95 protein-coding genes and 1 riboswitch (2 of these 96 cut by a window edge) are annotated in these 115343 nt (G+C 49.5%); of the genes, 75 read left to right on the plus strand and 20 right to left on the minus strand.

Annotation, left to right across the window (positions count from 1 at the left end; translation table 11 throughout):
• From DXA36_RS10175 to DXA36_RS10190, 4 genes are all read left to right on the plus strand, one after another.
• On the plus strand, positions 1 to 557 hold the 3' portion of the coding sequence (locus tag DXA36_RS10175; protein WP_118678748.1) for an AraC family transcriptional regulator. 373 nt of this gene lie to the left of the window's left edge; 557 of the gene's 930 nt are visible here — the last part of the coding sequence; its start codon lies beyond the left edge, outside the window; the stop codon is at positions 555 to 557.
• 153 nt (positions 558 to 710) lie between these two features.
• Positions 711 to 956, plus strand: a complete 246-nt coding sequence (locus DXA36_RS10180; RefSeq protein WP_118678750.1) for a ribonuclease HII — start codon at positions 711 to 713, stop codon at positions 954 to 956.
• A 214-nt stretch (positions 957 to 1170) separates the two neighbouring features.
• Positions 1171 to 1686 (plus strand): sigma-70 family RNA polymerase sigma factor, encoded by a 516-nt coding sequence (locus tag DXA36_RS10185; protein ID WP_118678752.1) that lies wholly within the window; start codon positions 1171 to 1173, stop codon positions 1684 to 1686.
• Between the two features lie 34 nt (positions 1687 to 1720).
• On the plus strand, positions 1721 to 2935 hold the full coding sequence (locus tag DXA36_RS10190; protein WP_118678754.1) for a hypothetical protein: 1215 nt from the start codon (positions 1721 to 1723) through the stop codon (positions 2933 to 2935).
• Positions 2936 to 3055: 120 nt separating this feature from the next.
• Here the strand turns inward: DXA36_RS10190 and DXA36_RS10195 are convergent, their stop codons facing one another.
• Complete coding sequence (locus DXA36_RS10195; protein WP_118678756.1) at positions 3056 to 3961, minus strand: metallophosphoesterase; 906 nt, start codon at positions 3959 to 3961, stop codon at positions 3056 to 3058.
• A 21-nt stretch (positions 3962 to 3982) separates the two neighbouring features.
• Positions 3983 to 5293: a DUF4474 domain-containing protein gene (locus DXA36_RS10200; RefSeq protein WP_118678758.1), complete on the minus strand. Its 1311-nt coding sequence runs from the start codon at positions 5291 to 5293 to the stop codon at positions 3983 to 3985.
• 207 nt (positions 5294 to 5500) lie between these two features.
• Between DXA36_RS10200 and DXA36_RS10205 the strand changes: the two genes are divergently transcribed.
• Together DXA36_RS10205 and DXA36_RS10210 are read left to right on the plus strand one after the other, a co-directional pair.
• Positions 5501 to 6616: a hypothetical protein gene (locus tag DXA36_RS10205; RefSeq protein ID WP_118678760.1), complete on the plus strand. Its 1116-nt coding sequence runs from the start codon at positions 5501 to 5503 to the stop codon at positions 6614 to 6616.
• Positions 6617 to 6667: 51 nt separating this feature from the next.
• A complete protein-coding gene (locus DXA36_RS10210; protein WP_118678762.1) occupies positions 6668 to 7201 on the plus strand; it encodes a carboxymuconolactone decarboxylase family protein in 534 nt (177 codons plus the stop codon).
• Positions 7202 to 7431: 230 nt separating this feature from the next.
• Here the strand turns inward: DXA36_RS10210 and DXA36_RS10220 are convergent, their stop codons facing one another.
• From DXA36_RS10220 to DXA36_RS10230, 3 genes are read right to left on the minus strand one after another with little or no spacing between them, the layout of a single operon-like run.
• Positions 7432 to 8211, minus strand: coding sequence for an alkaline phosphatase family protein (locus DXA36_RS10220; RefSeq protein WP_118678764.1), 780 nt, complete (start codon positions 8209 to 8211; stop codon positions 7432 to 7434).
• Positions 8204 to 9382: an MFS transporter gene (locus tag DXA36_RS10225; RefSeq protein ID WP_118678766.1), complete on the minus strand. Its 1179-nt coding sequence runs from the start codon at positions 9380 to 9382 to the stop codon at positions 8204 to 8206. Before DXA36_RS10225 ends, DXA36_RS10220 begins: the two co-directional genes overlap by 8 nt.
• Positions 9379 to 10239: a MurR/RpiR family transcriptional regulator gene (locus tag DXA36_RS10230; RefSeq protein ID WP_118678768.1), complete on the minus strand. Its 861-nt coding sequence runs from the start codon at positions 10237 to 10239 to the stop codon at positions 9379 to 9381. Before DXA36_RS10230 ends, DXA36_RS10225 begins: the two co-directional genes overlap by 4 nt.
• A gap of 184 nt (positions 10240 to 10423) precedes the next feature.
• Between DXA36_RS10230 and DXA36_RS10235 the strand changes: the two genes are divergently transcribed.
• Together DXA36_RS10235 and DXA36_RS10240 are read left to right on the plus strand one after the other, a co-directional pair.
• On the plus strand, positions 10424 to 11386 hold the full coding sequence (locus DXA36_RS10235; protein ID WP_182479003.1) for a helix-turn-helix domain-containing protein: 963 nt from the start codon (positions 10424 to 10426) through the stop codon (positions 11384 to 11386).
• A 25-nt stretch (positions 11387 to 11411) separates the two neighbouring features.
• The gene (locus DXA36_RS10240; protein ID WP_118678772.1) at positions 11412 to 12473 is read left to right on the plus strand and encodes a uroporphyrinogen decarboxylase family protein; all 1062 of its coding nucleotides are present in this window, start codon (positions 11412 to 11414) and stop codon (positions 12471 to 12473) included.
• 40 nt (positions 12474 to 12513) lie between these two features.
• On the opposite strand, the gene DXA36_RS10245 is transcribed toward DXA36_RS10240, so the two are convergent.
• Entirely contained in the window at positions 12514 to 13434 is a 921-nt protein-coding gene (locus DXA36_RS10245) for a helix-turn-helix transcriptional regulator (protein ID WP_118678774.1), read from the minus strand.
• Positions 13435 to 13653: 219 nt separating this feature from the next.
• Here DXA36_RS10245 and DXA36_RS10250 point away from each other — a divergent pair, with 219 nt between their 5' ends.
• From DXA36_RS10250 to DXA36_RS10305, 11 genes are all read left to right on the plus strand, one after another.
• Positions 13654 to 15660: a beta-galactosidase gene (locus tag DXA36_RS10250; protein WP_118678776.1), complete on the plus strand. Its 2007-nt coding sequence runs from the start codon at positions 13654 to 13656 to the stop codon at positions 15658 to 15660.
• Between the two features lie 45 nt (positions 15661 to 15705).
• Positions 15706 to 18966 carry a glycoside hydrolase family 2 protein gene (locus DXA36_RS10255; protein WP_118678778.1) on the plus strand — a complete coding sequence of 1087 codons (3261 nt, stop codon included), beginning with the start codon at positions 15706 to 15708 and terminating at the stop codon, positions 18964 to 18966.
• Between the two features lie 251 nt (positions 18967 to 19217).
• On the plus strand, positions 19218 to 20603 hold the full coding sequence (locus DXA36_RS10265; RefSeq protein WP_118678782.1) for a uroporphyrinogen decarboxylase family protein: 1386 nt from the start codon (positions 19218 to 19220) through the stop codon (positions 20601 to 20603).
• Positions 20600 to 21532, plus strand: coding sequence for a CobW family GTP-binding protein (locus tag DXA36_RS10270; RefSeq protein WP_118678784.1), 933 nt, complete (start codon positions 20600 to 20602; stop codon positions 21530 to 21532). The genes DXA36_RS10265 and DXA36_RS10270 overlap by 4 nt, the downstream gene beginning before the upstream one ends.
• Before the next feature lie 70 nt (positions 21533 to 21602).
• Positions 21603 to 22577, plus strand: a complete 975-nt coding sequence (locus DXA36_RS10275; RefSeq protein WP_118678786.1) for a radical SAM protein — start codon at positions 21603 to 21605, stop codon at positions 22575 to 22577.
• Positions 22578 to 22674: 97 nt separating this feature from the next.
• Positions 22675 to 24888 carry a sensor domain-containing diguanylate cyclase gene (locus DXA36_RS10280; protein WP_118678788.1) on the plus strand — a complete coding sequence of 738 codons (2214 nt, stop codon included), beginning with the start codon at positions 22675 to 22677 and terminating at the stop codon, positions 24886 to 24888.
• 26 nt (positions 24889 to 24914) lie between these two features.
• Positions 24915 to 26141, plus strand: coding sequence for a hypothetical protein (locus DXA36_RS10285; RefSeq protein ID WP_118678790.1), 1227 nt, complete (start codon positions 24915 to 24917; stop codon positions 26139 to 26141).
• Between the two features lie 276 nt (positions 26142 to 26417).
• Positions 26418 to 27332: a glycosyltransferase family A protein gene (locus DXA36_RS10290; protein WP_118678792.1), complete on the plus strand. Its 915-nt coding sequence runs from the start codon at positions 26418 to 26420 to the stop codon at positions 27330 to 27332.
• Between the two features lie 99 nt (positions 27333 to 27431).
• The gene (locus DXA36_RS10295; protein WP_118678794.1) at positions 27432 to 29120 is read left to right on the plus strand and encodes a glycoside hydrolase family 2 protein; all 1689 of its coding nucleotides are present in this window, start codon (positions 27432 to 27434) and stop codon (positions 29118 to 29120) included.
• 4 nt (positions 29121 to 29124) lie between these two features.
• Positions 29125 to 29925, plus strand: a complete 801-nt coding sequence (locus tag DXA36_RS10300) for a nucleotidyltransferase domain-containing protein (RefSeq protein ID WP_118678796.1) — start codon at positions 29125 to 29127, stop codon at positions 29923 to 29925.
• 388 nt (positions 29926 to 30313) lie between these two features.
• Entirely contained in the window at positions 30314 to 30736 is a 423-nt protein-coding gene (locus tag DXA36_RS10305) for a GNAT family N-acetyltransferase (protein WP_182479004.1), read from the plus strand.
• A 26-nt stretch (positions 30737 to 30762) separates the two neighbouring features.
• Here the strand turns inward: DXA36_RS10305 and DXA36_RS10310 are convergent, their stop codons facing one another.
• The gene (locus DXA36_RS10310) at positions 30763 to 31581 is read right to left on the minus strand and encodes an AraC family transcriptional regulator (RefSeq protein WP_118678800.1); all 819 of its coding nucleotides are present in this window, start codon (positions 31579 to 31581) and stop codon (positions 30763 to 30765) included.
• Between the two features lie 113 nt (positions 31582 to 31694).
• On the opposite strand from DXA36_RS10310, the gene DXA36_RS10315 reads away from it, so the two are divergent.
• The gene (locus DXA36_RS10315; protein WP_118678802.1) at positions 31695 to 32753 is read left to right on the plus strand and encodes a uroporphyrinogen decarboxylase family protein; all 1059 of its coding nucleotides are present in this window, start codon (positions 31695 to 31697) and stop codon (positions 32751 to 32753) included.
• 484 nt (positions 32754 to 33237) lie between these two features.
• Positions 33238 to 33945 (plus strand): SDR family oxidoreductase, encoded by a 708-nt coding sequence (locus DXA36_RS10325; protein WP_118678806.1) that lies wholly within the window; start codon positions 33238 to 33240, stop codon positions 33943 to 33945.
• Between the two features lie 81 nt (positions 33946 to 34026).
• Here the strand turns inward: DXA36_RS10325 and DXA36_RS10330 are convergent, their stop codons facing one another.
• A complete protein-coding gene (locus DXA36_RS10330; RefSeq protein WP_118678808.1) occupies positions 34027 to 34281 on the minus strand; it encodes a TfoX/Sxy family DNA transformation protein in 255 nt (84 codons plus the stop codon).
• A 263-nt stretch (positions 34282 to 34544) separates the two neighbouring features.
• Here DXA36_RS10330 and DXA36_RS10335 point away from each other — a divergent pair, with 263 nt between their 5' ends.
• Positions 34545 to 35078 (plus strand): methylated-DNA--[protein]-cysteine S-methyltransferase, encoded by a 534-nt coding sequence (locus tag DXA36_RS10335; protein WP_118678810.1) that lies wholly within the window; start codon positions 34545 to 34547, stop codon positions 35076 to 35078.
• Here DXA36_RS10335 and DXA36_RS10340 read toward each other — a convergent pair.
• Positions 35073 to 36005, minus strand: a complete 933-nt coding sequence (locus tag DXA36_RS10340) for an AraC family transcriptional regulator (protein WP_118678812.1) — start codon at positions 36003 to 36005, stop codon at positions 35073 to 35075. The two genes, DXA36_RS10335 and DXA36_RS10340, sit on opposite strands and share 6 nt — an antisense overlap.
• A 261-nt stretch (positions 36006 to 36266) precedes the next feature.
• Here DXA36_RS10340 and DXA36_RS10345 point away from each other — a divergent pair, with 261 nt between their 5' ends.
• Positions 36267 to 37622 (plus strand): MATE family efflux transporter, encoded by a 1356-nt coding sequence (locus DXA36_RS10345; RefSeq protein ID WP_118678814.1) that lies wholly within the window; start codon positions 36267 to 36269, stop codon positions 37620 to 37622.
• Positions 37623 to 37663: 41 nt separating this feature from the next.
• Complete coding sequence (locus DXA36_RS10350) at positions 37664 to 38284, plus strand: sugar O-acetyltransferase (protein ID WP_118678816.1); 621 nt, start codon at positions 37664 to 37666, stop codon at positions 38282 to 38284.
• Here the strand turns inward: DXA36_RS10350 and DXA36_RS10355 are convergent.
• Together DXA36_RS10355 and DXA36_RS10360 are read right to left on the minus strand one after the other, a co-directional pair.
• On the minus strand, positions 38281 to 39267 hold the full coding sequence (locus tag DXA36_RS10355; protein WP_118678818.1) for an aminoglycoside phosphotransferase family protein: 987 nt from the start codon (positions 39265 to 39267) through the stop codon (positions 38281 to 38283). The genes DXA36_RS10350 and DXA36_RS10355 overlap by 4 nt on opposite strands.
• The gene (locus DXA36_RS10360; RefSeq protein ID WP_118678820.1) at positions 39255 to 40598 is read right to left on the minus strand and encodes an MATE family efflux transporter; all 1344 of its coding nucleotides are present in this window, start codon (positions 40596 to 40598) and stop codon (positions 39255 to 39257) included. Before DXA36_RS10360 ends, DXA36_RS10355 begins: the two co-directional genes overlap by 13 nt.
• Positions 40599 to 40857: 259 nt before the next feature.
• Between DXA36_RS10360 and DXA36_RS10365 the strand changes: the two genes are divergently transcribed.
• The 7 genes from DXA36_RS10365 to DXA36_RS10395 all read left to right on the plus strand — a co-directional run bounded on the left by DXA36_RS10365 (position 40858) and on the right by DXA36_RS10395 (position 50982).
• Positions 40858 to 42036 (plus strand): glycoside hydrolase family 88 protein, encoded by a 1179-nt coding sequence (locus DXA36_RS10365; protein WP_118678822.1) that lies wholly within the window; start codon positions 40858 to 40860, stop codon positions 42034 to 42036.
• Between the two features lie 138 nt (positions 42037 to 42174).
• A complete protein-coding gene (locus DXA36_RS10370) occupies positions 42175 to 42492 on the plus strand; it encodes a hypothetical protein (protein ID WP_147366569.1) in 318 nt (105 codons plus the stop codon).
• A gap of 372 nt (positions 42493 to 42864) precedes the next feature.
• Positions 42865 to 45147, plus strand: a complete 2283-nt coding sequence (locus DXA36_RS10375) for a helix-turn-helix domain-containing protein (protein ID WP_118678826.1) — start codon at positions 42865 to 42867, stop codon at positions 45145 to 45147.
• 219 nt (positions 45148 to 45366) lie between these two features.
• Positions 45367 to 47055: an extracellular solute-binding protein gene (locus DXA36_RS10380; protein WP_118678828.1), complete on the plus strand. Its 1689-nt coding sequence runs from the start codon at positions 45367 to 45369 to the stop codon at positions 47053 to 47055.
• An 88-nt stretch (positions 47056 to 47143) separates the two neighbouring features.
• Positions 47144 to 48064: an ABC transporter permease gene (locus DXA36_RS10385; protein WP_118678830.1), complete on the plus strand. Its 921-nt coding sequence runs from the start codon at positions 47144 to 47146 to the stop codon at positions 48062 to 48064.
• Positions 48065 to 48076: 12 nt separating this feature from the next.
• Complete coding sequence (locus DXA36_RS10390; RefSeq protein ID WP_118678832.1) at positions 48077 to 48955, plus strand: carbohydrate ABC transporter permease; 879 nt, start codon at positions 48077 to 48079, stop codon at positions 48953 to 48955.
• A gap of 92 nt (positions 48956 to 49047) precedes the next feature.
• Complete coding sequence (locus DXA36_RS10395) at positions 49048 to 50982, plus strand: DUF5696 domain-containing protein (protein WP_118678834.1); 1935 nt, start codon at positions 49048 to 49050, stop codon at positions 50980 to 50982.
• Between the two features lie 64 nt (positions 50983 to 51046).
• On the opposite strand, the gene DXA36_RS10400 is transcribed toward DXA36_RS10395, so the two are convergent.
• The 4 genes from DXA36_RS10400 to DXA36_RS10415 all read right to left on the minus strand — a co-directional run bounded on the left by DXA36_RS10400 (position 51047) and on the right by DXA36_RS10415 (position 57170).
• A complete protein-coding gene (locus tag DXA36_RS10400; RefSeq protein ID WP_118678836.1) occupies positions 51047 to 51862 on the minus strand; it encodes a helix-turn-helix domain-containing protein in 816 nt (271 codons plus the stop codon).
• A 236-nt stretch (positions 51863 to 52098) separates the two neighbouring features.
• Positions 52099 to 53913, minus strand: a complete 1815-nt coding sequence (locus DXA36_RS10405) for an alanine--tRNA ligase (protein WP_118678838.1) — start codon at positions 53911 to 53913, stop codon at positions 52099 to 52101.
• 134 nt (positions 53914 to 54047) lie between these two features.
• Positions 54048 to 56111, minus strand: a complete 2064-nt coding sequence (locus DXA36_RS10410; RefSeq protein WP_118678840.1) for a family 78 glycoside hydrolase catalytic domain — start codon at positions 56109 to 56111, stop codon at positions 54048 to 54050.
• A gap of 33 nt (positions 56112 to 56144) precedes the next feature.
• Positions 56145 to 57170: a LacI family DNA-binding transcriptional regulator gene (locus DXA36_RS10415; protein ID WP_118678842.1), complete on the minus strand. Its 1026-nt coding sequence runs from the start codon at positions 57168 to 57170 to the stop codon at positions 56145 to 56147.
• 361 nt (positions 57171 to 57531) lie between these two features.
• On the opposite strand from DXA36_RS10415, the gene DXA36_RS10420 reads away from it, so the two are divergent.
• The 25 genes from DXA36_RS10420 to DXA36_RS10540 all read left to right on the plus strand — a co-directional run bounded on the left by DXA36_RS10420 (position 57532) and on the right by DXA36_RS10540 (position 88713).
• The gene (locus DXA36_RS10420) at positions 57532 to 58446 is read left to right on the plus strand and encodes an ABC transporter permease (protein ID WP_182479005.1); all 915 of its coding nucleotides are present in this window, start codon (positions 57532 to 57534) and stop codon (positions 58444 to 58446) included.
• 10 nt (positions 58447 to 58456) lie between these two features.
• Positions 58457 to 59341, plus strand: a complete 885-nt coding sequence (locus tag DXA36_RS10425; RefSeq protein ID WP_118678844.1) for a carbohydrate ABC transporter permease — start codon at positions 58457 to 58459, stop codon at positions 59339 to 59341.
• Positions 59342 to 59400: 59 nt separating this feature from the next.
• Positions 59401 to 61071, plus strand: coding sequence for an extracellular solute-binding protein (locus DXA36_RS10430; protein ID WP_118678846.1), 1671 nt, complete (start codon positions 59401 to 59403; stop codon positions 61069 to 61071).
• 136 nt (positions 61072 to 61207) lie between these two features.
• On the plus strand, positions 61208 to 63178 hold the full coding sequence (locus DXA36_RS10435) for a hypothetical protein (RefSeq protein WP_118678848.1): 1971 nt from the start codon (positions 61208 to 61210) through the stop codon (positions 63176 to 63178).
• Positions 63175 to 65346 carry a glycoside hydrolase family 88/105 protein gene (locus DXA36_RS10440; protein WP_118678850.1) on the plus strand — a complete coding sequence of 724 codons (2172 nt, stop codon included), beginning with the start codon at positions 63175 to 63177 and terminating at the stop codon, positions 65344 to 65346. The genes DXA36_RS10435 and DXA36_RS10440 overlap by 4 nt, the downstream gene beginning before the upstream one ends.
• An 18-nt stretch (positions 65347 to 65364) precedes the next feature.
• Complete coding sequence (locus tag DXA36_RS10445) at positions 65365 to 66276, plus strand: family 43 glycosylhydrolase (protein WP_207666354.1); 912 nt, start codon at positions 65365 to 65367, stop codon at positions 66274 to 66276.
• Positions 66277 to 66361: 85 nt separating this feature from the next.
• On the plus strand, positions 66362 to 67270 hold the full coding sequence (locus DXA36_RS10450; RefSeq protein ID WP_118678852.1) for a metallophosphoesterase family protein: 909 nt from the start codon (positions 66362 to 66364) through the stop codon (positions 67268 to 67270).
• Complete coding sequence (locus DXA36_RS10455) at positions 67239 to 67787, plus strand: GNAT family N-acetyltransferase (RefSeq protein ID WP_182479006.1); 549 nt, start codon at positions 67239 to 67241, stop codon at positions 67785 to 67787. The genes DXA36_RS10450 and DXA36_RS10455 overlap by 32 nt, the downstream gene beginning before the upstream one ends.
• Positions 67788 to 67789: 2 nt before the next feature.
• A complete protein-coding gene (locus DXA36_RS10460; RefSeq protein WP_118678856.1) occupies positions 67790 to 68365 on the plus strand; it encodes a nitroreductase family protein in 576 nt (191 codons plus the stop codon).
• 330 nt (positions 68366 to 68695) lie between these two features.
• Complete coding sequence (locus DXA36_RS10465; RefSeq protein ID WP_118678859.1) at positions 68696 to 69520, plus strand: DUF1700 domain-containing protein; 825 nt, start codon at positions 68696 to 68698, stop codon at positions 69518 to 69520.
• A 98-nt stretch (positions 69521 to 69618) separates the two neighbouring features.
• Entirely contained in the window at positions 69619 to 70164 is a 546-nt protein-coding gene (locus DXA36_RS10470) for a putative immunity protein (protein ID WP_118678861.1), read from the plus strand.
• 43 nt (positions 70165 to 70207) lie between these two features.
• Positions 70208 to 71065 (plus strand): alpha/beta hydrolase, encoded by an 858-nt coding sequence (locus tag DXA36_RS10475; RefSeq protein ID WP_118678863.1) that lies wholly within the window; start codon positions 70208 to 70210, stop codon positions 71063 to 71065.
• Positions 71066 to 71323: 258 nt separating this feature from the next.
• Positions 71324 to 74695, plus strand: a complete 3372-nt coding sequence (locus DXA36_RS10480; RefSeq protein WP_118678865.1) for an ATP-binding domain-containing protein — start codon at positions 71324 to 71326, stop codon at positions 74693 to 74695.
• Positions 74696 to 74779: 84 nt separating this feature from the next.
• Positions 74780 to 75211, plus strand: a complete 432-nt coding sequence (locus DXA36_RS10485; protein ID WP_118678867.1) for a DUF3788 domain-containing protein — start codon at positions 74780 to 74782, stop codon at positions 75209 to 75211.
• Between the two features lie 299 nt (positions 75212 to 75510).
• Positions 75511 to 77007: a response regulator transcription factor gene (locus DXA36_RS10490; protein WP_118678869.1), complete on the plus strand. Its 1497-nt coding sequence runs from the start codon at positions 75511 to 75513 to the stop codon at positions 77005 to 77007.
• 1 nt (position 77008) lies between these two features.
• Positions 77009 to 78835: a cache domain-containing sensor histidine kinase gene (locus DXA36_RS10495; protein WP_118678871.1), complete on the plus strand. Its 1827-nt coding sequence runs from the start codon at positions 77009 to 77011 to the stop codon at positions 78833 to 78835.
• A gap of 93 nt (positions 78836 to 78928) precedes the next feature.
• On the plus strand, positions 78929 to 79843 hold the full coding sequence (locus DXA36_RS10500; protein WP_118678873.1) for a carbohydrate ABC transporter permease: 915 nt from the start codon (positions 78929 to 78931) through the stop codon (positions 79841 to 79843).
• Positions 79844 to 79856: 13 nt separating this feature from the next.
• Positions 79857 to 80669, plus strand: coding sequence for a carbohydrate ABC transporter permease (locus DXA36_RS10505; RefSeq protein ID WP_118678875.1), 813 nt, complete (start codon positions 79857 to 79859; stop codon positions 80667 to 80669).
• A 27-nt stretch (positions 80670 to 80696) separates the two neighbouring features.
• Positions 80697 to 82223 (plus strand): ABC transporter substrate-binding protein, encoded by a 1527-nt coding sequence (locus DXA36_RS10510; RefSeq protein WP_118678877.1) that lies wholly within the window; start codon positions 80697 to 80699, stop codon positions 82221 to 82223.
• Between the two features lie 2 nt (positions 82224 to 82225).
• The gene (locus DXA36_RS10515; RefSeq protein ID WP_118678879.1) at positions 82226 to 83725 is read left to right on the plus strand and encodes a sulfatase family protein; all 1500 of its coding nucleotides are present in this window, start codon (positions 82226 to 82228) and stop codon (positions 83723 to 83725) included.
• Positions 83726 to 84166: 441 nt separating this feature from the next.
• Entirely contained in the window at positions 84167 to 84724 is a 558-nt protein-coding gene (locus DXA36_RS10520; RefSeq protein ID WP_118678992.1) for a phosphoribosyltransferase family protein, read from the plus strand.
• A gap of 45 nt (positions 84725 to 84769) precedes the next feature.
• Positions 84770 to 86422 carry an ABC transporter ATP-binding protein gene (locus DXA36_RS10525; RefSeq protein ID WP_118678881.1) on the plus strand — a complete coding sequence of 551 codons (1653 nt, stop codon included), beginning with the start codon at positions 84770 to 84772 and terminating at the stop codon, positions 86420 to 86422.
• The gene (locus tag DXA36_RS10530) at positions 86423 to 87247 is read left to right on the plus strand and encodes an energy-coupling factor transporter transmembrane component T family protein (protein ID WP_118678883.1); all 825 of its coding nucleotides are present in this window, start codon (positions 86423 to 86425) and stop codon (positions 87245 to 87247) included.
• A gap of 92 nt (positions 87248 to 87339) precedes the next feature.
• Positions 87340 to 88119, plus strand: coding sequence for a creatininase family protein (locus tag DXA36_RS10535; protein ID WP_118678885.1), 780 nt, complete (start codon positions 87340 to 87342; stop codon positions 88117 to 88119).
• 27 nt (positions 88120 to 88146) lie between these two features.
• A complete protein-coding gene (locus DXA36_RS10540; RefSeq protein ID WP_118678887.1) occupies positions 88147 to 88713 on the plus strand; it encodes an aminotriazole resistance protein in 567 nt (188 codons plus the stop codon).
• Positions 88714 to 88807: 94 nt separating this feature from the next.
• Here the strand turns inward: DXA36_RS10540 and DXA36_RS10545 are convergent, their stop codons facing one another.
• The 3 genes from DXA36_RS10545 to vanR form a co-directional block, all read right to left on the minus strand.
• A complete protein-coding gene (locus tag DXA36_RS10545; RefSeq protein WP_243114608.1) occupies positions 88808 to 89827 on the minus strand; it encodes a D-alanyl-D-alanine carboxypeptidase family protein in 1020 nt (339 codons plus the stop codon).
• An 80-nt stretch (positions 89828 to 89907) separates the two neighbouring features.
• Complete coding sequence (locus tag DXA36_RS10550) at positions 89908 to 91044, minus strand: sensor histidine kinase (RefSeq protein ID WP_330425010.1); 1137 nt, start codon at positions 91042 to 91044, stop codon at positions 89908 to 89910.
• Complete coding sequence (gene vanR / locus DXA36_RS10555) at positions 91034 to 91729, minus strand: VanR-ABDEGLN family response regulator transcription factor (RefSeq protein ID WP_118678889.1); 696 nt, start codon at positions 91727 to 91729, stop codon at positions 91034 to 91036. The genes DXA36_RS10550 and vanR overlap by 11 nt, the downstream gene beginning before the upstream one ends.
• Positions 91730 to 92082: 353 nt before the next feature.
• Here vanR and DXA36_RS10565 point away from each other — a divergent pair, with 353 nt between their 5' ends.
• The 4 genes from DXA36_RS10565 to DXA36_RS10580 all read left to right on the plus strand — a co-directional run bounded on the left by DXA36_RS10565 (position 92083) and on the right by DXA36_RS10580 (position 95510).
• The gene (locus DXA36_RS10565) at positions 92083 to 92754 is read left to right on the plus strand and encodes a response regulator transcription factor (protein ID WP_118678891.1); all 672 of its coding nucleotides are present in this window, start codon (positions 92083 to 92085) and stop codon (positions 92752 to 92754) included.
• Positions 92755 to 92842: 88 nt separating this feature from the next.
• Positions 92843 to 93793, plus strand: a complete 951-nt coding sequence (locus DXA36_RS10570; RefSeq protein WP_118678893.1) for an ATP-binding cassette domain-containing protein — start codon at positions 92843 to 92845, stop codon at positions 93791 to 93793.
• On the plus strand, positions 93786 to 94592 hold the full coding sequence (locus DXA36_RS10575) for an ABC transporter permease subunit (protein ID WP_118678895.1): 807 nt from the start codon (positions 93786 to 93788) through the stop codon (positions 94590 to 94592). Before DXA36_RS10570 ends, DXA36_RS10575 begins: the two co-directional genes overlap by 8 nt.
• A gap of 36 nt (positions 94593 to 94628) precedes the next feature.
• Positions 94629 to 95510 (plus strand): sensor histidine kinase, encoded by an 882-nt coding sequence (locus DXA36_RS10580; protein WP_147366570.1) that lies wholly within the window; start codon positions 94629 to 94631, stop codon positions 95508 to 95510.
• Here the strand turns inward: DXA36_RS10580 and DXA36_RS10585 are convergent.
• Positions 95485 to 96351 (minus strand): helix-turn-helix domain-containing protein, encoded by an 867-nt coding sequence (locus DXA36_RS10585; RefSeq protein ID WP_147366571.1) that lies wholly within the window; start codon positions 96349 to 96351, stop codon positions 95485 to 95487. The two genes, DXA36_RS10580 and DXA36_RS10585, sit on opposite strands and share 26 nt — an antisense overlap.
• A 221-nt stretch (positions 96352 to 96572) precedes the next feature.
• On the opposite strand from DXA36_RS10585, the gene DXA36_RS10590 reads away from it, so the two are divergent.
• From DXA36_RS10590 to DXA36_RS10610, 5 genes are all read left to right on the plus strand, one after another.
• Positions 96573 to 97712, plus strand: a complete 1140-nt coding sequence (locus tag DXA36_RS10590) for a Gfo/Idh/MocA family protein (RefSeq protein WP_118678901.1) — start codon at positions 96573 to 96575, stop codon at positions 97710 to 97712.
• A 192-nt stretch (positions 97713 to 97904) separates the two neighbouring features.
• Positions 97905 to 100670 carry a glycoside hydrolase family 3 protein gene (locus DXA36_RS10595; protein ID WP_118678903.1) on the plus strand — a complete coding sequence of 922 codons (2766 nt, stop codon included), beginning with the start codon at positions 97905 to 97907 and terminating at the stop codon, positions 100668 to 100670.
• Between the two features lie 75 nt (positions 100671 to 100745).
• Positions 100746 to 101405, plus strand: a complete 660-nt coding sequence (locus tag DXA36_RS10600) for an HAD family hydrolase (protein WP_118678905.1) — start codon at positions 100746 to 100748, stop codon at positions 101403 to 101405.
• Positions 101406 to 101486: 81 nt separating this feature from the next.
• Positions 101487 to 101798, plus strand: a complete 312-nt coding sequence (locus tag DXA36_RS10605) for a DUF4258 domain-containing protein (protein WP_118678907.1) — start codon at positions 101487 to 101489, stop codon at positions 101796 to 101798.
• Positions 101799 to 101800: 2 nt separating this feature from the next.
• Positions 101801 to 102031 (plus strand): type II toxin-antitoxin system MqsA family antitoxin, encoded by a 231-nt coding sequence (locus DXA36_RS10610; protein WP_118678909.1) that lies wholly within the window; start codon positions 101801 to 101803, stop codon positions 102029 to 102031.
• A gap of 43 nt (positions 102032 to 102074) precedes the next feature.
• Here DXA36_RS10610 and DXA36_RS10615 read toward each other — a convergent pair whose 3' ends face one another.
• Entirely contained in the window at positions 102075 to 102959 is an 885-nt protein-coding gene (locus DXA36_RS10615; protein ID WP_118678911.1) for a LysR family transcriptional regulator, read from the minus strand.
• Positions 102960 to 103095: 136 nt separating this feature from the next.
• On the opposite strand from DXA36_RS10615, the gene DXA36_RS10620 reads away from it, so the two are divergent.
• The 10 genes from DXA36_RS10620 to DXA36_RS10670 form a co-directional block, all read left to right on the plus strand.
• On the plus strand, positions 103096 to 104532 hold the full coding sequence (locus tag DXA36_RS10620; protein ID WP_243114609.1) for a subtype B tannase: 1437 nt from the start codon (positions 103096 to 103098) through the stop codon (positions 104530 to 104532).
• A gap of 11 nt (positions 104533 to 104543) precedes the next feature.
• Positions 104544 to 106022, plus strand: coding sequence for a UbiD family decarboxylase (locus DXA36_RS10625; RefSeq protein WP_118678913.1), 1479 nt, complete (start codon positions 104544 to 104546; stop codon positions 106020 to 106022).
• Positions 106004 to 106588: a UbiX family flavin prenyltransferase gene (locus DXA36_RS10630; protein ID WP_118678915.1), complete on the plus strand. Its 585-nt coding sequence runs from the start codon at positions 106004 to 106006 to the stop codon at positions 106586 to 106588. The genes DXA36_RS10625 and DXA36_RS10630 overlap by 19 nt, the downstream gene beginning before the upstream one ends.
• Positions 106575 to 106919 (plus strand): prenylated flavin chaperone LpdD, encoded by a 345-nt coding sequence (locus tag DXA36_RS10635; protein WP_118678917.1) that lies wholly within the window; start codon positions 106575 to 106577, stop codon positions 106917 to 106919. Before DXA36_RS10630 ends, DXA36_RS10635 begins: the two co-directional genes overlap by 14 nt.
• A gap of 189 nt (positions 106920 to 107108) precedes the next feature.
• The gene (locus DXA36_RS10640) at positions 107109 to 108932 is read left to right on the plus strand and encodes an ABC transporter ATP-binding protein (protein WP_118678919.1); all 1824 of its coding nucleotides are present in this window, start codon (positions 107109 to 107111) and stop codon (positions 108930 to 108932) included.
• Positions 108929 to 110770 (plus strand): ABC transporter ATP-binding protein, encoded by a 1842-nt coding sequence (locus tag DXA36_RS10645; protein ID WP_118678921.1) that lies wholly within the window; start codon positions 108929 to 108931, stop codon positions 110768 to 110770. Before DXA36_RS10640 ends, DXA36_RS10645 begins: the two co-directional genes overlap by 4 nt.
• Positions 110771 to 110875: 105 nt before the next feature.
• Positions 110876 to 111063: riboswitch (cobalamin riboswitch) on the plus strand.
• A 192-nt stretch (positions 111064 to 111255) separates the two neighbouring features.
• Complete coding sequence (cobI, locus tag DXA36_RS10655) at positions 111256 to 112722, plus strand: precorrin-2 C(20)-methyltransferase (protein ID WP_118678925.1); 1467 nt, start codon at positions 111256 to 111258, stop codon at positions 112720 to 112722.
• Between the two features lie 150 nt (positions 112723 to 112872).
• Positions 112873 to 114000, plus strand: coding sequence for a cobalt-precorrin-5B (C(1))-methyltransferase CbiD (cbiD, locus tag DXA36_RS10660; RefSeq protein WP_118678927.1), 1128 nt, complete (start codon positions 112873 to 112875; stop codon positions 113998 to 114000).
• Positions 114001 to 114002: 2 nt separating this feature from the next.
• Positions 114003 to 114773, plus strand: a complete 771-nt coding sequence (cobM, locus tag DXA36_RS10665) for a precorrin-4 C(11)-methyltransferase (RefSeq protein ID WP_118678929.1) — start codon at positions 114003 to 114005, stop codon at positions 114771 to 114773.
• Positions 114770 to 115343: the 5' portion of a cobalt-precorrin 5A hydrolase gene (locus DXA36_RS10670; RefSeq protein WP_118678931.1), read on the plus strand. It continues 518 nt past the right edge of the window; the window shows 574 of its 1092 coding nt (coding positions 1-574); the start codon lies at positions 114770 to 114772; its stop codon lies off the right edge, out of view. The genes cobM and DXA36_RS10670 overlap by 4 nt, the downstream gene beginning before the upstream one ends.

The following is a 115343-nucleotide window of genomic DNA, read 5'->3' on the forward strand; positions in this document are numbered from 1 at the left end:
CAACGGCGTCCCGGATCGAAATCATGGGGCTTTATCCGGACAATCCCCGGCATGTCCCCGTTCTGGAGGCGCTTCGGAAATCCTTTGAAATCCAGGAAAACGGCTTCGCTTATGAGCTTCGTATGCGTTCCGCCCTTTCGGATATGTGGATCCGCCTTCTGGAAATCGCGCAGCAGCAGGAACCGGGAGACAGAAGAAGCACCCGCGTCAGCGATAAAATTAAAATGATGCTGTATTTCATCCATGAGCACTATATGGAAAAAATAACGGTACAACAGGTGGCAGCGTCCGCATTTATCAGCGAAAGGGAATGCTTCCGGGTTTTCAGGGACTGCCTGCAGACGACACCGGTGGAATATCTGGCCGCTTACCGCATCCAGAAAGCCTGTTACCTCCTGGTGGAAGGAACGGAAACGGTTACTGCCGTGGGGCAGGCCTGCGGCCTGGGAAGCAGCAGCTATTTCGGCAAGGTTTTCCGGGAGAGTATGGGCATGAGCCCTACGGAATACCGGAAAAAAGGGAGGTCTGACCAGCCTGAGCGTCAGCATTTGGGCTGAAAAGAAATCACAGCATAAATGGCGGAATATTGATAGAAAACGGCAGTATAACAATAGTATCATATAGAAAACTGCAGTATACTGTTCTTACAAGAAGAGCAGTGCAGTACCGTCCGGGGCGCGCCGAAGGGAGGATGCACGGAAGGGAGTCTTATGATAAAACTAAAACTTACCATATTGAATATGAAGGAATTTTTACATGCTGTGAATGAGTGTACCGGGGAAATTGCTGTACTTACCCCTGACGGGAAAACAGAAAATATCAATAAGCAGTACGCACGGCAGGAAAAGCTGTGGGAAGCCTACCGGGAAAACAGGAACAGCCTGCCCTTACTGCTTACGGTTTCCGACGGAAAGGATTATTTACGCTTGGTAAATTACTATGCAGGAGATTGCTGAATGTTTTGCCGCAGGGCGGCGGCAGCGGATGGCACCGCCGGAGCGGCGCTTCAGGGCAAAGGGGAAAATGGCCGGAGTACGGCTGTTTTCCCCTTTTTTAACGGGTTTTGAAAAAACTGCAGTAAATGTGTAACCTTCTGCTGTTCCCGGGCATCTAAATGGTGCAATTGCAAAACGAAAGCACATTTCGTTGCCTGGCAGGAAAGGAAAAAAGATGGAACTGGAAATTTTGGTGAAAAAGGCAAAGCGCGGTGATAAAGATGCGTTTCTGGAACTGATGCTGCGCCATAAGGAGTATTTGTACCGCACCGCTTATTTATATACAAGGAACCGGGACATGGCCTGTGATGCCGTCCAGGACTGTATCATAAAGAGCATGGAGTCCATAGACGGCCTGAAAAAACCGGAATTTTTCAAAAGCTGGATCACCAGAATACTGATTAACTGTGCGTTGGGTGAGCTTCGGAAAAATAAAAGGTTTGTACAGGAGCCTGAATGGGATACGGAAGGATGGACGCAGGAGGAATCCCTTTCCCGGGAGGAAAAAATGGATTTGTACCAGGCCATTGACCGGCTGGATTATCCGTATAAGGTGATTATCATCCAGAAGTATTTCTTCGATTACAAGCTGCAGGAAATAGCGGCCCTGCTGCAGATGCCCCTGGGAACGGTGAAGGTATACCATGCCAGGGCCAAGGAAAAGCTGAAACGGTATCTGATAGCGGAATGAAGCGGTAAATGCGTTGAGGAAGTGAGGAACCCATATGAAAACAGAGCGGCCTTTTAATCCAAAGGAAATCTTAGACAGCATAGAATTGCCCGATGACCTGGACCGGTTGATCGGGGAAAGCGTGGAGAAGGGATACAAACGTATGCAGGGAAAAAAGAAAAATAAAAAAGCGTATATGGTAAAAAGAGCGGCCGTTATCGCGGCTGTTATCACGGCAGGATGTCTGGCTGCCATACCGGTGAAGGCATGGGTAAGCTCCCTTGTGCAGGAACGGATGGAGCAGGTGCCGGAGGAAGAGCTGAAAGAAGTGGAAAGCGTGATGGACGGGCAGATGACAGACGCCGATTCTTATTCCCGGGAATACTCGCAGGAGGAGAAGGCGAAATATGTGGAACTGCGAAAGGCCTATATACAGGGGACATTTCCCGAAAATGAACTGCGGCAGGAAAAAACGGCGGATGCCGCATTGACGGATGTGCTTTATTATGCACAGGATACCTCGGTCTTTTACCTGCCTGACAGGGAGCTGACGGACGAGGAACTTCTGCAGATCATAGATTTCCAGACCAAGCGGGATTATGTCCTGGAACAGCGTACCTCCCGGGAAAAGGAGGAGCAGCACAGGGAAGCCAGGGAGCAGATCGCTGAGGCAGGCGGGATTACGGAAGAAAAAGCCATAGAGCTTGGCAGAGACTGGCTTTCCCGGTTATACGGGATTACCGGCGAGGGGATGGAACTGAACCATTATCCGGATACGGATAGTGACAAGCCGAAATATAATGTGAATTTCAGCATCCAGAGCCATGAATATTATTACTTTTGGCTGGACAGCAGGAACGGGGAACTGATATGTGCCATGAACAGTATGGCGGATGACTTGGACAGGGAACCTCTTACTACGGCTGTGCTGGAGGAAAAGAAAGAAGCCCTATGCCGGACAGCGAAGGATTATCTGACCAATCAATTGGGGAAAGAGGCGGATTATAAACGGGTGGTTTATTCCTACCGGGAGAAAGACAGCCGGCTCGATAATTTTAATCAGGTTCTCTTTTACTTTATCAAAGAGGACGGAAGTGCCTATGAGGTCACAATGAATGTATCCAGAGAAGCGTTTTCCAGCTTCCAGCTGATAGACAACTATGAGGAATATAGGGAAAACTATGGGAAAATAAGAGAGGTTGCCGGCGGAGACGGTAAAACGGCCGCGGAACCGGTAAGCCAGCCGGTTTATAAGGATATGACACAATAGACGGCCCGCCTGATTTTGTGCTCATAAAACAGGCTCCCCCTGCCAGACGTATCCCATTCCGGGATGAAGCAGGGGGAGCCTGTGATCGATTTATCTTCCGTACGTATCCTATTTGCATGTTTACTGCAGGTACTTTTCTTCATAATCCGCTATCCGCTCGGGGCCATCCAAAACCTGCCGCTCAATATACAAAAGGCGGTCCGGTGTGGTGGAAATTGCCCATTTTACCAGCGTGATGGCGTTGTTTTCTATTTCCAGGCCGGTGATACACTGGGGATGGACACAGCTTCCGTCGTTAAAATAAGGGCATTCCCCCGGATGGGGGAAAACCGGACGGTGGGTATGGCCGGCTATCAGGATTTTATGGTACGTATTGGCATAGGAGCAGAGATCCTTTTCTATTTTTTCCACCAGCTTCATGGAGCGTCCGGCTCCGGTTGGGGCTTTAAAGCCCACCAGTTCCAGGGGACGCCATACATACCGGACAAGGAACCTTCCCAGAGGCCACAGTTCGTCGTTCAGCAGGCTTCCCTGATGGCCATGGACGAGGAATAAATGGCTGTTGTCTTCTTCATTCTGCAGAATCAGCCCTTCGGGGAAAGGGATTTTATTCAGGAAGGTATCTTCTTTTTTTATGGTATCGCAGTAATAATTCCGGCATTCCTGCTTCAGCAGGCTGCGGCGGCGTTTTACGATATCATGGTTCCCATACATCATATAGAGGCGTTTCTGGCGGTAAAAATCATTCATCAGACGGAAAACCCGGCTGTGTGTCCGCAGGATGACGTTGATGGAACGGTTTTCCCAAAGCTCATCCCCATCCCCCAGTTCAATATAGGTAAATCCATGATCGTAGTAATATTCCAGCGCTCCGTAAAAAATATTCTGGTTGGGTAAAAAATTATCGGCCACATTTCCCTGCCCCCGGTGACAGTCGCTCATGATGATGAATTTGGAATCCTTCTGGTAGGGGATTACCGGCGAGCGTTCATAGAGCTTTTCTAGCTTTGTGTATACACGGGGCATGGTAGTCACCTCCCATAGCAGTTACCTCCCGTCGCAGGAATTATCCTGGTTTTCGCCGCAGTCGCCGCCGCGTTTTATGCTGCAGTAGGTCTTTTGATATCCGCTGCAGGGGGTATTTTGGCAGCCGCATGAGTAAGGACGGCATTCACCGCAGTTATTATTGCAGCGGCACGGATCCGACGGACAGCAGTTATCACAGCAGTCATATGGAGTACAGATCCGGTTAGGCAGCCTTTTTCCGCCGCAGGGCCTGGAGGGGCAGGGCGGGCAAGGGGGACAAGGAGGACAGGGCGGGCAGGGAGGACAAGGCGGGCAGGGAGGGCATGGCTTCGGCGGGCATGGCCCGGGAGGGCACGGTTTCGGCGGAAAAGGCTTCGGCGGCGGTACCGGATGGGGCTTGTGGCCTCCATGGATAAGGTCGAGCAGCCAGGAAAACGCTTCATAAAATCCGCGTGCATATAAGGAATGCATACAGAATTCATACAGCTCCGGAACCATATTTTTCAGATACTCCAGTTTATCCAGGGTATCTTTATATTTGTGGGTTACCTGGTTATAGAGGATACAGTTGTTGTGGTTGGTAGTCTGCACCACAGCCTTCGGAATGTTTTCCTGGGTAGCGGGCTGTTCGCTGTGGGGAACGGTATAATGAATCGTTACCGTATTCTTACGGACTGCGTATTCATGAGGCTGGTACCCCAGGCCGGTCAGGGCATTCACAAAAGCGTTCCGCATTTCGGGATCCGGGAATTTAATCCGGGCGTCCATGGAAAGGGAGTCCGGGGAAGAAAATTCGCCGAGCCGGAAGCCGGTCAGCCACCAGTGGGTAGCGTTGCATTTGAACAGGTTTTTTCCGTTTTTACGCAGGACAAAGCTCATGGGAAGCATTTCCTGATCCTGTGCGCTTTCATAAAAGGGGCCGGAGAAACCTTCCACGGAAACATCTTCTTTATCCGTGTTGTAAATGCCGATTTCACCGCCGGTGGTGATGCCGTACTGGCCCTTCCAAAGTTCAATGAGCCAACGTTTGTTATTATAGGAAAATGTCACCGGTTCACAATGCATCACCATATTGAAGCCGGGCGAGCCTTCGTCATAAAGACGGCAATAGCCCATTTCCCGCTGCCAGCAGTTTTGCAGGGAATAAAAAATATCCCGGCGCCTGTCATAGGCAAAGCCGGCATTTTCCAAATCCTGGTTCAGCTGTGTCTGCTGACTGTTTTTATCCTTTGTAGGAGAGAAGCGGCGCGAACGGATTTTCCAGATGATCAAAAACAGAAGAAGACCCAGAACGAGCGCGCCGGCAATACATAAAACAATAATCTTTATCATAATGTAATGCTCCTTTATATAGGCGTTCTGTTTCCTGATATACCATATGCGTAATTCGACAAAAGGTGACAGTGGGAAATTTGTGGTTGCCGGTCCGTCGATTGTATTGTAAGCTGATAGTAAGATCGGGAAACTGTTGTGGGACGTTTTATTTCTGCGGGCAGCGAAATGCGGTGTATTTGACTTTGTGACAGGAGGGTATGGGGTATGGCAGAGATTGCTTTCCGGGTTCCGTTTTCCGGGTTTGCGTCAACTACTTTTATTAATTGTTTTACGTCGGTTTATATGTATCTGGAGGGGATGGGGTGCCCGGACGGGAAGGTGACATATTGCAGCCAGTGGGAGAACGGGCAGTGTAACAGCTGCGGAAACTGTGCGACCAAACCTCATGCGGCGCAGGAGAGGATGTTTTTCCTGTTTGATACTATGTGCGGGCATAGTGCGCTGCGCTGCCGGTTTGACGGTACGGTCACAGAAATGGAAAAAAGGATTAATGAGGCTGATTTCTATGACGGAGGTTCTGCGGATACTATAGAATTCCTGTTCGGCTTTGCGGGTTATGGGTATCGGACGGTGACAGAAGCTGCTGCGTTCCGGGATGAGATTGCAGCTTCTGTGGGCAAGGACAGGCCTGTAATTGCGAAGCTGAAAGATAACAGTGTCCCGTATGCGGTCCTTTCAGGGCTAAACGGGGATGATATTATCTGTCCGGATTTCAGGTGTGCCCAGAAATCACCGGATCCGGCGGTTACTTTTGGGGGCATAGAAGCATTGTATCTTGTGGGGGATAAGACGGTGCCGAAGTATTCGCTTGCCGACGGGTTAAAACGGATAGAGCGGGTAATGCTTTTTAGCCTGGAGGAAAAACTTTGGGAGGAATATAAGAAAAAAATGGGGACATATGGTCCCGACAGCCTTGGCGGGGATACCCCCGACGGAAGAAAAGTGCGGATGAAGAGGCTTGCGGAAACAATGTGGCACACGTTTAACAGCCATAATTTTGCCGAGGTTTTCCGGTCATATCTCCCGGATTCCGGGAGCAGGAGCGTTTATGACGGGATAAATGACGTGGCCGTGCTTGGGAGACCGGCGTTTGGGGAGTTTATCCATACGGTGAACTGGCGTTACGGCTATACCCATGATCTGGCATGGTCGCTCATCGGACTGGAGGAATGCATTGACTGGAACGACTGGAAATCCCATTACTATGGAGATATGATAGGAGTGGTGATAGAGAAGTTAAAAGAAAATGATGAGGCGGTACTGGAATGTGTGCGTCAGATGATCAGGGTATTGGAAAACCAGGTTCCCGTAACGGTGTAAAAGCGGTTCCTCCGCTGCCCCGCACAGAAGTAAGGAAAGGAAGGGCTACATATGGCAAGAGTAAAGCTGATGACAAGAGAAGAAATGGATGAGGAGCAAAAGGCGCAGTATGACCTGTTTCCTTCCAACCTGATTAAAGGGCTTCTGCTTACCAAGACGCTGACAAAGGGATATGCGGCATTGGGAACAGCGCTCCGTTTTACGAAGCTGTCCCCCGATATACGCGAGTTTGTGATTGTCAGGGTGGCATATCTGAGCCGCTGTGAATATGAACTCATGCAGCACAGAGGATTGGCAAAGCAGCAGGGATGGAAGGAAGAGGATATCAAAGCGATTGCGGAGAATGACGGGGAATATTTCGATGAGCGGATGCGGGCCGTCCTGGCATTTGTCAACGAATGTGTAACGCAGGTCAAGGCATCGGAAAATACCTGGAAAACTCTGAAAAATTATCTGGATGAGGAAGAAACGGCGGAGCTGATTATACTGATTGGACACTATATGATGACGGCAAGATTTTTGGAAAATCTCGAAATCGATCTGGACGACGAGCCGACTTCATGGGATAATATCACCCGGCAATGACGGAAGGAAAATAAGTGAAGTACATAAGCCCGTAAGGTGCTTCGACAAGCATCCCTGCTGAGAGCAACACGATTACAGTCTTGTTTTCAGCAGGGAGCTTTTGTTTACTTCTAAATCTCACAGCCATGCAGGATACGGACGCCGTACAGCGTTTCCGGTATCACTTCAAGGTTGAGGAAACAGATGGGATCCATGGTGCCCGGAATGCCGGGGCATGTTCGCTGATCCCCTTACAGGTGGGGAATAATGTTACCCTCCCATTCGCGGCTGGCAGGAACACCTGCCAGCCAGGCAATGGTGGGAGCAAGATCCAGCAGGCAGGCGTTTTCCAGCTTTCGTCCCTGTTCAAAGGACTTGCCGTAAAAGAACATGGGAATGGTCATATCCTCCGGACAGTCCTCCCCATGGGTCCGTTGATGTCCCCCATGATCAGCAGTGATGATAAGGTGATAATCCTGCCCTGCCGCCCGGTAAATCTGTTCCGCACAGGAGAGGGCATTGCGCAGCTGCTCCAGGTATTCCGGGGACATCCATCCATGATCATGACCGCCTTTTTCATCGGTTTCCACAAGATGCAGGAAAAGAAAATCCGGGGCCTTGCGCGAAAGAAGCTTAAGAAGCTGCTCGGTGAGCAGACGGTCGGAATTTTCTTCCTCATAGGCATTGAAATAGGCAGTATATTTCATGGTTTCCGACTGCCAGATATGACGGATGGGTTCCCAGTTGTAAAAGGCGGCGCATTTTTTTCCTGCCCTGTTCAGCTGCTCGGCAATTCCCCTGACCGGCCGTACAGGTGGAGTATACATGTTGGAAAGGATTCCGTGGCGCTGCGGTGGGATACCGTAAAACATGGAGGTATGGCAGGGAAGGGTTACCGGAGGGAGGACGGAGCGGCCGTTCAGGGTATAGCTGCTTATTTCTGTCAGCTCCCGGGAAAAGGGATGACCGCAGGCGGTGAAGCCGTCGGGGCGCATACCGTCAATGGATATGAGTATCATTTTTTCATTCATTAGGATTCTCCTTTTTTTTCTGTACGATTCCTACAAATAAAACAGCGAGTGAGGACAGCAGGGCCCAGGAAAGGAACATGCCGGAATAGGTATGGTTTTCCAGCCAGATTCCATAAAGGGAGGAACTGATTCCCGCACCCAGATAGGTGGCAAAATCCATAAGGCCCACAATCCTGGAAACACAGCCGCGGGATGCGTAGCGCATGGGGTAAATGGTGAGGAAGGATGTGTTTGCCAGGGATATGGAGGCGGATGTAATACTGAGACAAACAGCAGCCGGCACCAGAGGGAGCCTGCCGGAACAAAGGGGGAGGAGGCAGCAGGAAGCAAGGGCAAGGGAAAAAATGGATACCCGGTGTTCGTTTCCTCCCAGCAGCCGGTACAACGGGGGATAAAGCAGCCTGCCGGCAAGGCTCAGGAAAGGAATGGCGAATACATAAAAGGACATGGTTACCAGATCGACATGAAAGGTTTCCATGAAATAGGATGCGGCCCATAGATTGATATTGTCCTTAAGGACACCATGGCACATAGCCGCGGCCAGCAGCAGTAAGAGGTTCGGTGTGAAAAGAGGAACGCAGGTATTTTCCTTCCCGCGGGAAGAAACGGGGCGGGCGGAGGAAAATAGGAACAGCACGACAAAAAATACCAGCAGGGCCAGAAATCCGGGCCATAAAAAGGCATCCCGGATGGTTCCGAAATGTATCGCGGCTGTAGCAAGAAATACGCCCAGGATACTTCCGGTGCCCACCGAGGAAACCAGGATAGAAGCAAGAAAGGACTTGCGGCGGGGCGGGAAACAGGCTGCAATACTCCTCAGCAGAGGCCCCCAAAGCATGGATTGGGCAAAGCCGTTGATTCCCCATAAAAGGATGATAATCCTGCTGTCGGGAAGAAAACCGATCCCCAGATTGGATGCCGCAGTAAGGAACAGCCCCGACATTACCATGAGTTTCGGCGGGAAAATATCCCCCAGGAAGCCGTTGAGAAGCTGCCCCGCGGAATAAAAAAGGAAAAAGCCTCCTCCCATAATCCCGATCTGAGAGGCGGACATGAGCTGTTCCTCCTGCATAACAGGAGAAGCCACCGTCAGATTCAGCCGGGCTATGTACAATGAAGCATAGGCAAGATACGAAACAAGGAACAGAAGCCGGCCGGATGCTTTTTTCATGATTCGTCCTTCTTTCTTATCCCTTCCAGGATATCATTCCGGTTTCTGATGCGTCCTGCTGCAGTCTCGCCGCCCTTGAGGGCGAGGATGACGGCAATCGCATCCAGGATACAGATGTGGGAAAGCCTGGCGGAAACGGCTTCCACCGGGTAATTCATATCGTCTGGATAGGCGGTGAGGGAGTAATCCGCCGCCTTTGCCAGAGGGCTTGTACTGTAACTGGTAATGGCTGCCGTAACCGCCCCCCGCTGTCCGGCCAGCCGAAGGGCTTCCAGGGTGGCCTCTGTGCGCCCGCTGTGGCTGATTGCTATAGCCAGATCGCCTTTTCCCATATTTCCGGCAGCTACAGGCATAAAAAGGATATCCCTGTAGCTGGAGGCGGGATATCCCAGCTGAAGAAAACGGTATTCGGCATCCTCCGCAATGGGAGAGGAGGTACCCACACCGAAAATACAGATACGGCCCGCGCTGGTCAGTTCATGGATTAACGCGTCCACAACGGAAAAATCCAGCATAGATAAGGTGTTTTGCAGCGTACGAACACTGGAGTCAAATACTTTCCGCGCTGCTTCCCTGGAGGTGTCACCGGCCGAAAGCAGAGGGATAACAGGTTCCTGGCGGCGTGCCAGTTCCATGGCAAGAGAGAGCCGGAATTGGGAAAAACCGGAATAACCCGTGGATTTACAGAAGCGGATCACGGCGGAACCGGCGGTTCCTGTGGCCTCAGCCAGGCCTGCGACATTCATATCCACCACCGCTTCGCTGTTGGCAAGGATATAATCGGCAATCTGCCGTTCAATTTTGGTGAAATGGTTATAATGATTACGGATGGCGGCAAGGCAGACTTCATTGTCCATAGTAGGAGTTCTCCTTTTTTGAATAGAATTAAATTCTATTATATGGTATTAAATTTATAATTTTATTATAAAAGAAAATAAGTAAATGTCAAGAAAAAAATGCAGCCTTATTTTCAAAGATGTTATAATTCCGAATTGTACAATGAAATTAAATTTCCGTTCCGTTTCTTTAATGAAGCGGGAAATGCTGCATGTTATAGTAAAAACAGCAATTGCCGGATTGTCCAAAAGAAGGTATGATGAAGAAAACCCGGTGCATGAACCATCCCTTTGCTCCGGCGGAAAAAGAAAGGAACGGCAGACAGTGAACCCGGTAGAGAAGGATTTAACAGGACTTTTGACGGACAGAAGCTATGATGTTGGAATTGAGACGATTCGTAAGATACGCTTTCCCGCAAATTACAGATTTGACAGCCACGCCCATCCCCAGGTGGAGATCAATTATATTAATTCAGGCTGCTGCATGATGGAGGTGGAGGATGTGATCGTGCCTTTGAAAAGGGGGAGCTGTATGGTTGTCAATCCCTGTAAAAAGCACCTGTTTATGGTGGATGTGAGCAAATCCTGTTCCATTACACAGTTGATCTATCAGGTTTCCCTTCCGGGAAAGATACCGGAAACGCTGGCCTGTTTCCGGTATGACCGGCCTTTTTATGTGTTTCAGGACTGTGAGGAATTATGCGGCCTGCTGGAGACAATCGGCCGGTATTACAAAAAACGGCAGGAGGATGATTTCCGCAAGGCCCAGCTGGATTTTTCCATGCTGCAGCTGTATGCCATGCTGAGCCGTTATATGGAAAAGGAGCGGCTGCAGGCGGATATCCGTCAGGGCAAGCTGGGAGAAGCCCTGGAGCGGATCCGCAGCAGGCTGGAGGAAGATATTAATATAGAAGAGCTGGCAAAAGAGCTGGGGGTGAGTTCCCGCTACCTGCGCAAGGCCTTCGAAGAGCGCATCGGCATCAGCTGTTCCCATTATATTGCCATGCTCCGCATTGCCAGGGCGAAGGAGCTGTTAGGGGACTGGGAAAAAGGAATCACCCAGGTGGCGGCCCTCACCGGCTTTAACAGTCCCCAGTATTTCTGCCGTATGTTTAAAAAGTATACGGGGATGACACCGGTTGAGTTCCGGAATACGGGGAAAGAGTGAACGGTTACGGGAAGGAGAAGGAAAAATGACAAACAGAGAGAATTTTTTATCGTTAATAAGGCGTACCGGTTATGAATGGGTTCCGGTGGAATTCAGCTTATGTCCTTATCTGGAAGAAAGGCTGAAAAAGGAGATGGGTGTGGAAGATTACCAGGAGTATTTCCGTTTTCCCTGGCGCATGGTGGAGGATATCAGGCTTCCCGGCCATGATGTACAGCAGTACCGCAGATTCTATCAAAGGCCTCTCGCGGAAGGCGCGGATATCGATATCTGGGGAATCGGGCATGAAAAATCCCCCAACAGTATGCACATGACCTATATGCGCCATCCGCTGGAGGATGCAGAGGATACGCAGGATTTGCAGAAATATCCCTTTCCGGATTTTGCCCATGGGGAAAATGCCCACCAGAAGGAGCAGGTGGAAGCGATCAGGAAACGGGATCAAATCGCGGTGGGGAACATGCAGACGACCATATGGGAAACGGCATGGTATCTGAGAGGGATGGAAAACCTGTTCTGTGATATGATGGCGGAAGAGGATACGGCGGAATTCCTCCTGGATAAGGTGCTGGAAATCTCCATGCTGCGGGCGCGATCCTATGCCGAGGCCGGCGTGGATGTGATCTATTTCGGGGACGATATCGGCATGCAGCATACGATCATGATGAGCGAAGAGCTGTACTGCCGGTGGCTGAAGCCAAGGCTTGCCAGGCTGGTGGCAATGGTGAAGGGCATCAATCCGGATATCCTTGTTTTTTACCATTCCTGCGGCTTCATCGAGCCTTTTATCCCGCATCTGATCGAGGCGGGGATCGATGTGCTCAATCCCATCCAGAGTGAATGCATGGACTTTAAGGCGATCTGCAGGCAGTATGGCGGCCGGATATCCTTCCACGGAACTATCGGAACCCAGACGGTAATGCCGCATGGGACGCCGGAAGAGGTGAAAAAAGCGGTCCGGGAGAATCTGGACGCGGCCGGGGAACGAGGAGGGCTTTTCGTGGCCCCCACCCATATGCTGGAGCCGGAGGTTCCCCTGGAGAATATTTTTGCCTATGTGGAGGCCTGCAGAGACTACCGGAAATAAAGCGGCGGCCCGCAGGGGCGGGTACAGGTAAGGGCGGTTTTCAGCAGCATTTTCTGGAAAAGGCACCGGGCGTAGTCCCGGTGTATTTTTTGAATACCCTGGAAAAATAATAAATATCATGGAAACCGCATTGTTCCGCCACCCTGGAAATCTGGCTGGTCCCGTCGGAGAGCAGCTGCCTGGCTTTGGAAATACGCAGTTCGTTGAGATAGGCCAGCATTGTTTTCCCGGTGGCCTTTTTAAAGAGCCGGTTGATATAGTCATAATTACAGCCATATTTCTGCTCAATGAGACTGCCGGTAATTTCATCCGCATAGCCGCTCTGGAAAAAAGTCAGGATATCATAAATAATCCGCGTGGAGCGGGCGGTGAGTGTGGCATCCCCTTCCAGCAGAAAGGATTCGGTAAGTTCACGGGACATGCCGAGCAGGAACTCCAGGAAAAGGCAGCCGGTATTCAGCTGGAAATGCTCCAGCTTGTTATAATGGGAACCCTTTACCTGTTCCAGCAGCTCCGTCAGATGCAGGATGGTGCCGGGCCGGCTGACATGCATATGCTTCGGCAGAAGGATCGGGGCGGCAGGCAGTTTCCGTATGGCGCATTCATCCGCCTGCAGGGAGGCAAACCGGCAGGCGAGCGCCTGGTTCTTTATGTCATCCGCGGACGCACGGCATTCTTCCAGCCGGTCATGATAGAAATGGATGTAAAAATAGGTACAGGCTGCCGCCCGGATCCCCCGGTGTTCCCGGCGTGGATCCAGCAGAAGCATATCCCCGGAACCCAGTTGGTAATCTCGCTCCCCTTCTCTCAGATACATATCTCCGGAAAGAACGAAATACAGGACGAATTCTTCCAGCTGCCGCCGGATATGTACGTGCGGCGGCTCTACATGTACCTTATTTGTAAATTTTACGACAGGCATACAGGTGCTGTCCATTTTATAATAAAGAAGCTCTTCCATCCCTTACTTTTCTCCTTATAAATGTATTACGGGCATATTGAGTATAACGCGGCCATGCGTCGGAGACAACGGTTTTGTATAAAAAAACAAGGTTTCCGCCATTGCTTTTCCCGTTCGTTTTTATATCATATAAATAGAAGGACATAAATTCCAAACAGCCGCCGGAGCAATGCAGGCGGGAGAAAACAGCCCGGGATACGGGCAGATGGGAGAAGGGGAATGAATATTGATTTCAGACGGTCACAGGCGAGGGATGCAGGGATCCTGGAAGCGGACGAAAAAGGCTGTACGGTGCTGCTGGGAGCCGGAGGAGGCGGGATATCCCTGCCGCAGGTAAACGAAGGGGAAGAACGTTACCTCACAGGGGATGTGGAGGTGCTGGAGGATCATTCCACGGCGATGATGTTCCGGTGTTTCCTGTCGGGGGAAGAAAAGGAAAGGCTGTTTATGCGTTTCGGCATCCTGCCCCGGTTTAAGACGAGAATCTGCCTGGATTTGGATTTGCTGGATAACCGGACCATATTTACCAACCGGACGCCGGGGACCCTGAAGCTTGTGGTACACGGCCAGCGTACCCGGCGAGAGGACGTGGAGCGGTTCGAACTGGGTATGGAGGAAATGTACCATGAGGTAACGGTACGTTTTGAGAACTTTTCCCTCACGGATACCCTTCCGGAGGAATTCCCGGTGCCGAAGAAGAAAATGGTGGATGAATTCGGCCAGTGGAAGGGCGGGGAGTGGCCGGGAAAGATCCATTCTATAGAGGAATTGAAGGAAACGTACCATAGGATGGAAGGCGCAGCGGCCTATCCTTTCCCGGAATGGAATATCTGGGGCGGGGACAGTCGCCGGAAGCTGAAGGAAGGGACGGGCTATTTTTCCACGTTTAAATCGGCTGACGGCAGATGGCATCTGACGGATCCGGAAGGATGCGATTATTTCTCCCTTGGCCCCTGCGGAACAAGGGCCGGGGAGTGGGGACGTATCGACAGCTTTGAGGACTGCTGCGACTGGCTTCCCCGGGAGGATCCCGCCTATGCGGAATTTTTGGAAGAGGGCAGCCGGAGAAGGACCGCCTATATGCCTGTGGATCACTATAAGATGGCTAACTTTTCAGGGATGAATCTGAAGAAGGTCTACGGCAGCGCATGGAAAGAAAAGTGGGAGGAGATTTCCTGCCATATCCTGATGGGCAGCGGGATCAATTCCCAGGGGAATTTCCCGGGGCTGGGGGTTGGCTGCGGGAACGGCAGGCTGGCCTATGTCCGTGAGCTTCCCGGTTTCCCTGTCACACAGACGCTGATTTTCAGGGATTTTCCCGATGTGCTGTCGCCGGAATACAGGGAACGATCGGAAGCCTATGCCAGGCAGCTGGAAGCGTGGAAAGAGGACCCGTGGCTGATCGGCTATTTCTTAAGGAACGAACCTGAATTTAATTTTGTGGAAAACCTGGCTATTGCGGATGAAGTGCTGAGAAATCCGGCACAGACCTGCTGCCGGAAGGGGCTGCTTACTTTTCTGCAGGAAAAGTATACGTCTGTTGAAGCGTTGAACCGGGTATGGGGGACCGGCTTCGTCAGCTTCGGGGATCTGGAAAAACCGATACCGGACTGTTCCCGGCGTTATCCGGGTTCGGAAAAGGACATCCGTGAATTTTCAGGAAAGCTGATCACGGAATATATCCGCATCCCCTCCCTGGCCTGCCGGGCGGTGGATCCGAACCATCTGAACCTGGGCCTGCGCTGGTCAAAGGCATACAATGGGGATATGATGAAGGGCTGGGAATATTTTGACGTCTTTTCCATCAACTGCTATGATTTTGATCCCACCAGGGACATGGATTTTGTGAAAAATGCGGGCGTGGATCTGCCCATCCTTCTGGGAGAGTTCCATTGCGGCGCCCTGGACAGAGGACTGACTGCCACCGGCCTCAAGGGGGTTGCCGATCAGAAGGAGCGCGGTGTGATGTGGAGATATTTTGTGGAAAAGGTGGCGGCCCATCCTTATGGCGTGGCGGCCCACTGGTTCCAGTATAACGATCAATTCTGCCTGGGGCGGTATGATGGGGAAAATTACCAGATAGGCATGGTAGATGTATGTATGCAGCCTTATCCGGAGCTGATGGAGGCGGTTTTTGAAACCTCACGGGTACTCTATGAGGTGAAAAACGGAGAAAAACAGCCATATGACAGAAAACCGAAGCCTGTCCCGATGATAGGTTATTGATAACCCGGCGTCAGGATAAGGTATTCCTATAAACGAGGTATAAAAATGGATGAAAAACGTATTTGGCCAAGGCCGCAGATCATACCGCTGCCCCGGCGGACAATGGATATCGAAACACCGGTGCGCAGCCTGAATGATGCAGCCTGGAAAATATGCAGAAACCCCGGCGGGGAATTCTGGAGGGAGGAAGCGGAGGACGATCTTTGGGAAGATACCGTCATTCCCATGCAGCAGCGTGCCAGTGATAAAGAATATGCCTATTCCTGTGAATGGGAAATCCCGGACGGATGGGCGGGAAAACGGATTTTTCTGCGTTTTGACGGCGTGAACTGCCAAACCCGTGTCTTTGTGGATGGAAATCCGGCGGGAGAGCATTACGGAGGATTTGTGAGCTGGGATTGTGAAATCACACAATTTACCGGTTCCGGCGGCAGGCACCGGCTTGTGCTGGGCGTGACGGATGATCCCGGCGGAATCTGTCCGTTCCATTTCGGCGGGATCATACGTGATGTTTCCCTGGCGGTCCTTCCCCGGACATATCTGGGACGTCTGCACGGGGATGTCTCCTTTGATGAGGCATTCGTAAATGCAAATCTGACGGTTTATGCCACGCTGCAGGGAGGAAGCGGCCTGCTTTCCCTGTCCTTATGTGCGCCCGGGGGAAAAGAATTCCTGCTGGGGGAGGAGGAACTGGAGGAGGGACAGGATTTCTCTGCGGTTTATGAGATAAAGGCCCCTGTGAAATGGGACAGTGAACATCCGAATCTGTATACACTGACCGCCAGGGTGATGCAGGAAGGAAACTGTACGGAAATCACCTCCCGCCGCATTGGCTTCCGGCAGATAAAGAGGGAAGGCAGCCAGGTCTGGCTGAATGGGGATCTGCTGAAGCTGCGGGGGATTAACCGGCATGATATCCACCCGGTTACCGGCCGGGCTGTGACCCATGAGCTGGTGGAAAAGGATGTGCGTCTGTTCAAGGAAGCCAACATTAATTTTATCCGCACCAGCCACTATCCGCCGCGGCCTGATTTCCTGGATCTCTGCGATGAATATGGTATTTATGTGGAAGATGAAACAGCGGTTGCCTTTTTAGGACAGGAAATTGACTGCAGGGAAAATGATCCGGAGTTCACCCCCAAATTCATGAATCAGTTTGCCGAGTTACTGGAACGGGACCGGTCCCACCCCAGTGTCATCCTCTGGTCGCTGGCAAATGAGAGCTTCTGGGGCAGGAATCTCGCTATGGAGAACGCCTATGCCCATCAGGAGGATCCCGGCCGTCTGACTATTTTCAGCTATCCCATCACCCAACGGGAGGAGGATGACCGTGCGGATGTCTGGAGTATGCACTATGCGGCCTGGGAACAGGATCCCGCCGCCCTGGTGGACAGTTTTGACAGAAGCTGTCATGAGCCGGTGCCCTGGCCGGTGCTGCATGATGAATCCACGCATATCCCCTGCTATGACCGTGCGGATCAGAGAAGGGATCCCGGGGTACGGGATTTCTGGGGAGAGACGATCCGCCGGTTCTGGGATAAATTGTGGTACGCACCGGGTGTGCTTGGCTGTGCCATCTGGGCCGGTGTGGACGAGGTCTGGCAGGGAAGCGGACAGGGGCACCGGGGAGCGCCGTGGGGCATCCTTGACGGATGGAGACGGAAAAAACCGGAGTTCTGGCATGTGCGTAAAGCCTATTCTCCGATCCGCCTGGAAGGAGATGCCAAACCCTGCGGGGATGTTCTCTGTCTTTCCATAGAAAACCGGTTTAACCATACCAATCTGCAGGAGGTGGACGTCACCTGGCGCTGCGGAGGGAAAGGCGGCAGCATGAAAGGGCCGGATCTGGATCCGGGGGAGAAAGGCAGCCTGCTTATTCCGGTCCCATACAAAAAAGGCGATACGCTTACCCTGGCGTTTACCGATCCTTTCGGCAATAGGGTGGAGGATGCCTGCCGCCCTCTGGGAATACCGGTCCCCGGGCTGCCCGCATGCTGTGCTGGGGCGCCGTCTTTGCGGGAAGGGGAAAACGGCCTGATCCTGGAAGGGGATGGGTTCCGGTTACATTTTTCAACGGAAACAGGACTGATTACCGCCGGTTATGCGGAAAAGGAACTGGTATTGACCGGCGGGCCGTATCTGCATCTGACGGGGCTGGCCCTTGCCCCCTGGGAACCGGAGTCCTTCCGCTGGGAAACACGGCAGGACTGTGCGGCGGTTGCTATTGCCGGCAGTTACGGAAAGGTCCGGGTGCGGTTTGATCTGCGTATTGACAGAGCCGGCTACATGGAAACCCTGTATGAGGTATCGGATATGCCGTATGCCAGCCCGCGCAGGCTGGCTATGCGGGTGGGGGATGATACGGATTCCGGCGGCTATGAGGAAGTGGGAATCCGCTTTCTGGTGCCGGGAGAAATGGATACCCTTTCCTGGAACCGGAAGGGACTGTGGGATACTTACCCGGACTGGCATATCGGCCGGCTGCAGGGCAGTGCAGTAAAACATAATCCCCGGGCATGTACCGTCCCGGACGCCGCTCCCGGAGGGGACTGGCAGCTGGAGGAACGGGATCCGGTCCTTTTTGGGCCCTGTGACACGGGACGGAGGGGAACCCGGGATTTTTCAGCAATGAAATCCCATATATACCGGGCTTCCATGGGTTACGGGAAAAGCGGGCAGGCTTTCACCGTCCTTTCGGACGGAACGGATTCCGTCCGCGCCCGGCTGACCCATCAGGCGGATTATGTCATAAAGAGAGAGGATCCCCGTGTGACGTTTTGCGGCAGCTGGCAGCTGCAAAGGACCGGATATCCCAGTATGGACGGGGCAGAGCTTTGGTCCGGCCGGAAGGGAGATACCTGTACCTGCCGTTTTTCGGGTACGGGCTGCGCCTGGATCGCCAGTTACGATATTCTGGGAGGCATGGCGGAGGTTATGGTGGACGGCAGACGGATGGAGGATTCCCTTTCCCTGGGTGTCAGGCTGCTGACGCCCGGAATGGCCCGTGGCTATGAATGGGATCCCGGCCGGCTGGTATATGCGGCGGAAGGGCTTCCTGACGGAGAGCATACCCTGACCATTACGGTAAAAGGCGAAAGGGCGCCGGGATCCATGGGTGCTTATGTTTTTGTGGATCACTTCCTTGTTTTCGGAGAAGGGGATTACGGGGATACGCAGCTGATCATTGACAGTGAATTCAATTATCCCGAGCTTTCCTGGGGCTGCTATACCAAACCTCCCGTCCGGGTTTCCTCAGGCTATTCCCGCAGGGTTTATACGAAGCTGGGAAGGGAAGAGGAAAGCTGATCCGGGCAGGCCAGCATGGCTCTAAGGAAAACAGGAGATATAAAGACACCGTTTTTAGAGAGGATATCCGCTCCAAAAACGGTGTCTTTATTAGGCTTAACGGTAAATTCATGGTCCTTGTGCTCTATGAAAAGAAATGCATGAAAAAAGAATACAGATAAAAAATACAAATTTTCTTTAAAACTTACCAGTTTTTTTCCATAAGGAAAGGTATAGTAATCAAAACGGGAAACTAATTGGAGGGAAAACGAATGAACAGAAAAGAAATCGTAGTAAAGACACTTCGCCATGAGCCGGTGGATCAGGTGCCCTGGGTCCCTTTTGCCGGCGTGCACGCGGGCCTCTTAAAAAATTATACGGCAAAAGAAGTGCTGCAGGACGGGGATAAACTGTTCCAGTCACTGATAGAAGTAAACCGGCTGTATAAGCCCTTCGGGCAGCCTGTGGTTTTTGACCTTCAGATAGAGGCGGAATGCCTGGGATGCGGCCTCGTATGGGCGGAGGACACGCCGCCTTCCGTGGTAAGCCATCCGCTGGAGGACGAGGATGAAATCCATGTTCCCTGCAAATGCACCATTCCCACAAAGGATTCCGGACGTATCCCCATGGTTCTGGATGTTATGCGGCGGATGAAGGAGGCGGTGGGGGAAAATACGGCGCTGTACGGCCTCGTCTGCGGTCCGTTTACGCTGGCGGCCCATCTGCGGGGAAACAATATTTTTATGGATATGTATGATGACGAGGATACGGTGGCGGAATTCCTCGGCTATTGCAGCGCGGTGGCGGCAAGGATGGCCGAGTATTACGTGGAAGCGGGAATGGATGTAATCGCCGTGGTGGATCCGCTGATATCCCAGATTTCCGAGGATCATTTCGAACAGTTTATGCATGAGCCTTTTACCGGCTTGTTTGACCATATCAGGGAGCTGGGCGCTTTTTCTTCCTTCTTTGTATGCGGGGATGCCACCAGGAACATAGAAGCCATGTGCCGCACGGCGCCGGATTCCATCTCCATCGATGAAAATGTGGATATTTTCGCGGCCAAGGCAATAACCGACAGATACAATATCACCCTGGGAGGGAACATACCCCTTACCACCGTCATGCTTCACGGAACCCAGCAGGATAATATGAAATTCGTACTGGATCTGCTGGACAAAATGGAAGCAGAGCCTTCCATGGAAGTGTCCAGGAATTTCATCCTGGCGCCCGGCTGTGATATGCCCTACCATGTGCCGGTGGAAAACGTGATAGGTATTGCCCAGGCGGTGCTGGAGCCTGAAAAGGTGCGGGAAATGCTCTCCAATTATGTGGCACAGGAGGATGATACGGAGGTTATCCTTCCTGATTACGAACATTTGGAAAGACCGCTGATGGAAGTGTTTACCCTGGATTCCGCAACCTGCGCCGCCTGTACCTATATGATGGGAGCGGCCCGGGAGGCGAAAAAGGCCTTTGGCGACAGTCTGGACATGGTGGAATATAAATTTACGGAAAAAGAGAGCATTGCCCGCTGCCGGAAGATGGGCGTGACGAATCTTCCCTCCCTTTATATTAACGGGGAATTAAAATTTTGTTCCCTTGTCCCCTCCAGGCAGGAACTGGAGCAGGCGGTGAAAGAGGTTATGCCCAAATGACGGAGGTTTATCTGATTACCGGGTTCCTCGGCGCAGGCAAGACCTGCTTCGTAAAAAACATGGTAAAAGAGCTGCCCTTTGAAACGATAGATATTATTGTAAATGAATTCGGCCGGGAAGGCATCGACGGGACGCTGCTTCAGAAAACAGGACTGCAGGTAAAGGAGATCGTCAATGGATCCATCTTCTGTACCTGCCGTCTGGATCAGTTCGAGGAGGCGCTTGCCTCCTCGCTGTCCAGGAACCCGGAGGCCGTCCTGGTGGAGGCCTCCGGCCTGTCGGATCCCATGAACATCAAACGGGTGCTGGACGGTGTGGACGATACCGGGGAGCTGCATTATGCAGGGGCCTGGTGCCTGGTGGACGCGGTGAATTTCCCAAAAGTATACCATACGGCGGTAGCGGTGAAAAAGCAGCTGGCGGTGAGTGATGTTTTCATCGTGAATAAGACGGATCTGGCATCCGGCACCTCTCTCCAGAATACGCTGGATATCCTGCAGGAGGCCAGGCCGGGCTGCCGTATCCATACCACGGTATTCGGACGGGTGGAGGCGCCGTGGCTTCTTCCCGTGGAGGTGCCGGAAGCGCAGGCCGGAGGCCGGGGAATCTATCAGATGGATATTACCAATAAAAGCTATCTGCTGGAAATAAAAGACGGCTTCGGCAAACAGGAATTTGAAGATTTTCTGGATCGTTTCCTGAAGGATACCTATCGGGTAAAGGGGTTTGTAAGGCTGGAAGGAAAGCTGTATCTTGCGGACTGCACGTCCGGAAGCCGGCAGCTGTATGCCTGGAACCCCCTTCCCGGAGAAACGCAGCCCGCTTCGGTAAACCGGCTTGTCATTCTGGGGGGAAGCGGCCTGCCAACGGCGGGAAGCGTGAAAAAGGCCTGCCGGGATGCGGCGGACAAAATTGAGTCGTTTCATTAATGGAGAACCATAAAAAATAAGATTGTAAAAGCGGTATCGCAGGCGGGCCTGCGATACGCAGGAGGTATCAATGGATATTACATCAATACTTGCAAAAGCGGAAGCCGGAGCGCTTCTGAATAAGGAGGAAGCGGTGGCGCTGCTGCATACGGAGAATACGTCGTCTTCCTTTTACCAGCTGCTCGCTGCGGCTAACGGGCGCTCCCGCAGAGTGTTCGGTAACAGAGGGTACGTCTTTGCCCAGATCGGCTTGAACGCATATCCCTGCAGCGGGAACTGCAGCTTCTGTTCCCTGGCGGAAACGCATTTTGTGGTGGGGGAGAACTATGAAAAATCCTGCGATGAGGTGGTGGCCCAGGTACGGGAGATGGAAACGGGCAGCATTGACGCGCTGTTTCTCATGACGACTGCGGATTATCCCCAGGAACGTTTCCTGGAAATCGGGAGGGCGGTCCGTCAGGTACTGGACCGCAGGGTGCATCTGGTGGCAAATATCGGGGATTTTGACGGAACGAGGGCGCAGCAGCTGAAGGAGGCCGGCTTTGATGGGGCCTATCACATTGTCCGTCTCAGGGAGGGTACGGATACCCGGATACCGCGGGAAACAAGAATTGCCACGCTGGATGCCATACAGAAGGCGGGGCTGGAGCTTTATTATTGCGTGGAGCCTATCGGACCGGAGCATACCTATGAGGAGCTGGCGGATGAAATGCTCCGGGCGAGAGATTATAAGGTGAATATGATGGCGGTTATGGGCCGGGTAGGGGTCCCCGGGACCCGGTTTGCCGACAGCGGTGAAATTACGGACCTGGAACTTACCAAAATTGCGGCGGTTGCCGGTCTGGTAGCGGCTCCGGGCAAAAGCATGAACGTACATGAGCCTAAGAAAATGGCCCTTCTCGCAGGGGTGAACCAGCTCTATGCGGAGGTGGGGATCAATCCCCGGGATACCAGTGAAAAGACGGAGGACAACAGGGGGATGGGCATCCGGGAAACAGTGAAGCTTTTGGAGGAAGCGGAATACCGGGTGGAAAGAAGAGCCTGAGAAGCTATAACAGCCGTTGCCTTTTCTGATCCTGTTTGCTATACTGAATCTATTATGATTACGATAAAATATAATATGATCAGGGAGGAAGATAGACATGGGCAATGGAAACGGGCAGCACAGCCATGATTATCAGATCCTTTTTAACAGCATTCCCGGGGGAGCCTGCCTGTGCAGCCGGGAGAATGGCTGTACCATGACGGAAATAAGCGGGAGCTTCCTGGAACTGACCGGATTCAGCCGGAAGGAGCTGGAAGAAAAATTCGGAAACCGTCTTGCGGAAATGATAAATCCCGCAGACCGCGGGAAAATGACGGATACGCTCCTTTCCCTGGACGAAAGGAGCGAGAACAAATCATACAGCTTCCGTCTTCTCTGCAAAGACGGGAGCTATAAATGGGTGGCTGACAGTATGCGGCTTCTCCGGGAGGAGAGCGGTTCCTGTCAGGTTTTTTGTGTGCTGCAGGATATCACGGAATCCGGCAATGCCAGAGAGGAACTGCGTCTGTCGCTGGAACGCCACCGGATCATTATGGATCAGACGACAGATATTATTTTTGAATGGAATATCCCTGCGGACACACTGGTATTTTCTTCAAACTGGAAAAAGAAATTCGGATATGAAGCCGTGTATCACGGAAACGGAAGCGAAGAAGAATTTCCGCACGTCCATGCGGAGGACAGAGCTGTTTTGTTGAAGCTTATCGACAATATGAAGAAGGGCGCCGCTTATTCCACAGAGGAAGTGCGCATCCGGAATTCGGACGGGAACTATATCTGGTGCAGGGTGAGGTCAACCGATCAATATGACGCTTCCGGCAGACCTTTGAAAGTGGTCGGGGTTATTACCGATATCGATAAGGAAAAACAGATGATCGACACACTCCGCCGCCGTGCGGAAAGGGATGCTTTAACCGGGCTGTATAACAGGGAAGAAACGGAACAGCAGATCCGCAGGTACCTGAAAGAGGAGCCGGAGGAGCTTTGTGCCCTGTTCATGATCGATACGGATAATTTCAAACAGGTCAACGACTGTTACGGGCATCTGTTCGGGGATGCGGTGCTTTCGGAACTGGCGGCGGGCATGAAGAAGCTGGCCCGGCAGGACGATGTGGTGGGAAGAATAGGCGGAGATGAGTTCACGGTCTTTTTAAAGAATATCCCGTCCCGGAAAACAGGAGAGGAGAAAGCGGATGAGCTGCTTTCTATTTTCCGGAATCTGTTCCTGGAGGAAAAACAGGCGATTACGGTTCGATGCAGTGTGGGAGTGGCATTCTATCCGGAGGATGGGACAGATTTCCCTTCCCTGTACCGTAGTGCGGATCTTGCCTTGTACCAGGCAAAAACCAGGGGAAAGGATCAGTACAGGCTGTATCAATCCCACGGCGGGGATTCCGCTGCGCGGCCCGGCTATTCCTCCCTGGGAGCTGCCATTGATTCGGATCAGCGTTTTTCAGGGATCCCGGGGGATCTGGTGAATTATGTATTCCAGATTCTGTACGATACCAGCGATCTGGAACGGTCTATCCAGCTGGTGCTGGAAATCGTGGGAAAACGTTTTGACGTGAGCCGGGCGTATATTTTTGAAAACAGCGAAGACGGAAAATACGCGGATAATACCTATGAGTGGTGCAATGAAGGGATCCTTCCCCAGAAGGAGGAGCTGCAGCATATTCCGTATGAGGGGCTGGACGGTTATAAGGATCTGTTCCGGGACGGGTCCGTATTTTACTGCCGGGATATCCGTTCCCTGAAGCCGGCTCAGGTGGCGCTGTTTGAAAAGCAGGGAATCCGTTCCACCCTGCAGTGTGCTGTTCGGGAGGGAGAAACCTTCCGCGGTTTTGTGGGATTCGACGAATGTACTGGCGTGAGACTGTGGACCAAGGAGGAGGTGGGGATGCTGTCCCTGATTTCCCAGGTGCTGACCACCTTCCTGCAGAAAAAAAGGAGCATAGACCGTGACAGGCAGACCGCCATCCGGCTTAATACGATCTTGGATGTACAGGATGCCTATATCTATGTGATCGATGAAACCAGCTATGAGCTTTTGTATCTGAACCACAAAACCCGGGATTTGGACCCTGCGGCCAGAAAAGGCATGACCTGCCATCAGGCTTTTTTCTGCAATAGCAGGCCCTGTGAAAACTGCCCTCTTACGGGAGGTGACGGAGAGATCTATAATCCCCGGTATAACGTGTGGACCAGAGTCCGGGCCGCTTCCATGAAGTGGGGAGAGCATAATGCCAGCCTTCTGACCTGCTTTGATATTACGGAATACAAACACATGCAGGATACCGATCAGCCCAGATAACTGAGGAAGGCAAGGGAGGATGTGAAATGAAGGATATTTTAGTAATCAGGGAGCTGGCAGCGGAATATGCACAGGCTGCATACAGTGATAAAAACAAGGAGAAAATCCGGCTGCACAAAGCGGTGAATGATCTGCATATGATCCGTCCCATAGTGTTGATTGATGAAATACCCTGGGGAGAAATGGAAACCGGGGATGAGCTTACCCTGCGCTGTGCGGATGAGGATCTGCGTAAACTGGAGAGACGGCTGCGCAGGATCCTTTTTCAGTGGAGGCATATGCCGGCGGATATGGTGCTGCCGGATTACATTGGCGTGGAAAAGGTAATCCATTCCACCGGAATCGGTGTGGAGGTGGAAGAGGAGTTAATTGAAGGGGAACAGATCAGTTCCCACAAATACCATAATGTGTTTCGGGAAAAAGGGCCGGATATGCTCCATGATCCCGTCATTACCTACGACAGGCAGGAAACAGGCAGACAATGGGAAAAGGTGGGGGAAGCGGTGGGGGATATCCTGCCCGTGAAGCTGGTGGGCGAAGCGACCGGCTATGGCCTGGGATGCAAAACCTGGGATACCATTGCGACCCTTATGGGGGCGGATGATCTGCTGTTCGGCCTGCTGGACGAGCCGGAATTCATGCATGGGCTGGCCCGCAGGCTGACGGATATTTTCCTGAATACGGTAAAGCAGTATGAGCGGCTGAACCTGATTGACATGGATGCCATGTACTGCCACTGTGCCTCGGCACTGACCTCCGGCATGCAGAAGAAAGCGGGGGATTTGGCCCATAATAATCTGAAAAAAGTATGGGGGCGGGGGCTTGCCCAGATATTTGCCGCGGTTTCCCCGCAGATGCATGAAGAATTCGATATCCGGTACATGAAGGAAGCCATGGAACCTTTCGGCTATGTCTACTATGGCTGCTGTGAACCGTTGGATCAGAAAATCGATATCCTGGAACAGATTCCCAATCTGCGGAAAATATCCATCACGCCCTGGGCAGATGTGGATGTGGCGGCGGAACGTATCGGATCCAGGTACGTATTGTCCGGCAAACCAAATCCCTCCCGGCTGTCTTTGGGAAGGCCGGACACGGAAGAGGTACGGCGGGAACTGTCACATATCCTTGCCGCATGCCGGAGGAACCGCTGCAGCGTCGAACTGGTGCTGAAGGATATCAGTACGGTGAATGGGAATCCGCAATGCCTGTTCGAATGGGAGAAAACAGCTATGGAGCTGGTGGCCCAATAGGATTTAATATGTATGCAGCCTTCCGCACATACATCAGAACATAAGTTTGACATTGCTTCCCTTTGCTGTTATACTTATTACATCGGCAGTCTCTGGTGAACGGGTGCTGACCGTACAAAATATGGAAGCCTGACAAAAGTCACTTTTTTGATAAAAGTGGCTTTTTATTTTTCCCGAAAGGGAGAAGAAAGAGTAAGGGGTATCGAAATGGGAGATAACATCCCGAAAAAAGGATAATAAATGAAACCGGATTTGTTTTAGAAAGGATGTGTATGGATGGCAAAGGAAAGAGTTTTGATCGGCAGCCCGGTGCGGGAGAGAGCCTGTGTCCTGAGGGCGTTTTTGATTTCCCTGAAAAGTGTGGAGCATGAGGGATTTGATATAGATTATATTTTCATTGATGACAATGACAGTGAAGTTTCAGGGAAGCTTCTGGCAGACTTTAAAAGGGATGGCTCCTCGGTTACGGTTCTGCCGTCTGTGAAGGGAATTGCGGCGGAGGATTCGGCTTTACGGAAAGAAACACAGCTTGTACGCGTTGCCGGATACCGGAACCGGATTATCCGGTATGCCATGCAGAATGACTATGATGCCGTATTTCTTGTTGATTCCGATTTGATTGTGCATCCCGAACTGGTGGAATATTTAAGGGCGGCTAAAAAAGGGGTCATTTCAGAACTGTTTTGGGCGAAAAGCAATGCCGGGCATTCCTCCGGGCCAAATGCATGGCTTATGGAAGAGAGGGCGCCGAATTCGGATAAAAGAAACGCAGCTTTGTATAAAAAAGAAGCGGACCGCAGGAAACGCCAGTTTGCAGATCGTCTGAAGGTATCCGGAGTGTATGAGGCCGGAGGGCTGGGCAGCTGCACCTATATAGACAGGGCGTCCATGGAAGGAGGAATCCGTTTCGTTCCGGCCAGGGATCCGGCGCAGCAGGAGGAAGCCCTGTTTTTCTGTATCCGGTCCGGAAGTATGGATATTCCCCTTTTTGTGGATACGACATATCCGGCGTATCATATTCATGGAGAAAAGGATTTGGAGGGCGCTCTGGATTATATCCGGTCCAGCAGAGGAAATACGCTGCAGTTTCCTGTGAAACGGAAGCAGATCGGCAGGGGGGTGAACGGGAAAGCCAAATTACCGCCGCCGGGACGCAAAGCGTCGGATCGAAAAGATGGAAATCGGGAATAAAAAGCGTTATAATAGGGAAAGAGTGAATTTGGCAGGCCACAGTCAAAAAGCGGTCTGCCGGATTTGATCATAACTGGCGAAAAAAGAAAGGGAAGGGCTATGATACGTACTTTTGACACCCACAAGATCAGAAAGACGACGGAGTTATCCTCTGCCTTATGGAATTTCCATACGTTGGGGGAAGAGGGAGAGGGCAGGGACTGCCTGGTTCCGGTTCCCGGCTGCTGGGAAACGTATCCGGACACGGTTTCATACCGGGGAAAGGCTGTTTATTCCAGGGAGTTTGAAGCAAAAGGCAATATCCGGCTGGAATTTAAAGGAGTGAGCCATACGGCATCGGTGCTGGTGGACGGGGAGCAGGCGGCTTCCCATTATAATGCCTATACGCCTTTCGACGCGGTAATAAAAGGGATCAGGCCGGGGACCCACCGGCTGGAAGTGATTGCGGATAACTCCTTCGGGCCGGATTCCGCCCTCCATGTACCGAATGATTACCAGTCTTATGGGGGCATCTCCCGCGGTGTGGTTTTGGAGGAACTGGAGGAGGCTTATATCTGCTGGATCCATGTGACCCCGTTCCTGAGAAAGGACGGCTGGTACGGCAAAGCGGAAATCTGTGTGAGGAACCTTTCCGGGGAAGGATTTGAAGGGTCCCTTGCGGTAGAAATCGGCGGATATCCGTTTGCCGTGCTTCCGGCAGTTCTTGCGGGAGAAGAAACAAGATGTTTTACTACAGAGGAAGTGCCCTGCCCCTGGGCGGAATGCTGGTCGCCGGAAGCCCCGGTGCTGTATTCGGTTTCCGCGGTGCTCAGTACGAAACAGCGGGCTATTGATGATCTCATTGACCGGACAGGGTTCCGGGAGATCAGGACAGAGGGAAAGGATATTCTGCTCAACGGCCGCAGGCTGCGGATAAAAGGCTTCTGCCGACATGAGGATCATCCCCAGTTCGGCTGTGCCCTTCCTTTTACCGCCATGCAGTATGATCTGATGCTGGCTAAGGATATGGGGGCGAACTCCATCCGCACCGTGCATTACCCTAACGACGAGCTGTTTCTGGATCTGTGTGACGAGCAGGGGATCCTTGTATGGGAAGAAAACCATGCCAGGGGGCTTTCTGAAGAAAACATGCGCAACCCTCATTTTGAACAGCAGTGTGAGGATTGCATCCGGGAGATGATCACCGCACATTATAACCATCCTTCCATTTATATCTGGGGGATATTAAATGAGTGTGCAAGCGATACGGAATATGGCCGGGACTGCTATGCTTCCCAATATGCGCTGATAGCCGCCCTGGATCCCTTCCGTCCCCGTTCCTCCTCCAGCTGCCGTTTCAAGACAGATATCTGCCTGGGATTCCCGGAGGTAGTGTCCTATAATATTTATCCCAAATGGTATCATGATACATCTGTGGCGGATTATCTGGAAGATCTTTACCAGTGGGTACAGAGCGGATCGGAGGGCGCGGGAAAGCCGTTTTTGATCACGGAAATCGGAGCGGGGGCCATCTATGGCTACCGTACCCCTGCCTGTGTGAAATGGTCGGAGGAATACCAGGTCCGGGCGTTGAAGGAACAGCTTCAGGCAGTTCTTACCCGGGAAGGATGCAGCGGCCTTTACATCTGGCAGTTCTGTGACGTGCGCGTATGCGACAGCTGGTTCGGTTCGCGTCCCAGGACGATGAACAACAAAGGGATTGTGGATGAATACAGAAGGCCAAAGCTGGCCTATGAAACCGTAAAGGAAAGCTACCGCAGTTTCGGAAACTATTTTCAGGAGAAATAAGGAAATGGAGCAGACATTGGATATCACAAAACTGTGGGACAGGCTTGCCTCCTGTCCCGGTGTGGAGGCCATAGCGCTGGGAGGCTCCAGGGCTGCCGGAAATGCAGATGAGAAATCGGACTATGACGTCTATGTGTATGTATGCGGGGAGCTTACGGCCGGGGAAAGGGAACCCATATTGGCAGCCTACTGCGACCGTATGGAAATCGATAACCGCTATTGGGAAAGGGAAGATAACTGCCGTCTGAAAAATGGGGTAGATCTGGATATTATCTACCGCAGCCTCCCCGATTTTGAAAGGGGACTGCGATGGGTGGTAAAAGAAGGGAATGCATCCAATGGATATACCACCTGTATGTGGCATAATCTCAATACCTGCCGGATCCTGTATGACCGGGACGGGAGGCTGGCGGCCTTACAACAGGAATATGCAGTCCCCTATCCCAAAATCCTGAAGCATAACATTATCGAACGGAATCTGAAGCTGCTGGGCGGAGTCCTCCCTTCATATGATATGCAGATAAAGAAAGCGCGGCAGCGCGGGGATTTTGTGAGTGTTAACCATCGTACCGCCGCTTTCCTGGAGAGCTATTTTGACGTTATTTTTGCCCTGAACGAAAAGACCCACCCGGGAGAGAAAAAGCTGGTTTCCCTTTGCCTGTCCCAGTGCCGCCTTCTTCCCGCCCATTTTGAGGAAAATCTGGATGGACTGTTTGCCCATCTGTTTGACGGGCAGGGGCAACGCTATATCGGGGATATGATCCGGGAGCTTAGGGAAATCTGTATACATTCTCCGACAATCTGATAATTTATTTAGCCGGCATGTGCTGTCTGCGATGACCCGGAATTGCCTGATAGGACAGTTTGATAACTAAAAGGAGTCCTTTTCTTGCGAACTATAGGTTGAATCTGATAGAGGCTAATGAGATGTAGCCTCAGAACTTCAGGACAGACAGGGGGAACGCAGAGGAGAAAAAAGGGGTGATAAACAATTTGCTGCATTAACTGAAAAACTGCTGACCGCTTCCCGGACAGAAGATTTATTGAGAGCGGCGAAAGACAGAGAATACAGGAAAAAACTCTATAGGGAATACGGACTGCTGTAGCATGGCGGTAAACGGGTTCTGTTGGATCATACAGTGCCATCGTAGTTACGTTATATCGGAAAAATGAGGAATGCGGAGGATAATATCGTGGAAAAGGTACATTTTGTGTTGTTGGATAATTCGTTACGTGCAGAAGATTTTATACGATTAAAGGTAGCGGCAGGATTCATGGACAGACCTCTCAAACAGGCGGAAAAAGCGTTGGAAAATGGATTATTCAATGTTTCCGCATATAGTGAGGGAAAAGTGGTTGGAATGGGCCGCCTTGTGGGCGATGGGGCAATGTATTGGTATTTGCAGGAAATTATTGTCCTTCCGGAATACCAGGGAATGGGAATCGGAAAAAGTATTGTAAACAGGCTAATAGAATATATTAAAAGCACTGCGCTGCCGGGCACTGCAATAGAAGTGGGCTTAACCGCAGTAAAAGGGAAAGAGCAATTCTATGAAAAATTTGGTTTTTCCTGCGGTTCCTCCGGAATGAAAAAATGGATGGAAATAGATGCATAAGGCGGCATAAAAAAGAATACCCGCCACTACTCCTGCCCGGTCCTGCGCTGCCGGTATTCTCTGGGAGATATTTGTTCGTACTTCCGGAAAAAGCGTGACAGATAATAAGCGTCGCAAAAATCCAGCTCTTCTGCAATCTGGCAGAGGGGCTGTTTTGTGGTCAGCATCCGTTTTTTAATTTCCTGGAGAAGAAGCTGTTCCATATAATCCTTTAACCCGATACCGGTATCCTGACGGAAGCTGCGGGACAGGATATGGCGGGGGATCCCGAGAGCCTGCGCTACCTGGGAAACGCGCAGCCCGGCGCTCAGGCGGGCGGTAATATAGTTCAGAACCGCATGCTGCCGGTAAAAGCCGGCATAGTTATTTCCATAGCCTTTTTCTCCGACCGCCTGTGCAAGGAACCCGGCTATCAGTTCCATAAACAGGGATTTCAGCCGCAGAAGACAGGAGAGGGAGCCGTTTTGTGCAAAGGTAATCAGATCCTCCGGACAGCCGTCCGGACAGGGAGCATCCAGATAGTCCCTTAGCACGTTGAAAATATCCACTCCCGGAAAAAGCTCCAGCTCAAAATGGATATAAAATTTCTGGATCTGAGAGGTGCAGACATAATTATACCTGGTGCCTGCCGGGATCAGATACATCCTTTTGGGCAGCAGGGGACAGCGGAGACCGTCCCGCTCAATATAGGCATTTCCGCTTTGGATAAAATACAGCCGGTTGAAGGAGGATATCACATCATTAAAGCGCCAGCTTTTATCGCCATGGAATATCCCGTTTTCGACGATACGCATATCCAGCCGGTTCAGGTCGGTGTTCAGCAGGGAAAAGGATTGGTTGCTCATTTCAAAAGTCCATCTTTCTGTTCCATAAAACAATGTACATTTCCATAGCAGCTATTATAATAGATTCTAGGTTGAAAATCCAGTGTATAAAGCGGTATGAGGAGGAAAAAGTGATGTCATATAAAGAAGGAATGGAAGCTATCTGTCTGGAAATGCCGGAAAAGGTACCCCGGACGGAATATTCCGCGGATTTCCACTGGGATCTGGTACGCCGGGTCACAGGCATGGAGGTGGATTCCAAAAGTCCATTCGAGGTGCAGTGCCGTGCGGCCAGTGCATTCCGCAGGGCATGGGATTATGGGTTTGTTTGGAATATACGCGTGGGGGCGGATGCCCTGGAACGGTGCAGGACACGTATGGGACATGCGGAATATGCTGCGGATGGAACGGATTACAGCAGCCGGGTGGAATGTCCCTTTGAGGATCCGGAAGAGGCATTTACGTTTTCACCGGAGGAAGTATACGGCAGTCTGGAGGAAGCAAAGCTGGTTGCCATGTATAATGAGGATTACCGCAGTAAAATGGAGATGACGCCGGATGCCGTCAATACGACGGGGGTGTATATCACCATGGTTTCCGGCCTTCTGGAAATCTTCGGCTGGGATATCCTGCTGATGGCCATGGGGATTGATGCAAAGGCTTTCGGGGAAACCGCAAACCGGTATGGAAAATGGATACAGCAGTATTTCAATGCGCTTGCCCTGTGTGATGCGCCGGTGGTAAAGGTGCACGACGATATTACCTGGACATCGGGTGCCTTTGCACGACCTGACTGGTACCGGGAGTATATTTTTCCTAATTATAAACGGCTTTTTGCGCCTCTGCGGGAAGCCGGGAAGAAGATTATTTTCACTTCCGACGGGAATTATACGGAGTTTATTGATGATATTGCCGCCTGCGGGGTAAACGGTTTTGTGATGGAACCTACTACGGATATGAAGTATGTTGCGGAGAAATATGGAAAAACCCATTCCTTTATCGGGAATGCGGACACCAGGATTCTCCTGAGCGGCAGCAGGGAGGATATCTACAATGAGGTGAAGCGTTGTATGGATATCGGAAAGTCCTGTCCCGGCTTTTTCATGGCGGTGGGAAACCATATTCCGCCCAATACACCGGTGGAAAACTGCCTGTATTATAACGAAATCTTTGAGAAACTCAGAAAGCGTTAATCCCGTCCTGTGAAGCGTGCCTGCAGGGCAGGGACAGCCGTCCCATTCTCTGTTGAACGGCCGCCGGATAGCATAAGTCCGCTTCAGGTAAAACAGGTGACAGTGACGGCGGAGGGATGTATAATGATACATAACGGCAGCTGTTTTGGAGAGGAGAGGGACGATGGCTTTTTTCAGTGTTATTCTGCTTAATTTTATTTTTTGGATTCTGCCGGGGATTTTTGTCATAGGAGCGGCGGCTTTTCTCGTAAGCATTATTTTCGCAGTTTTGTATCTGAAAAGCAGAAAGCGCCCGGATCGATTCCGCAGCGGAGGGAACGTTTCCTGCAAGCAGGTGCGGATTTATCGGCGGAAAATGGCATGGGAAAGAATTCGGAAGCGTATTTACAATCCCTGCTGGATCAAAGCACGGTGCCGAAAGAACAGGCCGACAAAATACTTGCGCTTTTACGCCATTAAAGAAAAGAAAGGATAAAGGAAAGATATGAATAAGAATGTTTTGATTGCAGGGGCTTCAAGGGGGCTGGGGTTATGCCTCACGAGAAAATATCTGGAGGAGGAATGTACGGTTTTCGCCGGTGTCAGGGAGGAAGCGGCTCCAGGGCTTCAGGAGCTGAAGGCAAGGTACGGTGACCTGCTGATACCCCTGCGGATGGATGTATCCGATACCCGGTCGGTAATAAACGCTGCCGCCGCGGCATCAGATTGTACGGATCATCTGGATATTATTATAAACAATGCGGGAATCCATTCAGATACTTCTTTTCTGGAACTGGAGGATACCGATCTGGATGACTGCCTGCCGGTTTATAATGTAAATGCGGTGGGGCCTCTCCGGGTGGTGAAGGCGTTTCTTCCCCTTCTGCTGAAGGGCAATTCCGGCCTGGCAGCCAATATTTCCTCCGAAAGCGGAAGTATCGGTACGGCAGGAAGGATTAAGGAATTTGATTACTGTATGTCCAAAGCGGCCCTGAATATGGGAACCAAGCTGCTTCACAACTATCTGAAGGATAAGGGCATAAGGGTCATCGCCGTCCACCCCGGCTGGATGCGTACGGATATGGGGGGACAGGCGGCGACCCAGGATCCTTACGAAACCGCTTGCCGTTTGACGGAATTGCTGGAGGATGTGAGGGAAGGACGTAACGACGCTGTCTTTATGGATCATAACGGCATCCAATTTCCCTGGTAAAATACGAAAATAAAAGCAGGCCGATCACAATTCCGGCGCAGCGGGAGAAGGAGAGCCTTCTTCCGCTGTGCCGGAATTTTTCTATTTCAGACCGTCGCTGAAGTTTTTTAAATCCTGCCTGACTTCATCCGTCAGCTGGTTGTAATCGATATTATCAACTGCACCCTGAAGGGTATACAGATGAACCAGGCAGACATTCGGAAAACGCAGCTTCATTCGCAGGAAAGCCTCCTTGCTCCCTGTCTGTATCAGTTCCTCCGCGGAACAGATGCCGACGGTTTTCAGCTTTTTTTCTATTTCTTTTCCTATGTTACGCATGGATGCCAGTTCTGTCATAATTTCCAAACCTCTCTGTTTTTTGCTATACCGGATTGTAATAACGCCAAGCAGCAGGATGCTGTTTGGCTGATGAATTGAATTCGTAACTGTTCAGTACCCTCACAGTTACTTGAATTCTATATATCCGACGATATTTTAGTATGATATCTCCTTAAATTATGATAATATCATAATATATGGCGACAAGTAAGTCAAGACAGGAGACAAGGCGATTAGGAACAGTGTTATCGTATTATTTACAGGAATGGAGGTACAGGCTGATGACCTATATATATCATTATCATTCACCCTTGGGCGGTATCACGCTTTCAAGCAATGGGACAGAGCTTACGGGCTTATGGTTTGACGGACAGAAATACTTTGGCGATACACTTCCGGAGAAACATGAGGAAAAGAATCTGCCCATATTTGAGGAGGCGGCCCGCTGGCTTGCCATTTATTTCAGCGGTAAGGACCCCGGTTTTACACCGCCGCTGTGTATGAATACAACCCCATTCCGTAAGGCAGTTTGGGAAATAATGCTGACAATTCCTTATGGGGAAACAATGACCTACGGGGAAATTGCAGACAGGCTTGCAAAGCAAAAAGGGCTGCCTAAAATGTCCGCACAGGCTGTGGGCGGCGCAGTAGGGCACAATTCCATTTCGCTGATGATTCCCTGCCACCGTGTGGTGGGGGCGAACGGAAGCCTCACAGGCTATGCGGGGGGCATAAATAAAAAGGTGCAGCTGCTTACCCTGGAGAAAGTGGATATGTCCCGGTTTTTTGTACCGGGGAAAGGAACGGCGTTATGATTGGTTCGGCAAATGTGGTGGTAATACGGAAGAGGAAATAGAAGCCCGCTGTCTGTATTCCCTGGGCGTACATTTAAAATGTCTGGCAAACAGCTCCGAAAAATAGCTCAGGTGGTTAAATCCGCAGTCAACGGCAATCTGCGTAATCGTCTTATCCGTGTTTTTGAGAAGATAGGAGCTCACCTCCAGGCGATAGGTGTTCACAAAATCAACCGGCGACTGCCGGAGATAATGCCTGAATATGCGGCAGCATTTGCTGCGGCATACCCCGCCGGAAGCGGCGATATCCTCCAGGGTTATCTTTTCGGAAAAATGCTGGTAAATATAGGATACCATATCTTTCTGCAGACGGATATCGGAGGCTTTGGGGTCTTCCTCCTCCGGCAGACAGCCCTGGGCAGGAAGAAAGACATTCCGCCACAGCAGATGCAGCAGTCCCGCAATTTCCAGTTCATAGCCGGCCTCCCCTTTGTCCTTAAGTGCGCAGATTTGATCCAAATAGGACAGGATAAGGGAAGCCTCTTTTTGGGAGGAATCCAGATACAGATATTCCAGCCGTCTGTTTTCCAATACCGGCTGCACATATTTGCGGTACAGCGGCTTGTTTGCGGATAATAAGGAAGGGTGGAACAGGACGCAGATAAACGTACAGTTTCGCTGGCTGACGGAATAGCCGTAATGCAGCTGTCTGGCATTCACCATAATTCCGTCCTTTTCTTTCAGCAGCACATTCCGCCCGTTTATATAATAATTCATTTCTCCCTTCAGTATCCGTATGAATTCTATATCCTCATGCCAGTGGCACAGGGCCTTTTTGCCGGGATAAAAGGATAACTCCCCGACTCGGATATAAAGGGGGATTCCTGTCGCGTCGTAATGAACGATTTCTGAAGTGTCCTGCATAATATCAACATCAATTTTTTCCATGGCACCCTCTTACGTACTGCTGGTACTCCATCTTGTCAGTAGCGTTTCCAGCTGGATGGAGGACTGGTTTACCGAATAAAAATACGATTGTTATACTAAAAAGCTATTATATTGCTATTATTTCAAAAAATCAAATACTATACTGAAAAAGATGGCGGCGGGGCTGCTGTCCGTTACTGATCACGGAGTGAACGGTAACTGCTTTCCGAAACCGTTCAGACAGGTCTGTACGGTAACACACTACAACTGCCGGGAGAAGATATGAAAAAAGAAAACAAGGTATTTTATAAGAAACTTCTTATTCTTGTAGTGCCTATCGCACTGCAGAATCTGATGTCTGCTATGGTAAGTGCGTCGGATGCGATCATGCTCAGCCTGCTGGATCAGGATTCCCTTTCAGCGGTTTCCCTGGCGACCCAGGTACAGTTTGTGCTGAGTCTTTTCTGGGCGGCGCTTACGATTGGGGGCACCATTCTGGCGGCACAGTATTGGGGGAAGAAGGATATCCAGTCGGTAGAGCGGATACTGGCAATTGTGCTGAAGTTATCCGTTTTGCTGTCCGCTCTGTTTTTTGTGGGAGCAATCGGTTTCCCGCGGCTGCTGATGCGGATATTTACAAATGACGATACGCTGGTTACACTTGGAACCATATATCTGAAGGCGGTAAGCTGGTCCTATTTATTTGCCGGTGTTTCCCAGATGTATCTGTGCATTATGAAAAACAGCGGCAGGACGGGGAAAAGTACGGTTTTTGGTTCCATATCCATGGTAACAAATATCCTGTTGAATGCGGTCTTTATTTTCGGGCTTCTGGGTGCTCCGAAAATGGGAATCCGGGGTGCGGCTGTTGCTACGGTCATCGCAAGAGGACTGGAGCTGCTTCTTGTCTGCGCGGAAAGCGCAAAGAAGGACGTTGTGCGCATACGGTGGAAATATCTGAAGGACTCCAATTGCGTATTGCAAAAAGATTTTTGGCACTATACCTCGCCGGTTCTGGCAAATGAATTGGTGTGGGGATGCGGATTTACCATGTTTTCTGTTATTATGGGCCATTTGGGAAGCGATGCGGTAGCAGCCAATTCCATTGCCAATATTGTGAAAAACCTGGTGGCCTGTCTCTGCCTGGGCATCGGATCCGGAAGCGGTATCCTTGTGGGAAATGAACTGGGGGCCGGCGCGCTGGAGAGGGCAAAGGAATACGGGGGAAGGCTGTGCAGGCTGGCGGTACTCGCCGGAGCAGCGTCCGGCGCGCTGCTGCTCCTTTGCAGTCCCCTGATTTTGATGGCCTCCGGAAACCTGAGCCCGCAGGCCCAGGGATATCTGAAAGGTATGCTTATCATGTGCTCTTACTATATGATAGGAAAATCCGTCAATTCCACTGCGATAGCCGGAATCTTCTGTGCGGGCGGGGATACCAGATTTGGTTTCCTGTGCGATCTGATCACGATGTGGGTTATCATAGTCCCGCTCGGCATGGTTGCGGCGTTTGTGCTGAAGCTGCCTGTTCTGGCAGTATATTTTCTGCTGAATCTGGATGAGTTTGTAAAGCTGCCTGGGGTATACCTGCATTACAAAAAATACGGTTGGGTCAGGAACCTGACCAGGGATGAGATATAAAATAGGAACCTTATGCCGGTAGAAAATGGAGGGGAAAAAGTATGACAATGAAAGAAAGAATCGCAAACGGAAAATTATACACGGATTATTGCGAAGGGCTTCCGGAAGAAAGAAAGCTGTGCAAGAAGCGGATGAATGCTTTCAATGCGTCCGCTATGGAGGATTTGGACGGACGGATGGCGGCAATGACGGAACTGTTCGGCAGGGTGACCAATGCGTGGGTGGAACCGCCGTTTTATTGCTGCTATGGGACCCACATCACGATAGGAGAGGGAAGTTATCTGAATTTCAACTGCAATTTTGCAGACGACGGCAGAATTACCATCGGAAGGCGGGTTATGTTCGGGCCTGCTGTCACCATTGCTGCGGTGGGGCATCCTATCTGTCCGGATATGAGGGAGTATATGTATACGGATCCTGTGACCATTGGGGATAACTGCTGGATCGGGGCGGGAGCCGTGATCTGCCCTGGTGTAACCATAGGTGACAACAGCGTGATCGGCGCCGGCAGCGTGGTGACCAGGGATATTCCGGCGAATTCTGTGGCAGTGGGGAATCCCTGCCGGGTGCTGCGGGAAATCAATGAGAGGGACAGGCTGTATTATTATAAGGACCGGGAAATCACGCAGCAGGATCTGGCGGAAGAGGCCAGCCTGCGTTAGCGTGTTTTCAAAACACATTCCTGCAATCCGTCTGCCGCTTCCCTGAATTTTTCGGTCAGAATTCCCGTTGACCAGTCATACATTTCCATAGTCTCGTATTTCCGGTATTCGCATTCCAGGGCTACCAGCAGAGAAAGATAGATGTCATACCACAGCGCCCTGCGCTGCTGGGAGGCGGTAAGGTGTTCCAGGCCGTAGCCCTTACGGAAATCGGAATTGTCTCCATAGGTACGGAAGCCTACCTCCATGAGGGGATCCGCCCAGAGACACCTTTCCCAGTCAATGATCCCGCTGACCCTGCCGTCTTTTACAAAAATATTGCCGTCCCAGCAATCCCAGTGGACCAGCCGGGGAACGGTTACCTCCCGGAATACCTCCTTATCCCTTTCCAGATAATCCCACAGTTTATCCGCCGGAATTTTCAAATCAATATTCCTGGCGCGCGCATCCTCCGCGCCCAGCTTCAGCATGCTGCAGAAAACAGGGTACCATTCCGGACCCTGAAACGCGGGCTGGCCGGGATAACCGAAGCAGGGGCAGGTGATTTCATTGATCCGGTGCAGGATCGCACCCGTCTGGATATAGATATCCCGGATTTCCTGTTCTGTAAGGCTTTCTTTCAGGGAAAACAGGCTGGAACCTTCCAGCTTTTCCATGAAGAAATAAGGGGAAGGACAGAGCGTAAGACTGTCATCAAAGCCCAAAATCTGTGCGGCCGGGATTCCGGGACGGGAAGCCGCCAGCTTCATGGCCTCCACCTCCGTCCACATGATATTCTTCTCATAAGACATAACCGGAACGTCCCTGGGAGGGGCTACCTTCAGGATAGTCTGCCGGCCGCTCTCTAAGGTGATTTCATAGGCTACATTAAAATACCCTTCTGTCAGTTCCCGGCAGCCGGCAAGCTCATCCGGGGCAAAAAATTTTGCGGTCATTTTCCGGATCATGTCGTCGCTCTGCCGGTTTTTCGTTAAGCTTTCCATAGTTTATCTCCTTGAAATTTGTGGCAGCTGTATACCGACCACGCTGCAGTCAGTATATCGCTGAGAATAAAGGCGTACCAGACAACATGTATGCTTCCGGCCATCCCCAGAAGGAAAAGCAGGGGAATCCGTATAGCAAAGATGCTGCCAAGTGACAGGAAAAGTACCTTTTTCCCCATGCCAAGGGCCTGGTAAAAGGCCTGCACCACAGGCAGGATACCCTTGAGACAGAAGGAAAGGCACAGGATACGCAGGGCCTGCCCGCCGGTACGTTTGATACCCGCTTCATCGGTAAAAAGGCGGATCAGCCATTGGGAACCGGGATAGCAGAGGCATGTAAGAAGGAGGCCGTAGACAACGCCTGTGACCAGCGCATACGTCATGGTTTTCCGGATCCGGTCCTTACGCCTGCGCCCCCAGTCAAAGCCGATAACCGGCTGTATGCCCTGCATAATCCCGGAAAAGGGAGTGAGGAAAAAGGATTGCAGCCGTTCTATAACGGCAAAGCTGCCGATGGCCTGATTTCCTCCGGCCTGACCGAGCACATGGTTACAGACAACCACTGCCAGGCTGTTTCCCAGGTTGTTGAGAAAGGAGGGAAGCCCGATGGACAGGATTTCTTTCCCGATTAGCCGGTTCCACCGGATCTCCCTGAATCCGAGCCGGCAGGGAGTGGATTTCCGGAAGAAAAAATAGTACATACTGCTTCCTGCGGATACCACCTGTGCAAGGAAGGTAGCCCAGGCGGCGCCCCGGATCCCCATGGAAAAAACGAGGATAAAGAGGGGATCCAGCGCTAAATTCACCGTTACCGGGACTGCCCATTGCAGCATACTGTAGCCGATATCCCCCTCCGCCCGCATCACGCCTGAAAATCCGGTGCTGAATACGGTCCCGAGCAGCAGGACAGCACCGTAATCCACCGCATAGGGCAGTATTTGCGGCGTGCAGCCCAGGGCCGTCAGCAAAGGCTTCAGGAACAGCAGGCCGGCGGCGGTGATGACGACGGAGCCGGCCAGCCACATCCAGATCATACAGCCTGCAACGGCTTTCCCTTCCCGGGAAGATCCTTCTCCCAGTTTCCTGGAAATCACAGATCCGGTGCCGGTTCCCAGGGTGGAACTGATTCCGCCCACCAGTACCAGTACGGGGGAAAATATCCCGATTGCCCCGCTGGCCAGGCTTCCGGCTGTTCTGGATACAAAAAAAGTATCCGTCATGACATAAAAATTATAAAGCAGAATGGAGAATGTGGTCTGCGAGCACATGGCGAGCATCAGCCTTGGCACCGAAGCTGTTTCCAGGCTGTTTGTGCGGGAAGCTTTTTTCATCCCATAGTCCTTTCCCTGAAACGTATGACGAGGAACCGTTCTTTCTTATTTTACAGGAAACAGAAGAGGAAATCCAGAAGAACCGTATCGGTGTGGCGGTAAACCGCAATAGTGCGGCCATCGCCTGAAAACCGAAATAATGTAAATGTTATCTTCAGTTTTGCCAATATACTTTACGGCGTATATTCATTATAATAAAAGAGAAAGCTGCCTCACGGCTTTGGTTGGGCAGATACATAAATAAGAGGAGGAGAGGGATATGCAGACAAGAGAAGCACTGCTGCAGCACAAAGAAATTGACGGGGAGATGCTGAAATCGGCCTATGAAAAGGCGGCAGAACTGATTCAAGCGGCAACTGCCGAATTTACGGACAAATTTCCGCCGTCCGCCAGCGTAAACCATTTTTACCGGCCGGGAAGCAATTATGAGTGGACGCCGGGATTCTGGACAGGCGAGGTGTGGCTGGCCTATGAAAAGACCGGGGAGGAAACGCTTAAGAAAACAGCGGAGATTGAAGTGGCGGACTTTTACAGGAGGATTAAGGAAAAAGACGGCGTGGATCATCATGACATGGGCTTTTTATACTGTCCCTCCTGCGTTGCGGCTTATAAGCTGACAGGGAATGAGATCGGAAAGGAAGCGGCGATCATGGCTGCGGATAATCTCATGACACGGTTCCATGAAAAGGGACAGTTTTTCCAGGCATGGGGGAAGCTGGGGGAGGAAAACAACTACCGCCTGATCATCGATTGTCTGTTGAATATGCCGCTGCTGTTCTGGGCCGGAGAGGTGACCGGGAATACGGAATATGCCGGAAAAGCGGAAGCACATATCAAGACAGCAATGAAAAATATTATCCGGGAGGATCATTCCACCTACCATACCTTTTTCTTTGATGTGAATACGGGAGAACCCAAGAAGGGGGTTACCCATCAGGGCTACCGCGACGGTTCCGCCTGGGCCAGGGGACAGGCATGGGGCATATATGGATCCGCCCTTGCTTATAAATTCCTTCGGGAGGAAGAATATGCCGATATTTTCTGCAAGGTAACGGACTATTTCCTGGAGCATCTGCCGGGGGATATGGTACCCTATTGGGATTTTGATTTCAGTGACGGCAGCGGGGAGCCGAGGGATTCTTCGGCAGCGGCCATCGCGGCCTGCGGTATGCTTGAGATGAGCAAATACCTTCCTGAAGAGAAGGCGGCTTATTATACGGGAATGGCAAAACGGCTTCTGTATGCGCTGGTGACGGAATGTGCGGTTACTGATCCGTCCCAGTCCAACGGCCTGCTTTTCCATGGAACCTACGCAAAGAGTTCTCCTTATAATACCTGCCCTAACAACGGCGTGGACGAATGTGTCATCTGGGGCGATTACTTTTATATGGAAGCGCTCACAAGGCTTTCCATGGACTGGAAACCTTACTGGTATTGATGCAAGTTTTCCGATAAAGAAAAAGGAGAAGAAACATGACGCTGGAACAAAATTTTGACAGGCCGGATTCCTGTTATTTTGTGCCGGAAGGCCGCGTTTCGGTAACGGACAGCCTGATAACCTTCCGGGGAAAACAGAATGCCGCATACCGTCTTTGCCAGCATGATTACCGTTATCAACGGCGGGGATCCGCTTACGGAACCGGCGCAGGTGCAGCTTCTGGAAACCCGGAGCCATACACGGCATGTAACATTGAGCGGGGAGGAGGCACAGGCCGTAAAGATTACGGCAGGCGGAAGGAGTTATGTGGTAATACTCTGCCATGACGAGGTATTCCACAGTTCAGATGCCGTCATTGCCGGATCGTGCTTCGGTACCGGAAATGTCTGTGTTTTCGATGTGGCCGGGGCAAAAGAGGGCGAACGGCTGTACGGCGGCGAAGTACTCCATGTATGAACCGGCAGAATGGCGGAAAATATGCTGTGAAAAAACAGCCTGAATATGAAAGAGGGACTATCGTCTCAGCAATGCTGGGACGTGGGTCCTCTTTTCTTTCTGTTTTTTTGCTCTAAACGGGTATAATTCCCCTTATCCCCAAAGTCCGGGCGCCTTGGGTCGCGGTCCGGCAGTATCGGCTTACAGCCCATGTATCGAGCACCCGTTTTACGGGTGGCGGCAGGAACCCAGGCCTTTCAGGTAATCAAAAATTGGAAATTTATACTATTTTTAGTAAGGGTATTGTGATAAAATCAATTATATGTGGCTTGTTCCGGGCCTTGGGAGGTGCCGGTACAGTAAGACGGAGGCGGGCGGAAGGAAGAAAGCATTATGAGAAAGAACGGCAGGGCGTACCGAAAGCTTTATCTATCTTATGCATTCATTTTTTTGATTCCTATTACTATGGGGATTCTGTTTTATTTTTATGCGTACCGGGTGGCAAAGGAGCAGGCGGATGCTTCGAATTACAGCCTGATCCAGACGGTTAAAAATACGTGTGACAGGGAACTGGAATATTATGAAAATGCGCTGATCCAGCTGGCACTTAATAAAAATGTCCAGCAGCTGTCCGCGGTGCGGGGGGAATTCCGATCGGAAAATTCGTACCAGCTTTATCAGCTGCAGAATGAGATCTCAGATCTTCAGGTATCCATTAATAAAAAGGGAAATTTCTGCAAGGATATCATGGTGTACTTTAAAAACAGCAACAAGGTGGTCTCTTCCTTTGGAAATATGGATTTTCCCATGTATTGTGAATTGTATTGCTTTGAAGGGGATGAAGCTTCGGCGGAGAAGCTGAAAACACATTTGTCGGAGTATCATTTCCGTGATTCCATCCGCATGAATGCCAAGTGGACAGGCGGCCGGCCGGCCCTGCTTCTGACCATGACCAACCTGAAAGGGGATTTCGGGGAATCCTCCGCCATGATTGGTCTGTGGCTGGATTTGGATGTGCTCAACAGCAGTATTGAGCTGGCATCCTGGGAATCGGGACTGGACTGGGTCATTATCAACAGAGAAGACCAGATTATGAACCGCCCGGAGGGGTATCCCGGGATGGAAGTGCATTATGAGGAGCTGGCGGAGGATAGGGATCAGAAAACGGATTGGAATGGGGAGACGTATATCATGCGTACTGTATTTTCTACCGTTTTTGACTGGAAATATGTCCTTTTGATGCCGGAAAAAATGATCAGCGGTTCTGCCAGCAGGATGAAGAATATATTCCTGGCGGGTATTATGATATGTCTGCTGACCGGCTTCTGGACGGCGTCGCGGATGACACAAATCAACTATAATCCGTTGAAGGTACTGCTGGAGGTATTCCGTAAACACGACGAGGAAAGCCCGGATGTGGACAATGAATATCTGTATCTGAAGGAAAAGGCCATGTCACTTCTGGAGGAACGGTCCGATTTTAAACAGATGGTGAGCAGGAGCCAGGAGGTGGTAAAGCAGTACTACCTCACCGATCTGCTGCTGAATTCCTATGATGAAAGCGACGACACCCCGGACAGGGAGATGATCTGCCGGAAGTTCCGGGAGGGCAGGAACCTGGTTCTGCTTTTTATGGTCAAGGATATACCTGACCGGGAGGACAGCCAGGAGGAATATATCCAGAAAAACAGTCTGCGGAAATTTATTATCGGCAATGTGTTCGGCGAGGGCCTGGGGGAGCGCTTTTTCCTGGAAAAGGTGGAGCTGGGGGATATGGTTGCCATGATCATACATATCGGAATGGAAGAGGGGCCTTACGAAGAGCAGCTGGCCGGGATCGCGGATACCATGCAGAAGTTTATCGCCGAAAACTTCAATTTCCGTGTGGCCGTTCTGGCAGGGGAAGCGCACAGAGGGCTTGAGGGGGTTCATCTGTCTTATATGGAAGCGCGGGAAGCGGAGGAATTCGTGTCTGTCCTCGATCCGGATTATATCAGCTATCGGGAAATCCGCAACAGCTCCCACAAAAAATATGATTATTCCACAGAGCAGGAGGAACGAATTATTGCCGCTGTGAAAAATCATAACGCACCCCTTGCCATTTCTTATATCAACAAAATCCTGGATGTAAATTTCCTGGAGATCAAGGCGTCACCGGAAATGCTTAAATGTCTTTTATTTGATCTGATGGGAACCGTCATAAAAGCGGCCTGGGAGGTAGGGGATGCTTCCGGTGAGAATCCGGGGCCGGATGGTATCTCCATGAAGCTGCCGCTTGAAAAAATAAGGGAAAAATTCGCCCGTTCCGTGGAAAACCTTTGCAGGATACCAGAAATCCAGGCGGGAGCCGGCGGACAGAATCAGCAGCTGTGCCAAAAAGTAAGGGAATATATTCAGGAGAACTTCACGAATCCGGATCTGAATATATCCCAGACCGGCCTTTATTTTCACATGACCCCTGCCTACCTGTCTTCCATTTACAAAAAAGATACCGGGGAAAGCCTTTTGAAGTTCATAAACCAGACCCGAATTGACGAGGCGGAGAAGCTTTTGGCGGATGGAATCAGTGTTGTGGAGGTGGCGGAGCGCGTCGGCTTCCGAGACAGCTCCACCTTCATCCGTATTTTCAAAAAGTTTACGGGGGCGACGCCCGGCCAGCTGAAAAGCGGCAGATAACTTTCCATAAAAAAGTATATTCATTTAATAAATCATCAAAAAAGGTTGATAAAATCATTCGATTTTGTCAACCTTTTTCATGTTTTGCCTATATAAAAAATAAAATATTGCCTATAAAATAACTAAAAAGACATGCAAATTGTATAAAATGCAGATAACAGCATGCCTTTTAATAAGCAAGATAACGAATACCTTAAAAATCATGAAGGAGGAAGATTTATGAGAAGGAATCTGAAAAAGCCGGTTGCATTGCTCACGGCGGCACTGACGGCAGCATCCCTGCTGGCAGGATGCGGAGGATCTGCGGGGGAAAGCGCCAATGCGGATGCACAGGTAAAGGAAACAGGCAATGATGCGGCCGAGACAACAACGGGCGGTTCGGAGGCAGAAGGGGGCGCTTCGGCAGAAGAGGTATCTTATCCTCTGGCAGACGGCGGGACACTTACCTATTGGCTGCAGCTCAATCCCAATGTATCCGCCAACTTTACTAATTTAGGAGAAACGGAATTAGGAAAAGCATGGCAGGAGCAGACCGGTGTTACCGTGGAATTCCAGCATCCTGCATCCGGGCAGGAAAAGGAACAGTTCAACCTGATTGTGGCGGACGGAAGCCTTCCTGATATTATGGAGTGGCAATGGGTGAAGCAGTATCCGGGCGGACCGGAAAAAGCCATTAAAGATGGTGTGATTATTCCTTTAAATGATATTTTTGACAAATACTGTCCGAATATCAAAAAATATCTGGCGGAAAATCCCGATGTGGATAAGATGATTAAAACAGACGACGGCAACTATTTTGCATTCCCCTTCATCCGCGGCGAGGATAAGCTGTGCTATACCGTGGGCGGCTTTATCCGCCAGGATTGGCTGGAAGAGCTGGGGCTGGAAGTTCCCACAACTGTCGACGAGTGGCATGAAGTGCTGACCGCATTTAAGGAGAAAAAAGGTGCGGAAGCTCCGCTTTGCTTTGACTGGACGAACTTTAAGGATTCCAATCCCATCGCTTTCGCCTTTGAAGTAGGCACGGCAAACGGGACACAGTTCATTCTGGATGATGAAGGAAAGGTTGCCTTTGCACCCGCCCAGGAGGGTTACAGAGATTATCTGATGACGCTGAACCAGTGGTATGAAGAAGGGCTGATTGACAGGGATATTGCTACCCTAAACGGTGATCAGGTGACTGCAAAAATGACAAGTGATAAAGCCGGTGCGTCCGTAGGCTGGGCTGCCAGCCGTATGCAGCTGTTCATGACGAGCGCGCAGCAGAGCAATCCCGATTATACTCTGGTTGCAACCCCTACCCCCACGACGGAAAAAGGAGCCACACCGGAATATGGCTATGTGGAGAACCAGTTCCCCGATGTTGCAGCGGCAATTACCTCCAGCTGTGAGAATGTAGAGCTGGCTGCGAAATTCCTGGATTACGGCTATTCCGAGGCCGGCCATAACCTGTTTAACTTCGGTACGGAAGGCTTTTCCTATGAAATGAAGGACGGAAAAGCGGTATATACGGATATCGTTACCAATAATCCCGACGGATGGCCGCTCGCACAGTCTCTGGCCAAATATATCCGCGCCAACTATAACGGACCTTTTATCCAGGATCTGAATTACCTTGAGCAGTATTTGCAGCTTCCTACCGTAAAAGAATGCCCCAGCGTATGGGCGGTGCCGGATGCCAGAAAGCATACCGTTCCCAATATCACCCCCACACAGGAGGAATCCAAAGAACTGGCTACCATTACCAACGAGCTTGGTACCTATGTATCTGAAATGTCCTTAAAATTCATCTTCGGTACGGAAAGTTTCGATAACTGGGATACCTATATCGAGACCCTGCAGGGAATGAAGCTGGACAGAGCGCTGGAAATAGAAAACGCGGCACTGGAACGCTACAATGCAAGATAGCACCGGTTGATACCGGAAAATATACGGCCGGGGGCGGTTGTGCAAACAGTCCCCGGCTGTTTTCAAACCGAGGGAAAGGATAGGAAAAATGAAGGGGAATTCGTTGGGCTACAGAATAAAAAAAGACTTCCAGCGGAACTGGTCTTTATATCTGCTGGTTCTGCCTGTTATTATATTCTATGCGATTTTCATGTATAAACCCATGTATGGCGCGATTATCGCATTTAAGGACTATACACCTGCAAAAGGCGTGTTCGGAAGCGAGTGGGTGGGACTGGAAAACTTCACCAGATTTTTCAGCAGCCCTTATTTCGGAAGGCTTTTGAGAAATACATTGCTGCTGAGTATATACAGCATTATTTTCGGTTTTCCGGCGCCTATTATACTGGCGCTGCTTCTGAATGAGGTAAAGGGCAGAAAATTTAAGAAGGTATCACAGACAATCACTTACCTTCCTCATTTTATCTCCCTGGTAGTGGCCTGTGGTATGATTAAGGATTTCTGTCTGACGACAGGGCTTTTTAATGATATCATCGCATTATTTGGAGGAACCAGGGTCCCGCTTTTGCAGGATCCGGCTTATTTTCGTTCCATTTATACGATTTCCAGCATTTGGCAGGAGGTTGGCTGGGGCTCCATCATCTATCTTTCCGCCCTGTCCGGCGTGGACAGCCAGCTGTATGAAGCCGCTTCCATCGACGGCGCCGGAAAATGGAAACAGCTGCTTCATGTAACACTGCCCGGAATTGCGCCCACCATCATCATTATGCTGATTCTGCGGATGGGGTCCCTGATGAGCATGGGCTATGAAAAGACAATCCTGCTGTACAATCCGTCTACCTACGAGACTGCGGATATTATTTCTTCCTATGTATACCGGGCAGGTCTGATTGAACAGGACTGGAGCTATTCCACGGCAATCGGTCTGTTTAACTCTGTAATTAACTGTGTCCTGTTGTTTGTCACCAACCAGATATCCAAAAGAACAACAGAAAGCAGCTTGTGGTAAGGGGGGAATAAAATGAAAGTTAAAATATCTCGCGGTGAGAAACTATTCCAGGTTGTGAATTATTTTATCCTGTCGCTCATAGTACTGGTATGCCTTTACCCCATGTGGCATGTGGCTATGGCCTCCTTCAGCAACAGCACAGAGCTGATGGCCCATTCCGGTTTTTTGTTGAAACCGATGGGATTCAACCTGCAGGCCTATGTCAAAGTGTTCCAGAATCCAATGATTCTGAAAGGCTATGCAAATACATTGTTTATCCTGATCGTAGGTGTTATACTGGATTTGATTATGACGGCTCTTGCTGCCTATTTCTTTTCCAGAAAAGATGTGATGTTTAAAAAACCGCTGATGCTGTTAATCCTGTTCACCATGTTTTTCTCAGGAGGTATGATCCCGTTTTACCTTACCTTGAAGGATATGCATATGATTAACAGCAGGTGGGGGCTGATTATTCCGTTTATGATCAGTACATATAACATGATCATCCTGAGAACCTCCTTTGAGTCCATCCCCGACAGTCTGACGGAAGCGGCGAAAATCGACGGAGCGGGGCATATGACGATTCTGTTCCGCATCATTCTGCCGCTGTCTAAGGCGATCATGGCGGTTATGGTTCTTTACTATGGCGTGTCCATATGGAACGGATGGTTCTGGGCATCCACGATTCTGCGGGACAGGGAGCTGTATCCGCTGCAGGTCATCCTGCGGGAAATCCTGATATCCAACGATATCCAGGCGATGAACGGAGGTGCGGGCGGGGACGCCGAAGCAATTGCGCAGAGTATCAAATATGCCACGATCATGGTGGCTACCGTGCCGATCCTTTTCGTGTATCCGTTCCTGCAGAAATATTTTACCAAGGGCGTGATGATCGGAGCCGTCAAAGAATAAGAGGTGGACCAAGGAGGAAAATCCTCTGCTCGTCAGAGGACAAATTTCTAAAGAAATTGCATTTTGCTCCGCAAAACAAGGAGGATTTGGGGATGATAACAGCAGAAGCATCCGGGATTACACTGTATTTGGATGAAAGGACGCTGCATATGGGCGTCAGGGCCGGGGCTGCGGATTGGAAATGGGCGGATAGCTTCCGCCCCGTCATTGTTACGGGGGAGGAAGCACTGGATTTTACACGCTGGCAGGAAACGGTGCATGAGCCGTTTGTTTCCGGAGTGGGGAAAGGAATCCGCTCCTCTTACCGGAGGCTGGATGGAAAGGAAGATTCCTATTCCTTTGAAACCGCTGTCTGGGTGGAAACGATGGAAGAGGATGGCGGCCGCTGTTCCGAAGGCGGGGCAAAGCTGTATGGAAGGGTTCATTTTGAATGGATTCCCGTCTGCGAAAAAGGGCTGTCCGTTAAGGAAGTGAGATGGCCCGGCTGTATGGACTTTGAAGAACCTCTTTCCGGCTGGCAGACACTTGTCAATGAGGGGCAGGGCCTGCTGATACCCAATAACTGGGACACGCAGACGGGTGAGCTTTCCTTTAACGGAAGGTTTCTCACCGCCGGAGGCTACATGCCCTGGTACGGGCAAATCAGGGAGCGTTCCGGCTATATTGCCATTGCGGCCACGCCGTGGAATGGGGGCGCCTGGCTGGAACATCCGGCGGGAGGTCCTTATACCCATATCGGAACCTGGTGGGAGCCGAGCCTTGGAAAAATGGATTATAAACGCTGCATGGAATATGTGTTTGCAGAAAACTGTGATTATAACGACCTTTGCAAGATATATAGAAGCTATGGGAAGGATACCGGGCTTCTTGTGACCCTTGAGGAAAAAGCGGCAAGGGTCCCTTCCGTAAAGGAATTGGCGGGCTGCAGCATCATGCACTGCGGCATCAAGACCAATGTGAATCCGGAATCGGATTTCTTTGACAAAGAGGATCCGGATAAAAACAACCATATCACCCCTTTTTCCGTGCGGGAAAAACAGCTGGAAAGCCTGCACAGGATGGGAGTGGAAAAGCTTTACCTGCATCTGGACGGCTGGGCACAGCCCGGATACGATAATAAGCACCCGGACTACCGGGGTGCCTGCCGGGAAGCCGGCGGCTGGGAGGGGATGAAGAGCCTGGCAGATACCGCGCATCGCTGCGGATTTTTATTCGGTATCCATGATCAGTACAGGGATTATTATCTGGATGCTAAAACCTATGACGAGGAATATGCCACCCGGCTGCCGGACGGCTCGATCCCGGTACATAAGAGATGGGCGGGAGGCCCGCAGACCTATCTGTGCGGCACCCAGGCACCTTATTATGTCAAACGTAATTTTCAGGATCTGTTCCGCCATGGCATCGGGCTGGACGGAGCCTATCTGGATGTGTTTACCTGCAATGAAGGGGATGAATGCAGCAATCCCAGGCACCGGATGACAAGACAGGAATGCTATGAATTTAGAAAACACTGTTTTGACTGGCTGCTGGCAAGAGGGATTCTAACCAGCTCGGAGGAGGTATCCGACTGGAGCATGCAGAGCCTGGTTTTCTGCCATTACGCGCCCTATTCTTTTATGCTTAAAAAGCCGGGTACGCCCCGGGAAGGAATTCCGGTGCCCTTGTTCAACCTGGTATATCATGACTGTGTGCTGGAGCCGTGGATGATGGACCGGCCGGAATCCGGGGAGGATCTGATGGGCTACGCGCTTCTCAATGGCGGGATGCCCTATCTGATCCGGGACGGTGCATATGAAAATACGGACGGCTCGTTTACCGACAGTTCCGGCATGGGGATTGAAGAAATGATAGCCCGCTGTAAGGTGGTACAGGCCGTTCATGAAAAGGTGGCATTTTGTGAAATGACCCGGCACGAGCTTCTGGATAGGGAAGGAAAGAAACAGCGGACCCTGTTTTCGGACGGGACCTGTGTGACGGTGGATTTGGCGGCCGGGGAGTATGATATCTCGGCCCGGCTGCCGTGAGGGGGCAAAGCGGAGAGCAGCTCAAATGCTTCCGGATTGTCATTTCCTTTGCGGTTACGGCGTTTCAAGGTTGATGCCCCGTTGCCTGCGGCGGGGTATTTGACCGGGCTGACCGCAGCCTTTCCATCTGCCGGTGCAGATAATCCTGATAGACTGTTAAATCAGCTGTTTTTTCTTCCTTTTCCATCACAGAAAGCAGCTGAAGGGCCCGATCCATTTCGGACAGCGCCGCCGGAATATCACCTGCTTCCTCCCGGCATTCTGCGGTTTTTACCATCATTTGCAACATATTTTCAAACGAAATCCATTTCTGCTTCTCCGCCGCTTCCCGTTTGGGTTTTCCGGTCAGAAGAAACGCCATTTCCGTCAGTTTTGTGAAAGTGATTTCCGGAAGCTGCTCAATGGCGGCCAAAGCGCTTATGTCATCCCCTTTTGCGTGGCAGGCGTAGGCCAGAAAACGGAGGGCATCATATTTTATGGCAGGATTATCCGTCCGTTCCGCCAGCCTGCCTGCCACAGAAATTGTTTCCTCCGGGTTTTCCGTATAATTCATGACATATAGAAGGTGGTGCAGCAAAGTATCATGATACGGATATTTTTGCAATCCTTCTTCAAGAAGCTTCCGGCTTTTTATGGGATCGGTTTCCCGATATTTACAGGCTTCCCGGCATATTTCATCTATATTCTGCCGGATCTCCTCCTGACGGAAGGTGAAGAGCTCGTCAATGGAGATCTGGAAATAACCGGCCAGGGCGGGAACCAGGGTGATATCGGGAAGGGCAATGCCGTTTTCCCATTTACTCACCGCCTGGAAGGATACGCCAATGCGGTCTGCAAGCTGCTCCTGAGTGATGCCGCGTTCCCTGCGTAAATCTCTGATTTTTTTCCGATAGACAGCTTCATTCGTTTTCCTCTTTTCTTGTTAACGGGAATGCTCTTTCTGTGATACAGTATAGCGCGGGCGGGGAAACAGGACAATAGCCGCTTGCGTGATCCGGACTCTACCGACAGTTGAAACCGTCGTTCAGCGTATCAGCGATACTGCAGTTTTCCTGTTCCCGTTCCAGGATATCCTTCAGACGCAGCCAAGTGTGTACGCCGTTGTATTGCAGACTGTTATTTTCCGCATAGCGGATTATCCCCTCCGCCAATAATTACTTTGGAAGCAATTACAGCCTTTATTCTTCTAACGCCGGCAGAAGAAGCTTCCTCCTTCAGGATTTTAAAAGAACCAAGTTCCCCAGTGTTTTTAGCATGAGGACCGCCGCAAATTTCCTTGGAATATCCCGGAATCGTGTATACCTTTACGATTTCTCCATATTTGCAGGAGAACACACCAACAGCTCCTTCTTCGTATGCTTTCTCTGGTGTCATTTCCTCTAAAATCACATCTATATTTTGTACAATAGCTTCGTTTACAATAGCTTCTACCTGCGTAAGCTCCTCCTTTGTCACCTTTCTTCCATAGGAAAAATCGAATCGCAAACGTTCAGAAGTGATATTACTGCCTCTTTGGGATACTTCTTCACCAAGAACCTTTCTTAGTGCTGCGTTCAACAAATGTGTTGCCGTATGAAGTCTGGCTGTCTGTTTATTATTGTCAGCTAAGCCTCCTGCAAACTTTCCTGCAGCTCCTTGCCTGGATTTATTTTGGTGCTCCTCAAATTTCTTACGAAATTCATCCATATCTATCCGGTGTCCTCTTTCTGAAGCAAGCTCAGATGTGAGCGCAATTGGGAAGCCATAGGTATCATATAATTTAAAGGCAAGTTCACCAGAAAGAACTCCATCGTGCCCGATATTATCAAGATATTTGTTTGCCTTTTTCAATCCATCATCCAGAGTCTTTGTAAATAAAGTAAACTCTTTTTGCAGTTGCTCTAAAATAAACGCTCTATTGTCACCCAATTCCGGATAGGCTGTTTTATATTGCTGAATAATTCCATCTGACAGTTCACACAAATAATTTGTATTAATGTCAGCCTTCTTAAATAAGCGGATTATTCTGCGAATCAATCTTCTTAAAATATAACCTTGTTCTGTATTAGATGGACTAATCTTCATTGGGTCACCCAGAATGAATGTGATAGTTCTGGTATGCTCGCAAATAATTCTCTTGTCCCTCTCTGACAAATCTCTTCCTTCTTTTTCCAGTATCTCTTCAACTCTTTGCATAACCGGGATAAACAGCTCAGTATCATACACATTTGTTTTTCCGTTAAAAATAGTCAGAACACGCTCTAGCCCCATTCCTGTATCCACATTCTTCTGTTTAAGTTCCGTAAACGAACCATCTGCCTCTTTGTTAAACTGCATGAAAACATTATTCCATATTTCCACATATTTTCCGCAGTGACATGACGGACCACACTTCGGACCACATTCAGACTTACCTATATCGTAAAATATCTCAGTGTCCGGTCCGCAAGGTCCTGTCTGACCTGCCGGTCCCCACCAGTTATCCTCTCTTCCATATCGGAAAATCTGGTCACTTGTAAGACCAAAGTGCTTCCAAATTTCTTCTGTCTCCACATCTGGCGGTACCAATTCATCTCCTTCAAACACCGTTACAGCCAATCGTTCTACAGGGATATGAAGATAAGCAGTCAGAAACTCAAAGCTCATGGTAATAGCTTCCTGTTTAAAATAATCTCCTAATGACCAGTTTCCCAACATTTCAAAGAAAGTACAATGAGTATCGTCTCCTACTTCGTCGATATCCTCTGTTCTGACACACTTCTGTATATTTGTAAGCCGCTTTCCGCTAGGATGTTTCTCGCCCAGTAAATAGGGTACCAACGGATGCATTCCTGCGGTGGTAAATAACACAGTCGGGTCATTCTCCGGGAGAAGAGACGCTGATGCGATTTCCTTATGCCCCCTTTCTTTAAAAAAGTTTACGTACATTGTTCTCAATTCATTTGCTGTCATGTTTCCTTCTCCTTTCTGACATTTCTCCAAAACAAAAAGCCCTAAGCTGATATAATATCAACTTAGGGCGAACTTTCATGTCCGTGTTACCACCTAATTTCAGATGTCTCTGCGCTCTGCACCCATTCATTTATTTATTTTTCCAGCTCCATCAGCACCGGAATCGGTGCTGAAGCCCATGCATGGCATAAGCTGGTATTCCACTTCTGATCCTTGCCCCATGCTTCATAAGCTGTAGTGGCGCCCTCCGACAGCATTTGAAACCAGGAATACCCGCTTTTATTTACGATCAGATCATAAGCAGCTTTTGGATATCCCAATCGAATCAGTCCATAGAGCACAAAATAAGATACATACACACCACAGCGTAAGCCTCTTTTCATGATAAATTCTGCAATCTTATTTTCCCTTGGCGCTAAATCGAAAAAGGCCGCAAAGGCATTCGCATGGAGGGAACTGTGTTTACTTATTGTAGAATCTACAAATAGCCCGGTTTTTTCATCAAAGAAGCTTTCTATAAATTGCTGTTTTAACCGTTCTGTTTCCGGGGGTTCTGAATCGGGGATATCTGAACTACCAGGCAGTCGTAAAAGTTTCCGTAATTCTTCCATGCACTGTTTCATTCCTATATATAAAGCATTTATGACATTATGACAGCCCTTTCCGATAGGGGCCTGGGGCAAAGCGAAATCATAATTATCGCGCAGATTCTCCGGCCAGTCTACAAGGTTCCATTTAGTGTTAACCTGTTCCAGCATGCCAAGATCGTTTTTAAACGGTTCAAAATACCTTTCGACACCTTCCGCTGCCGGATAAAGGTTTTTCAGAAAATCCATGTCCTTTGTAAAATGGTAATACATAAGAAGCTGATACGGATAGAGCAAGGAATAATCTGCAATTTCCTGCATGAAACTTCCTGGTGCCACAGCCATCATTCCCTTGCAGATCGCTGTGGAATGTGCGAAATCCATAAGAGCCTTTTTAAACAGCTTCGTATCACCTGTAAGGCAATATAATGCATGTGCCGTCACGGTCAAGTCACCCAGATACTGTCCTTTTTCGCGGCTGGGACAGTCCAAAAAACCTTCCTGACAACAATTTCTTACCGCGTTTTTACAAATCACCCAGATTTGCTGTACCAATGGATCCTCCGTGTGAAAACGGCATGTACTGTCATCAAAAGGATAATGTCTGAAACGGACTTTAAAATCCTTCATAGAAACCTTTGCCACTGTTATAAGCTGCACATATCGAAAGCATTTATATTCAAAGGTTTCCAGTTCATTGCTGCCGACAGCCAGAACGAGACGATCCTCATAACAACAGTTACATCTCATTTGATACCGCACCATGGCATCATGCGCAGCAGTTTTATCAATCGCTATCTTTGTATCAGGGGAAAGCAGTTCCTCTCCATAGCGAATGACAACTTCATCTCCAGCGTGACCTGTAATTTTCATATGGAAAGTTCCTGTTAATTCCTCTCCAAAATCCAAAAGATATCCATCTGAAAGCTTTTTTATCAGAACCGGTTTCCGTTCTTCCACCACCACATTATCACATGGCTGCGGAAGAAATACATGGTCATCATCCTTGCAGATAACCGCCATATCCCAATCAGAATCATCAAAGCCAACCATTTTCCACGCAGAAAGCTTTTTGCGGTTATCAATGATTTCATTAAACTGCGTATCATATCCTATCGTCTTGCTATAGCCGTATTCCTCCATAGCTCTGCATTTCCAGTTATTATCCAGCAGCTGTACACCATCCGCCCATAGATCGGCAATCATGCCCTGTCTGTAGTCGCCGCTGTTATAGGCCCGATTGACCAGTCCCTGATAATAGACATGAACAGCAATAACGTTTTCGCCCGTTTGCAGATAGTCCGTGATATCCACCTGATTATAATAATAGCAAAATGCGTAAGAATTGGCAGGACCCTGGGTAATATAAAAACCATTTACATAAAGAATGTAATGATCATCTCCTGAAATATGTAGAACAGCTTTTTTTACTTGTTTGGGGAGGTTAAAGGTTTTACGGAACATGGCGTGGCTGTTTTTTAAGTCTTCCCGGTGTTCAGGAAGCCGAAAAGAAGAATCCCATTCCCTGTGAAGCAGCGCAAGCGGTTTTAACGATTGAAATGGGGGACTGCATACCCACATGTTGTTCCATTCTTTTTCCTTATTACTCATACAAAAATTCCTCTATAGCCAGCTTTTTGAAGTTTATTTGCTCTTATTTACCGGTGCGTCTCCTACGGAATTTCTCTCGATCAGATTGCAGGAAAGCTGCTGGTCCAAATCCACATCCTCACCGGAAAGTATACTCAGCAGGGTCTGTGCGGCCAGTTCTCCTATATCATAGAGCGGAATATGAAGCGTGGTTATGGAAGGGAAGCTGTACGCAGAGCAGCTTCTGTCATCGAAGCCGATAACGGACAGCTCTTCCGGGACATTTATTTTAAGGCGGCGGGCCGCTGCTATGACGGCACAGGCCATAGGATCGTTCATGGCAAAGATGGCGGTGGGGCGATCCGGCATGGAAAGAAGCCGGCAGGCCTGTTCGTATGCCAAATCATAGCTCCAGTCTCCGGCAGTGATGAAGGACGGAGGAAGAGAGAGCCTGGCATCGACCATAGCGGCTCTAAATCCCATAATGCGCTGATGGACAAATTCCTGATCCAGACTTCCGGTTATGGTGGAGATACGTTTGTGACCGTGGCGGATCAGATATTGAACAGCCATTTTGGCGGCGCTGAAGTTATCATAAGTGACCGTATGATCATCGGGAGAGGCTGTACAGTAGGCAAACACAACGGGGGATTGGATTACATGGCGGATATGGCTTACATTACCAGAGTTTGCCCCTACATATATGATGCCCCTTGCTCTGGATGCCTCCAACAGATTCAGGCTGGAGTGAAGCAGCGCCGTGTCGTATTCGGAATGACTGTAGGAGCGCAGGTTACAGAGGGTGACGGTATAGCCGTGAAGGTCAAAATAGGCACATATGGCATCAATAATCGGAGGAGTATTAAAAGAAGATACTTCTTCTGCGATGACACCGATGGAATTGTAGTTGTTGGTTTTCAGACTTTTAGCCATGAAGTTCGGAACATAATTCAGCTCCTTCAGAGCCTTCCGCACTTTGGAAGCAGTATCGGGAGACACCTTCTTCGTCTGATTGATTACATTGGAAACTGTGGCTATGGAAACACCGGCCCGCTCGGCAACATCACGAATTGTAATCATGTAAAACCTCCCCAAGAATTAGTTTAAACGGTTGGGCTGCCTATATTGTAACAGAATAAAACGTTTAATACAAGGAAAGCGCATTATTTTAACGTTTTAAAAATTTTATACAGTTTTAAACTGGATAAATTGTATAAAGTTAACAAATAATTTAAAGATATGAGGACGATGTTGACAAAACAGTGATGCAATTATATACTTCATCAAAGATAAACGTTTAAATAAGTCTAAGGAATTAAAGGCTATTACAGTTTATTGAATTTTTACTGAAATATAAACAAAATTTATGAGAATATGCCATAAAAAGGAGCATATATGTCAAAAGTGAACAGAATGTTTGCGAAGAGAAGAGGAGGGTATCATGGAAAAAGCGAAAAAAACACTTGTCCGGGCATGGAATTATAAATGGATCTATCTGATGCTTTTACCTGTAGTCATTTATTTTATCGTGTTCCGGTATGCACCGATGTACGGCATTACCATTGCATTTAAAAACTACAATATTTTTAAGGGAATTTCCGAAAGTCCCTGGGTTGGATTTGAGATTTTTGAAAAAATCTTCGCAAATAAGAATTTCTGGTCAGCCATTAAAAATACGTTTATCCTGAATCTGGCATCGCTTGCAGTCAGTTTTCCGCTGACTATTATCGTATCTCTGATGCTGAATGAACTGGGACATGCGAAATTCAAAAAGATAACGCAGTCAATCCTTTACCTGCCGCATTTCATATCATGGGTAGTTGTTGCAGGAATCGCAACGAACATGTTTGCTCTGCAGGATGGAACGATCAATATGGTTCTGCAGAGACTGGGATTGGATTCGATACCGTTTTTGAGTGATAACGGATGGTGGATCTTTACCTATATCGCATGTAATGTGTGGAAAGAAATAGGATGGGGGACAATCATATATCTGGCAGCGCTTACCGGAGTTGATGAAAGCCTGTATGAGGCGGCTTATCTGGATGGGGCAAGCAAGTTCCAGCGCCTGATTTATATCACCCTGCCGAGCATTAAATCGGTTATAGTGACCATGCTGATCCTTTCCCTGTCCAAGATGATGTCAATCGGACTGGATGCCCCTCTGCTTCTGGGAAACAGCAAGGTCATGGGAGTATCGGAGGTAATCAGTACTTATACATACAGAATCGGTATTGAGAAGGCATTATACAGTGATTCGACAGCGATCGGATTGTTCCAGTCGGTTGTAAATATTATTATCCTGTTCGCTGCAGACCGGTTTGCTAAATTAATAGGTGAGGAAGGAATTTTATGAGGAGGAAAACATGTCTGTAAGAAAATTGACAAAGAAAAAAATAACGCTGGGTGTTGCGCTGAATTATATTCTGATCGCTCTTTTGACATTTGTATGCCTGTATCCTTTTTTGAATGTGCTTGCCTATTCCTTTAGCGGATATAATGCAGTTCTAGCCAAAGAGGTTACCTTTTATCCGATCGGTTTTACTCTGGATGCCTATAAACAGATACTGGGAAGAACCACAATCTGGACTGCCATGAAAACGACGGTTATCGTTACTCTTTTAGGTACTGCTTTAAGCCTGCTGCTCACAACTTTCGCAGCATATGCGCTTTCCATTTCGGATCTTCCGGGAAGAAAGGTGCTGACAGGTATGATTCTGTTCACGATGTATTTCGGAGGGGGCATGATCCCTACATTTCTGGTAGTTAAGAATGTGGGACTGTATGACAGCCTTGGTGCACTGTTTATTCCGCAGGCGGTAAGCGTATTCAATTTTATCGTAATGAGAACTTTCTTCAGGGAATTGCCTGAAAGCCTGCAGGATGCCGCCCGGATAGACGGAGCTTCCTATATGCAGGTGCTTGTCAAAATTATTCTTCCGCTGTCGCTGCCGATTATTGCGACTATAGGACTGTTTTATGCGGTTGGATACTGGAACTCTTATTTTGAAGCATTGATTTATATACAGGATGTTGATAAGTATACGCTCCAGCTCAGGCTGCGCTCCTTATTGTTTGGAAACGAGCTGACCAGCGCAAATTCAGCAGATAACGTTGTAGGCGCCATGGTATTGCCTCAGTCTTTGAAAATGGCAATCGTGACGGTTTCAACGGTTCCGATACTGATTGTTTATCCATGGCTTCAGAAGTATTTTGTTAAGGGCGTTATGCTTGGTTCTGTGAAAGGGTAAGTCTGGCCGAAAAGGTCATGATATAAAGCTTTATGAAAAAGTAGAAAGGGGAAAATTTAATGAAAAAGAAAAAAGTTCTTACAGGTCTTCTCGCATTGGCAATGACAGCATCATTATTTGCCGGATGCGGAAATGCCGCCGAAACCAACAATGGAGGCAGTCCTGCTGCGGACACCAGCGGCAGCGAAGCCGTGGCTGCAAGTGAAGCGGGAGGGGAGGAACAGGCGTCTTCCGGCGGATATCAGACTACATACGGTTCTAAACAGTTTGATGACGTGACGATTCAGGTTGAATTGTTTGACAGAGAAAATGCTCCCGAAGGGTCAACTATTACGGATAACAAATGGACAAAGTATATTCAGGAGGAAATGAAGAAGGTTGGTATTAACGTTGAATTCGTTATTGTTCCCAGAGCTGACGAGATTGATAAGATGACCAGTATGATGGCAGGAGGAATAGCTCCTGATATCGTACTGACTTATACCTACTCGAAAGCCAAAGAGTACTATGATCAGGGCGGTGTCTGGGATCTGTCAGAGTTTATTGACGGTGAAGGACAGGCTGAAAACTTAAAGAAGTACCTTGGAGAAAGTGTTATTGATATGGGAAGAATCAACGGGGATGAGCTGTATGGTATCGTGGCCAGACGTGCAACCACTTCCCGCAGTAACTTCTATGTCAGAAAGGACTGGATGGATGCACTTGGTCTTGAAGTGCCGGCCACTGTTGATGAGTTATACGATTTTCTGGAACAGATGGTTAAGAATAATCCGGAAGGAAAGACGGATGTAATCGGAACTACGCCCTGGGATGACGGATACTTCCTTGCAGCGTTTTCAAAGCTGGCATCCGATCCTGTGCAGTCTCTCGTTTCCTGTAAGCTTACAAGGGATTACGTTGATGAGGGAATGAAAGAGTTCTATCGTTTTAGAAATAAGCTTTATAATAATGGACTGGTACATCCTGAGTATTATGCGATTCCGACAGATGACTATATCAGTTATATTGTAAATGGCAACATGGCAACCTTTGAGGATCATGTCAACGCTAATATTGACGGCAGAAACGGCTATGCCCTGCAGACGCTGAGAACCAATTACCCTGAGGCTGATCTTGTGGCTATCCCGCCTCTTAAGAATGTCTGGGACGACAAGCAGTATACCACAACCTACTCGGAGGGTGGTCTGATCGCATTCATTCCCAAGACTGCAGATGAAGAAACGGTGGAAGCATGTGTTACCTATCTTGACTGGATGTGCACCAAAGAGGGAGGCTTTGCTGTTTCCCACGGATTTGAAGGGGAACATTTTGAGTATGATGAGGAAGGTGTCCCCGTTATTATCGATGCCGAGTACAATACAGCGGATAAAAACTGGATTAATGCCGATCTGTTTATTACAGGTAACGGAGGCTATTTTGAAACCGTAGAAGATTACAATAAGGCAACTGCATACCAGTATCCGGGATATGAAGATCACTTTATTCAGGGCCAGGAATATGCATTAATGGGAGATCATATCGGGGATATCGATGATTCTCTTTATACATCTCCTTCCCAGGCTGAACTTGCAGCAGACATTAACCTTGCCAAAGAAGAGTGGCTTGTTAAAGTCATCACATGTCCGGAAGCAGATTTTGACGCCAACTGGGATTCTTACATGGCAGCATTGAAGGAAGCCGGTGTTGAAACGATACACGAAGAGCGTACTGCCTATTTTGAAAGCAGATAAACGGATGTAAAGTGGAAGGTATCTGAGAGGGTACTGAACAGCTACAGTTTACGTAATAAATAATGAAGATGATTGAGCGCCCGGTCAGCTGCCGGGCACTCTGTCTAACCGATGATGCCAAAAGGCGGACTATATTATGAAAACAGATTTTTTTGAAGATATTCGGAACGGAAAGAAAAGATCGACAGCCTATCTGGAATATGTTATAGATAGCGAGGAGTCAAATAAATATCTGAAATATGATCTATTAAATAATTTTCAGACGGTTTATTTTGAGCTGGCAAGACTTGAACTTTTTAACAGAGGAATGGAAACCGGTCCGGTTCATATTCCTTATATTCAACGCTCTCTCTACAGGGTAAATGAAAGACTGGACTGCGGTGACTTCGTAATTCCGGCCTTTTTGACCATATTATACCGTTACAGCGATTCGCCGCTTTTGACAAAGGAAATAGTAAAAGAGTTGGAGGATTCTGTCCTCAATTTTAAATATTGGATTGATGAGCCTGGTGTGGACATTCACCTTCCCTGCTATTTTACGGAAAATCATCAGATCCTGTTTCACTCTGTTGAATATCTGGCAGGACAGCTCTATCCGGACAGAGTATTTACTAATAACGGGGAAAAAGGAGCGTGGCATAGAGAGCATGGACGCACCTATTTAAAACGATGGCTGACATGGCGGAAACGTTTCGGTTTTTCGGAGTGGCTTTCAAACGGATATTATGCCGAGGATATGCTGGGGCTTCTGATCCTGGCGCAGCTTGCTGAAGAAGAGGAAATACGCAGTGCGGCAGAGGGCCTGATGGAGCTTCTGTTCTTTGATATTGCCGTACATTCCTTTAAAGGAAATTTCTGCCCGACAAATGGAAGAATGTACAATGCCCCCACTATGAATCCGGAATTTTCTTCTGCGAATGCTATGGCTGCAGAGCAGTGGGGAACAGGATATGTGGACGGAGGTCTGGAGCCTGCCGCTATTTTACTGGCAGTTTATGATTACCAGTGCAGTGACGTTATCTGTGAGATTGCGGTTAATCCGCCAGAAGAATCAGAAAATAAACAGAGAATGAGCCTGAATGTGGAAGATTCCGAACGATACGGCATTGATCCGTCTGCTTTTGATAACATTATGCTGTACTGGAGTATGCATACATTTTATCATCGTTCCGTTATAAAAAATTCCAGAAAATTCTGCCCGGCGTGGTATAATATAGATGCGGCGGTTGCAGCGAACCTGGAGAAGTTTGAGATGTGTGATGCGGCAGGTGTGTACACGGATCCCGATCCCAATGCATCCGCATTGACACAGGTGGAGATTTATTCTTATCAAACGCAGGATTATATGTTAAGCTGTGCTCAGAACTACAGAAAAGGAAGAGGTAATTTCCAGCAGCATATCTGGCAGGCTTCTTTGGGGGGACGGGCTATTGTGTTTGCAACGCATCCCGGTTCCGGTGAATATAAAGGAAGGCCGAATTACTTTGTGGGAAACGGCTGTATGCCCAAAGCAACCGCATACAAGAATGTACTGATCTCTATTCACCGTATTCCGGCGGACAGTGCACATGGTCTTTGTACGCATGCTTATTTCCCGCAGAGAGAGTTTGATGAGGTAGTAATGAAAGATGGATGGATTTTCGGAAGGAAAGGCGAGGGATATGCAGCGCTTTACTCTCTGAAAAAGGGTTGGTGGAACGATAAAAACCCCGAATTATTCCGCTCTGTTTATAAGGATAATTGGGAGGAAGAGTACGAGAGGGCCCTTCCCTATGATTATTGGGTTCCAGGCCACGCAAATGCTTGGATCTGTGAAATGGGGGATCAGAAAACCTATGGAGGCTTTGAAAAATTTGCAGAAGCGGTATCGGCGGCACGCGTGGAAGGAGATACCTTTGGTATCAGTTATCAGTCACCGTCACTGGGACTCGTTACTTCCGGATGGGATAAGCCTTTTATAGTGGACGGATGTGAAATTGAAGTGGATCATTATAAAAGGTATGATAATCCTTATTGTCAGGCAGAGTTTGATACGAATATGTATGAAATATCATATCATGGGAAGACGCTTACCGTGGATTTTAAGGATATGGGAGATTTGGTATGAAGAAACTTACCCTTTTCGAACCGGAGTGGAGTATTGCAAAGGATATGGGAACGCTCAAGTCTCAGCTTTTGGTAATAGCAGACCGATACGTGGGAGCAAATCCGCCTACAACCTTCCGGGTGCGTGCGGTCGGCAGGGATCAGTTTGTACAATCTTCTGATGGAAGCTGGAAGCTTGATTTGACTTCTAAATTAGGAGCCGGTACAGATGGATATTCCATAATTGGCGGTATTTTGATGAGCGGCCTGGAAAAGACGGTTACCATAGGAATAACCTGTTTTTCTCCGGTAGAACTTTATTTAAACGATAATCTGATATTTCGTTCGACGTTTACGGATGAAATCAACCAGAATCTGTGGCATTCGATCGATGCTGAACTGAAACAGGGAAGGAACACGCTCACTTTGCTATGCAGAAGGACAGCTGCCGGTTTTGGCTGTCAGATTTCCCTGCCCCAGACAACCGTTTTGTCACCGCTGGAAGGAAGAGAAGGACAGGCAGGATGGGTATGGTCGGATTTGCTGGAGACAAAACCTGTGTGGAAGAGCGAGGCGGGAGACGGTCTGGATTGGAATTCGGAAGAGCTCGATCTTATCCATTGGAATCCGGACGCGGAAAAAGAAGCGATTGGTGCAGTCACTCCGCAGCAGAGGTTATTTCCTGAAGGCAGAGGATACTGCATTGCATGGTGTAAGCTGGAGAGGAGAGCAGAAAAGACGAAGGCGTGTTCCATGGTAATAGAGAGTTTCGGATATAATAAAGTATATCTGGGAGGAGAATTACTGCTTGCGTGTGAAGCAGGAACTTTTGAAATCCCTGTTCCCTTAAACGGCAGTGCGGATTTAAAGGTGATAAGCAGATGCACCGGAATGGCTTATGGCGCTATCGTACGGACAAAAGGATGCGGCATTCTGTCCCCCGGAAAAATAAATGGAACGTTTGAAAGCTGGGTCTATACTGGATGCTTTGAATCAGAGTGGGAAGCAAAACAGGAAGAGCTGTTTAATATACTGGTAATGCCCGGCGGAAAAAGATGGCTTCTTGACAGCAAAAATTTATGTCTCCGAACATTTTTTGAAGGCTCTTATGGTGATAAATACTGGGTCAGTCAGGGGGGAAGTGCTTTTGGAAGGTGGGATTATCCGCTGGGAGTAACACTTTTTGGCCTGCTCAGAACCGCTGTGAGCCTGGGAAAAGAGGATATTACATATTATGTTGAGAGCCATATAAAAACATGCGTATCCCTGTATGAATCAGCGATTTTTGATAAATCGCTGAATGGATATCCCGCCTTTGATCAAAATCTGGTGCGGCTGGAGTGCCTGGATGACTGCGGCTCTATGGGTCTTGCCATGCTGGAATGCTATAAGCTGGATCCGGATGAGAGATACTTGGAAATTGCTGACCGCATCAGGGAATTCATTGTACATAAGCTTCCGAAGCTGGAGGATGGAACCTTTTACCGTCCGTCCGCCGGTTCCCATGGCACTGCTACAATCTGGGCTGACGACTTATATATGAGTACGCCGTTTTTAAGGTGCCTTTATGATATTACTGGTGATATAGAGGTGCTTAAACTGGCGGCCGGACAGTTTCTGAAGTTTTCTTCCTATTTATTTATGCCGGAGGCAGGTGTGTTTTCCCATGTATATGATCTGAGCAGGAAATGTGCAACGGGGATTCCCTGGGGACGCGGAAATGGATGGGTATTATTTTCGCTGGCCTATTTTCTGGATGGCTTGACGGAAGAGGCGGAGAATTATAACGACCTCATGAAGCTGTTCCTGACGCTAAGCCATTCTTATCGAAAACTGCAGGGCGAGAAAGGATTGTGGCATCAGGTGCTTACGGATCCTTTGTCTTATGAAGAAGCCTCCTGCACCGCTATGTTTACGTTTGCTTTTTGTAAAGGCATCAAGAACGGGTGGTATGGAGAGGAAGCGCCTCTTTACAGAGAAGCGGCCGAAAGAGGATTTAAGGGATTGACAGAATATTGTATTGACAGAGACGGATCAGTCCACGGCGTATGTAAGGGTTCAGGATTCTCGTTCACAAAGGAATATTACAGTGACGAATTGTTTTGGGTGACCAATGACAATCATGGTATAGGGATTGTCCTGCTTGCAGGTAACGAACTGCTGTCCTTAGACAGCACGATGAAAAATTAATTTAACGGGGAAAATAAAATGATGATGTATACGGACAGCTCCAGAGGGCTGAATTTTGCAAAGGATCCGGCAGTAGTCCGTTTCCATAATCAATATTATATGTATTATACACTGAATCCCGGAAAGGCCATGCCGCAGAATGTATGGGGGATTGGGATTGCCCGGAGCACAGATTTGGAGAACTGGGAAAAAATTGCGGATATCGATCCGGAAGGCGAGCTGGAAGCTCCGGGGATCTGTGCTCCCGGTGCCTTTGTCCACGAAGGGAAGGTGCATCTTTTTTATCAGACGTACGGACGTTTTGAAAAGGATGCAATCTGTCATGCCTGGTCTGAGGATGGGATTCATTTTACCAGAAATACAACAAACCCGATTCTGCGGGCGGAGGGCGGCTGGAACAATGGAAGAGCTATTGATGCAGATGTCTGTGTTTTTCGGGGAGAACTGTTCTTATATTTTGCAACCAGAGATCCGAAAGGAAAGATACAGATGCAGGGTGTCAGCAAATGCCCTCTGGACGGAGAATTCAGACGGGACAGCTGGAAACAGTGTTGTGAGGATGCGATTCTGAGGCCGGAACTTCCCTGGGAACAGGATTGCATTGAAGCGGCGGCAGCGCTGTGCAGATATGAGAAGGTCTATCTGTTTTATGCGGGAGCCTATAATAATTGCCCTCAGCAGGTGGGAGTAGCTGTCAGTGAGGATGGGATTCATTTCAGGAGGCTGTATGATGAGCCTGTCCTGAAAAACGGCGCTCCCGGAAGCTGGAACGCCTCTGAGTCCGGGCATCCCTATGTATTTGAGGATGAGGATGGCCGCGTGTATCTGTTTTATCAGGGAAATAACGACAATGGGAAATCATGGTACCTGTCTAAGGTGGAGATCCAGTTTGAAAAGGAAATGCCGTCTGTGAAAACAGAGCGGGTTTAAATGTGTTTGAAAATGCATTCCCGCCGTCCCGCTTTGCGTGGGAAAAGTGTGACACTGGGGCTGTGGGCAAGGAGGAAACAAGGATATGAATATTGCGGTTCTGTCAGATATACACGGCAACTATGTGGCGCTGGAACGCTGTCTGTCCCATGTGTATTCGAGGCATATTGACACCTTTCTTTTCTTAGGGGATTATGTCGGCGAACTGGGATATCCGGAACGTTCGATGCAGCTGTTATATGAACTCAATAAAAGGTTTCCATGCTGGTTTATCAGGGGAAACAAAGAAGAATACTGGTTTTCTTACCGTGACGGCGGGGAGCAGGGGTGGAAGGATGGATCTTCCACAAGCGGTTCCCTCTTGTATGCATACCGCCGCCTGTCACCGGAGGATCTGTCATTTTTTGAAAAAATGGAAATATCCCGGGAAATAAAGCTTGAAGGCTTTCCCGTATTTACCGCATGTCATGGATCCCCGTACCGGGTGAATGACAAGCTGCTTCCGGAGGATGAAAAGACAATGCGGATAATGGATCGTGTGGAAACACCGCTCGTTCTGTGCGGGCATACCCATGTACAGAGAAAAATAGCGTATGGGGAAAAAAACGTTTTGAACCCCGGCGCGGTGGGAATCCCGCTCGGCAGCGGCGGAAAGACGCAGTATATGATACTGCATGGGGAAAACGGCGCATGGAGGGAAGAATTTATCAGCCTGTCTTATGATACGGACAGGGTGATCCGGGAAATGTATGAGGCAGGCATGCAGTTTCATGCCCCTTACTGGAGCCTGATAACGGAGAAGATTCTCCGGGAAGGCAAGGTATCTCATGGAACGATTCTGGGACGGGTTATGGAATTGTGTAAAACGGATTGCGGCTGTTGTAACTGGCCCGATATCCCGGAGAAATACTGGGAGCAGGCAATCGGTGAACGGCATTGGAAGAAGGGGGAGGATGCGGATAATGAAAATAGTACGGCTGTCGGGAGAGGATAAGGAAAAGCTGTCGGAATGCGCCCGGCTTTTGCTGGAATGCTTTGCGCATGCCTGGAATACATGGGAGGAAGCGGAGGCGGAAATTCCCTGTCTCCTGGAAGCGGGCCCGGTGCTGGCGGCGGTGGAGGAAGAGCAGGTTCTCGGTTTTGTGGGTGCCCGACCCACCTACGGGCCATATGGATGGGAACTCCATCCGCTGGTGGTGAAAACGGGAGCAAGAAAACAGGGAATCGGCAGTCTGCTTGTAAAGGAAATCGAAAAAGAAGCGCTGGAGCAGGGGGCTGTCGTCCTGTATCTGGGGACGGACGATGAGGACGGTGCCACAAGCCTTTCCAGAGGGGATCTTTTTATCGATACCTTTCAAAAAATAGAAAATATAAGGAATGAGAAAAACCATCCCTATGAATTTTACCAGAAAAACGGTTATCGTATCGTGGGAGTCCTGCCGGATGTGAACGGCTATGGCAAACCGGACATTTACATGGCGAAGAGACTGCGTGAAAAAGGAGGAGAATAACAATGGAACTTATGGAATTGCTGGCAGGAAGGCGTACCTATCGGAGATTCCTGCAAAAAGAGATAAGCAGGGATATTATTGACGAAATTCTTTATGCGGCAAGGCTGGCCTCCAGCGCTGCCAATAAACAGCCTTTGAGCTATGTGGTGATCCGGGATGCCGGAAACGTGGAAGATGTTTTTCAATGTACCCGGTGGGCAGGCTATCTTCCTCCCGGGGACGGCCAGCCGAAGGACGGGGAGAAGCCGGTCCTGTTCATTGCGGTAGTTGAGAACCTGTCTGTCAGCCCGGACTGTGATACGGACGCCGGCCTGGCTATTGGAAATATGACACTGGCGGCCTGGAACCACGGCGTGGGGAGCTGTATCATCGGCGCATGTGACAAAACAAAGCTTTCCGCGATGTTCGGACTGACGCAGGAGCAGAAGCTGCACACGGTGGTAGCGTTCGGTTATCCATCCCACAAAAGCCGCATTACGGATGCGGAAGAACCCGGGGATATCAAATATTACCTGGATGAGAACAGAGATTACGTGGTACCTAAAAGAAAAAGGGAGGATGTGGTAACCTTTCTCTAAGGATAAGGTTTTGCCGGCCATTTAGGAGAAAAGGGGAAAAAGAAAAACAACAGCTGCAAAAGTGTAAAAAGCATGGTATCTGCCGTGCTTTTTTACATTTCAGGCAGGATTCACGCCATTCCCCGGTTTTTAAGAAAAGCTTAAGTATTTTGCTTTTCTTAGTACTTGACAATACATAGTAGTATACATAATATAGTAATTGACGGAGACTTTTTTTAATCGTTCAGCAGGCCGGTGCTGCCGTATCGGAGGGTATGGTGCAAAGCCAGCCGGAAGCGGAAAAGTAACCATTTCGGAAACATGTCGGTAAATTTTTAAGGGAGCAGGAAAATGGATAAAGATGAATTTTTGAAGGAGCTGCAATCGTACCTCTCTGTTTTGGAGGAGGGGGAACAGGCGGATATTCTGGAAGAATATGCCCAGCATATCGATATGAAAATCAGTGCGGGGCTCAGTGAGGCGGAGGCTGTCCGTTATTTTGGAAATGTACGGGAGCTTGCAGCCAGGATTCTTGAAGCCTACCATGTGAATCCGGGATACCGGGATTTAGGGGCGGACGGAGGAATGACTGCCTCTGAACCGGAAAAAAGTTCGGTGTTTAACGAAATAGCTGATACCCTGGAGGAGACTGCCGGACATATTGCGGATTATACGGTGGATACCGGCAGGGCAATAAAAAACATGGGGAAACAGTTTCTGGTGACAGCCGGAGAGATTATGGAAATAATCGGAGAAGTTTTAGGCGCCCCGTTCCGTTGGCTGGGAGACTGGATCACGGGAGAAAAAGTTGGCGGAGGCATACGGGACGGGGAACTTTTGCAGCAGGGATCGGAGGATGCGAGGCCGGAGACGGACAGGGCCGGTTTTGATAGGGGAAGCAACGGCCTTGGGAATATGTTTGGGGAAATCGGCATTGTTTTTTCGCAGTTCTTTTTATGGTGCGTCAGATGGTGCCGGAACATTGTTGTGATTGCGGCGGCTTTGTGCGGCGGCATTTGCGGCTTGTTTCTGTTATTCCTTCTGGCAATGCTTCTTGTATTGCTGCTGCAGGGATACCCCCTTGCAGGAGTTACTGTTGCCTGCTTCGGAGGGGTATTGTGCGCGGGGGCCTTTACCTTCTTTTGCACTACGCTTCTGATGCACAGGCGGGTATAGGGAGCGTTTCGCCGTAATTCTGTTTCACATTGACCAGCCATACAAATCTGTCATATAATCCGTATAGATAACAGCAACGGAAAACAGGAGGAAGAATTGTGGCAAAATTACGAAAAATGCTGGGAGCGGCTGACTCTCCCTATATATTGTCGCTGATGCGGCTGATAGAAACACAGAGTAAGACAACAATTGCGGATTGGTGCGTCGATTATGCTAAGGCCCACATCCTGGAAATTTATCAAAAAGCATATCCGCAGGATGAGAGAGTCCCCCGGGTGCTTGCTGCTTACCGGCAGTTCCGTCAGGGGGAAGACAAAGTCTCCGCGGGAATAAAGGTGCCGGAGTTGAAAAAGGCGGTAGCCCGGGCAAATGACGCGGCGAAGGAAGCGGATGCAAATCCGGCAGCCCAGGCGGCGGCCAGAGCGGTGGGACAGGCCGCCGCATCCATCTATACGCCCACCCATTCCCTTGGGCTGGCATTTTATGGCGCGGCAGCTATCGCCTATGACCGTGTGGGGCTGGAAGAAAAGCCGGAGGTATATGACGGGATTGCAGCACAGGAATGTGAAAAAATGGAAGCGGCGCTGCGCGCGGTGGCGGTAGAGGATGAACCAAACCCTGCTAAAATCAATTGGTATTGCTGAAACAAGATAGAAAAGATAGAATAGAAACAGGAGGAAACGGTAAATGGAAAGGGAAGAGCTGCTGGCGCTCGTTAGGGAAATGAGGGAGGATGACAGGAAAAGGCGGGAGGCCTCAGGGGTCCCCGCGGCAGGAGAAGAACGCTTCGTACCGGTAAGGGGAGGAAAAGCAAGGATCCTTTACTACCCCGCAGAAGCAGGAGCCCCTGTTTTCTTCAACGTACACGGAGGCGGTTTTGTAGCGGGAACTCCCGAAGGGGATGACCTGTTCTGCCGGAGAGTGAATGAACAGCTGAAGATCCATGTGGTGAACGTGGAATACAGGCTTGCGCCGGAGTGCATGTTTCCCGGGGATAAGGAAGATGTATACGACGTGGTTTCCTATATATGTGCCCACCCGGAAGAATATCCGGCGGACAGAACCAAAATGATTATCGGCGGGCACAGTGCAGGGGCGAATATATCCGCAACGGTCTGCCTGATGGCGAAAAAATCCCGGGAATTCTGTTTCGCGGCTCAGATACTGGATTACCCGCCGCTGGATATTTATACTCCCGCCGGGCAGAAATTCTATACCGAGGGAGCTATTCCCCCTCAGGTAGCCGAAGTCTTTAATGCCTGCTACCGGAAGGAAGAGGATGCCAAAAACATCCTGTGTTCCCCTTATTGGGCACAGCCGCAGGATTTGGAGGGACTTCCCGATGCCCTTGTGATTACCTGTGAGATTGACTCTCTCCGGGAAGAAGGGGAAGAATATGCCAAGAAGCTTATGCAGGCCGGAGTAGAGGTTACCGGAAAACGGTTTATGAAAGCCGCCCATGGCTTTACAATGGCGGAGGACGAAGCGGGAATAGCCGGGCAGCAGTATATGATTGACTATATGAAGAGAAAACTCAATGGATAAATGCCGCCGGCATTTATCCGGACGGAAAAAACAAGATAAAAAAGGATGCCGTTTCCCACCGGGAAAGACATCCTTTATTTTTATCCATACTTCATTTTCCATTCTAGCACACTGCAAAAATAAAGTCTAGTAATATTTTTTGTTTTGAGTAAAATGTTCTATATGGAAGGTAACCGTTCAGACGGCCTCTTGTGTCTTGTGGGCGTCTGATCGATTACATATGCAAGAGCCAGAAACAGCGCATGAAAGGAGCAGAACATGAAGCCGGAAGAGAATAGAACGGTCCCCGGAGCATTCCAGCAGGAGGAAGAAGCATATCTTGCCAAAACGTTGGCAGTAGTCCGGGATAATGTGAAAAATTACGGCAGTGAAGTGTCCCGGATGCAGGCGGACATTGATGAAATGCTGGAACATTACCATGACAACAACGTGGAAGTCCTTACGCTCCTGAATAACACGGTTACCATGCACGCTCATATGAAGCGTGCGCTTGCCCGGAATGAAAAGGCGCTGAAGAAGCCCTACTTCGGAAGGATCGTGTTCCGGGATGAGGAGCTGAAAAGGGAAGAATCCCTATATATCGGCAAGGGAGGTATTTCCAGGGATACCACCCACTGGATGGTAGTGGATTGGAGGGCCCCGGTAGCCAACGCGTACTATGAAAACGGCCTCGGGAAATGCACCTATCCTGCACCGGGGGATAAACAGCGTAAAATAGACCTGAAAAGGAAGCGTACCTATGAAATCGAGAACGGAAAGCTTCTGGATTATTATGATTCCGAGGTGGTGACCAACGATGAGCTTCTGACCAAATACCTGGCGAAAAACAAACAGGCGGTGCTGGGGGAAATCATTGCCACCATACAGAAGGAGCAGAATGATATCATCCGTAAATCCCCGTACCACAATATGATTGTCCAGGGTGTTGCCGGTTCCGGAAAAACCACGGTAGCCATGCACCGGATTTCCTACATCCTTTACAACTACCCGGAACGGTTTAAGCCGGATGATTTTTACATTGTGGGAAGCAACCGGATCCTGTTGAATTACATTACGGGGGTACTGCCGGATCTGGATGTTTACGGCGTCCGCCAGATGACAATGGAACAGCTGTTTGTACGGCTGTTATATGAGGACTGGGACGATGCAAAGTACCGGATTCGGGCAACCGACAGGGTGGGGAAGAAAGGCTGTGTCCGGGGAACCTTGGGATGGTTTAAGGATCTGGAAGCTTATTGCCGCAATCTGGAATGGCGTGTTATTCCCAGAGAATCCATCTATTTGAACCCCAGGCAGTTTGTGGAAGGGTTCCGGGACGGGAAAACCGGTGTTTTTGATGAAACGCAAGGGAAACCGGCGAAGCCGGGGGATCTCGTGGAGCTTATGCCCCGGGACGCCGTGGAACGCTATATCCTGCAGAACCCTTCCGTATCTGTCCAGAGTAAAATTGATATGCTTAATGAAAGGATCCTTAGTAAAGTAAAAGATGAGTTCCTGGGAAAAGGCGTAAAATATACGGAAGCGGAACGTAAAGCCATACAAAGGGCTTTCCGGGGCCGGTATGGGGGGAAGACATGGAAGCGCTCCATATTCGATATCTATGAGGATTTCCTAACAGGACAGATACGTAAGGGGTGTGATGTGGATATCCCCGGCACGGAATTTGATGTGTATGATCTGGCGGCGCTGGCCTATATTTATAAGCGTATCAAGGAAACGGAGGTAATCAGCGAGGCTCATCACGTAGTGATCGATGAGGCACAGGATTTTGGGATGATGGCTTATGCGGTACTGGATTTCTGCATCCGGGAATGTACCTATACCATCATGGGTGATGTTTCCCAGAATATTCATTTCGGATATGGCCTGAATGACTGGGAGGAACTGAAGGAACTGCTTCTTTCCGGGGAAAGGGACAGCTTCGGGGTGCTGAAAAAGAGCTACCGGAATACGGTGGAAATATCGGATTTTGCTACGGATATCCTTCATCACGGGCAGTTTTCCAGCTATCCGGTGGAACCGATTATCCGTCATGGAAAAAAAGTACAGGTGCAGAAAACCGGGGACAGGGATGCTCTGATCCGGAAAGCGGCGGCAGTGTGCCAAAGCTGGCAGGAAAATGGTTACGACACCATCGCCGTGGTATGCAGAGACAGAGAAAATGCGGCAAAGACAGCCGCCGAGCTGGATAAATACATCACCGTCCAGGAAAGTGATTTGGAAAAGGCCGTTTTTGACAAAGGGATCATGGTGCTTCCTGTGGAATATACCAAAGGCCTGGAATTTGACGCCGTACTAATCCTGGATCCCACGTTGGACGAATACCCGGTGGAGGACGGACATGCCAAGCTGTTATATGTGGCGGCAACCAGGGCCTTACACGAACTTCATGTGCTGCATACCGGAAACCTCACCGGACTGATAGCCGATCCCCTTCCGAAAAGGCCGGCTCCGGCCAGACCCATGGAGGAAAAGGGAAAAGAGGAAACTAAAAAGAACGAAAAAAGGAAGATACCGAACACGGATAACGGCACCGTATCCAAAAAGCGGATCTCCATAGTCTGCAATCCATCGCCCGATAAGGGCGTCCAGACACATTCCGCAGCCGAAAAAGCGGTACTTCCGGTGAAGAAGCCTTCTGCTGTTCCCGCCGGACGACAGGCAGCCGCATTCTCCGTGGGCAGCCGTCCCGGTGTGGGAAGTTCTGCCGGTGTGGGAAACTCTTCTGGTGTAGGAATCCCTTCCGGTGTGGGAAAACCCTCCGTTTCAGGTACAGGAAGCAGAAGGCCCGTCATCGTTCCGGCCGCCGCGACAACGGAAGCCCGGCCGCGGGGAAATGTCCCGGCGGCGGGAAACCGGCCCGTTTCAAAAGAGATGGCTTCTGCCGGGAAAGGCAATACCGCCCCCGCATTCGGGGATCTGCCCGCCACGGAAAAGCTGCGTCCGGCCGGCCATGGAAAGCTTGATTTGGCAGTGCGGTGGGTTACGAAGCAGCCGGACGGCCTTTATATCCAGAGCAGGTACGGCATCCTGCGCCTGAGCCCGGTGGGAAGCGCCATCGTACGTGTGACCTTTGCGAAGGGGCAGCAGATCACGGAAGGCTCCGGCCGGCTTATCACGGTGGACAGGACCGAGAAGGCCTGGATGTACAAAGAGGTGGGAAACGGTGTGGAGCTTACTACAGACGAACTCTGTCTGCGGGTGGATAAAGCGACCGGATCTATCCGTTATATGACACGGGACAAAAAACTGCTTCTATCCGAGCGCTCCAGGGAAAGCCGTCAGATAGAAACCGGGGCAGGTCCTGTTGACAAAAGCTGGCTCTACCTGGACTGGCCGAAGGAAGAAATGGTATATGGAATGGGAGCGGGAGTTAACAGCGGACTAAAGCTGCGGGGCTGTGCCAGATATATATCCCACTGCGGCGCCGGGGAACTGCCTCTGCTTCTTTCCGATAAAGGCTATGGCCTCCTGCTGGCAACCGAAAATCCGGTTTTCACCTGTGATATACCGGTTTACGGCACCTATCTGTATACGGAAAAGGAAACGCAGCAGGACTATTATTTCATCGGAGGGAAAAAACCGGCCACTATTCTGAATGCATATGCTTATCTGTGCGGTAAGCTGTAAGAAGCATGGTGGAAAAACATGACATACTGCTGTCAGCATTTCTTTGCTATACTGGAAGCATCCACAGAGAAAAGAGGAATACTGATGAACTGGAACGAAACCTATGGCCCGGGCAGCCAGCCGGACAGCGAAGCTATCAGCAGGTATGTCGGATGCCCTTACTGGAACGAACTGATCACTTATCTGGAGCTGACCTATGGTGCTGCCGGACGGACGGAATACAGCCGCTGCTCCGGCAAACCGGGATGGAATGTGAAATACAGAAAAGGCAGCAGGGGGATCTGCACCCTGTACCCGGATGAGGGCTATTTTACCTGCCTTGTATCTATCGGAAGCAAAGCGGCGGATAAGGCGGAACCCGCACTCCTGGCATGCACTCCTTATGTGAGAGAATTGTATGCGCAGGCCCCGCCCTATAATGGAGGAAGATGGCTGATGATCGAAGTCACGGATCCTGCTATTCTGCAGGATGTGAAAACACTGATTGCCGTTCGGATGGATACAAAAAAGAAATAAGAGGTAAGGAAATGTTACGAAAGGCGGAGAAAGACAATCTGTTTTCTTCGCCTTTCCCTATGTCTAATCATAGCCTGTAATACACGGATTAACAGGAATATGGATATCTCCGGGTAACGGCTCAGACATGACTGAACTTTTATAATACTGCACCTTTATACAAATAATAGTGCACCTTCCCTCTTTTAAAGTTATGATATAGTAAAATATAATCGGGTTAAGTCCGGTGATTGGGCAGGAAGCTCTCCTACAGAGATTTTTTCTCAAGGCCCGGTTTGACCGCCACAGGGGGAAGCACTATGAAACTTTTTATTGCAGAAGATGAAGAATGGATAAGACGGGGAATTAAAAAAATGATTCGCTGGAAGGAACTGTCCCTGGAACTTGCAGGAGAGGCGGATAACGGCATATCGGCAGCTGAGGAAATACGGAAGTGTAAGCCGGATATTGTGCTGGCAGATATACGCATGCCCGGATTGGACGGACTGGAACTGGTAAGCAGATTGAAACTGGATACAGATGCGAAATATATATTTATCAGCGGCTACAAAGAGTTTGAATATGCGAGAAAGGCAATAGAACTCAATGCAGTTAGTTATCTTTTAAAACCTGTCGATCCGGAAGAACTGAATGAAGTGCTTCATGCGGCAACAGAAGAGATCATGAAAGACAGACAGAAGAACCGGTCAGCAGGCGGGCAGGATTACCTTTTAAGGGTATTGGAGGAGCAGATTATTCCGGAGGAAAAAGAGCAGAGATATTTTACGGTTTTACTGATGCCAGGAAGTGCCGGCTGGTTTACGGAGGACACCCGGATAAAGTTTCTTGCTGTTCTGGACAGTTACCGGAATAAGGGGATGAAGGGGGAACTTCACAGAAAATCGAGAGACGAACATGTAATTATTTTTTCTGCATCCGGGAAACAGGCGTTTGATCTTCATTTGAAACACTGCCTGGCTTCTCTGAAGGCAGAATCCCTGGCAAATGTTGTATGGACGGTGGGAAAAACAGTCGACAGAATGACAGATATCCCTGTGTCCTACAATCAGGCATGGCAGGCCTATGTACACAGGCCATTGAAATATACGGAAGGTATTATTTATTATGAAGAAATGGAACTGGCGGGTATTTTTATACTTCCTTTTTCTGAGGAAACGGAGAAAATATGGATCGGACTGGAAAATGGTGATGTACAGCGGGTGCAGCAGGAACTGGATCATCTGTTTTGTAAATTAGGGGAAACGGAGGGGTTGGGGATACAGGGCCTTGTTGACGTTATTTTTTATATGGCACTGGATTTTGCAGGAAGAATTCAGAAAAGAGGGGTGGGAACCACCTTATATTACGCACGCTGCCAGGAACTTTCCGGAAAGAGATTTCAAGTAAAAAATGCACAGGAGGTAAAGCTGTGGCTGGAGAAACTGTTGGAGGATATGTACGGCGGCTTAAAAAGAGAACAGGCTAAAAGCGTCCAGGTTGCAGTGGAACAGGTTGCCTCTTATATTGACCGACATTATATGGAAGAATTTTCTCTTGGAGATATGGCCGAAATGGTTTGGCTGAATACCTCTTATCTGAGCAGTTCCTTTAAAAAAGTAACAGGAGTTACTTTTTCTGACTATATAATGAAGAAACGAATGGAAAAAGCCTCGGAACTGATACGAAATACCGGTTTAGGCATTGGAGAAATTGCCGGTATGGTGGGATATGAGAATGTAAAATATTTTTCCCGCATCTTTTCCAGAACGATGCATATGTCCCCGTCCCAATACAGGGAGATGCAGAAGGAGAAGTAAGATGAATATAAAAAGAAGTCTTTTGGTAAAGATGGTTTTAACCTTTGTCTCTATTATGTTGTCGGCAATGGTGATTATTTCTGCTTTTACATACTATGGAAATGTAGAAATATTAAAAAAACATGCCTTTGAAAACAATGACAAGGAATTGTATGTTATATCTGAAAAAATAGATTCTTATCTTGAAATGCTGGATCTCGTTTCTGCTTTTACATATGAAACACAGCTGCAGGAGCTTCTGTCAAGAGTGGAAGAAGAATCTGCAATCACTAGGATGAGAAGGCTGCGCAGTTTTCAGCAGTTTTATTATAAACGGCTGGTCTCCTTGAATTTTGAAGGAGAAATTTCCGATATTTATTTCATTTATCCTGACGGGGAGGTGTTGCACCAGGGGGATGGAATATATGATGTGACCTATGATTTTACGAAGGAAGAGTGGTACAAAAAAGCAGAAAAGAATCAGGAACAGACAATTATAGTAAATACACACAGGCAGGAATATAATCTGAGCGGAAAATATCATACGCAGGGCGCTTTTAATGGAAACTATTATATATCGGTGGCGAAAAGGATTAATAGTTTAAACGGAATGGAAATGATGGGTGTCCTCTTTATGGATATCAATATAAAAAAACTGGATGAAATGCTGAATCCATTATACATAGGAAAAGAATCGGAGAGCTGGTTTGCAGATTCCGATGGGGTATGTGTATACAGCAAGGAACGGGAGGAGATTGGCAGGCCCCTTCCGTTTTCCTTTGGGGAAAACAGGAAAGATTCCAAGGCAGAGAGCGGAAATTTTACGTTTGTGGCGGATGGTGTGGAAAAACTTGTTTCGTATAAACGTTCCTCAAAAACAGGCTGGTATCTGGTGAGTGCAAAACCGACACAGGTGGTAATTTCCGATATTGCCCTGTTAAGGAGAAATATTCTGTTTGTGTCGGCTGCGGCTTTTGTTCTGGCTGTATTCATGGCAGTCAGTTTTTCCCGGCGTTTTTTCCGCCCTGTTAAAGCTTTGGCAGGAGCGATGAAGGAGGTTCAGGAGGGAAAACTGGATATCTGCGTAGATGTACAAAGTGAGGACGAAATCGGATATCTGACGAAAACCTTTAACCATATGGTACGGCGGATAAAAAAGTTAATAGAGGATAATTATCTGATTCGTCTGCGGGAAAAGGACGCACAGATAGAAGCCCTGCAGCTGCAGATTAATCCGCATTTCCTTTATAATACGCTGGAATCTATGAGCTGTATCGCTTATGTGCATGAAGTGGCAGAAATCAGTGTGATGTCCAGGGCGCTTGCAGATATGTTCCGTTACAGCATACGCAGGTCAGGAACCCTTGTGACAATAGAAGATGAATTAAACCATATCAGAAATTATATGAAGATACAGAAAGTCCGGTTCGGGAAAAAAGTTAATATTGATTATCGCATACAGCCGGAGATACTGCAGGAAAAGATTATTCCATTGATTTTACAGCCATTAGTGGAAAATTCCATAAAATATGGGGTTGAGGTAAAAATGGTTCCGGTAGATATTGTTATCAGTATTATGCAGGAAGAGGACGATATTGTTTTCAGAATCGAGGATAATGGATCTGGTATCAGTGCAGAAAAACAAAGAGAACTGTTCAGGAGTATGCGAGCAGGAGATCATCCGGGTGCTCTGGAGAAGAACGCCCACATCGGTATAGTAAATGTAAACAGCCGTCTTATTTATCAGTATGGAGAGATATCCGGGCTTCAGATTGAGAGTGAGGAAGGACATTTTACAAAAATAGGATTTCAGATTCCTTATTCCAAAGAAAGTGCACCAAAAGACTGAAATTAGGATCCTTGTATGCGGGGGCTTAAAACGGTACTATCATGATAGAAATTGCAATTTCATTCAAAGACCCGCAGCAAGGAGGAGATAGAAATGAAACCTGTACACCAAAAGTGTCGAGAAATATGGGAACAGATACGAAAAAACAGGAATGCGTATTTATTCCTGGCACCTATCCTTGTTTTTCTATGTACCTTCAAATATTATACTTTTTTTACCGCAATCAAAGAATCCTTCTTTCAATGGAATGGGGCCAATGTGAATGATTGGGTGGGATTAGATAATTACAGGAAGATACTGACGGAAAATACATTCTGGATATCCATGAAAAATGTAGGGATTATAACCATCTGCAATGTGATAATATGTGTCACCTTTCCCATGCTTGCAGCAATAATGGTGTATTCCTGCAAAAATAAACGCATTTCCAATTTTTTTAAAGTTTTGTACATAATTCCTATGGTAGTTCCAAGCCTGGTGGTGTTTCTTATGTGGAAGTGGATTTATGCGTTTGATACAGGAGCCATCAATCAGTTTTTAAGACTTTGCGGCCTGGATAATCTGGTGCATTCCTGGTTAGGGGAACCGGGAACCGCGCTGGCAGCAATTATTATGATAGGGTTTCCATTTATAGGTTCCTTCGGACTGCAGTTTCTGGTGTATTTGGGAGCACTGCTGAATATTTCGATGGATATCTGTGAATCGGCAAGACTGGACGGAATCAGGTGGTGGCAGAACATTATTTATATAGAATTGCCGCTGCTGAAGCCCCAGATGAAAATGTTTGTTATGCTTGCCATAATTAATTCCATGCAGTCCTTTGAGAATATTCTGGTGCTGACGGACGGGGGGCCTGGTAAAAGTACAATCGTACCGGCGCTTTATATGTATAAACAGGCTTTTACCTACAGTAATATGGGATATGCCTCGGCTGTGGGGGTGCTGCTGTTTCTGCTGGTGCTTGTGTTTACCATAATAAACTATAAATATGTAAACACGCAGGATTAAGGGGGGACGGGAGTTGAAAAAAAAGCAGATTGGACTTATTGTTGTACTTATTCTTATGGGAATACTGACTGTTTTCCCTTTTTATCTGACTATTGTTAATTCACTGAAGTATAACCTGCAGATAATAGAAAGTATCTGGTTTTTTGATATGCCGCTTCACTTTGACAACTATATCCGTGCAGCAAAGGAAATTATGGGAGGAATATTCAATTCCATTTTTTATACGGCAGTGATTCTGACGGCGACACTTGTGTTAGCTTCCCTTGCCGGCTATTCCTTTGCCATATTTAATTATCCGGGGCGTGATGTGCTGTATTTTGCTATTATCATGTTTCTGATGATACCGGGATTTGTCACATTAATCCCTCAGTTTATGCTGGTTAAGGACATGCGGCTGCTGAATACGAGAGCAGGGCTGATACTGCCGGTAATTGCCACAGCCTCCGTGATGCCGGTTATGTTTTTCCGGAATTACTTCGAAGGGCTTCCAAGGGAACTGTTTGAAGCAGCGCAGGTGGAAGGGGCCGGAGATCTGCGGATTTTTCTTTCCATTGTGGTGCCGTTGTCCAAATCCATGTTTGGAACGGTTGCCATAATGACAGGGCTTATGGCCTGGAACAATTATATCTGGCCTCTGGTAGCTGCAAATAACAGAAAAATCATGCCGGTAATTTTGCAGTTGCAGTATATTTCCCAGAATGCAAAGGAAGGAATGGGACCTGTTCTGGCAGGATATGTGATAGCATCCATTCCAATAGTCATTTTGTTTATGGCAGCGACGAAACCCTTTATACAAGGTGTCACTGCAGGTGCGGTAAAAATGTGACCGCTTGAAGAAGAAGGAGAGGTTTTTATGAAAAACAGAAAAAGTAAACTGGCTGGTCTGGCAGGAACGCTGCTGGCCTTAACAATTCTTCTGAATGGATGTGCTGCAAAGGAAGATACGGATACAATTAAAACTACGGGTGCGGCGGAAACAGAAGAAGCGGCGCGGACGTCTGCTGCATCGGAAAATGGCACAGAGGGCAGTCAGGCAGCCGGAACGGATCCGTTTGCCCCGGATCATACGATCAAAATCAGATTTGCTACAGGGACAATGGATTCGGATGATAATAAGGCAGCGTGGGAAGCGATCTTTGCAGCTTATAAAGAGGTTCAGCCCAATGTGGAAATTGAGCCGGTGCCGCTTGACTGGGCTAACCAGAGAACCTGGCTTACCATGCAGTTGACCGGTGGTACAGCCCCGGAGGTATTCCAGTCCAAGCTGTCCTGGGCCACAGATGACTATAATAAAGGTTTAATCAGGAATATTAATGATTTGATGGAATCTCCGAATCCCTACACGGACACACCTACCTGGAAAGAATTTTATGCGCCCTCGGTAATCAGCCAGATGCAGGCTATTTCCAAAGATTATTACAGTACCTGTAATTATATGGATATAGTTAAGGTTTTTTATAACAAAGATATGTTTACCCGGGCAGGGGTGACGGATATACCGGAAACCTGGGGGGAATTCCTGGATGTGCAGAAGAAGCTTAAGGAGACCGGATTTGCTCCTTTTGCCGTACCAAATTCCAAGCCGGCCGACAACATTTATAATTGGACGGAGAGGCTGCTTACTTACCAGGTGGTGGAGGAGCTGCTTCCGGAACTGGATGTAAACGGCAGCGGCAGTATTGAAACCAGTGAAATTGTCCGTGGTATCGATTTGGATATTATTAATATTGAGAAGTCTCCCTTCTCTGATGTATTTCCGATTCTGAAAGAGTGGAGCCAGTATTGGGCGGAAGGGTATAATGCCATTGACTTTACAACGGCAGAACAGATGTTTATCAGACAGGATGCTGCAATGATGCTGGGCATGCCCGGGACGGCCAAAAATATGACAGATATGGGAGCAGATTTCGAATATGGAGTTTTTACATTCCCTTATTTAACAAAAGAAGATACTCCCTATGCCTGTGAAGCCAACTATGAGATGGGGGCGGCTGTAACAGAGGTTTATTGTATTCCATCCAATATTGAAGGGGATGAACTGGCGGCTGCACAGGATTTCCTGCGTTTTCTGGGTTCTCCAAAGGTAATGGAAATGATGGCGGATCTGATGTACAAAATGCCAACATCAGCCGAACCGGTTACCGAAAGCCTGAATGGCTGGGCGCCGGAGGGTAGGACTGTAAAGCTGAATCTCTACGGACCGGCGGTGGATCAGACTTTTTTTGAGGACAGTGTCCTATTTGGACAGCTTTATATCGGGGATAACATCAGTCTGGAGGAATACCTGAAGGAACTCCAGAATTCTCTGAAAGATATGGCGGTGCGGCTGAAGGAAACGAATGGCTGGAGTGAAGAAAACAATTATGGTATTGTGGAATAAGAATGATGAGTAAACCAAATATTCTATATATTATGTGTGATCAGTTCCGCTATGACTGCATAGCTTCGTTGGGGAATAAAGAGGTGCGTACACCCAATATAGATCGTCTGGTCAGGAGAGGGATTGCGTTTGAAAATGCCTATTCAACCTGTCCGGTATGTGTTCCTGCAAGGTATACGCTAAGAACCGGCTGCGAACCGGCTGTGACGGGCTGCTATCAGAATGAAGCGCCGGAGGCTATGGACGGACTGCCGGACAATATGAAAGAACGATGCGGGGACTATCTGGCTTCTGTTATGAGAAAAGAAGGATACTATACCTTTGGTATTGGTAAATTTCATACATCGCCTGATTTTAAAGAGGATTTAGGATATGATCTTCAGATGAATACAGAGGAATTATGGGATTGTGTACAGGATCGGAAAAACGATGCCTATTATAGCTTTATCAGGCAGGAACATCCGGAATATAACCATATTGAACAGCTTCATGGGGAAAGAACGAATATGTATTATGTGCCCCAGGTCAGTCCTCTGCCATCCGGGCTGACTGTGGAAAGCTTTGTAGCGGACAGAGTGGTTGAGCAGCTGCATATGGTTAAGGATAAGCCATACTTCGGATTTGTATCTTTTATCGGTCCTCATCCTCCCTGCGCGCCGCCGGTTCCCTTTAACCGGATGTACAACCCGGACAGCCTTTCGAATCCCCTGCGGGGAAACAAGGAAATCGATTTTATGGATGAGCAGATCCCCTGGATGAATCATGTAATATGGGCTGAAGAAATGAATGATTTTGCCGCCAGAAATATAAAATCCAGGTATTACGGAGAGATAACTTATATAGATACTTGTATCGGCAGAATACTGGATGCTGTGGAGACCAGGGAAGACAGGGATGATACGTTGATTTGCTTTTTTTCGGATCATGGAGATCATTTGGGGGATCATCATGCATGGCAGAAAGAAAGTTACTTTGAACAAGCCTGCCATATCCCTTTCCTTTTAAGCTGGCCCGGGGGACCTGGAGTGCTGCATAAGGCGGCCGGCAGAAGGGATAACCAGCTTGTCTGTCTCACCGATTTATTCGGCATAGCAACATATGCGGCCGGAAATCTTCAGATCAGAGACGGGCATCCCATTATGGAGGTATTGGCGGGTAAGGAAAATGCGAGGGAAATCCTGTTTGCCTGTTATGGCCGTCCGGGAACACCTCAATTCAAGACCATGATACGATGGGGAGACTGGAAATATATTTATATGGCTAATGGGGGAAGGGAACAGCTGTTTCATCTCGGTGAGGATCCTGACGAAAGGATATTGTATAATGCGGGTCAGCCTCATATCATTGAGAAAATGCAAAAATGGAATTTTGATTTTTGCGGCAGAAAAGGGCTTCTATCTGCCAGAGAGGGAGCGGCGGTAAAACATTTTCCTTATAAGGAAAGGCCGCGGCTCCGGATCCGCCAGTTTGATTTATCGGGCGGGGTTCATGATTTTGGATAAACGGATAATATCTATACAGTTACGATCTGAAAAATTATGGTAAACAGTACCGCATCAGGCGGGCCATACCCATTCATTCCCGACAGGGAAATGGGGCGGCCTGCTTTTTTTTGCCGCATTGCCATAAACAGCCGCCATAAATTATACAACATTTACGTGGAAAGAAACAGAAAGGGAAGGGCACAGGCATTGACAAAAAGAAAGTTGAACAACAAAAATGCTGTAAAGCGAAATTCATATATGGAAATAAACAATTCTTAAAAATTTATTAATTTTTTAGTGACAAGCTCATGGAATTGGTGCATAATTTGAATGAAATTGTATTGTGAGTAACTATTGTCTGATTGTGAAAAAGGCGGACAATACGGCGTAAAGCACAGAAATACCATGCGCCGGATAACGCTGTACGCCTGCAGGAATAAATTATATGGAGGGATCATTATGGAGAATAAGTACTATGAGATGAATATCGCCGGCTGTATCAGAAAACTGCCCCGCATCCGTATCACCGACAATATGGAAATCGCCAGCTTTGTCCTTTTGGGAGATGCGGAGCTTGTTGTGAAAGCGGCTGCGGAGCTGGTAAAGAGAGTGCCGGAGGTGGATTACCTGATCACCGCCGAGGCCAAAGGAATTCCCCTCGTTCAGGAAATGGCACGTATTCTGGATATGAAACGCTATTTTGTTGCAAGAAAGAGCGTTAAGCCTTACATGATAGATCCGTTTGTAACGGAGGTTTATTCCATTACCACACAGAAAAAGCAGATCCTCTGCCTGGATAAGGAAGAGAGCAACCTGATTAGGGGGAAGAGAATCCTCATTGTGGATGACGTCATCAGCACGGGAGAGTCCTTAAAAGCTATGGAATCCCTGGTGGAAAAAGCCGGCGGAAAGATTGCGGGCAAGGCCGCCGTATTGGCGGAAGGGGATGCCGCAAAGCGTAAGGACATCGTCTATCTGGAATCATTCCCGGTATTCCCGGTCACCACATCCAGATAAAGGTTATGTCTGCCGGCGGAATCGGAAAATTGAGGAGAAAATTAAGTGGATTACGTAGTTAAAGATATCAGTTATAAATATACCTCCGATGGAAAAGAGGTTCTGAAACATGTCAGCTTTTCCATTGAGAAAGGAAAGGTTACGGCTATTGTCGGCCCCAGCGGCTGCGGAAAATCGACGCTGGTACAGATTTTCAGCCAGGTCATCCCCAAGCTCATCGGCAACGGTGAGCTTCAGGGCAGCTTTGACGTGCCGGAAGGTACTTTTGTCAGCGTGGTCAGCCAGTCGCCGGAAAACCAGCTGTTCGGCTATGGCGTGGAAGACGCCATTGCGTTTGGAATGGAAAATCTGGGAATTCCCCAGGAAGAGATTATGGAGCGGATGGAGTATGTGCTGGATCTGCTGAATCTCCAGTATCTGAGAAACCGGAGTGTGGCAAACCTTTCCGGCGGGCAGAGGCAGTCGGTATGTATTGCCTCGGTGCTTGCCATGGAGCCGGATATCCTGATTATGGACGAACCGGTCAGTTCTCTGGATCCCAATGGAAAAAAGATGGTACAGAATATCCTGGGGCAGCTGAGCATCAACGGCAACACCACAGTACTAGTGGATAATAATCTGGTATGGTCCGCAGGAATCGTCGATCATGTTATTGGTCTCCTGGACGGGGAAGTGGTTTTTGACGGTACCAGGGATGATTTTTTCAGGGATTTTGCATTGCAGGAAAAGCTGGGGGTCATTATTCCCCAGGAAGTGGAGATATACAGGGAATTGTCGAAAAGCTTCCCGCAGCTGGAGCTTTTTTACACGGTGGAAGAGGCAAAGAAGCAGCTGGAACAGCTGATCCCTGTAAAAGAGTTTACCAATACACAGGTGCAGGAAGAGGAAAAAGAGCCGGTGGTTACCGTGCATAATCTTGGAAAAACCTTTAATGACGGCTTCCATGCCCTGATTGATGTAAATGCCAATGTGGCGAAGGGGAAGGTAGTTGCTGTTTTAGGCCAGAACGGCTCCGGCAAAACCACCTTTGTCAAGCATCTGAACGGCCTGCACAAGCCCACGGAAGGGGATGTGCGCTACAAAGGGGAATCCATCATCAAAAAGACGGTTGCGCAGGTTTCCAAGAATATTATCCTGGTATTCCAGCATCCGGAGCATATGCTCTTTGAAGAAACGGTGGAGAGGGAGCTTACCTTCTGTGCCCGTATGCAGCAGGTGCCTTTTTCGGAGGAGCAGCTGATACAGGTGCTGAAGGCCTACCATCTGGAAGAGGAACGGGAAACCTTCCCGCTGAACCTGTCCATGGGGAAAAAGCACATGCTCACCATCCTTTCCGTATTATTCTCCAGCGCAGATGTAATCATTCTGGATGAGCCTACCCTGGGTATGGACGGCTTCCTGATAAAAGAGCTGGCCGATATGATCCAAAAGCTTTCCGAAGAAGGAAAGACCGTTATCATGATCAGCCATGAAATTCCATTGGTATTTAAAACGGTGGATGAAGCCATTATCTTAAACCAGGGTGAAAAAATCTTCGAAGGCTCCAAGGAAGCGCTGGCCCGCAGGGATGACATCTTTGAACACATCAATATCCAGCTGCCGCCTGTGGTACGGCTTTCCAAGGAATTGGGCCTGGATGAAATCTGTTACAGCGTGGAATCGTTTGCGGCGAAGATAGTGGAGAGAAGGAGTGTATAAATGGATTATTTACAGTATGTAGACGCGGACTCCCTGCTGCACAGGCTGGATCCCAGAACGAAGTTTGTCTTTTTCCTGGTAATGGCAATCCTGACCAGTGTTGTCAAGTCGGGAGTGGCGCTGCTTTTTTTGTTTGCTTTTTTTATTGCCATGTGGTGTACCTGCCGGATTCAGAAATATATCCTTGTCCTGGCAGGCAAGCTGAAGGTGCTTCTCATATTCATTTTTCTGCTGTGGCTGATTCTGGGACTGTTTGAAACCCCTGCGGTACAGGGAGGCCCCATTTTCTTTGAAACCATGATACCTTTTTTTAACGGACAGAGCATGCATATCTGTTTTGACTGGTATGACCTTTATAAGGGCGGCGTATATGCCCTGCGTATTTTCCTGATGATTTCCTCCTTTTACACGGTGCTTCTCACCACGAATTTCAGTGAAATCATCCTGGGGCTTCAGAAATGGAAAATTTCTTATGCGCTCGCGTTCGGTATCGGTTTGATTTTCCAGATCATCCCCATGATCATCACGGAACTGAACGCGATAATGGAAGCCCAAAGCTCCAGAGGACTTGAGATCGAGGATTGCGGATGGGTGACCAAGGTTAAGAACTACGTAACCTTTTCCCTGCCTCTTTTATTCCGTGTTATCAGCAAAGGACAGGCGATATCCCTGGCGATGCACTATTACCAGCTGAATTTTTCCATCCGCCGCACCGCCTATAAGGGGATTAAGGCGACGGCTTATGACGCCTGGTTTGTAGCTGCCAATGCAGTTGCAATTGCGATAACGATTGTACTTCGTATTAAATTCTATATTCCCGTATAAATACGGCTGCACTGCCACGGCTGTACGGCCACGGCTGCACTGCCGTTTATTCAACAAAAGCACGCTGCCGGAGGCAGCAGAACGGAGGATGTATGATTAAGAAATGGGAGAACCTGACAAGAGATGAAATCGCGGCGCTGGATAAGGACAAGTCCATTGTCCTGCTGCCGACTTCCGCTACGGAGCAGCACGGCGCCCATCTGCCGGTAGGAACGGATGCTATTATCCTTTCCACCCTGGTGGATAAAATGGTAAAGGAGTGTGAATTCGACGCGGGAAACCTTATTTTTGCCCCGCAGCTGAATGTAGGGAAAAGCAATGAGCATATGGGCTTCGCGGGGACGATTACCTTCGGGACGCAGACCTATTATTCCCTGCTTCATGACATTGCCGCCGCCATTTCCGCCAGCGGATTCAAAAAACTGGTGCTTTTCAACAGCCATGGGGGCAATACGGATATGCTGAACATGATCAGCCGTGATCTGCGTATTGACCTGGGACTGGATGTGTTTGTATTTGACTGGTGGTTCACGCCGTTCTGGAATGAAGGGCTGGAGGGGCTGCAGCAGTCCGGCAAATATGGGGTGTTCCATGCCTGTGAGCTGGAAACATCACTGATGCTTGCAGCAAGGCCGGAAACCGTACATATGGAGCTTGCCGTGGACGAAGAGCCTGCAGACTGTTTCAAGGGTGAGAAATATGTGACCGTATTCGGGCCTGTCAATGCGGGCTGGAAGACGAAGGATGTTACCCAAAGCGGTGTTATCGGCGCACCTACCTATGCCACAGCTGAAAAAGGTCATAAGCTTTTTGATTACGCGTGCAGGAAGCTTCTTGATATAGTAAATGAAATAGCTGGAATCAGCTATTAACCAGCCACGAATGAGGAGGAGAAAAAAGTGACTAAAAAATTTTCATTTGTTAACATCATTTTCTTTGTTGTATTTGGTGTTCTGACAGGTGTCCTTTGGGCTTATCTGTGCCCCATCCCGTTGATCCCGGGCGCCGTTCATTTCCGGACATTTGCATTTATCATTGTAGTTATCGGCTACCTTTTCGGACCCGTAACCGGCTTCTTTGCCGGATATATCGGAACCATAGTATGGGCTTTGCTTTCCGGGAACTTTATTCCCCTGCATTCCCCCCTTGCGGACGGTATTTCCGTAGGGCTTTCCGCAGCGCTGCCTTCCCTGATCCATCTGCAGGGCGGTAAGAAGGATCTGCTGAAGCTGATTGAGAATAAAGGAAAATTCATCGCAGTCAGCCTGTTCTGGAGCATTCTGTTCGGCGTGCTGATGATCCTGACAACCAGTATATCCCTTTCCTACTTTGCAGGGCTGGAATATGCGTATTGCGTGATCTGGATTGGTATTGCGGATGTTGTGCCGATTGCTTTGACACCTTTCGTTGTCCTGCTGCTTGCCAAGAGAATGAAGAATATCAGAAATATCGTGCCTTATATTTAAGACATCGGGTTAGGAAAAGAAAAACTTACGCGTAACCAGGAAGGGCCGCTTCCCGGCAGTTATCTGCCGGAAGCGGTCCTTTTTATGCGTACGGCTATCGCAGGTTCTTCCCAATCTGGCCGTAAACCGATTCCGCGTCCAGGATATGATAGGCTTTCGTCTGATGGTCGCCGGCGGCTCCGGCGGTGACAAGAATATATTCGGTATCCCCTATCCGGGCCAGACTTGCCAGGCACAGCCCCGCCTCGCTGGTATAACCGGTTTTGCCGCCAAGGATTTCCCCGCCGGGAATCTGTGGGGTATCCATATACTGAAACATGGAGCTGGAAAAGGTAAAGCCGTCCGGGTGCAGGTCGGTGGGAGATGTGCTGTAACGGCTTGTGGTAAAAGCCTTCCGGAATTCCTCATTCGCCAGGGCATAGCGGAGCAAAATGGCGATATCCTCCGCCGTGGAGTAATGATCTTCCTCATGCAGGCCGGTGGAATTGCAGAAATGTGTATTTTCCATGCCCAGCTGATCGGCTTTCCGATTCATCATCCCCACAAAATCCCGTTCCGACCCGGCGATATGATCGGCAAAAGCCAGGCAGCATTCCGCACCGGAAGGCAGCAGTATGCCGTAAAGCAGATCCCTGGCGCTCGCTTCCTCCCCGGGCTGAAAGCCGGCCATGGAAGCGTTCTGGATGTATAGCGTGGAAAAAAGGGAGTCCGGCAGGGGAATCATCTGATCCAAATCCGGTGTATTTTCAATAGCGAGTATAGCCGTCATGATTTTGGTCAGGGATGCCGGATAAATCCGTTCCGACTTCTGCCGGGACGCCAGGATTTCACCGCTGTCCAGCTCCTCCAAAATACATACAGGGCTGTAAAGCCGCTCCACATCCACCGTAAGAAGAGGCTCTTCGGATTCTTCCTCCGGACCTGTGTATTCCGGGGAAACGGAATAGCCGGACACATTTCCTGCATTTTCCTGCCGGAGAATTATTTGGCCGGAGATAAACACGGTGAGGCCGGCTATCATAATAATCACCAATAGGGTGCAAAACCGCCGGATGCGCCTGCGCCTTCTTCTGCGCTGTCTTTTTCGTCTTTGTATAGTAGCTTCCGATTTCATAAGTAGACCTGCCTTTCCTGAATGACTGAAGAGAATGCCGCCGCTGTTTTCCGGGTGACGGCCCTGCCGGAAGATATCGTTTATAAGGGCAGGCTCACGCGGAATGTGGTGAGTTCCTTCTCGCTGTCTGCCGAAATGGTTCCGCCGTGCAGGGTGATGATCTCCCGGGCAATAGCCAACCCCAGGCCCGCGCCTCCGGTATGGGAATTACGGGCATCGTCCAGACGGAAAAATTTATCAAAAATAGAAGTAAGCTGCTGCCGGGAAATGGTTTTCCCCCGGTTGCGGAAAAGGAGGATGATCTGATCGGCTTCCTCTTCTACAAGGATATCGATAGGAGTGCCCGGATAACTGTAATGGATCGCGTTTTTCAGCAGGTTATTGAATACTCTTGCCAGTTTTTCCGGATCTCCGTAAAGGGTACATTTTTCATCCGCCGACAGTTCTATCGTATTGCCATGGGCAGAGAGTACCGGATAGAATTCATCCGTCAGCTGTACCAGGAGATAATACAAATCAACCCGTTCTTTTTCCAGAACAATCTGCTGGAGGTTATACCGGGTGATTTCAAAGAATTCATTAATGAGCTTTTCCAGACGGTTGGCCTTATCCAGTGCAATATGCGTATATCTCGCTTTTTGCTTTGCAGGCATGTCCGGCGCTTCATCCAGAAGGCTGAGGTAGCCGATAACAGAGGTCAGCGGAGTTTTCAGATCGTGGGCAAGGTAAGTGATCAGGTCGTTTTTCCGGGCGGCCTCTTCCTTCAGAATCTGTTCGTGACGGAGCATTTTGGATTTGATCTGTACGATTTGGGCGGAAATCCCCGCGTATTCCTCCGGGAACCTATCGGAAACATCCCTGTCCTGTGTCATACAGCTATGGATTATTTCGCCCGCTTTGCGCAGGGCGTTGCGCTCACTGCGTGAGGAAGACAAGCGGGAGATGAAATAAACGGAAGCGATCCAAAGACTTACCGTGATGCTAAGGGTGCGCAGCAGAAGATTTTTCAGCTTGACCCAGTTCGGCATGCGGGTGATTCGTTCCAGCCCGGAATCATCAGGAAAGGATGCTTGCGTAATCATATAATTGGTATCAAACCAGTCCAGCACGGCTCCATTCGATATATTATCCACCAGGTAATACAGGAACAGGCAGAAAAAAATGCCTGCGCCTATGGATACGGCAAGTTTTCCATAAAAAGAGAATTTACGTTTCAATTTTATAACCGCACCCCCAGACTGTCTTAATGTATTTCGGATCCTCAAAGGAATCGTCCATCTTTTCCCGCAGATGACGGATATGGACGGTAATTGTGTTATTGCTCTTGTTGAAATATTCATCGCCCCAGACCTGATGGAAAAGATCCTCCGCACTCACCACGCTGCCCTTTTGCCGACACAGGATAGACAGAATGGAGAATTCCGTGGGTGTCAGGGTAAGCGGTTTCTCATTCAGGGTGCATTCATGGGTTCTGGTATTCAGCACCAGGCCTGAATGGGAGATAAGCTCCTCTGTCTGCTCCGTACCGGTATTGTAGTGCTTATACCGGCGAAGCTGGGCTTTTACCCGGGCAATCAGCTCCAGCGGCCGGAAGGGCTTGGTGATATAATCGTCGGCACCCAGGGTAAGTCCGTTTATTTTATCAATTTCCTCGCCCCTGGCCGTGAGCATGATAACAGGATACGTATGCTGTTCCCTGATTGTCCGGCATAACTGAAACCCGTTTGTTTCCGGCATCATCACATCCAGTATGGCCATATCCAGCACTTCCCCGCGGATGCATTCCAGCGCCTCCCGGGCGGTGTAATATTTAAAAACTTCATAATTTTCACTTTGCAGAAACAGGGTCACCAGATCTGCAATTTCCTGTTCGTCGTCTACAACAAGTATTTTTTCCCTCATAATGGCTGCCTCCTGTTAACATATCCTATCATAACAGAAAAAGGAACGGGGTTTGTAATGGTTTTCCTCACAAAATATTAAGATTTTCCTAATTTGTGAAGGAAATGGCATGTTTAGCTTAAAGCCGGTGTATTCAGATTTCTATTCTTTCATTGCAAAACGGTAGAATTTTTTATATTATTGTATTAGTTCGGGACGGTTTTGAAAATGGCAAAGCACTGTCCCTGTTGTGGAGGGACCCTGATACTGCGTGTTGCCAAAAAAGGAGCTAATGCTGGTAATCGTTTCTATGGCTGTTCGTTTTCCATGGGGCATATTCGGTAAAGAAGCAGGAAAGGAGACAGATAGCAGAAATGACACGGATTCTACTCATCGAGGACGATACGGATATCAACAATATGACTGCGGAATTCCTGCGGGAAAAGGGCTGTGAAGCGGAACAGGCTTTTTCCGGGACGGAGGGACGGCTGCTTTGGCAGATGAAGGAGTTTGATCTGCTTCTTCTGGATTTGATGCTGCCCGGGCTTTCCGGTGAGGAGCTGATCAGACAGATCCGCGCGGTCAGCCGGATTCCGGTGATAGTGCTCACCGCCAAAAATGCGCTGGAGGACAAGGTGGAGCTTCTTGGCGGAGGGGCGGACGATTACCTCACCAAGCCTTTTGAACTGGAAGAGTTGTGGGTACGCATCCAGGTGCAGCTCCGCCACAGAGGCAGCATAAGGGGAGAAAAGGAGCTTGTTTTTAAAGACTGGACGATTGACCGGGAGGGCAGGTCATTGAAGGCGGGAGGAACGTTGGTGGAGTTAACGGCCCATGAGCTGGGTATTGTGGAGCTTATGATGCGTCATCCCAAAAAGGTTTTTACAAGGCAGGAAATATACGAAGCCGTGTGGCAGCAGGATGCTTTTATAGAAGATAAGACGATAAATGTGCATGTGAGCAATATCCGTGCAAAGCTGCGCGCGGCAGGGGCGCAGGACTATATTCAGACTGTGTGGGGAATCGGATTTAAGATGGCGGAATAACATTTAACTTTTTCTTTATCTTTTCTTTGCGATTTCTCCACTTCTTTCTGCGATAGTAGAGATATCAAAGCAAGGAGGTACTCACATAATGGAAGTAGTACAGACAAAAGCGCTCTGCAAATCCTACGGACAGAAACGTGCGGTGGACAATCTGTCCATGTCCGTTCATGAGGGCGATATTTACGGATTTATAGGGAAGAACGGGGCGGGAAAATCCACAGCGCTGAAAATGCTGTGTGCCCTGGCGGCACCTACCTCGGGGCAGATATCGATTTTTGGAAAACCGGTTTCCGACAGCGTTTCCAGGAAAAGGACAGGAATTCTGGTGGAAAGCCCCGGAATTTACCCGAATCTGAGCGCCCGGGAAAATATGATGCTGAAGGCCACCTGTCTGGGGCTGGTGGATGAAAAACAACGTACGCCACGCTTGGCGGGCCATCCTTATGTTCTGCAGAAGGTGCAGGAGCTGCTTCTGCTGACGGGTCTTTCGGATACCGGCAAGAAGAAAACCAAGCAGTTTTCCATGGGAATGAAGCAGCGTCTGGGGATTGCCATGGCCCTTCTGGGAAATCCGGATCTTTTAATCCTCGATGAGCCTATCAACGGCCTGGATCCTGAAGGAATGGCGGAGGTACGCACACTCCTTCTGAAACTGAATCAGGAAAAAGGCATTACAATCCTGTTAAGCTCCCACATCCTGGGTGAGCTGAGCAAGCTGGCAACCCGTTACGGCGTGATCCGGGACGGAAGGATGGTGACGGAAATTACGGCACAGGAGCTGGAGGAAAACTGCCGGGATTATCTGCATGTGAGAGTGGATAAGCCGAAGGAGGCGGCCGTCTGTCTGGAACAGGATCTGGGTATCGTCCGTTATGAGGTCAGGCCCGGGGGACAGCTTCTTATTTTTGATATATGTGAAAGTGACAAGGTGAGCCGTGCCCTTACGGGGAGAGGAATCGTGGTTCAGGAGCTTTACCTGCATCGGAGGGATTTGGAAGAATACTTCCTGGAGCTGATGGGAGGTGGGGAAAATGCTTAATATGCTGCGCATGGATTTACGCCGGATGTTCCGGTCTAAAATGATGTATGTTGCATTTTTCTGCCTGGCGGCAGGAATTCTGATTTCCATTATCACCCTGCGTACAGTGACGGATCCCGAGCTTCGTCAGCAGGCGGTCGATGCGGGGGTGGATATTACGGCGGGAGATCAGGCCGACTTTGATGCCATTCGTGCCCTGACGGAAATGCAGGCATTGTGTACAACGATTTACAGCGGCGGCTTCATTTATGTGGCACTGTATATCGTGGTGGTATTATTTGTCTGTACGGATTACAGCAGCGGCTTTGCCAAAAATATTTTTTCTTTCTGCGGAAGCCGGTGGCGTTATTTTTTTAGTAAGCTTTTATGCATGATCGCAGTATGCGCCTTGTGGATTTTGGGAAGCTTTCTCGTCTTTCGGATAAGCTCTCTCCTGGGAGGAATGAATTTCGTAAGGAGCGGGATTGATGAATATCTGAAGGTTTTTCTGGGTTATCTGTTTGTCGGAACGGCCTTTTGTGCCCAGGCGATATTTTTGAGCGTATGGCTGCGCAGTGAGGGGGCCGGGATTGCGGCAGCGATTGTCCTTCCCGGAGGGATTGTGACGGTTATGCTGGAAGCACTGCTTGGAAACTGGGGAATCTCCATTATAGACAGAACCCTTTACGGCAGTGTGCAGGCAATAACCGCGAGCGTAACCCAGGGAGGCCCTTCTGCCGGGGCCGCGGTGATTGCCGGTATCTGGCTGGCAGTCTGGACGGTTCTGAGTCTGCTGGCATTGTATAAAAAGGACATTTAGGGTAACAGGTAAGAAATCCGTGTGGGAGGCGGCAATATGGGATTCGTTGCGGGTGTGTTGGGAATTTTGCTTCTTCTGCTGATCCTCCGGCTGTGGAGCAGTGAAAGACAGCTGGAGGAATGGGCAAAGCAGCTTACGGAAACGGATGAAAACAGTAATCTCCGGCTGGGCACCAGCGTGCGCAGCCGCGCTTTCCGCCGCTGCTGCCGGGCGGTGAATGAACGGCTGGAAAAAGGGCAGCAGGCCCGTATCCGTCAGGAGAACATGGGACGGGAGCTTAAAGCCGCCATATCCTGCGTGTCACATGATATCCGTACGCCTCTGACCGGCGCGGCAGGATATCTGCAGCTGCTTGAAAAGGTATCGGATACGCCGGTACAGAAGGGGTATCTTTCTGTTATCCGCCGCAGACTGGAGGATTTGGAGAGTCTGCTGGAGGAGCTTTTTCTGTTTACCAAGCTGTCCAATGACGAGTACCAAATCCAGTGCGGGGAAGTGGAAACGTTTCCTGTGCTTTGTGATGTGCTGGCCGGTTTTTACCATAAGCTGACCGCCGCCGGTGTGGAACCGGAACTGGATTTGCCGGAAGAGGGAGGGACGGTCTTTGCTTCGGAGGAAGCCCTGCGGCGTATTTTTGCCAATCTGGTGCAGAATGCGATCCGATATGGCAGCGGCAGGCTGGAGATCCGTCAGGAAGGGAAAGAGCTCTCCTTTACCAATCCGGTGGAACACCCGGAGGAATTGGATCCGGAAAGGCTGTTCCAGCGCTTTTACCGTGCGGATTCTTCCCGGCATTCCGGGGGAGCCGGACTGGGGCTGGCAAGCGTGGAGAGTCTTATGGAAAAAATGGGCGGCAGTGCCCGGGCATCGGTACAGGAGGGCGGCCTGACGATCACGCTCCGGTTTCTGTGCAGGTGAGTGTTCCTCCGGGGGACATGTCCCGGCCGGCACTTCCGGCAACCGCCTTCCGGTACAGGCCGGGAGGCATTCCTGTATATTTTTTGAAGGTTTTATTCAGGTGGAATTCGTCGTAAAAACCGAAATTCAGAGCAACGGCCTGAAGCTTGGAATCCGGATAATCCAGCAGAAACTGCTGAACCTGGTGGATTTTTTCTTCTACTTGATATTGATAGAAGGTTTTACCGTAATTTTCCCGGAAACGTTGGTTCAGTGTTTTGCCGCATACGCCCAGCTGAATGGCCAGCTCCGCTGTTTTGTAGAACATCTGCGGGTTTTGTGCGGTTATGGCAAGGGCCTGCGTCAGCAGACCGTCCTGTGCGCAGGAATTCTGGGTACAGCAGTCCTCCAGCTCCAGCAGCAGGAGAGTAAAGACGGCATCCGTTTTTTTCATTTTGTTCGGCGAGGGAGAATGCCAGATGGAGGTGAGCTCCTGGAATAAGAGCTTGACCCTCGGGAAGTTGCCGCAATGGATTAAAGATGGCAGAAGGGCACCGTCGGGCGCCGCAGTATTGCAGCTGTAGGAATCCTTTGACGCACAGGAAATATGAAAGTAAATGGTCCGCGTTCCCGGCGTACAGTTCTTTCTTCCGAAATGGTGCTGCCCTGCGTGCAGGATAAATACATCATCATTTCCCGCTTGTATGGTATCCTCGTTCTGCAGGATTTCCCATTGCCCATTTATCATATATACAAAATCATGTTCTTCCATAACCCGGTCGGGGTGGGGGCATCCATCGGCATAATAAATGTAATTTGCCGCGCTGATCTGCCGGCTGCATCCAAAATTATAAAACGGCATAAATATCTCCTCTCTTTCACTGCTTCCATAATATACATTTTCTTTCCCTTTTGTCAATGGACATGGGTGCTGCCTGTCTTTATACTGGGTTTATCAGCTGTGGTCCGGGCCAAATCGTGTACTCGCTGCATGCATCCGCGTCTGCGGACGGCAACGGCTGAAAATGGCAGCAAAAATGCGGACATCTCCCGTTTTACGAGGATGCGCGGATAGGAGAGAATATGAAGAAATTAAATGTGGTTCTTGTGGGATTAGGATTCGGAGGGGCATTTGTACCAATTTATAAGGATTATCCGGCAGTGGAGAGTATCGGGATATTTGATACGGATGCCGGAATAATGGAGGCGTTTTCCGCGGCGCACGGCATTGAGAAACAGTATCACAGCTTTGAGGAAATCCTGGAAGACGAGGCGGTGGACGCGGTGCATCTGGTTACGCCGATCCCCCTGCATGCGAAGCAGACCGTAGCGGTTTTGAACGCCGGGAAGCATTGTGCGTGTACGGTCCCCATGGCGACCTCCCTGGATGAGATCCGGGATATTATGGAAGCGGTGGAAAAGAGCGGTAAAAACTATATGATGATGGAGACAACCCTTTATACCAGACAATTCTTTTATGCCAGGGAAATGCAGGAAAAAGGAGAATTCGGTAAAATCCAGTTCCTGCGGGGGTCGCATTATCAGGATATGGCGAACTGGCCTTCCTATTGGATGGGGCTGCCGCCCATGTGGTATGGAACCCATGCCATAGCGCCTATGAGGGCCATGGCCGGTTCCCGGATCACCAGGGTTCATTGCTTCGGTTCGGGGACGATGGAGGACTGGCTGTACGAGCAATATAAGAATCCGTATCCGGTGGAAAGTGCCATCTTTTCCTTTGAAAACGGTCTGAAGGGAGAAGCCACAAGAACTCTGTTTGAAACGGCAAGGGTCTATCAGGAAGGGATGTTCATCTATGGAAGCGAAGCCAGCTTTGAGTGGGGGTTTGCAGATGGTGACAATCCGATTATTACCAGGGCTGTAAAGGCGGAAGATGGAAGGCGCGGGGGAACTACCGTGGTGAAGGAGGAGGCAATGCCCAATTATTACCGCATGCTGCCGGAGGAAATCCAGAAGCATACCGTAGGGGGGAGTTATGATCCGCTGAATCCGCAGGAATCCTTACTCGGCGGGGCGGCGGGCGGCCATCATGGCTCCCATCCCCATCTGGTGCATGAATTTTTAACAAGCATTCTGGAAAACAGGAAAGCGGCAATTGATGAAACGTTAGGGGCTAATATTACGGCGGCAGGAATCTGCGCCCATTTATCCGCCATGCAGGATGGAGCGGAAATAGAGGTGCCGGCGTTTGGAAAAGCGTAACGAGGGGATTTTTCAGGAATACAGCCTTCACAGAGAAAAAAAGGCATCCGGTGAAAGAATCATATTTACCGGATGCCTTTTTTATGTATAATATAAGAGAATAAAAGAAAAGCCCATTCCGGAAAAGCCGTCCTGCGACGGCGGACAGCAGGCTCCTACATAAGCCGGAGGGCACAGGAAAAGGGAGGAACCATGGGAAAGTATTATCTGGATATGGAAGAATACAGGCAGCTTGCAAGACAGGCTGTGGCGGAGGGCTGTGTGCTGCTGAAGAATGAAAACAATACGCTGCCTGTAAAAGAAGGGGAAACCGTATCGGTATTCGGCAGGATACAGTTTACCTACTATAAAAGCGGCACCGGTTCCGGCGGTTTGGTGAATACCCATTACGTGACAGGAATTCTGGATGCGCTGCGGGCGGAAAAAGAAGTGCGGGTGAACGAGGAACTGGCCGGCGTCTATGAAAAGTGGTGTTCGGATCATCCTTTTGATAAAGGAAAAGGCTGGGGACAGGAGCCATGGTCCCAGGAAGAGATGCCACTGGAGGAGGAGACGGCAGCCCGTGCGGCACAGGTAAGCGATGTGGCTCTGGTAATTATCGGGCGTACGGCAGGAGAAGATCAGGATACCAAAGCGGAGCCGGGAAGCTACCTGCTCACGGATAAGGAAGAACAGCTGATCCGTACCGTAAGCAGGCATTTTGCCAGAACCGCAGTTCTCCTGAACGTGGGAAATATTATTGATATGAAATGGGTGGAAAGCTGTGATCCGTCCGCAGTCCTCTATGTATGGCAGGGCGGTATGGAAGGCGGGAACGGCGTGGCGGATGTGCTTACAGGGAGAGTCAGCCCCTGCGGAAAACTCAGTGACACCATTGCCGCTTCCATAGAGGACTATCCTTCAACGGCAGGGTTCGGTGATAAAGACAGAAATATCTATGCGGAAGATATTTATGTGGGTTACCGCTATTTTGAAACGGCGGCAAAGGACAAGGTCCTTTATCCATTCGGTTTCGGCCTGTCTTATACGGAGTTTGCCATAAAAACCGAAACGTTTCTTGATGAAGGGGATACCGTTCATCTGCAGGTACGTGTGACAAATACGGGGACGGCGGCCGGCAAAGAGGTGGTGCAGGTGTATGCCAATCCGCCTCAGGGACGGCTGGGAAAACCGCTTCGCAGCCTGGCAGCCTTCCGGAAAACAGGGGTGCTCCGGCCGGGAGAGGAAGAGTCCTTTTCCTTGCGTATCCCTAAAAAAGAACTGGCCTCTTACGATGACAGCGGTGCTGCCGGACATAAATCCTGCTATGTGCTGGAGGAAGGAAGCTATTGCTTCTATGTGGGGGCAGATGTGCGCAGTGCAACCTTTGCAGGGGCCTTTGAGCAGAAGGAAACCGTCGTGACGCAGCAGCTGGAGGAAGCTTTGGCCCCTGTGACGGCGTTTGACCGCATGAGGCCGGTGGGAGAGGGGGAATCCTTCCGCATGGTGCAGGAGACTGTGCCTCTGAGAAGTGTGGATTTGGCGGAAAGAATCCTCGAAAACAGACCTGCATCGCCTGTCTGCACCGGTGACAAGGGCATACGTCTCGGGGATGTCTATGATAAAAAGGCGGATCTGGCAGATTTCCTTGCGCAGCTGACCGACGAGGATCTGGCCTGTATGGTGCGGGGAGAGGGAATGTGTTCCCCGAAGGTGACACCCGGAACGGCCGGCGCATTCGGCGGTGTCACAGAGCGTCTGGAACATTTCGGGATACCTGTGGGCTGCTGTGCGGATGGTCCCTCCGGCATCCGGATGGATTGCGGTACGCATGCCTTCAGCCTGCCGAACGGCACTTCCCTGGCCTGCACCTTTCATGTGGAGCTGGTGGAGAGGCTGTTTGAGAAAGAAGGACTGGAGCTGCGGCGTAACCAGGTGGATCTTCTTCTGGGACCCGGCATGAACATCCACAGAAATCCCCTGAACGGAAGGAATTTTGAATATTTCAGCGAGGATCCCTATCTTACAGGCAAGATGGCGGCCGCCCAGCTGAAGGGGATGGGCAAAGCCGGTACCAGCGGTACGATTAAGCATTTTGCGGGAAATAACCAGGAATTCTCGAGAAACCTGGCGGATGCGGTGATTTCGGAAAGAGCGCTGCGGGAAATTTATTTAAAAGGTTTTGAAATAGCGGTGAAGGAAGGAAAGGCGCTTTCCATCATGAGCACCTATGGGCCTGTGAACGGCCTGTGGACGGCAGGAAGCTACGATTTGCTCACCACGATCCTGAGAAAGGAATGGGGCTTTGACGGCCTGGTTATGACAGACTGGTGGGCGAAGATGAATGAGGAAGGGGAAAATGGGGATACCCGGAATACGACGGCGATGGTCCGGGCACAGAATGACCTGTATATGGTGGTATCCGATGCGGCGGCCAATACCGGGGAGGACAATACCATGGAAGGCCTGGCGGCAGGAAGGCTGACAAGAGGGGAGCTGCTGCGCAGCGCCCGGAATATCTGCAGCGTACTGATGCGCCTGCCTGTTATGGATCGTTTCCTGGATCGGATTTCCCCGGAAGAACGGAAGGAACAGCGGGAAAGTGCCGGAGAAGATGCACAGTTCTTTGATTTGGAATATCAGGAGGTTGGCAGGGATACGGCGCTGGATATCTCATCGCTTTCCACGGAAAAAGGGGCTTCCACCGTCCTGGGGGTAAAACTGCTTCACAAGGGTGTCTACGCTATGCAGATAACCGCCAGATGCAGCGGGGGAGAACTGGCCCAGGTGCCCATGTCTGTTTTCATGAACCATGGAGTGGTAATTACCTTTACCATCAACGGGACAAACGGAGAATGGGTGACACGCAGCGCGGATATGGGGGAATTCCGTTTCCCGCACCAATATCTACGGTTTTACTTCGGACAGTCCGGTCTGGAACTGAAAGAAGTTAAGATGATTCTTAAAGAAGAATTCTGACAGCCGTGTTGCCAGGAAAAGAAAAAGAAGAGGCGATTCGGGATTTTTGCAGGAACTGTGAAGGGGAAATAACTTATGATAAGGGCAGTGATTTTTGATATGGACGGGGTTCTGGTAGACAGCGAGATGCTGTATCTGAACCTGCGCTACCAGTTTGCAAAAGAGAAGAATCCCGGGGTAACCCTGGAGGAGCTTAAGCCTACCGTGGGACGCTCCTCCGAGGGCAGCTGGGGCATTGTGGCAAAAGCGGTGCACAATGGGATGCGCTGGCAGGAGCTTCTGGCAGAGTATAAGGAAAAGGTGGTTGTTACCTATCCGTCGCTGGATTTCACAAGCATTTTCAGGGAGGAGGCCCGGGAGGTCCTTCAGAAGCTGAAGGAAAAGGGAATCCGCCTGGCGCTGGCTTCCTCCAACGGGCTGGCAATCGTGGAGAAAATATTGGCGGATAATGGAATCCGGCATTATTTTGAACTTGTGGTCAGCGGAGAAAGCTTTTACCGGAGTAAACCGGATCCGGAAATTTACATCCATACAGCGGTCTCGCTTGGTGTCGGGGCCGGCGAATGCCTCGTTGTAGAGGATTCCACCGCCGGTATAACCGCAGCCCATCGGGCCGGAATGCAGGTCGCCGCCCTTGTGGATGATCGGTTCGGATTTGACCGTTCCCTGGCTGATTTTGAAGTGGGCAGGCTCCGGGATATTCTGGAACTTCCGGGTGTTGCTCCTATACATTAAATGTCCGCTGTTTAAGCAGATATTTCTGCAAAAAGGTTATATCTTTGCTATAATAAAAAATATATAGGAAAGGATAAGGATATGGATATTAAAAAGATACAGGAGCTATGTAGTAAAAAAGCATTGCGTTGGACGAATCATATGTTTCTCCGTATGGTTCAACGAAATATTAGTATGCAGGATGCGGTAAATGCTATTATGGGAGGAGAAATCATAGAGGATTATCCAGACGATTATCCATATCCAAGCTGTTTGATTATAGGGCATACAATAGGTAACGAAACTATACATGTTGTTTGTGGAGTTGGCGAAGGAGAAGTATGGTTGATTACTGTTTATTATCCAGACAAAGAGAAGTGGTCAGATGATTTTAAGGCCAGAAAGGAGTCCTGATTATGAAGTGTTTTATGTGTAAAGGTTCATTGGAAGATAAATTGACCAATTTCATTGCTGATCTGGGAACATGTATTATTATTGTAAAAGATGTTCCGTCACAGGTATGTTCACAGTGCGGCGAGGTATCTTATAGCAATGAAGTGGCAGGACAATTAGAAAGAATTGTAAATAAAATGAAAGATGCCATGACAGAGATTGCGGTGGTACATTATTCAGATAAAGTCGCATAGAGAATAGATAGAGTATATCTGGGTATGCTCAATTTGCCAATGTTCATTTTCTGCTGAGATTGACACAGGATACGAAATGCTTTGCGATAGGGGACAGATTGTGGCCTTTTCTATAGCAAAGATCAATGTGTGTAGTCAGCTCCGGTTCGACGGGAAGAATCCGGATATCTGCGTTGTTCGCATAATAGGCGGCCTGCTTTTGCATCAGCAGGCCGATTCCCATATTTTTGGAAACCAGATCGATTATGTTTTCAATCCGGTGGCTGGTATAAGAGACACCGGGAGTAAAGCCTGCTTCCTCACAGGCCCTGATACAGAGAGAATAAAGAAGAGTTCCTTCGTTCAACAGAAGGAGCTTTTCTTTTTTTAGCCGGGAAAGAGGGAGTTGGGTATCCTCTTTTGGGAAAGCGGCAGGAGAGCATACTGCGGCGAGACGGTCGGCTGTATAGGGGATATGGACAAAATCCGGTTCCGTTTCTTCTCCTTCCCGGATAAAAGCCAGTTCACATTTGCCGTCCCGCAGCATCTGCTTCAGAACGGTGGATTCTTCCTCCAGAACATGCACATGAAAGGAGGAATTGCTCTGGTTAAAAAGAAGGATGGTATCTGTTATGCCGTATTGGGCCATCACCGGAATGGAACCTATGGTGAGGGTGGTTTTCTTTCTCTCCCGGGAGTGGTAGAGCGCCGTTTCATATTCATATTGAAGGCGGGATATCTGGCGGGCATAAGTAAGAAAAGACATTCCATCCTCCGTGAGTTCAAGACGGCGCGTGGTACGCCGGAAAAGAGGAATGGCAAGCTCCTGTTCCATCGCTTTTATATGTTTGGACAGACTGGACTGGGAGAGGAAAAGAGCATCCGCAGCCCTGGAAAAATTGCCGGTATCGGCGAGAACCACAAATTCTTTCAGATAATCGATATTCATAAGGACTCCTATTTATTCTTGTTTGGAATATATTATACCCTTTTTCGAATTGCCTGCCAATCCATAATTTTCTATAATGAACCACAGGCAGGACATAAAGGGCTGTCTGAACGGTTACATAAAGTGTCGGACTGCTATGGAAAAAGGAAGAGAGGATAAAAAAATGGGGTATAGTCTGCTTTTTAATCCGGAAAATTACCGGGTGGAGTCTGTGGAGGCGGAAGGCCATACTGTGGTTTACAGGGCCTATGAAGATTTGGTATATGTGGAAAGGCCGGTGGCCGAAGAATACCAGAGGATGAATATATATGTGCCGGAATTGCTTATGGAAGGAGGGACGATAGGCCGTTATGACAGGCATACGGCCCCTGTATTTCTGGCAAATACGGTGGGCGGATATATGCCGGGGAAACCGGAGAAGCCGGGCAATCATTTTATGGGGAAAACCAACGCCCTTTACTTTGCACTGCTGCATGGCTGTGTGGCGGTATCTGTGGGAGCCAGGGGCAGAGGGCTTACGGGGGCTGACGGAAGCAATATCGGCTGTGCCCCGGCCTGCATCGTGGATCTCAAGGCGGCTGTGCGATACCTGAAGTATAACCGGGAACGGATCTGCGGTAATATGTCACGGATTATATCCAATGGAACGAGCGCCGGCGGAGCGCTTTCCGCGCTGCTGGGAGTGACGGGAAATCATCCGGACTATGAAAGCTTTCTGGAAGCGGCAGGAGCCGCCGAGGCGGGGGACGATATTTATGCCGCATCCTGCTATTGTCCTATTACTAATCTGGAGCATGGGGATATGGCCTATGAATGGGAATTCAACGGTCTGCATGATTACCGGTACATGCGGTTTGAAAAGGATGCGGAAACCGGAGAGATGAAGAGGCAGCCCGTGACGGGGACACAGACGGAGGAACAGAAAAAGCTTTCCGCTGAACTTAAAAAATTATTCCCATCCTATGTGAACAGTTTACATTTGACGGATGAACGGGGAAATGACCTTATTTTAGAAGAGGATGGGAATGGAAGCTTTCAACAATATATCAAAGACCGTGTCATGGAATCCATACAAAAGGCAATGGAAGGAGGAATGGATTTTACCGGCTGTCCCTGGATTCAAGTACGGGACGGGAAAGCGGTGGATGTGGATTTTGCACAATTTACGGCATTCCGTACCAGGATGAAAACCACGCCTGCCTTTGATGACGTATGGTTGCAAACACCGGAAAATGAGTTGTTCGGAACCGATGGCATCGTTTCCCGGCATTTTACCCGCTTCAGCCTGGAACATACCAAAGCGGAGGGGGAGATGGCAGAAGAAGGCCAGATCCGGCGGATGAATCCGATGAACTATATAGGCGACAGCCATTGCGATACGGCACCCTGTTTCCGTATCCGTCACGGCGCTTCCGACCGGGATACTTCCCTGGCGGTTTCCGCCCTGCTGGCCGCCGCCCTGAAAAAACAGGGCATACAGGTGGACTACCATCTTCCCTGGGGACTGCCCCATGCGGGAGATTACGATTTACCGGAGCTGTTTGCCTGGATTGACCGTATTTGTGATGTATGAAAGGAGCCGCTATGGATTACAGGACAGAAATTTTGGATTTGCGGACCGCCCTGCAGGTGCTGCAAAACGAGGAAGGCCAGTTGGTGGAAACGGATGTGCCGGTGGATACCATGGCCGAACTGGCTGGGGTTTACCGTTATGTAGGGGCCGGCGGCACCGTAAAACGGCCGGCAGGAGTAAACGGGCCGGCTATGATATTTCATAATCTGAAAGGGTTTCCGGATGCGTCGGCAGCGATTGGGATCCTGGGAAGCAGGAAACGGGTGGGCCTTCTGCTTGGCTGTCCTCCGGAGTCTTTGGGCCGGCTTTTATGCGAGTGTGCCCGGAGTCCGGTTCCCCCGGAACTATCCCGTGAGCCTGCGCCCTGCCAGGAGGTGGTACATTATGCACAGGAGGAGGGTTTTGATCTGCGAAAGCTGCTTCCCGCGCCTACAAACACACCGGTGGATGCAGGCCCCTATATTACACTGGGAATGTGCTATGCCAGCCATCCGGATACCGGTGTCAGCGATGTGACCATACACCGTATGTGCCTTCAGGGAAACGCGGAACTGTCCATTTTCTTTACCCCGGGAGCCAGACATATCGGAGCCATGGCGGAGCGTGCCCAGGAGCTGGGACAGCCGCTGCCCATTTCCATAAGCATCGGTGTGGATCCCGCAATTGCGGTCACCTCCTGTTTTGAACCGCCCACAACCCCGCTTGGATTTAATGAACTGTCCATAGCCGGCGCATTGCGCAGGCAGCCTGTCAGGCTGTGTCCCTGCCTGACCATACAGGAGAATGCCATTGCCAATGCTGAATATGTGATTGAAGGGGAAATCCTTCCCGGCGTAAGAATCCGGGAGGATCAGGGCAGCAATACCGGTTATGCCATGCCGGAATTTCCGGGTTACACGGGACCGGCCAGCGACGAATGCAGGCTGATCCGGGTGAAAGCGGTGACACATCGGAAAAATCCGATCATGCAGACCTGTATCGGGCCGGGCATGGAACATGTGAATATGGCGGGTATCTGTACGGAAGCCAGCATTTATGCCATGGTGGAAAAAGCCATGCCGGGCCGGCTGAAGAATGTCTATGCCCATCCGTCGGGAGGCGGGAAATATATGGTTATCCTTCAGATTGCCAAAAAGGTGCCCAGTGATGAGGGCAGGCAGCGCCAGGCCGCCCTGCTGGCCTTCAGCGCCTTTTCGGAATTGAAGCATATCATTCTGGTGGATGAGGATGTGGATCTTTTTGATACGGATGACGTGCTGTGGGCGCTGAATACCCGGTATCAGGGAGATGTGGATACGGTATTCATCCCCGGCGTGCGGTGCCATCCCCTGGATCCCAGCCAGCGGCCGGACTACAGCCCATCCATACCGGATGTGGGAATATCCTGCAAGACCATCTATGATTGTACGGTTCCGTTTTCCATGAAAGAACGGTTCCGGCGTGCTGCATTTATGGAGGTGGATCCGTCAAAATGGATAAAAAAAGAATAATAGTCGGAATCAGCGGCGCTTCCGGTATGCCTCTTGCATGGGAACTGCTTCGGCAGCTGAGAGCACGCCGGGATCAGGCAGAAACCCATTTGATATATACCGAAGGAGCTGCGCGGACCTTGCTTCAGGAGACAGGACAGACGCCGCAGGTGTTGGAAAAAATGGCGGATTATGTCTATGATAACCAGAATATCGGAGCGGCTCCCGCCAGCGGGAGCTTTCGGACGGACGGCATGATCGTAGTTCCCTGCAGCATGAAAACAGCAGCAGGAATTGCATCCGGCTACAGCGATAACCTGCTTCTCAGGGCTGCGGATGTGACGCTTAAGGAGCGCAGAAGGCTGGTCCTTGTGGCCCGGGAATGCCCGTTAAGCACCATCCATCTGCGGAATCTGTATGAACTCAGCCGGTACGGAGCGGTGATCCTGCCCCCGGTCCTGAGCTTTTATAACCATCCGGATTCCCTGGACTGCTGCATAAGGCATATTACGGGTAAAATTCTGGATATGTTCGGCTTGGAGGGAGAAGGCTACCGCAGATGGGAGGGGATGGATGAGAACCTTTGAAAGGAAAGCAGAATGGGGAAACAAGACCATAACAGCCTCTGTTCTGGTACTGGATAACGGGATACGGGTGGATCTTTACGGGGGCGATCTTTCCCATATCGGAGCGGTCAGTGCCGTTTCCTGTGAAAAAGAACTGGAAACAGTGGTATTTCCGGGACACCGGGAAGCCGTGTTGACCGAAAGCTGGGCGGAGGCTATAAACAGGCAGACCGGTCTGCCTGTGGTGGTAACGGCAGGGATTCATTATGATGGGGTAAACGGAGCCGATATTGCGGAAATCATGGAAATTATGGAAGATATGTTGAAGGACGTTTTGAAGAGAATTTCATAAATACAAGGGAAAAACGAAAAAATATGGAAAAGCTGCCGCATGGGTGAGGAAAACTTATCTGCATGTGACAGCTTTTACTGTATACATTGGTTTTTACTACTTATTGTTTTATCCTGAAAAAGCTTGTATGATAGAAAAAACAAGAATTTTACAACGAACGGAAAAAATGGGAAATACCGGAGGAAAAGTGTGAGGACAAAAAAACAAAAAGATGAGTATTCACTTTGGAATAATTTTATTTATCTGCTTAAAGGGATATGGAAAAGTGACAGGAAACTCATGGTCTTTATGATTCTGGAATCCCTGTGTATGGTAATAACCCCTTATATAGCAATGTATCTGCCGAAGATTGGTGTGGATCTTGTGGTACAGCACTCATCCGTCAAAAAGGCACTGTTTGTGTTGGGCATCATAACCTGTATTATAGCGGTATCCCAGACGGTGGGAAACATGGCGGCCAGAGGGAAGACAAGGTTGTTGGATCGTCTGCGCAGTTATTACAGAATTCAGCTGTTTGGAAAAACACTGGATTGCGATTATGAACATGTGGAAAGTGCCCGCTGGCAGGAGCAGTACAGTCAGGCAAAACTGATGAGTGTGGATTGGGGTCCCTGGTCTGCGACAACACTGATGTCAGAAGGAGCCATAAAAGTATGTGGAGCGGTGATTAGTTTTATCCTGTATGGAAGTATAATTGCATCTTTAAGCCCCTGGATGCTGCTTTTCATTATTCTTCTGTCAGTTCTGAATTTCGGCGCTTTACGTAAGGCACAAAAGCATGAGGTGAAAACGCTCGCCAGCCGCAGCATTCTGCAGCGGAGCAGGGGATATATGAAGGATTATGCCTCTGATGTTACTTTTGGAAAAGATTTACGGTTATATGAAATGGGCGGTTGGATCAGAGCTTGCTTTCGTAATTACAATGAAGCCCATTTCCGCCTGAGACAGGATGTGCAGCGTTATTATTATTTTGCGGCGCTGGTGGAGGCAGTGAGTTTGTTTTTCAGAGACGGGGCGGCTTATCTGTACTTTTTATGGCAGGCGGCTTCGGGTAATCTTACGCCTGGAGAATTTGTACTGGCATGCAGCGTGGTGGCTTCCTTTTCGGCTCTGGTCACACGGGTATCCGACAGCGTGGGGCAGATGGTCCAGGCGGTACCTCCGTTAAACAGGATGAGAAGTTACCTGGAAGCTGCAGACGAACCCGATCCGGATCCGGCGGCCATACCGCCGGAAGAAGGAACACCGGTTTCTATTACCTTTGAGGATGTAAGTTTTACTTACGAGGGCAGATATCAGGTATTGGATCATTTTAATCTGCAGATTGGAGAGGGGGAAAAAATAGCTCTGGTGGGAATAAACGGCGCCGGAAAAACGACTATTGTAAAGCTGCTGTGTGGTTTTTATAAGCCGGAGTCAGGAAGGATACTGATAAATAATACGGATATCAGGCATTTCAGGAAGAAGGATTTGTATCAAATGATTTCACCGGTTTTTCAGGAGGCCACGATACTGCCCTTTACGGTAGCACAGAATGTGTCACTTAATGAAAAAGAGATGGACATGGAACGGATCAGGGAATGTCTGACAAAAACAGGGCTGTGGGAAGACATCAACCGGCTGCCGGAAAAAATGGAAACGATGATGATGAATCTGGAGGATGGAGGCGGAGTGTGCCTGTCAGGAGGGCAGCAGCAGAAGCTTCTGATGGCCAGGGCATTATATAAGGATGCGATGTTGCTGTTTTTTGACGAACCCACAGCCGCACTGGATCCCATTGCTGAAAGTGAGACTTATGAGTTGTTTCACAGCCTGGCAGGAAAGAAAACAGCAATTTATATTTCCCATAGGCTTGCCAGCACCCGTTTTTGTGATCGTGTGGTTTTGCTGGAAAAAGGCAGGGTGACAGCGAGCGGAAGTCATGAAGAACTTTTGGCTGGCTGTGTGGAATACGCCAAAATGTATCGCGTTCAGAGTCATTATTATAAGAAAGATGCGGAGGTGAATGCATGAGAAAGAGAGCGGATATGCTTCATCTTTTACGATGTCTCCGGGAGATTCAAAAGTGTGAGCCGTGGGCATTGCCAATGGCTTTCGTTCTGGCTCTGATGGAGGCGTTGATCCCATTGGGAGCACCTGTTCTTTCAGCAATATTTGTAGATGGCCTGGAACAGGGAGCTTCTTTTAAAGAGCTGGCGTTAGCAGCGGTTATCGGAGTTGTGATATTATTTATCATGAATGTTGTGAGGGGAAAAATGTTCCGCTGCGGCCTGCCCCATTCGGAATATTGTAATGATCTGATGGAATGGAAGTTTAACGACAAAAGCATGGATATGGATTATGCCCGGCTTGACAGTGCAGAGACAGCCGGGCTGCGGGCAAGAATTCAGAATGACTACGACTGGGGCTGCGGCGCTTACTATATGATTCCGCAGTTCCAACGCTGCTGTGCCGGTGTTATCGGGATCATGGCCTCGGCCGCATTTCTGATTTTGGTTCTCTTTCAGGGCAGTTTTTGGTTAGATTGGTCAACGCTTCTGTTTTTCGGCTATGTATTTGCAGTTACCTTCTTTTCTGCTTCTGTCGAAAAAAGAACCTTTCAGGAAGAAGAAACGCTGAAAAGACAGTTTGATAAAACCAGCAGCAGGGCGAACTATCTGATGCGCGGAGGAATTACCTACAGGGAAGGTAAGGATATTCGTATATACAATGCCCAGCCGTTGATTAAAAGCGCTCTGCGTGAAGAAGAACGGGACAGGATGGTGGAAGGAGAGAGCAGGCTGGAGCAGCGGGCAGGCGCGCTGGACGGTGCGGCATCTGGCATCCTTATGGGAGGGGCTTATGTGTTTGTGGTTCTGCGTTCACTGCAGGGTGCTCTTTCAGCAGGGGCAGTGGTTCTTTTTGCTTCCAGTATATACCGTTTCTCCGAAAGTCTGAAAATACTCGCTAAAAGCCGTAGTGAAATCCTGATGAATGCAAGACGCATGGAGAGTACCTTTGCTTATCTTGATCTTCCCGGTCTGCTGGAGGGCGGATGCCTTCCCGCAGGTATGGAAGCGGGAAAAGGTGAGATTGAGTTCCGGGATGTATCCTTTACCTATCCCGGAGCAGGAAAACCCGCATTGTCCCATGTGTCCTTCCGCCTGCATCCTGGCGAAAAAACGGCAGTGGTAGGAATGAACGGCAGCGGAAAGACCACACTGGTAAAGCTGCTCTGCCGCTTGTACGATCCATCCGAAGGAAGCATCCTGCTGAATGGGACGGACATCAGGGAATATGAATATGAGGAATATATGCGGCTGTTTTCGGTAGTGTTTCAGGATTTCAAACTTCTGGCTCAGCCTTTGGGAGAAAATGTAGCTGCGGCACAGGAATATCAGCAGGAGAGGGTATGGGAATGCCTTAAGAAAGCAGGATTTGCTGCCCGCCTGGAGCGGATGAAGAAGGGACTTGCCACCAGTCTGTACCGGGATTTGGATGAAGAGGGTGTGGAGGTGTCTGGTGGTGAAGCACAGAAGATTGCATTAGCCAGAGCATTGTATAAAGATGCGCCGATAGTGGTTCTGGATGAACCTACCGCCGCTCTGGATCCCATATCAGAGCATGAAATATACAGCGGTTTCCATAGGCTGATTGGTGATAAAACCGCGGTTTTTATATCCCATCGCCTTTCTTCCTGCCGTTTTTGCGACTACATACTGGTTTTTCATGAAGGAGAACTTGTGCAGCGTGGAAATCATGAGGAACTACTGAAAGAGGATAAGGGTAAATATGCTGTCATGTGGCAGGCACAGGCCAGGTACTATGAGGAAGACGGAGCGGACAGAAGTGCAGCGAACGGGGGAGCATAAAGATAACACTTCAGGCAAGATCGAACTGTTACGTATGTTTTCTTTCAAAAGGTAAAATAAACGATTGCCTCTGGCCTGTTTCCGTAATATAATCGAGAAAGAAAATTTTATAAAAAATGAAGAGGTGCCTGCCGGCCAGACCGCGCAGGATAATAGGGAAAAGGGTGCAAAGCCCTTGCGGTCCCGCCGCTGTAACGGAGGAGTCGTATCAGAGAATGCCACTGGGAAACCGGGAAGGACGGATACGATGAGGATACCGGAGCCAGAAGACCTGCCTTTCATGATGGGGAACATGGGAAGAGTGCTCCCCGCATCGGTTACGAGCGATGGCCGGGTGCGAAAAGCGGTCCTTTTCCAGGGGAAGATGACAGATCTGTTTTTTAAACCGGCTTTCGTATGCGTTATGCTGCGGGAGGCGGTATTTTTTTATGCAGGCACAAAAGGCCGTGAACAGCAACGGTGCCGGGCCATGAAAAGGAGAAAGCATGAAACAGAAGAAAAAAACAGGCATATTGGCAGTCAGCTTCGGAACAAGCTATGAGGATTCCTGCCGGTGTACCATTGGGGCGCTGGAGGCGGATTTTAAAAGGGTATTTTCACATATGCCTGTAAAAAGGGCGTTTACCAGTACAATTATCATGCGCATATGGAAGGAAAGAGGGGTGGAAATCCCCGATACCATGCAGGCGCTCGCCCAAATGGCGGAGGAAGGGATCGAGGAGGTTCTTATCCAGCCCACCCATCTTCTGGCCGGGGAGGAATACGAAAAGCTCTGTGCCCAGGCGGAAGGGTTCCGGGGGCGTTTCAGACGGATGGAAATCGGTGTGCCTCTGCTTAACGATGAGGAGGATCTGAAAAGTGTTGCCGCTTTTTATGCCGAACATTTTCCAAGGGAAGAGGGAGAAGCCCTGGTGCTGATGGGGCATGGATCCCGTCATGAAAACAATGCCGTTTATGCCCGGCTCCAGGATATCTGGAACCGGATGGGCTGTACCGATGTATTCCTGGGGACTGTGGAGGCCAGCCCGGATCTGGAAGAGGTAACGGCGCTCCTTCAAAAGAACGGATACCGGAAGGCGGTAATGACTCCGCTCATGCTGGTCGCAGGGGATCATGCCCATACGGACATGGCGGGGAACGGGCCGGGCAGCTGGAAACGCCTGCTGGAGTCCCAGGGGATTCGGGTGCGGTGTGTGGTGAAGGGAATGGGGGAATACCCGGAAATACGCAGTTTGTACATCCGCCATTTACAAAAGCTGGAGGAAAAAAATACGGGTGTGCTTTATGGTGTCAGTGTTGGCCCGGGCGATCCGGAACTGATTACGCTCAAGGCGGTGCGCCTGATAAAGGAGTGCCCTGTACTGGCAGTGCCCCGTACCCGGGGAGAAAACACACTCGCTCTTTCTATTGTCATGCAGACCGCCGATATCCGGGGAAAAGAAATCGTCTATACGGATTTCCCCATGACCAGGGATAAGGAAATCCTGGCAAAGAATTATGAGAGAATAGCAGAGCTGCTTGCGGAATATCTGGAACAGGGGAAAAATGTGGCCATGCTTACGATTGGGGACATTTCCATTTATTCCACATTTTCCTATGTGGGGGAACGGGCGGCGCAGGCCGGTTACCCGGTAAGGATATGCGCCGGTGTCCCCTGCTTTTGTGATATTGCCGCCAAAACCGGGAAACCTCTTGTTTCCGGTTCCCAGGTCCTGATGGTGATACCCGCAGGAAAAGAAGAACTGGAGCCGTATATGGCCCTGGAGGGTACCAAGGTATTGATGAAAAGCGGAGGAAAGCTGGGGAAGCTGCGGCAGTACCTTGCCGAAAAAGGACTGGAGGACAGGGCGCTCATCGCGGAAAACTGCGGGCTTCCGGGAGAACATTTTCTGCCTGCGACGCAGGAAATACCGGAGGGCAGCAGTTATTTTACCACAGTGGTGATAAGATAGCCTGCAAAGTGTGCCGGTTATTCCCGCGGGCAACGAGCCAAACGGATGCACTTGTGCATCCACTTGGCGACTGCCGCGAGGGTCAAATACCACCGCAGCAAGCTGACGGGGTATTTGATTTCACCACAGTTCCTGAGAGGAGAGACGGTTTTGCTGGAACAGTATGTATTTAAAAACCAGAAACGATTGCGCTGCGGTTATACGACCGGATCCTGTGCCGCTGCCGCAGCGAAAGCCGCCGTACAGATGCTGCTGGGCGGGGGAAGGACGGAAGCCGTGGAACTGGTTACCCCATCCGGGCAGACGCTTTTTCTGGATGTGGAGGATATCCGGGAAGAAGAGGGAAGGGTATGCTGCGCCGTCCGGAAGGACAGCGGGGATGATCCGGATGTGACCAATGGGATTCTCATCTATGCTTCTGTGGAAAAAACGGAGATCGGGATCCGGATAGACGGCGGGGAGGGTGTGGGAAGAGTTACCCGGCCCGGCCTGGATCAGCCGGTGGGAGAAGCGGCTGTTAATTCAGTACCGCGCCGCATGATAACCGAAGCGGTAAAGGCGGTTTGTTCCGCACGGGGATATGAGGAAGGGATCCTTGTGATCATTTCCATCCCGGAAGGCAAAGCTCTTGCCGGCCGGACCTTCAATCCCCGTCTGGGTATTGAGGGCGGGATATCGGTCCTGGGCACCACGGGAATTGTGGAGCCTATGAGCGAAGCGGCCCTTCTTGATACCATAGAGGTGGAAATGAGACAGGCGGCCGCTGTGGGCAGACAAAAAATCCTTCTCACACCCGGGAATTATGGTATGGATTTTCTGAGGGATTCCCTGAAGATCGATCCGTACAAGAGCGTAAAGTGCAGCAATTACATAGGAGAATCCCTGGATAAAGCGATTGAAATTGGATTTGATGCCCTTCTATTAGTGGGACATATCGGAAAACTGGTGAAGCTGGGAGCCGGTGTGATGAATACCCATTCCCGCTGGGCGGATGCCCGGCTGGAGACGCTGGCGGCAAGTCTGATTCTGGCCGGCGGGGACGCCGGGACAGCGGTAACGCTGCTGGGCGCCAATACGACGGAAGATGCACTGGATATTTTGATCCGCTGCGGCTGGCTGGAAAAGACTATGGCTGTACTCATGGAAAAAATAGCCTGCCACCTGGAACACAGGACCGGCGGGAAGCTTCAGGCCGAGGTGGTGGTATTTTCCAACCGATACGGGATTCTTGGAAAAACAAAGGGTGCGGATGCCCTTTTAGAAGAAATAGGAGAATAAACATGGTTCATTTTGTAGGAGCAGGACCGGGAGCGCCGGATCTGATTACGGTCAGAGGGCTGGAACTTCTGAAACAGGCGGATATCATTATTTATGCAGGTTCTCTGGTAAACAAAGAACTGCTTGTATCGGCTTCGTCCCATTGCCGGATATACAACAGCGCGCTGATGACGCTGGAAGAGGTGATAGACGTGATGGTGCAGGGAGAAACGGATAAGAAAAAAACAGTCCGTCTCCATACCGGGGATCCCTGTCTGTATGGGGCGATCCGGGAACAGATGGATCGGCTGGAGGAGAGGGGGATTTCCTATGAGGTATGCCCCGGTGTCAGCAGCTTCTGCGGTGCGGCGGCATCCCTGCAGGCGGAATATACCCTGCCCGGGGTTTCCCAGACCGTAATTATTACCAGGATGGAAGGAAGGACACCCGTGCCGGAAAGCGAACAGTTGAGGAATCTGGCGGCGCATAAGAGCACGCTGGTTCTGTTCCTGAGCACGGGCCTCCTGCCCCAGGTGCGGGAAGAACTGCTGGCAGGAGGCCTGGATCCGGATACTCCCTGCGCCGTCTGTTATAAAGTCACCTGGGAGGATGAAAAAATCATCCGGGGGACGCTGGAGGAACTTCCGGAGCTGGCGGAGCGTGCCGGTATCCGCAAAACAGCGCTGATCGTTGTCGGGAAGGTACTGGGGAGCGACTATGAATTGTCCAGGCTGTATGCGGCTGATTTTACGACGGAATTCCGCCGGGGGAGGGAGGATGGAAAGCAAAGATGAAAGCGGCAGTGGTTTCCTTCACTGAAAAAGGCGGTAGATGGAACCGGGAGATTACCGGCAGACTCCGGGCGGAGGAGATCGACAGCACCGGATACGGCTTTTATAAATACGCAGGAGAGGGACTGACCCCTTTTACCCATGTGAAAGATCTGACGGAGGGGCTTTTTGCTTCCTGCGACCTTCTCCTTTTTATCGGGGCAACCGGAATTGCGCTGCGCGCAGTGGCTCCCTTCCTTCGGGGAAAAGCGAAGGATCCGGCGGTCCTGGTGATGGATGAATGCGGCATTCACGTCATTTCCCTGTTGTCGGGCCATTTGGGCGGGGCGAATGAATGGTGCAGACGGATCGCGCTTCTCACGGGCGCAGAGCCGGTTATCACCACAGCGACGGATTTGAACGGGGTGTTCGCCGTAGATGTGTTTGCCAGGGAAAACGGTTTGGCAGTGCGGAACCCGGAAGCTGTCCGTGAGGTATCCGGAAGGATCCTTAACGGGGAAGCCGTGGGGTTTTACAGCGATGTCCCATGGGAAGGGGAGCTTCCGCCCCTGCTGGTTCCGGTGACGGACAGGG

Source organism: Eisenbergiella sp. OF01-20, from assembly GCF_003478085.1.
Taxonomy (GTDB): domain Bacteria; phylum Bacillota; class Clostridia; order Lachnospirales; family Lachnospiraceae; genus Eisenbergiella.

Bases quoted from the DNA above. Each gene is read 5' to 3' on its own strand.
- DXA36_RS10365 (WP_118678822.1), top strand. From the start codon at position 40,858: ATGCAGACAAGAGAAGCACTGCTGCAGCACAAAGAAATTGACGGGGAG.
- DXA36_RS10620 (WP_243114609.1), top strand. From the start codon at position 103,096: ATGGAAAAAGGAAGAGAGGATAAAAAAATGGGGTATAGTCTGCTTTTT.
- DXA36_RS10195 (WP_118678756.1), bottom strand. From the start codon at position 3,961: ATGCCCCGTGTATACACAAAGCTAGAAAAGCTCTATGAACGCTCGCCG.
- DXA36_RS10635 (WP_118678917.1), top strand. From the start codon at position 106,575: ATGAGAACCTTTGAAAGGAAAGCAGAATGGGGAAACAAGACCATAACA.
- DXA36_RS10465 (WP_118678859.1), top strand. From the start codon at position 68,696: ATGGATAAAGATGAATTTTTGAAGGAGCTGCAATCGTACCTCTCTGTT.
- DXA36_RS10510 (WP_118678877.1), top strand. From the start codon at position 80,697: ATGAAAAACAGAAAAAGTAAACTGGCTGGTCTGGCAGGAACGCTGCTG.
- DXA36_RS10265 (WP_118678782.1), top strand. From the start codon at position 19,218: ATGAACAGAAAAGAAATCGTAGTAAAGACACTTCGCCATGAGCCGGTG.
- DXA36_RS10585 (WP_147366571.1), bottom strand. From the start codon at position 96,351: ATGCCGTTTTATAATTTTGGATGCAGCCGGCAGATCAGCGCGGCAAAT.
- DXA36_RS10450 (WP_118678852.1), top strand. From the start codon at position 66,362: ATGAATATTGCGGTTCTGTCAGATATACACGGCAACTATGTGGCGCTG.
- DXA36_RS10490 (WP_118678869.1), top strand. From the start codon at position 75,511: ATGAAACTTTTTATTGCAGAAGATGAAGAATGGATAAGACGGGGAATT.
- DXA36_RS10530 (WP_118678883.1), top strand. From the start codon at position 86,423: ATGGATTATTTACAGTATGTAGACGCGGACTCCCTGCTGCACAGGCTG.
- DXA36_RS10435 (WP_118678848.1), top strand. From the start codon at position 61,208: ATGAAAACAGATTTTTTTGAAGATATTCGGAACGGAAAGAAAAGATCG.
- DXA36_RS10355 (WP_118678818.1), bottom strand. From the start codon at position 39,267: ATGGAAAGCTTAACGAAAAACCGGCAGAGCGACGACATGATCCGGAAA.
- DXA36_RS10335 (WP_118678810.1), top strand. From the start codon at position 34,545: ATGACCTATATATATCATTATCATTCACCCTTGGGCGGTATCACGCTT.
- DXA36_RS10625 (WP_118678913.1), top strand. From the start codon at position 104,544: ATGGATTACAGGACAGAAATTTTGGATTTGCGGACCGCCCTGCAGGTG.
- DXA36_RS10500 (WP_118678873.1), top strand. From the start codon at position 78,929: ATGAAACCTGTACACCAAAAGTGTCGAGAAATATGGGAACAGATACGA.
- DXA36_RS10565 (WP_118678891.1), top strand. From the start codon at position 92,083: ATGACACGGATTCTACTCATCGAGGACGATACGGATATCAACAATATG.
- DXA36_RS10360 (WP_118678820.1), bottom strand. From the start codon at position 40,598: ATGAAAAAAGCTTCCCGCACAAACAGCCTGGAAACAGCTTCGGTGCCA.
- DXA36_RS10180 (WP_118678750.1), top strand. From the start codon at position 711: ATGATAAAACTAAAACTTACCATATTGAATATGAAGGAATTTTTACAT.
- DXA36_RS10495 (WP_118678871.1), top strand. From the start codon at position 77,009: ATGAATATAAAAAGAAGTCTTTTGGTAAAGATGGTTTTAACCTTTGTC.
- DXA36_RS10430 (WP_118678846.1), top strand. From the start codon at position 59,401: ATGAAAAAGAAAAAAGTTCTTACAGGTCTTCTCGCATTGGCAATGACA.
- DXA36_RS10630 (WP_118678915.1), top strand. From the start codon at position 106,004: ATGGATAAAAAAAGAATAATAGTCGGAATCAGCGGCGCTTCCGGTATG.
- DXA36_RS10605 (WP_118678907.1), top strand. From the start codon at position 101,487: ATGGATATTAAAAAGATACAGGAGCTATGTAGTAAAAAAGCATTGCGT.
- DXA36_RS10255 (WP_118678778.1), top strand. From the start codon at position 15,706: ATGGATGAAAAACGTATTTGGCCAAGGCCGCAGATCATACCGCTGCCC.
- DXA36_RS10330 (WP_118678808.1), bottom strand. From the start codon at position 34,281: ATGACAGAACTGGCATCCATGCGTAACATAGGAAAAGAAATAGAAAAA.
- DXA36_RS10210 (WP_118678762.1), top strand. From the start codon at position 6,668: ATGGCAAGAGTAAAGCTGATGACAAGAGAAGAAATGGATGAGGAGCAA.
- DXA36_RS10375 (WP_118678826.1), top strand. From the start codon at position 42,865: ATGAGAAAGAACGGCAGGGCGTACCGAAAGCTTTATCTATCTTATGCA.
- DXA36_RS10315 (WP_118678802.1), top strand. From the start codon at position 31,695: ATGTCATATAAAGAAGGAATGGAAGCTATCTGTCTGGAAATGCCGGAA.
- DXA36_RS10410 (WP_118678840.1), bottom strand. From the start codon at position 56,111: ATGAGTAATAAGGAAAAAGAATGGAACAACATGTGGGTATGCAGTCCC.
- DXA36_RS10205 (WP_118678760.1), top strand. From the start codon at position 5,501: ATGGCAGAGATTGCTTTCCGGGTTCCGTTTTCCGGGTTTGCGTCAACT.
- DXA36_RS10425 (WP_118678844.1), top strand. From the start codon at position 58,457: ATGTCTGTAAGAAAATTGACAAAGAAAAAAATAACGCTGGGTGTTGCG.
- DXA36_RS10485 (WP_118678867.1), top strand. From the start codon at position 74,780: ATGAACTGGAACGAAACCTATGGCCCGGGCAGCCAGCCGGACAGCGAA.
- cobM (WP_118678929.1), top strand. From the start codon at position 114,003: ATGGTTCATTTTGTAGGAGCAGGACCGGGAGCGCCGGATCTGATTACG.
- DXA36_RS10395 (WP_118678834.1), top strand. From the start codon at position 49,048: ATGATAACAGCAGAAGCATCCGGGATTACACTGTATTTGGATGAAAGG.
- DXA36_RS10415 (WP_118678842.1), bottom strand. From the start codon at position 57,170: ATGATTACAATTCGTGATGTTGCCGAGCGGGCCGGTGTTTCCATAGCC.
- DXA36_RS10275 (WP_118678786.1), top strand. From the start codon at position 21,603: ATGGATATTACATCAATACTTGCAAAAGCGGAAGCCGGAGCGCTTCTG.
- DXA36_RS10590 (WP_118678901.1), top strand. From the start codon at position 96,573: ATGAAGAAATTAAATGTGGTTCTTGTGGGATTAGGATTCGGAGGGGCA.
- DXA36_RS10345 (WP_118678814.1), top strand. From the start codon at position 36,267: ATGAAAAAAGAAAACAAGGTATTTTATAAGAAACTTCTTATTCTTGTA.
- DXA36_RS10580 (WP_147366570.1), top strand. From the start codon at position 94,629: ATGGGATTCGTTGCGGGTGTGTTGGGAATTTTGCTTCTTCTGCTGATC.
- DXA36_RS10290 (WP_118678792.1), top strand. From the start codon at position 26,418: ATGGCAAAGGAAAGAGTTTTGATCGGCAGCCCGGTGCGGGAGAGAGCC.
- DXA36_RS10610 (WP_118678909.1), top strand. From the start codon at position 101,801: ATGAAGTGTTTTATGTGTAAAGGTTCATTGGAAGATAAATTGACCAAT.
- DXA36_RS10380 (WP_118678828.1), top strand. From the start codon at position 45,367: ATGAGAAGGAATCTGAAAAAGCCGGTTGCATTGCTCACGGCGGCACTG.
- DXA36_RS10545 (WP_243114608.1), bottom strand. From the start codon at position 89,827: ATGAAATCGGAAGCTACTATACAAAGACGAAAAAGACAGCGCAGAAGA.
- DXA36_RS10200 (WP_118678758.1), bottom strand. From the start codon at position 5,293: ATGATAAAGATTATTGTTTTATGTATTGCCGGCGCGCTCGTTCTGGGT.
- DXA36_RS10285 (WP_118678790.1), top strand. From the start codon at position 24,915: ATGAAGGATATTTTAGTAATCAGGGAGCTGGCAGCGGAATATGCACAG.
- DXA36_RS10595 (WP_118678903.1), top strand. From the start codon at position 97,905: ATGGGAAAGTATTATCTGGATATGGAAGAATACAGGCAGCTTGCAAGA.
- DXA36_RS10515 (WP_118678879.1), top strand. From the start codon at position 82,226: ATGATGAGTAAACCAAATATTCTATATATTATGTGTGATCAGTTCCGC.
- cobI (WP_118678925.1), top strand. From the start codon at position 111,256: ATGAAACAGAAGAAAAAAACAGGCATATTGGCAGTCAGCTTCGGAACA.
- DXA36_RS10455 (WP_182479006.1), top strand. From the start codon at position 67,239: ATGAAAATAGTACGGCTGTCGGGAGAGGATAAGGAAAAGCTGTCGGAA.
- DXA36_RS10310 (WP_118678800.1), bottom strand. From the start codon at position 31,581: ATGAGCAACCAATCCTTTTCCCTGCTGAACACCGACCTGAACCGGCTG.
- DXA36_RS10340 (WP_118678812.1), bottom strand. From the start codon at position 36,005: ATGGAAAAAATTGATGTTGATATTATGCAGGACACTTCAGAAATCGTT.
- DXA36_RS10220 (WP_118678764.1), bottom strand. From the start codon at position 8,211: ATGAATGAAAAAATGATACTCATATCCATTGACGGTATGCGCCCCGAC.
- DXA36_RS10250 (WP_118678776.1), top strand. From the start codon at position 13,654: ATGAATATTGATTTCAGACGGTCACAGGCGAGGGATGCAGGGATCCTG.
- DXA36_RS10390 (WP_118678832.1), top strand. From the start codon at position 48,077: ATGAAAGTTAAAATATCTCGCGGTGAGAAACTATTCCAGGTTGTGAAT.
- DXA36_RS10325 (WP_118678806.1), top strand. From the start codon at position 33,238: ATGAATAAGAATGTTTTGATTGCAGGGGCTTCAAGGGGGCTGGGGTTA.
- DXA36_RS10385 (WP_118678830.1), top strand. From the start codon at position 47,144: ATGAAGGGGAATTCGTTGGGCTACAGAATAAAAAAAGACTTCCAGCGG.
- DXA36_RS10460 (WP_118678856.1), top strand. From the start codon at position 67,790: ATGGAACTTATGGAATTGCTGGCAGGAAGGCGTACCTATCGGAGATTC.
- DXA36_RS10240 (WP_118678772.1), top strand. From the start codon at position 11,412: ATGACAAACAGAGAGAATTTTTTATCGTTAATAAGGCGTACCGGTTAT.
- DXA36_RS10600 (WP_118678905.1), top strand. From the start codon at position 100,746: ATGATAAGGGCAGTGATTTTTGATATGGACGGGGTTCTGGTAGACAGC.
- DXA36_RS10405 (WP_118678838.1), bottom strand. From the start codon at position 53,913: ATGACAGCAAATGAATTGAGAACAATGTACGTAAACTTTTTTAAAGAA.
- DXA36_RS10295 (WP_118678794.1), top strand. From the start codon at position 27,432: ATGATACGTACTTTTGACACCCACAAGATCAGAAAGACGACGGAGTTA.
- DXA36_RS10370 (WP_147366569.1), top strand. From the start codon at position 42,175: ATGCCGCATACCGTCTTTGCCAGCATGATTACCGTTATCAACGGCGGG.
- DXA36_RS10280 (WP_118678788.1), top strand. From the start codon at position 22,675: ATGGGCAATGGAAACGGGCAGCACAGCCATGATTATCAGATCCTTTTT.
- DXA36_RS10225 (WP_118678766.1), bottom strand. From the start codon at position 9,382: ATGAAAAAAGCATCCGGCCGGCTTCTGTTCCTTGTTTCGTATCTTGCC.
- DXA36_RS10350 (WP_118678816.1), top strand. From the start codon at position 37,664: ATGACAATGAAAGAAAGAATCGCAAACGGAAAATTATACACGGATTAT.
- DXA36_RS10420 (WP_182479005.1), top strand. From the start codon at position 57,532: ATGGAAAAAGCGAAAAAAACACTTGTCCGGGCATGGAATTATAAATGG.
- DXA36_RS10440 (WP_118678850.1), top strand. From the start codon at position 63,175: ATGAAGAAACTTACCCTTTTCGAACCGGAGTGGAGTATTGCAAAGGAT.
- vanR (WP_118678889.1), bottom strand. From the start codon at position 91,729: ATGAGGGAAAAAATACTTGTTGTAGACGACGAACAGGAAATTGCAGAT.
- DXA36_RS10190 (WP_118678754.1), top strand. From the start codon at position 1,721: ATGAAAACAGAGCGGCCTTTTAATCCAAAGGAAATCTTAGACAGCATA.
- DXA36_RS10235 (WP_182479003.1), top strand. From the start codon at position 10,424: ATGCTGCATGTTATAGTAAAAACAGCAATTGCCGGATTGTCCAAAAGA.
- DXA36_RS10475 (WP_118678863.1), top strand. From the start codon at position 70,208: ATGGAAAGGGAAGAGCTGCTGGCGCTCGTTAGGGAAATGAGGGAGGAT.
- DXA36_RS10300 (WP_118678796.1), top strand. From the start codon at position 29,125: ATGGAGCAGACATTGGATATCACAAAACTGTGGGACAGGCTTGCCTCC.
- DXA36_RS10520 (WP_118678992.1), top strand. From the start codon at position 84,167: ATGGAGAATAAGTACTATGAGATGAATATCGCCGGCTGTATCAGAAAA.
- DXA36_RS10570 (WP_118678893.1), top strand. From the start codon at position 92,843: ATGGAAGTAGTACAGACAAAAGCGCTCTGCAAATCCTACGGACAGAAA.
- DXA36_RS10230 (WP_118678768.1), bottom strand. From the start codon at position 10,239: ATGGACAATGAAGTCTGCCTTGCCGCCATCCGTAATCATTATAACCAT.
- DXA36_RS10535 (WP_118678885.1), top strand. From the start codon at position 87,340: ATGATTAAGAAATGGGAGAACCTGACAAGAGATGAAATCGCGGCGCTG.
- DXA36_RS10445 (WP_207666354.1), top strand. From the start codon at position 65,365: ATGATGATGTATACGGACAGCTCCAGAGGGCTGAATTTTGCAAAGGAT.
- DXA36_RS10575 (WP_118678895.1), top strand. From the start codon at position 93,786: ATGCTTAATATGCTGCGCATGGATTTACGCCGGATGTTCCGGTCTAAA.
- DXA36_RS10245 (WP_118678774.1), bottom strand. From the start codon at position 13,434: ATGGAAGAGCTTCTTTATTATAAAATGGACAGCACCTGTATGCCTGTC.
- DXA36_RS10615 (WP_118678911.1), bottom strand. From the start codon at position 102,959: ATGAATATCGATTATCTGAAAGAATTTGTGGTTCTCGCCGATACCGGC.
- DXA36_RS10185 (WP_118678752.1), top strand. From the start codon at position 1,171: ATGGAACTGGAAATTTTGGTGAAAAAGGCAAAGCGCGGTGATAAAGAT.
- DXA36_RS10270 (WP_118678784.1), top strand. From the start codon at position 20,600: ATGACGGAGGTTTATCTGATTACCGGGTTCCTCGGCGCAGGCAAGACC.
- DXA36_RS10645 (WP_118678921.1), top strand. From the start codon at position 108,929: ATGAGAAAGAGAGCGGATATGCTTCATCTTTTACGATGTCTCCGGGAG.
- DXA36_RS10480 (WP_118678865.1), top strand. From the start codon at position 71,324: ATGAAGCCGGAAGAGAATAGAACGGTCCCCGGAGCATTCCAGCAGGAG.